90 protein-coding genes (1 of these 90 cut by a window edge) are annotated in these 95,706 nt (G+C 57.9%); 21 read left to right on the forward strand and 69 right to left on the reverse strand.

Annotation, left to right across the window (positions count from 1 at the left end):
* On the forward strand, positions 1-145 hold the 3' portion of the coding sequence (locus IEV54_RS11590) for an ATP-dependent DNA helicase (protein ID WP_150276829.1). It extends 2,171 nt beyond the left edge of the window; only the last 145 of its 2,316 coding nucleotides appear in the window; its start codon lies beyond the left edge, outside the window; its stop codon occupies positions 143-145.
* A gap of 53 nt (positions 146-198) precedes the next feature.
* Here IEV54_RS11590 and nirK read toward each other — a convergent pair whose 3' ends face one another.
* The 3 genes from nirK to IEV54_RS11605 form a co-directional block, all read right to left on the reverse strand.
* Positions 199-1,584 (reverse strand): copper-containing nitrite reductase, encoded by a 1,386-nt coding sequence (gene nirK / locus IEV54_RS11595; protein WP_223825377.1) that lies wholly within the window; start codon positions 1,582-1,584, stop codon positions 199-201.
* Positions 1,585-1,730: 146 nt separating this feature from the next.
* Positions 1,731-4,607 carry an AsmA family protein gene (locus IEV54_RS11600; protein ID WP_150276827.1) on the reverse strand — a complete coding sequence of 959 codons (2,877 nt, stop codon included), beginning with the start codon at positions 4,605-4,607 and terminating at the stop codon, positions 1,731-1,733.
* 98 nt (positions 4,608-4,705) lie between these two features.
* Positions 4,706-4,876, reverse strand: a complete 171-nt coding sequence (locus IEV54_RS11605; RefSeq protein ID WP_188434445.1) for a hypothetical protein — start codon at positions 4,874-4,876, stop codon at positions 4,706-4,708.
* 164 nt (positions 4,877-5,040) lie between these two features.
* Between IEV54_RS11605 and IEV54_RS11610 the strand changes: the two genes are divergently transcribed.
* The 4 genes from IEV54_RS11610 to IEV54_RS11625 all read left to right on the forward strand — a co-directional run bounded on the left by IEV54_RS11610 (position 5,041) and on the right by IEV54_RS11625 (position 6,878).
* On the forward strand, positions 5,041-5,409 hold the full coding sequence (locus IEV54_RS11610) for a calcium:cation antiporter family protein (RefSeq protein WP_150276826.1): 369 nt from the start codon (positions 5,041-5,043) through the stop codon (positions 5,407-5,409).
* Between the two features lie 255 nt (positions 5,410-5,664).
* Positions 5,665-5,868 (forward strand): DUF3185 family protein, encoded by a 204-nt coding sequence (locus IEV54_RS11615; RefSeq protein ID WP_150276824.1) that lies wholly within the window; start codon positions 5,665-5,667, stop codon positions 5,866-5,868.
* Positions 5,869-5,879: 11 nt separating this feature from the next.
* Positions 5,880-6,491 (forward strand): DJ-1/PfpI family protein, encoded by a 612-nt coding sequence (locus IEV54_RS11620; RefSeq protein WP_150276823.1) that lies wholly within the window; start codon positions 5,880-5,882, stop codon positions 6,489-6,491.
* Positions 6,492-6,536: 45 nt separating this feature from the next.
* The gene (locus IEV54_RS11625) at positions 6,537-6,878 is read left to right on the forward strand and encodes a zinc ribbon domain-containing protein YjdM (protein WP_150276821.1); all 342 of its coding nucleotides are present in this window, start codon (positions 6,537-6,539) and stop codon (positions 6,876-6,878) included.
* A gap of 8 nt (positions 6,879-6,886) precedes the next feature.
* Here the strand turns inward: IEV54_RS11625 and IEV54_RS11630 are convergent, their stop codons facing one another.
* From IEV54_RS11630 to IEV54_RS11645, 4 genes are read right to left on the reverse strand one after another with little or no spacing between them, the layout of a single operon-like run.
* Positions 6,887-7,351, reverse strand: coding sequence for a DUF3429 domain-containing protein (locus IEV54_RS11630; protein WP_150276820.1), 465 nt, complete (start codon positions 7,349-7,351; stop codon positions 6,887-6,889).
* Between the two features lie 48 nt (positions 7,352-7,399).
* A complete protein-coding gene (locus IEV54_RS11635; protein ID WP_150276818.1) occupies positions 7,400-9,469 on the reverse strand; it encodes a transglutaminase TgpA family protein in 2,070 nt (689 codons plus the stop codon).
* A complete protein-coding gene (locus IEV54_RS11640; RefSeq protein WP_150277104.1) occupies positions 9,466-10,416 on the reverse strand; it encodes a DUF58 domain-containing protein in 951 nt (316 codons plus the stop codon). The genes IEV54_RS11635 and IEV54_RS11640 overlap by 4 nt, the downstream gene beginning before the upstream one ends.
* Before the next feature lie 5 nt (positions 10,417-10,421).
* Entirely contained in the window at positions 10,422-11,339 is a 918-nt protein-coding gene (locus IEV54_RS11645; RefSeq protein ID WP_150276816.1) for an AAA family ATPase, read from the reverse strand.
* A 203-nt stretch (positions 11,340-11,542) separates the two neighbouring features.
* Here IEV54_RS11645 and IEV54_RS11650 point away from each other — a divergent pair, with 203 nt between their 5' ends.
* A complete protein-coding gene (locus IEV54_RS11650; protein ID WP_150276815.1) occupies positions 11,543-12,424 on the forward strand; it encodes an alpha/beta hydrolase in 882 nt (293 codons plus the stop codon).
* Here the strand turns inward: IEV54_RS11650 and IEV54_RS11655 are convergent.
* Together IEV54_RS11655 and IEV54_RS11660 are read right to left on the reverse strand one after the other, a co-directional pair.
* Entirely contained in the window at positions 12,391-13,746 is a 1,356-nt protein-coding gene (locus IEV54_RS11655) for a TAXI family TRAP transporter solute-binding subunit (RefSeq protein WP_150276814.1), read from the reverse strand. The two genes, IEV54_RS11650 and IEV54_RS11655, sit on opposite strands and share 34 nt — an antisense overlap.
* A 67-nt stretch (positions 13,747-13,813) precedes the next feature.
* Positions 13,814-15,388, reverse strand: a complete 1,575-nt coding sequence (locus tag IEV54_RS11660) for a DNA recombination protein RmuC (protein ID WP_150276813.1) — start codon at positions 15,386-15,388, stop codon at positions 13,814-13,816.
* A gap of 264 nt (positions 15,389-15,652) precedes the next feature.
* Here IEV54_RS11660 and IEV54_RS11665 point away from each other — a divergent pair, with 264 nt between their 5' ends.
* Both IEV54_RS11665 and IEV54_RS11670 read left to right on the forward strand, forming a co-directional pair.
* A complete protein-coding gene (locus IEV54_RS11665) occupies positions 15,653-17,467 on the forward strand; it encodes a DUF1302 domain-containing protein (protein ID WP_150276811.1) in 1,815 nt (604 codons plus the stop codon).
* Positions 17,468-17,484: 17 nt separating this feature from the next.
* Positions 17,485-18,858: a DUF1329 domain-containing protein gene (locus tag IEV54_RS11670; protein WP_150276809.1), complete on the forward strand. Its 1,374-nt coding sequence runs from the start codon at positions 17,485-17,487 to the stop codon at positions 18,856-18,858.
* Between the two features lie 99 nt (positions 18,859-18,957).
* On the opposite strand, the gene IEV54_RS11675 is transcribed toward IEV54_RS11670, so the two are convergent.
* The 8 genes from IEV54_RS11675 to IEV54_RS11710 all read right to left on the reverse strand — a co-directional run bounded on the left by IEV54_RS11675 (position 18,958) and on the right by IEV54_RS11710 (position 30,365).
* Positions 18,958-21,687: a LuxR C-terminal-related transcriptional regulator gene (locus tag IEV54_RS11675; protein ID WP_188434446.1), complete on the reverse strand. Its 2,730-nt coding sequence runs from the start codon at positions 21,685-21,687 to the stop codon at positions 18,958-18,960.
* A gap of 173 nt (positions 21,688-21,860) precedes the next feature.
* Positions 21,861-23,987, reverse strand: a complete 2,127-nt coding sequence (locus IEV54_RS11680; protein WP_150276807.1) for a PQQ-dependent dehydrogenase, methanol/ethanol family — start codon at positions 23,985-23,987, stop codon at positions 21,861-21,863.
* Positions 23,988-24,017: 30 nt separating this feature from the next.
* Positions 24,018-24,806, reverse strand: coding sequence for an alpha/beta fold hydrolase (locus IEV54_RS11685; RefSeq protein ID WP_150276806.1), 789 nt, complete (start codon positions 24,804-24,806; stop codon positions 24,018-24,020).
* 231 nt (positions 24,807-25,037) lie between these two features.
* The gene (locus IEV54_RS11690; RefSeq protein WP_150276805.1) at positions 25,038-25,742 is read right to left on the reverse strand and encodes a TSCPD domain-containing protein; all 705 of its coding nucleotides are present in this window, start codon (positions 25,740-25,742) and stop codon (positions 25,038-25,040) included.
* A 76-nt stretch (positions 25,743-25,818) separates the two neighbouring features.
* Positions 25,819-27,972, reverse strand: coding sequence for an adenosylcobalamin-dependent ribonucleoside-diphosphate reductase (locus IEV54_RS11695; RefSeq protein ID WP_150276804.1), 2,154 nt, complete (start codon positions 27,970-27,972; stop codon positions 25,819-25,821).
* A gap of 248 nt (positions 27,973-28,220) precedes the next feature.
* A complete protein-coding gene (locus IEV54_RS11700; protein WP_150276803.1) occupies positions 28,221-28,805 on the reverse strand; it encodes a DUF1285 domain-containing protein in 585 nt (194 codons plus the stop codon).
* Between the two features lie 14 nt (positions 28,806-28,819).
* On the reverse strand, positions 28,820-29,425 hold the full coding sequence (locus tag IEV54_RS11705; protein ID WP_150276802.1) for a DUF4823 domain-containing protein: 606 nt from the start codon (positions 29,423-29,425) through the stop codon (positions 28,820-28,822).
* A 43-nt stretch (positions 29,426-29,468) separates the two neighbouring features.
* Entirely contained in the window at positions 29,469-30,365 is an 897-nt protein-coding gene (locus tag IEV54_RS11710; RefSeq protein WP_150276801.1) for a radical SAM protein, read from the reverse strand.
* Between the two features lie 173 nt (positions 30,366-30,538).
* Between IEV54_RS11710 and IEV54_RS11715 the strand changes: the two genes are divergently transcribed.
* Complete coding sequence (locus IEV54_RS11715; RefSeq protein ID WP_150276800.1) at positions 30,539-32,203, forward strand: carboxylesterase/lipase family protein; 1,665 nt, start codon at positions 30,539-30,541, stop codon at positions 32,201-32,203.
* 46 nt (positions 32,204-32,249) lie between these two features.
* Here IEV54_RS11715 and IEV54_RS11720 read toward each other — a convergent pair whose 3' ends face one another.
* The 18 genes from IEV54_RS11720 to IEV54_RS11805 form a co-directional block, all read right to left on the reverse strand.
* Positions 32,250-32,894, reverse strand: coding sequence for a TetR/AcrR family transcriptional regulator (locus tag IEV54_RS11720; RefSeq protein WP_150276799.1), 645 nt, complete (start codon positions 32,892-32,894; stop codon positions 32,250-32,252).
* Between the two features lie 84 nt (positions 32,895-32,978).
* Positions 32,979-33,830 (reverse strand): ABC transporter permease, encoded by an 852-nt coding sequence (locus IEV54_RS11725; RefSeq protein ID WP_150276798.1) that lies wholly within the window; start codon positions 33,828-33,830, stop codon positions 32,979-32,981.
* Positions 33,827-34,702: an ABC transporter permease gene (locus IEV54_RS11730; RefSeq protein WP_150276797.1), complete on the reverse strand. Its 876-nt coding sequence runs from the start codon at positions 34,700-34,702 to the stop codon at positions 33,827-33,829. Before IEV54_RS11730 ends, IEV54_RS11725 begins: the two co-directional genes overlap by 4 nt.
* Positions 34,699-35,802, reverse strand: a complete 1,104-nt coding sequence (locus IEV54_RS11735; RefSeq protein ID WP_150276796.1) for an ABC transporter ATP-binding protein — start codon at positions 35,800-35,802, stop codon at positions 34,699-34,701. The genes IEV54_RS11730 and IEV54_RS11735 overlap by 4 nt, the downstream gene beginning before the upstream one ends.
* 66 nt (positions 35,803-35,868) lie before the next feature.
* A complete protein-coding gene (locus tag IEV54_RS11740; protein WP_150276795.1) occupies positions 35,869-36,930 on the reverse strand; it encodes an extracellular solute-binding protein in 1,062 nt (353 codons plus the stop codon).
* Positions 36,931-37,256: 326 nt separating this feature from the next.
* Positions 37,257-38,033 carry a TatD family hydrolase gene (locus tag IEV54_RS11745; protein WP_150276794.1) on the reverse strand — a complete coding sequence of 259 codons (777 nt, stop codon included), beginning with the start codon at positions 38,031-38,033 and terminating at the stop codon, positions 37,257-37,259.
* 11 nt (positions 38,034-38,044) lie between these two features.
* Positions 38,045-38,401 carry a PilZ domain-containing protein gene (locus IEV54_RS11750; protein WP_150276793.1) on the reverse strand — a complete coding sequence of 119 codons (357 nt, stop codon included), beginning with the start codon at positions 38,399-38,401 and terminating at the stop codon, positions 38,045-38,047.
* Positions 38,402-38,434: 33 nt separating this feature from the next.
* The gene (locus IEV54_RS11755) at positions 38,435-39,421 is read right to left on the reverse strand and encodes a DNA polymerase III subunit delta' (protein WP_150276792.1); all 987 of its coding nucleotides are present in this window, start codon (positions 39,419-39,421) and stop codon (positions 38,435-38,437) included.
* Entirely contained in the window at positions 39,414-40,046 is a 633-nt protein-coding gene (tmk, locus tag IEV54_RS11760; RefSeq protein ID WP_150276791.1) for a dTMP kinase, read from the reverse strand. The genes IEV54_RS11755 and tmk overlap by 8 nt, the downstream gene beginning before the upstream one ends.
* The gene (gene mltG / locus IEV54_RS11765; RefSeq protein ID WP_188434452.1) at positions 40,043-41,113 is read right to left on the reverse strand and encodes an endolytic transglycosylase MltG; all 1,071 of its coding nucleotides are present in this window, start codon (positions 41,111-41,113) and stop codon (positions 40,043-40,045) included. Before mltG ends, tmk begins: the two co-directional genes overlap by 4 nt.
* 2 nt (positions 41,114-41,115) lie before the next feature.
* Positions 41,116-41,961: an aminodeoxychorismate lyase gene (pabC, locus tag IEV54_RS11770; RefSeq protein ID WP_373286446.1), complete on the reverse strand. Its 846-nt coding sequence runs from the start codon at positions 41,959-41,961 to the stop codon at positions 41,116-41,118.
* The gene (fabF, locus tag IEV54_RS11775; protein ID WP_150276790.1) at positions 41,961-43,199 is read right to left on the reverse strand and encodes a beta-ketoacyl-ACP synthase II; all 1,239 of its coding nucleotides are present in this window, start codon (positions 43,197-43,199) and stop codon (positions 41,961-41,963) included. The genes pabC and fabF overlap by 1 nt, the downstream gene beginning before the upstream one ends.
* Before the next feature lie 202 nt (positions 43,200-43,401).
* The gene (gene acpP / locus IEV54_RS11780; protein WP_092385036.1) at positions 43,402-43,638 is read right to left on the reverse strand and encodes an acyl carrier protein; all 237 of its coding nucleotides are present in this window, start codon (positions 43,636-43,638) and stop codon (positions 43,402-43,404) included.
* A 184-nt stretch (positions 43,639-43,822) separates the two neighbouring features.
* A complete protein-coding gene (gene fabG / locus IEV54_RS11785) occupies positions 43,823-44,566 on the reverse strand; it encodes a 3-oxoacyl-ACP reductase FabG (protein WP_150276789.1) in 744 nt (247 codons plus the stop codon).
* Between the two features lie 2 nt (positions 44,567-44,568).
* Complete coding sequence (gene fabD, locus IEV54_RS11790) at positions 44,569-45,516, reverse strand: ACP S-malonyltransferase (protein ID WP_150276788.1); 948 nt, start codon at positions 45,514-45,516, stop codon at positions 44,569-44,571.
* Positions 45,517-45,618: 102 nt separating this feature from the next.
* Entirely contained in the window at positions 45,619-46,641 is a 1,023-nt protein-coding gene (plsX, locus tag IEV54_RS11795; protein ID WP_150276787.1) for a phosphate acyltransferase PlsX, read from the reverse strand.
* A 3-nt stretch (positions 46,642-46,644) separates the two neighbouring features.
* Entirely contained in the window at positions 46,645-46,827 is a 183-nt protein-coding gene (gene rpmF, locus IEV54_RS11800; RefSeq protein WP_150276786.1) for a 50S ribosomal protein L32, read from the reverse strand.
* A 21-nt stretch (positions 46,828-46,848) separates the two neighbouring features.
* A complete protein-coding gene (locus tag IEV54_RS11805) occupies positions 46,849-47,370 on the reverse strand; it encodes a YceD family protein (protein ID WP_150276785.1) in 522 nt (173 codons plus the stop codon).
* Positions 47,371-47,485: 115 nt separating this feature from the next.
* Between IEV54_RS11805 and IEV54_RS11810 the strand changes: the two genes are divergently transcribed.
* Positions 47,486-48,064, forward strand: coding sequence for a Maf family protein (locus IEV54_RS11810; protein WP_150276784.1), 579 nt, complete (start codon positions 47,486-47,488; stop codon positions 48,062-48,064).
* A gap of 6 nt (positions 48,065-48,070) precedes the next feature.
* Here IEV54_RS11810 and IEV54_RS11815 read toward each other — a convergent pair whose 3' ends face one another.
* From IEV54_RS11815 to rluC, 3 genes are read right to left on the reverse strand one after another with little or no spacing between them, the layout of a single operon-like run.
* Complete coding sequence (locus IEV54_RS11815) at positions 48,071-49,039, reverse strand: S49 family peptidase (RefSeq protein ID WP_150277101.1); 969 nt, start codon at positions 49,037-49,039, stop codon at positions 48,071-48,073.
* 46 nt (positions 49,040-49,085) lie between these two features.
* A complete protein-coding gene (locus tag IEV54_RS11820; RefSeq protein WP_150276783.1) occupies positions 49,086-49,754 on the reverse strand; it encodes an HAD-IA family hydrolase in 669 nt (222 codons plus the stop codon).
* Positions 49,747-50,706, reverse strand: coding sequence for a 23S rRNA pseudouridine(955/2504/2580) synthase RluC (rluC, locus tag IEV54_RS11825; RefSeq protein ID WP_150276782.1), 960 nt, complete (start codon positions 50,704-50,706; stop codon positions 49,747-49,749). Before rluC ends, IEV54_RS11820 begins: the two co-directional genes overlap by 8 nt.
* 692 nt (positions 50,707-51,398) lie before the next feature.
* Here rluC and rne point away from each other — a divergent pair.
* Complete coding sequence (rne, locus tag IEV54_RS11830; RefSeq protein WP_150276781.1) at positions 51,399-54,701, forward strand: ribonuclease E; 3,303 nt, start codon at positions 51,399-51,401, stop codon at positions 54,699-54,701.
* 82 nt (positions 54,702-54,783) lie between these two features.
* Here rne and murB read toward each other — a convergent pair whose 3' ends face one another.
* The 7 genes from murB to IEV54_RS11865 all read right to left on the reverse strand — a co-directional run bounded on the left by murB (position 54,784) and on the right by IEV54_RS11865 (position 61,325).
* Positions 54,784-55,806: a UDP-N-acetylmuramate dehydrogenase gene (gene murB / locus IEV54_RS11835; protein ID WP_150276780.1), complete on the reverse strand. Its 1,023-nt coding sequence runs from the start codon at positions 55,804-55,806 to the stop codon at positions 54,784-54,786.
* Positions 55,803-56,561 (reverse strand): 3-deoxy-manno-octulosonate cytidylyltransferase, encoded by a 759-nt coding sequence (kdsB, locus tag IEV54_RS11840; protein WP_150276779.1) that lies wholly within the window; start codon positions 56,559-56,561, stop codon positions 55,803-55,805. The genes murB and kdsB overlap by 4 nt, the downstream gene beginning before the upstream one ends.
* A gap of 2 nt (positions 56,562-56,563) precedes the next feature.
* The gene (locus IEV54_RS11845) at positions 56,564-56,749 is read right to left on the reverse strand and encodes a Trm112 family protein (RefSeq protein WP_150277100.1); all 186 of its coding nucleotides are present in this window, start codon (positions 56,747-56,749) and stop codon (positions 56,564-56,566) included.
* Between the two features lie 49 nt (positions 56,750-56,798).
* Positions 56,799-57,791, reverse strand: coding sequence for a tetraacyldisaccharide 4'-kinase (gene lpxK / locus IEV54_RS11850; protein ID WP_150277099.1), 993 nt, complete (start codon positions 57,789-57,791; stop codon positions 56,799-56,801).
* 23 nt (positions 57,792-57,814) lie between these two features.
* Positions 57,815-58,249, reverse strand: coding sequence for a flagellar polar localization protein PocB (gene pocB / locus IEV54_RS11855; protein WP_150276778.1), 435 nt, complete (start codon positions 58,247-58,249; stop codon positions 57,815-57,817).
* Positions 58,246-58,932 carry a flagellar polar localization protein PocA gene (gene pocA, locus IEV54_RS11860; RefSeq protein WP_373286447.1) on the reverse strand — a complete coding sequence of 229 codons (687 nt, stop codon included), beginning with the start codon at positions 58,930-58,932 and terminating at the stop codon, positions 58,246-58,248. The genes pocB and pocA overlap by 4 nt, the downstream gene beginning before the upstream one ends.
* A 65-nt stretch (positions 58,933-58,997) precedes the next feature.
* Positions 58,998-61,325 (reverse strand): DNA internalization-related competence protein ComEC/Rec2, encoded by a 2,328-nt coding sequence (locus tag IEV54_RS11865; protein WP_150276776.1) that lies wholly within the window; start codon positions 61,323-61,325, stop codon positions 58,998-59,000.
* A gap of 32 nt (positions 61,326-61,357) precedes the next feature.
* Between IEV54_RS11865 and IEV54_RS11870 the strand changes: the two genes are divergently transcribed.
* On the forward strand, positions 61,358-61,882 hold the full coding sequence (locus IEV54_RS11870; RefSeq protein WP_150276775.1) for a DUF2062 domain-containing protein: 525 nt from the start codon (positions 61,358-61,360) through the stop codon (positions 61,880-61,882).
* 5 nt (positions 61,883-61,887) lie between these two features.
* Here IEV54_RS11870 and lolD read toward each other — a convergent pair whose 3' ends face one another.
* Together lolD and IEV54_RS11880 are read right to left on the reverse strand one after the other, a co-directional pair.
* Positions 61,888-62,574, reverse strand: coding sequence for a lipoprotein-releasing ABC transporter ATP-binding protein LolD (lolD, locus tag IEV54_RS11875; RefSeq protein WP_150276774.1), 687 nt, complete (start codon positions 62,572-62,574; stop codon positions 61,888-61,890).
* Positions 62,567-63,811, reverse strand: coding sequence for a lipoprotein-releasing ABC transporter permease subunit (locus IEV54_RS11880; protein WP_150276773.1), 1,245 nt, complete (start codon positions 63,809-63,811; stop codon positions 62,567-62,569). Before IEV54_RS11880 ends, lolD begins: the two co-directional genes overlap by 8 nt.
* Before the next feature lie 109 nt (positions 63,812-63,920).
* Between IEV54_RS11880 and IEV54_RS11885 the strand changes: the two genes are divergently transcribed.
* The 3 genes from IEV54_RS11885 to IEV54_RS11895 are packed head-to-tail and all read left to right on the forward strand — an operon-like array spanning position 63,921 to position 65,565.
* On the forward strand, positions 63,921-64,523 hold the full coding sequence (locus tag IEV54_RS11885; RefSeq protein ID WP_150276772.1) for a PilZ domain-containing protein: 603 nt from the start codon (positions 63,921-63,923) through the stop codon (positions 64,521-64,523).
* Positions 64,523-64,840, forward strand: a complete 318-nt coding sequence (locus IEV54_RS11890; RefSeq protein ID WP_150277098.1) for a phosphodiesterase — start codon at positions 64,523-64,525, stop codon at positions 64,838-64,840. The genes IEV54_RS11885 and IEV54_RS11890 overlap by 1 nt, the downstream gene beginning before the upstream one ends.
* Positions 64,837-65,565: a glycerophosphodiester phosphodiesterase gene (locus IEV54_RS11895; RefSeq protein ID WP_150276771.1), complete on the forward strand. Its 729-nt coding sequence runs from the start codon at positions 64,837-64,839 to the stop codon at positions 65,563-65,565. Before IEV54_RS11890 ends, IEV54_RS11895 begins: the two co-directional genes overlap by 4 nt.
* A 48-nt stretch (positions 65,566-65,613) precedes the next feature.
* Here IEV54_RS11895 and sthA read toward each other — a convergent pair whose 3' ends face one another.
* From sthA to IEV54_RS11940, 9 genes are all read right to left on the reverse strand, one after another.
* Positions 65,614-67,011: a Si-specific NAD(P)(+) transhydrogenase gene (gene sthA / locus IEV54_RS11900; protein WP_150276770.1), complete on the reverse strand. Its 1,398-nt coding sequence runs from the start codon at positions 67,009-67,011 to the stop codon at positions 65,614-65,616.
* Between the two features lie 55 nt (positions 67,012-67,066).
* The gene (nqrM, locus tag IEV54_RS11905) at positions 67,067-67,315 is read right to left on the reverse strand and encodes a (Na+)-NQR maturation NqrM (protein ID WP_150276769.1); all 249 of its coding nucleotides are present in this window, start codon (positions 67,313-67,315) and stop codon (positions 67,067-67,069) included.
* Positions 67,316-67,318: 3 nt separating this feature from the next.
* Positions 67,319-68,236: an FAD:protein FMN transferase gene (locus IEV54_RS11910; RefSeq protein WP_223825376.1), complete on the reverse strand. Its 918-nt coding sequence runs from the start codon at positions 68,234-68,236 to the stop codon at positions 67,319-67,321.
* 106 nt (positions 68,237-68,342) lie between these two features.
* Complete coding sequence (gene nqrF / locus IEV54_RS11915; RefSeq protein ID WP_188434454.1) at positions 68,343-69,569, reverse strand: NADH:ubiquinone reductase (Na(+)-transporting) subunit F; 1,227 nt, start codon at positions 69,567-69,569, stop codon at positions 68,343-68,345.
* Between the two features lie 13 nt (positions 69,570-69,582).
* Positions 69,583-70,191: an NADH:ubiquinone reductase (Na(+)-transporting) subunit E gene (gene nqrE, locus IEV54_RS11920; protein WP_150277097.1), complete on the reverse strand. Its 609-nt coding sequence runs from the start codon at positions 70,189-70,191 to the stop codon at positions 69,583-69,585.
* A 6-nt stretch (positions 70,192-70,197) separates the two neighbouring features.
* Complete coding sequence (locus IEV54_RS11925; RefSeq protein ID WP_150276766.1) at positions 70,198-70,869, reverse strand: NADH:ubiquinone reductase (Na(+)-transporting) subunit D; 672 nt, start codon at positions 70,867-70,869, stop codon at positions 70,198-70,200.
* Between the two features lie 2 nt (positions 70,870-70,871).
* Complete coding sequence (locus IEV54_RS11930) at positions 70,872-71,648, reverse strand: Na(+)-translocating NADH-quinone reductase subunit C (RefSeq protein ID WP_150276765.1); 777 nt, start codon at positions 71,646-71,648, stop codon at positions 70,872-70,874.
* Positions 71,638-72,852 carry an NADH:ubiquinone reductase (Na(+)-transporting) subunit B gene (locus tag IEV54_RS11935; protein WP_150276764.1) on the reverse strand — a complete coding sequence of 405 codons (1,215 nt, stop codon included), beginning with the start codon at positions 72,850-72,852 and terminating at the stop codon, positions 71,638-71,640. The genes IEV54_RS11930 and IEV54_RS11935 overlap by 11 nt, the downstream gene beginning before the upstream one ends.
* A gap of 3 nt (positions 72,853-72,855) precedes the next feature.
* The gene (locus IEV54_RS11940) at positions 72,856-74,193 is read right to left on the reverse strand and encodes a Na(+)-translocating NADH-quinone reductase subunit A (protein WP_150276763.1); all 1,338 of its coding nucleotides are present in this window, start codon (positions 74,191-74,193) and stop codon (positions 72,856-72,858) included.
* 287 nt (positions 74,194-74,480) lie between these two features.
* Between IEV54_RS11940 and IEV54_RS11945 the strand changes: the two genes are divergently transcribed.
* The gene (locus IEV54_RS11945) at positions 74,481-75,041 is read left to right on the forward strand and encodes a chalcone isomerase family protein (protein ID WP_150276762.1); all 561 of its coding nucleotides are present in this window, start codon (positions 74,481-74,483) and stop codon (positions 75,039-75,041) included.
* 85 nt (positions 75,042-75,126) lie between these two features.
* On the opposite strand, the gene IEV54_RS11950 is transcribed toward IEV54_RS11945, so the two are convergent.
* Complete coding sequence (locus IEV54_RS11950) at positions 75,127-76,566, reverse strand: glyceraldehyde-3-phosphate dehydrogenase (protein ID WP_150276761.1); 1,440 nt, start codon at positions 76,564-76,566, stop codon at positions 75,127-75,129.
* A gap of 152 nt (positions 76,567-76,718) precedes the next feature.
* Here IEV54_RS11950 and mfd point away from each other — a divergent pair, with 152 nt between their 5' ends.
* Positions 76,719-80,213: a transcription-repair coupling factor gene (mfd, locus tag IEV54_RS11955; RefSeq protein WP_150276760.1), complete on the forward strand. Its 3,495-nt coding sequence runs from the start codon at positions 76,719-76,721 to the stop codon at positions 80,211-80,213.
* Positions 80,210-80,788 carry a CsiV family protein gene (locus tag IEV54_RS11960; RefSeq protein WP_150276759.1) on the forward strand — a complete coding sequence of 193 codons (579 nt, stop codon included), beginning with the start codon at positions 80,210-80,212 and terminating at the stop codon, positions 80,786-80,788. Before mfd ends, IEV54_RS11960 begins: the two co-directional genes overlap by 4 nt.
* An 11-nt stretch (positions 80,789-80,799) precedes the next feature.
* Here IEV54_RS11960 and IEV54_RS11965 read toward each other — a convergent pair whose 3' ends face one another.
* The 5 genes from IEV54_RS11965 to IEV54_RS11985 form a co-directional block, all read right to left on the reverse strand.
* Positions 80,800-81,540 carry an S-methyl-5'-thioinosine phosphorylase gene (locus IEV54_RS11965; protein WP_150276758.1) on the reverse strand — a complete coding sequence of 247 codons (741 nt, stop codon included), beginning with the start codon at positions 81,538-81,540 and terminating at the stop codon, positions 80,800-80,802.
* Complete coding sequence (locus IEV54_RS11970) at positions 81,537-82,685, reverse strand: mechanosensitive ion channel family protein (RefSeq protein WP_150276757.1); 1,149 nt, start codon at positions 82,683-82,685, stop codon at positions 81,537-81,539. The genes IEV54_RS11965 and IEV54_RS11970 overlap by 4 nt, the downstream gene beginning before the upstream one ends.
* The gene (gene nagZ / locus IEV54_RS11975; RefSeq protein ID WP_150277096.1) at positions 82,682-83,692 is read right to left on the reverse strand and encodes a beta-N-acetylhexosaminidase; all 1,011 of its coding nucleotides are present in this window, start codon (positions 83,690-83,692) and stop codon (positions 82,682-82,684) included. The genes IEV54_RS11970 and nagZ overlap by 4 nt, the downstream gene beginning before the upstream one ends.
* 32 nt (positions 83,693-83,724) lie before the next feature.
* Positions 83,725-84,243 (reverse strand): L,D-transpeptidase, encoded by a 519-nt coding sequence (locus IEV54_RS11980; RefSeq protein ID WP_150276756.1) that lies wholly within the window; start codon positions 84,241-84,243, stop codon positions 83,725-83,727.
* A gap of 129 nt (positions 84,244-84,372) precedes the next feature.
* A complete protein-coding gene (locus IEV54_RS11985; protein ID WP_150276755.1) occupies positions 84,373-85,062 on the reverse strand; it encodes a TetR/AcrR family transcriptional regulator in 690 nt (229 codons plus the stop codon).
* A gap of 167 nt (positions 85,063-85,229) precedes the next feature.
* On the opposite strand from IEV54_RS11985, the gene lexA reads away from it, so the two are divergent.
* Both lexA and sulA read left to right on the forward strand, forming a co-directional pair.
* On the forward strand, positions 85,230-85,838 hold the full coding sequence (lexA, locus tag IEV54_RS11990) for a transcriptional repressor LexA (RefSeq protein WP_150276754.1): 609 nt from the start codon (positions 85,230-85,232) through the stop codon (positions 85,836-85,838).
* Between the two features lie 11 nt (positions 85,839-85,849).
* Positions 85,850-86,374, forward strand: a complete 525-nt coding sequence (gene sulA / locus IEV54_RS11995; protein WP_150276753.1) for an SOS-induced cell division inhibitor SulA — start codon at positions 85,850-85,852, stop codon at positions 86,372-86,374.
* Positions 86,375-86,449: 75 nt separating this feature from the next.
* Here sulA and IEV54_RS12000 read toward each other — a convergent pair whose 3' ends face one another.
* The 7 genes from IEV54_RS12000 to IEV54_RS12030 all read right to left on the reverse strand — a co-directional run bounded on the left by IEV54_RS12000 (position 86,450) and on the right by IEV54_RS12030 (position 94,828).
* The gene (locus IEV54_RS12000) at positions 86,450-86,686 is read right to left on the reverse strand and encodes a hypothetical protein (protein ID WP_150276752.1); all 237 of its coding nucleotides are present in this window, start codon (positions 86,684-86,686) and stop codon (positions 86,450-86,452) included.
* Between the two features lie 63 nt (positions 86,687-86,749).
* Complete coding sequence (locus IEV54_RS12005) at positions 86,750-87,259, reverse strand: DUF6586 family protein (RefSeq protein WP_150276751.1); 510 nt, start codon at positions 87,257-87,259, stop codon at positions 86,750-86,752.
* Positions 87,260-87,269: 10 nt separating this feature from the next.
* A complete protein-coding gene (gene topA / locus IEV54_RS12010; protein ID WP_150276750.1) occupies positions 87,270-89,894 on the reverse strand; it encodes a type I DNA topoisomerase in 2,625 nt (874 codons plus the stop codon).
* Between the two features lie 104 nt (positions 89,895-89,998).
* Positions 89,999-90,217: a DUF1653 domain-containing protein gene (locus IEV54_RS12015; protein ID WP_150276749.1), complete on the reverse strand. Its 219-nt coding sequence runs from the start codon at positions 90,215-90,217 to the stop codon at positions 89,999-90,001.
* Between the two features lie 505 nt (positions 90,218-90,722).
* Complete coding sequence (gene fadA / locus IEV54_RS12020) at positions 90,723-91,898, reverse strand: acetyl-CoA C-acyltransferase FadA (RefSeq protein ID WP_150276748.1); 1,176 nt, start codon at positions 91,896-91,898, stop codon at positions 90,723-90,725.
* Positions 91,899-91,928: 30 nt separating this feature from the next.
* Positions 91,929-94,076 (reverse strand): fatty acid oxidation complex subunit alpha FadB, encoded by a 2,148-nt coding sequence (gene fadB, locus IEV54_RS12025; RefSeq protein ID WP_150276747.1) that lies wholly within the window; start codon positions 94,074-94,076, stop codon positions 91,929-91,931.
* A 314-nt stretch (positions 94,077-94,390) separates the two neighbouring features.
* Positions 94,391-94,828 carry a hypothetical protein gene (locus IEV54_RS12030; RefSeq protein WP_150276746.1) on the reverse strand — a complete coding sequence of 146 codons (438 nt, stop codon included), beginning with the start codon at positions 94,826-94,828 and terminating at the stop codon, positions 94,391-94,393.
* 114 nt (positions 94,829-94,942) lie between these two features.
* Between IEV54_RS12030 and IEV54_RS12035 the strand changes: the two genes are divergently transcribed.
* Complete coding sequence (locus IEV54_RS12035) at positions 94,943-95,386, forward strand: universal stress protein (RefSeq protein WP_150276745.1); 444 nt, start codon at positions 94,943-94,945, stop codon at positions 95,384-95,386.
* Positions 95,387-95,706 lie beyond the last annotated feature (320 nt).

A 95,706-nucleotide genomic window follows, 5' to 3' on the forward strand; every position in this document is an offset into this window, starting at 1 on the left:
GCAGGACAGCGGCGTGATATTTCTTCTGGATGATCGCTTTGGCCAGCGCGCAGTGCGCAGCTTGCTACCGCAGTGGTGGGCACCGGTCGGCCATCGTCTGACCAGCAACGACAGCCAGAGCCGGACCGTTCCAGAGCTGAAATGAAACCGGGCCTGTAAAGACAGGCCCGGTGCTTACCTACTACTGTGCAGAGTCCCTCAGTGACCAGCGTTCTCCGCTGCCTTCTCCTCGCTGTGGAAGATCTCGGAATCCGCATCACCCTTTACGGTGAGCAAACCGACCAGGCCCTTCTCTGCCCGTGCCAGGGCGTGGTCGACCAGGGTGTATTTGCCCGGGTACTCGGTCTTGAACTCCACCATGGTGGCGCCACCAGCGGGCACCAGGGTAGTTTGTACGTCGGTCAGCGGCGGGCTGGTCAGGGAGGCCTGATCATATACCCGGTCAAAGATTTCGCCGATCACATGGAAGCTCGATATCAGATTCGGGCCGCCGACGCCGAAAAAGATCCGTACGTCGTCGCCAACACTGGACTCCATCTTGTACGTCTTGGTCAGCGCGTCCATGGAGCCATTGAACATCATGTGCCCGGGATTCTCGTCCAGCATCTTTTCCAGCGAGAACTCCTGAAGACCTGCGGAACCATGGGCCTGAGCAGTGTAGAGCTCGCCCTGCATCACGTAGAACTCCTTGTCGACCGGCTTCAGACCACCCTCGGGCTCAACCAGAATCATGCCGTACATCCCGTTGGTGATGTGTTGGGCGACCATAGGCGTGGCGCAATGGTAGACATACAGGCCCGGCGCGAGTGCCTTGAACGAGAAGCTCTTGGATTGACCCGGAGCCGCCTGGGTTACTGCTGCGCCGCCGCCAGGGCCAGTCGCCGCATGGAAGTCCACTGAATGGATGTGGGCGCTGTCGATCGAGTTCTTCATGTTGACATTGACGGTATCGCCGACCCGCACGCGAATCATCGGGCCGGGGACGGTGTTGTTGAATGTCCAGAATTTATAGCTGCTGCCATCACTCAGGCGACCCTGTACCTCGGTGGTTTCCAGATCGATATTGACCTCCTTGGGTCCGCGCTTGCCAACCGGCTCGCCCACCTGGCTCGGATTCTTCGAAAGATCGGGGAATTCATTCTCCGGCTGCTCCTGTGGATCGCCCACAATCAGCTTGCCGAACATTCCGGCCGCCTTGTGCCCCGGCAAGGTACACAGGTATTCGAATACGCCACTCTTGTTGGCCCGGAACACAACTGCGGTAGCAGAGCCCTTGCCGCCAATCTGATCGGAGTTGACGTCGAACTCTGGAATGGCCAGGTCATGCAGCGCGCCATCGCCGTTGACCACGTTGATCTGTACAACTGCGCCTTCGGCGACCTTCAGATCGGGGTTGACCTGGCCCTTGGTGGGCCCTGCCTCGCTGACATAGACCAGCTTGCCATCTGCGATATCAGTGCGCAGGGTGAAGGTCACATCGGGAACATAGGCTACGTCTGCGCTGCCGCGCGGATGCTCGGCGAGAGCCGGCACTGCGAATGCTGCGACAAACCACAGCATGAGCAGGGAAAGGAAGGTTTTCATGATCAGAACTCCATTAACCCGGGGATGGGCAATCTGGTTGCCCGTGTCCCAAGGCTACGCGTGGGCTGATCGGGAAAAATTGATACTGGTCAATTGTGAAAAATTGTCTGCAATGAGCAGTCTGCTGCTACATTGAAATTCCGCTTTCACCGCGCTGACTCATATTCACTCAATACCTGGCGGCACCCCGGCCCGACGCCTTCGCCCATACCCGCGTCCACCCAGGGCAGAATTGCCAGTGGCGGAGCCACCGCCAGGCCGATAACACTGGCAACCCCCCTGGCGAACAGCTCGGTACTGGTGACCTCGACACTGGGAGAATCCAGCGTGCCTCGCAGCATTACCGGAGAGTTGGCGGTAAATACGCTGACATCCTTGGGGTGGCCCTCGAGCTCCATATCGATCTGCTCGGTGCTCAGGTCAATAGATCCTTTACCGGTAAAGTTGCTGTCGTCGGTATCCATGAACAACTGCGACAGGTCCACCATCCCTCCATCGGCCTGCAGCCGAACGTAGGCACAACGGATCGGCACCTGATCGGCCTCGGCCAGGGCGGCCACCAGGGCCTCCCCTGCGTCCAGGCCCAGCAGTTCCAGGGCCAGCATATCCAGATGCCCGCCTGACATTGCCAGTTCCAGCTGGCCATCCGCGCCAGCCATGAAATCAGCCATCGATAGCCCGGTGAAACTCATATCCGCCTTCCCGCCGATGATGCCAGCCGAATCCCGGGCAACGTCTGGAAAATCGTCGCGCAGCAGCGGCTTGAGGTTCACACCAGTGGCGGACGCATCAAGCTGGCCTGTCACCTCAGCTCCACCGGCGTCGATGCGGATATCAGTGTCCACGGTCCCGCCGCCCAGACCAAATCTGAGAGGCCGCAGATTGAGCTGCCCATCCTGCAGGTCCATTTCCATCTCGAGTTCCTGCAAAGGCAGCCCTTTGGCATACACGTGGGCAGCGGTCAGGTCGACCTCTGCGTCCATGCGGCGCAGCGCCTCCGGACTCCAGGGCTCATCGGAAAAGAAGCGACCGGACTCTTCCTGCCGCCGCGCCTCACGGCGCTGTTCTGCCGAGGCCACTTCTCCTTCGCCGGTACCGGGCGGGCTGCCCCATAGCGGACGCAGATCATCATAATCCAGGCTTTCCGAGTACAGTGTCGCCCAGATCTTGGGCGGTTCTCCGGTACGCAGCCGCAGGTCTCCCGAGAGCTGGCTTTCGCCAAAACCGCCACTGAAGTCGGTCAGACGCAGTATGGGGTCATCCCAGCGCAGCCGTCCCTCGATGTGATAAGGCGGCAATGATGGCAGGCTCAACTGGGTAATCTCGTTGATCCGGTCGGGATTGGGTCCTTCGAGCCGGAACTGCGTATCCACCGACGCCAGTTCCAGCGGCCTGACGAGGGTGCCGTCTACATAGAGCGTGGTATCCCGAGAGGCGAGCGTACCTTTCACCGGATAGGGTTTCTGGGCCTCGGTCAGATCAAGCAGCGGACCGAGCTCAAGATCGAATCGAAAGGGCTCGCCGTTGCGAAAGCCGGTGCCCTTTGCCTGCAGGCCCGGCACCGGGTCGTCGGGCAACTGCCTGGAGTCCGCCTGCAACTGGATACTGAATTGCTGGGCCGGAGCGTCATAGGCCACCTCGGTCTCGTGCAATGTCATCACGCCCTCGCGAAAGCGTATATGCAGGTCGCCATCCAGCGTACCGAGGTCGGTCGAGCGGATTGGCTCCAGCGCATCGCCCAGATGAAACTGCTCGACCTGGGCATTGATCTCTCCGGTCACATCATCCTTTTCCAGCAGCAGCGATCCACTGGCTTGAAATTGTCCGTCGCCCTGTTGCGCCTGCAGTTCAGAGACATTCAGTTCTCGCTCGTCGAGGCTGGCAGTGAGGGTCAGATTGCGCAGTGAATGGTTGCCGTAGAGCAGCTCGTCCACCTTCAACGCCAACTCGATTTCACGGCCTCGCAACATCTCGAATTGATCGGCGAGACGCTCGGCAAGTGGTTGTTTGTTCTCACTTTCAGGTTGTTGCTGCTCGGCGGTTAATCGTTCCAGGACGTTCCAGCGATTCAGGTCCAGACTGGTTGCGTGCAGCTGCGCATCCAGACGCAGCGGGTCTTCGAGGACCAGGGTCATCTCGCCGTCGATATCGGTTTCGGCAGATTCAAGCTGCAGCTCCTCGAGCATCCAGCGCGGTCCGTCACGCTCCAGCCGGCCCTGCAGCTGGAAGGACGGGAATGCCAGATCCGGATAGCCGAACATGGTTGCCAGCTCCGTTTCCTCGGGTGCTGACAATTCGAAACTGCCTTGCATGACCTGCGGCTGCAGCGGATCACGCGCCTGGCCATCGAAGCGCACCTGCAGCTCGCCCAGATTGCCCTCGAGCCTGAGTGGATAGGCGTCCTCTTCGTCAAGCGCCTCCAGCGGGGCCGCGCCCCAGGCATCGAAATGCAGCGGTTTGCCTTGCCACTGGCCCTCCCCGCTAACCATCAGACGCCGATCGCTGTCTGCCGCTGTTCGGGTCGCAACGCTGGCTTCGATTGACGCGTCCAACTGCGCATCCTGATAGGTCAGCCGCCCGTCCTCGATCGCCAGCGTATCGGGCACCATGGGTGGCTCGTTGTCATCTTCGCTGGTCAATTCACCCCAATTGGTCGTGCCGTCCGCACGCCGGGCCAGATGCACGCGGGGTTGCTCCAGAATCAGGCGCTGCATGCCAATTTTACCGCCCAGCAGATCTCCCATCGCCGGTGCAAACTCAAGCGTGTCAATGTTGACCATATACTCGTGTTCGGCCCATTCGGTATTGGCAATGCGAATGCCCTCGATCGTGAATACCGGCGGCCAGCCCCACTCGACCGAGATATCCGCTATGTTCACTTCGCGGCCTTCCAGTCGCTGGCTTGCCTGATCCTCGATCCAGTTGCGCGCCCATTGGGATTCGGGCACGAAATACACCAGGGTACCGGCAGCCAACAGCAGTAGCACCAGCACGATCAGCATGACTTTGGCTGTTTTACCCACCAGAACGCTCCATCCCGAGTAGTTTGCCGAGAGACGAGTCAGGCTCAACAGGTGCAAAAAGCCCGCTGAAAAGCGGGCTTCCTACCCACACACCTTCATCAATCGTCCTTGTCCTCTTCCTCCAGGTTCTCGCGTAGCTTGGCAGGGTCCACCTGGTTGAGATTCTCCCCGTCGACGGGCCCCTCCAGGTTCTCCAGCGGCTCCTCCTGGTCCGGGGTGGGTTTGTGCGGCAGGTTGTTCTCGCCAGGATGCTTGTGGTCTTCGCTCATGCTGTCCTCCTTGCCTCGGATGTCTTCTAGGTGTGACGTCGGAATAAGGTGAGGGTTCACCGCTTTCACTGTGAATGAAGATCAGCAACCGTACCGATAGCGGGTGAAACCCCCAGGCCGCCGGGCGGTCCAAACTCTCAGCGCTCAGAGCAAAGGAGTTGATAATGGACTTGGGAACGCTCTCCCTGTGGCAGAACATCGGGTTGTTTGCCCTCGCTGGCGTGGTGATCCTGTTCACCGGCACCTGGCTGGCAGGGCTCGCTGATCGCTTCGCCGACCGCACAGGTATTGGCGAGGCCATGGCAGGCAGCGTGTTCCTGGGCATGGTCACCTCGCTCCCGGGGCTCACCACGTCGATAACCGCTGCCCTCGATGGCAGGCCCTCCCTGGCCATCAGCAATGCCCTGGGCGGGATTGCAGTGCAAACAGCGTTTCTCGGATTGGCGGATATAAGCTACCCGCGGATCAATCTGGAACATGCAGTCGCGTCAGTGCAGAACATCATGCAGATCGTCCTGCTGGCAATTCTATAGGGATCGAGAGCGTGCTCATGCTCTCGCTTTATGTAGGCGGCGCCGGGGTATTAGCCTTCACCGACTTCGGTGGCTGACCAGGAGGGTAGCGCCAACGCAGCAGGACTTCGGCCACTACACATTCGCCTGTGCGAATGTCCACTCGAAGCTGGTAACCGCTGTATTGATGACGTAGCTTTTTGCAACTGGCTTCTTGCCACTCTCAGGTCGTGCAATACTGCCCGGGCACAATACACCAGGGATAAGGCTCCAATAATGAAAACACAGCAGATAATGGGTATCGCTCTACTGGTCGCAGGCTTGATCATGCTGTTCTTTGGCTGGCAATCATCACAATCGGTGGGGGAGCAATTGGTAGAGACAGTAACCGGCCGGTATACCGACAACACCATGTGGTATTTCATCGGTGGCGCCGTCGCCAGTGTAGTGGGGATTTGCCTGTTGGCCATCAGGAAATAGTGGAGACATTCATGGACGAAGTACGAACGGTGCAGGTGGGTATTTTCGTATTCGAGGACGTGGAAGTGCTCGATTTCGCCGGCCCCTTCGAAGTCCTTACCACTGCAGCACGAGTGTGGGCACGCTCCCATCCCCAGGACCCGCCGTTATTCAATGTAACCTTGCTTGCTGAAACCACATCGGTTCGGGCGCGGGCCGGATTACTGGTGCACACTGACCACTCCCTGGAGGATGCTCCCCATCTGGATCTGCTTGTTATTCCCGGCGGCGTGGTCACCGATGAACTGGAAAAGCCGCACGTCATCAGCTGGATCAGGGAAGCCGCTACGCAGTGTCTGGTAGCTTCGGTTTGCACTGGTGCCTTTCTGGTAGCCAAGGCGGGATTGCTCGACAACCGCCGCGCCACGACGCATTGGGAGGACATCGACGATCTGCGCGAGCAATTTCCGCAGGTGACGGTACTGTCAGACCAGCGATGGGTGGACGAGGGCAGAGTCGTCAGCTCCGCCGGCATTTCCGCCGGGATCGACATGAGCCTGCACCTAGTCGAGCGCCTGGCGGGCCGTGATCTGGCGATAGCCACTGCACGGCAAATGGAGTTCGATTGGACAGAGGCCGATTGACTGGTCATCATTCCGCCTCCCAACCAGTCAATAGCCAGGTACCCCATGAGTGATTTACCACCCTGCCCCCAGTGCCAGTCCGAGTATACCTACCAGGATGCAGCGATGCTGGTCTGCCCAGAATGCGGCAATGAATGGTCAGCCGAAGCCGAATCCGGATCAGTTGGCGGCGCGGCGGTCATCCGCGATGCCAATGGCAACCCGCTCGAGGATGGCGATGTGGTCACCGTGATCAAGGACCTCAAGGTCAAGGGTACTTCGCTGGTAGTCAAGGTCGGAACCAAGGTGAAGAACATCCGCCTGGTAGACGGCGATCACGATATTGATTGCAAGATTGACGGTATCGGACCGATGAAGCTCAAGTCCGAATTCGTCAAGAAATCCTGATCGACCGGCTATCTGTTCACCCAGGTTGCCAGCCAGGCAATCAGCAGTGAAGCGATTACCACGAAGCTCAGTGGCTTGCGTAATGCCGGGTACCAGACCGGCGCCAGACCGTGGTTGACCGCCCAGATGTCTGCAAAATACAGTCCGGCAAAGGCGACAAAAAACACGGGTAGAGCCAAATCGATGGGTAGGCTCAAGGCTACCCAACCCAGCAGTGGGGGTATGACCGACAGGCCCAGTTGCACTGGGGCCTGATCGCTGGCCTCGTCCGCGCGCATGGCCAGGCCCCAGTGAATCGCCCCCATGAAAGCGAGAATCACTGCAGCGTAATTGAGCAGTTCCTCCATCACCCGCTCCCGCCATGCCTCGGGGGTCACCCATAGTCCCAGGGCTGCGCTGACGAAGGGGATCAATCCGGCAAGCCCGAGTCCGACTGCAAGGGGGGGCGGTTTGATAGCGCTGAAAGGATGCATGGGTGCTCCGCTGCAAGATTGAAAACGCCAGGGTGGCGGCAAGCCTCATTATAGGCGGGTGGAACGTCCGGGCAAGTCGTCCGTATCAAGGGATGCGATGCGACCAGGTGGCAACCTGCGAGGCAAAGACCTGGTCAGCATGCGCTCGAGATTGTGCAGCTGCCCCTGCATGGTGCGATCAGCTCGGCTCTCGCTCGCATAGGTCTGACGCACATACTCATCGAAGTACGCCGCCAGTTCCGCTTTGCTGCCGGGCAATGCACTACTCAAGCGTGCTTGCCAGTCACGCGGTCCCTCGCCCCGTTTGGCCTGCAAATCCAGCCGCTGTAGCCGTCGATCCAGCCGTGCCCAGGATCGACGCCTTGGATCCTGCGGCATGCGCCCGGGGCGCAGCGTCCACAATGCCAGGGGGATCATGACCAAAGCGGCACAGGCCAACAGAATCACACCGATACGTTGCCAATCAGTGGTTCCCAGCCAGCGCTGAAAGAATCCCGCCTGGCTGTCGGATTGAAATCCCAGCACGCGCAACTGCCATTGAAAATTGATCTCGTCCCATTGCAACCGGATCCTGTTGACCCAGTTGATATCCCGGTAGCGGGCAGCTGAGAGTGGCGAGTCCTCGAGAAAGCTGCCCTCGCCCTGAAGTGCCTGCTGGATGCCGCGCTCGATGCGCTGCGGTGCCACCTGAAAGGTAGGGTCGACCGACGTCCAGCCTTGACCGGGCAGCCAAGCCTCAACCCAGGCATGGGCGTCAAACTGGTGCACCAATACATAGTTTCCCGCAGGGTTGATCTCGCCACCCTGATACCCAGCGACGATGCGCGCAGGAATTCCCGCAGCGCGCAGCACGAAAGCCATGGCACCAGCGAAATGGGCGCAGAAACCGCGCCTGGAATCAAAGAGAAACTCATCATTGGTATTCACTCCGAGCGTTTCGGGTCGCAGGGTGTAAAAAAACGGTTCCGAATTGAAATAGCGCAGGAGCGCCTGGACCAGCTCGGCGTCATCGGGGTATTGGTTGCGCAGTTCGGCTGCAAAGGCCCTGCTACGCGGGTCTACCTCCTCCGGGAGTATCGTGTACAGGCGCTGCTGCGTTTCGGTCAGCCCTTGTGGCTCAAGCAGGCTCTGTTGGTAGGAGGTGGCCCGATAGCTGGTGGTATCGCTGAGCGGCCGGCGGGAGCGAAGCATGAAGTCCCGGGTCAGTACCAGCCTTTTATCCTTGGTAGTGGCTCCGCGCAAGCTGAACACCCAGGGCTGCTGGGTAGCCCGCGTGGTTACCTGATAACCCATGGGCTCGCCAAGCGGCTCCCAGTTACCGGGCTCTGCACGTGAGGCAAAATCCAGATGACTCCACCTGCGGCCATCGAAGCTCGATAGCGTCAGTGCACGCCAGTAGAGCGTATCGTGGGCGGGAATCTCTTCATCGAACTGAACACGAAAAGCCAGCTCACTTGACCGGGCAAGATCGGCTATGTCTCCCGGCGCCATACTTTCTGCAAGCCCGGTAGTTGCACGGCCGCCGGGTGTATCCACAGACCAGAGCGGCCCGATACGCGGGAAGAGAAAGAACAGCACCAGCATCAGCGGCACCGCCTGCAATAACAGCACCGACCCGGTGCGCAGCGCACGGGATGGGTCGTTACGCCCCGCCGTCTGCTGCAGACCTACCAGCGCCGCAACGAGAACCAGCAGGGAGAACAACTGATACAGCGCCAGCAAGATCGACTGGTCGAACAGAAACGCGGTAGCGACAATAAAGAAACCCAGGTAGATCACCACGATCGCGTCACGGGGGTTGCGCATCTCCAGCAGTTTGAACATGAACAGCAGAAGCAGCAGCATTACCGCTGCATCCAGGCCGATTAGTGTTCGCTCGGTAAGCCAGACGCCGGCCCCAATAGCCACAATCCCCAGGGTCTTGAATATGATTCCGGGGTAAGCCCAGCGCATCCGCTGGATCTGCACGCGCCAGAGGGCGCACCCAACCCATATGACGGTAACCCACAACGGCAAACGCGGCAGATGCGGCAGCAGCACGACAATCTGCGCAGTGAGAAGCCAGGCAAGGCTGTTTCGCGGTATAAGGGTGTGGGTCTTGTGTGTTGTCGATTTCATTGCCCGCTCCCGAATAATGCCAGGGTGCGCAGGCAGCGATCGCGGTGTTGCACCCCTATACCAGGATCGATGCGCGTCTCACCCACTTGCAGACCATAAGGCTGGCCTGCCTGTTCCAACTGCATGACCCAACCAGCGAGGTGGCTCAAGCGCTGCTCCATATCGGCACCGGGCGTGTGGGCCAGATCAAGCCAGTGCGTTGTTCCCGCCGGTTCGGCAAAAACCTTGCTGTGCAGGCCCTGGCCGCGGGAATAAGCCCGCCAGTCCAGGCGCCGGCGCGAGTCGCCGGGCTGATAGTCGCGCAGCCCCTGAAAATCGTCCGTACCTTCGGCCAACAGCTGTTCGGTTTCCCCCTCCCCTCCAAGGGCCAGCGCCGGAAGTGGCAAACTGATAGCCCGTGGATAGACCAGCACCTGCCAGTCCAGGTCCACAAGGCTCCAGGCAACAAACCAGCCAAGCGGATAACGGGTCTCGATTCGCAATCGCCCGGGCTTCAACCACCCACGCTTGCTGCTAGGGTAGTACAGGGTGATGCGCGACTCGCCATTGCGCTCTATGTCGATCTGACGTGATTGAGCATCCGGCCAGGAAAACACCAGGGCCTGGTGCTCGTGCCGTGGTGCGAGCAGATTCAGATCAAGGGGCGCCATTTCTCCGGCAAACACCGGGCTGCTGCCTGCGGCATGTACTTCCAGACTTGCGAGGTTGCGGTACGTGTGGTGTAACGACACCCAGAAGAGACTGCCCAACAGAAAAGTCACCCCATACACCAGGCTGTTCTGATAGTTGATCGCGCCGATCAACATGATCAGCAGCAGTAGCAGCAGCGCCAGCCCGGCGCGCGTGGGCACAATGAAGATTTGCCGATGTGACAGGGTCATCCGCGCAGCGGCCGGAATGCGTCTTGTGAGCCATCTGTCGAACAGGCTCCTGGCGCGTTGCTGCACGGACTTCAAACCGCTTCCACCTCATTCAGCAGCCACTGGGCCAGACCGCCACCGCCGTGGCCTGCCGGATCTTCACTGGCGCGCAGGCGATGGCTGACTACCGACGGCAATACGGCCTGCACGTCCTCGGGGATCACGTAGCTGCGATGCTCGAGCATTGCCCAGGCGCGGGACGCGGCCAACAGACCGAGGCTGGCGCGCGGCGACAGGCCCCAGGCACATACCTGGCTTTCACGGGTGCGGTTAACCAGCCGGAGTATGTAATCAATGATTGCCGGGCTGGCGGTGATCTGCGGCACGCTCTCCTGCAGGCTCTTGAGAGTCGCGCGGTCCAGCACCGGCTCCACGCGACCCAGACGGGCATTGCGATCTTCACCCAGGAGCAGCGCTTTCTCGGCGGCTGGCCCCGGGTAGCCCAGGGACAGGCGCATCAGAAACCGGTCAAGCTGAGACTCGGGCAAGGCATAGGTACCAGCCTGGGACACCGGATTCTGGGTAGCTATAACAAAAAATGGATCCGGCAGTTTCCGTGTGGCCCCGTCAACCGTCACCTGATACTCCTCCATCGCCTCCAGCAATGCGCTCTGGCTTTTTGGAGTGGCACGGTTGATTTCATCGGCCAGCACCAACTCGGCAAAAATCGGCCCTGGATGAAAGACAAACTGGGCCGTATTGCGGTCGAAAACCGAGGTGCCGAGAATGTCGCCGGGCAGCAGATCGCTGGTGAACTGGATACGCTGATAGCTCATGCCCATGACCCGTGACAAAGCCTGGGAAAGCGTGGTCTTGCCCATACCAGGCAGGTCTTCGATCAGCAGGTGGCCACGAGCAAGGATGCAGGCTACGGCCAGTTTTACTGCATGCTCCTTCCCCATCACTACCTGATCTACAGCCGCCAGCGCACGATTCAACACATCCTTCATGTTCGATCCTTATTCAAAGCTTCTGGGTGCTCAAGGCTACATATAGTCAAGGCATGTTAGGTTTGCTGCCGGCCGGATAGAAGGCGCACGCAACGACTTGTAACAGCTTGTCGATTGAACTCACTGCGCCCTGATCCATTCTCAAGCCTTGCACCAGTGAAAGTTCACAGTCAAAACTACGTCAAGTTCAGGGATCGTGCACCATGTCCATTCGTTCGGCAAAAATTCTACTGGCTTTGCTGGCAGTTCTCAGCACCGCCTGTTCACCCCTTGCGCCGGTAAATCTTCTGGTGCCCGATGACACCTACATTTTGTTGCCAGACCAGGCCTACGGTGAGAATGATCGGCAAAAGCTCGATGTCTATATGCCACTGGAGGGCGTGGCCGAAGCGCCCGTAGTGGTTTTTTTCTATGGCGGCAGCTGGCGGAACGGTGATCGGGCAGATTACGCCTTTGTCGGCGAAGCCCTGGCGTCACGCGGCATCATCACCGTGGTAGCTGATTACCGGGTGTATCCGGAGGTCACCTACCCCGCCTTTGTCGAGGACAGCGCCGCAGCGACCGCCTGGGTGCGCAAACAACAGGATACCTGGCAAACCCGACGCCAACCCTTGTTCGTCATGGGGCACAGCGCAGGGGCCTATAACGCGGCCATGCTCGCCCTGGACGAACGCTGGCTCGGAGAACACGGCATGAGTCCGCAACATTTGGCTGGATGGATCGGCTTGTCCGGCCCCTATGAATTTCTGCCAATCATCAATCCGGACGTCAAGCCCATCTTCCATCATCCCGACACCCCAGAGACGTCCCAGCCCTATTACCATGCCAGGCCTCAGAGCCCACCGGCGCTGTTGATGGCGGCCACACCTGACAAGCTGGTCGATCCCCAGCGAAACACCGGCCAATTGACCGAAAAGCTGCGCAGCGCGGGGACTGCGGTTGAAACCCATTACTACGAATCACTGCACCATTTGACGATCATTGTGGTGATGGCAGACCCGCTGCAATGGTGGGAGCCGGTGGTTGATCAGGTGCAGGAGTTTGTCATGCGTCATTCCAGCTCGTCGTCCGCAGCGGATTCCTGAGAGCTGGCGCGCATGCTTTCCAAACGGTTAATCATGTAGCGCACGTGTAAATGCAGGCTGTATAGCTCATGGGCATAGGACAGGGGAACATCGACCTGGGTCAGCTCATCCTGCAGTCGATGCAAGCGTTCGACCTGCTCCTCAAGCACGCCCTGTATCCGGCCCTGGTGAATAAGCTTGTCGACCTCCCGCAGCTGGGCATACCAGCGAAATACGCGGGCACGCATACGCCAGCTGTAGATCGGTCCCATGCTGCGCAGCAAAGGCACCATGATGGCGATGAATGGAATCAGCAACACCACATAGCGATCAACGATTGACGCTATCCAGAACGGCAGATACCGCTGCAGAAAAGGCACGCCCTGGCGATGGTAATAGTCCGCTTCACCAGTCAGGGTCAGCTCTAGAGGTTTGGCGGCGGGAAAGGCGCCAGCAGGATCGAGCAGGTTGCCCTCACTGAGGACCTCGCGTGATGCTTCCAGCACCAGGGAAGTCAATGCCGGGTGAAAAGTCTCGTTGGCGATCAGGGTAGCCACGGGCGAAAGCAACTCAAGATCCTGGCGCGGCACGTTGCCAGCGATATCCAGCAATCCCTCGGTAACGGTCAGGTGGTCCAGAAAGGTCAACCTGGCCGCGTAGGCTCGCGCCCGTGTGAGGCTCACCAGCTCCAGACCGGGGTCGGATATCAAACTGGCTATGCGCTCATTGTCCGCCGGCAGAACAAAGAACGCCGCGTCAAGCTCGCCATTCTGCAGCGCCTCGGCGGCAGCCTTGCCAGGCAATTTCTGCCAATTCCCGCCGTCCAGATTCTGGAGCCTGCCCGCATCGCCATGGGCCTCGAACAGACTGCCCACCACGGCCCAGGTGCCGCTGCCTTCGCTGCCAACCGCCAAACGCTTGCCGTGCAGGTCAGACAGCCGTTCAACCTGCAGACCAGCACGTTGAAAAAGCCACAGGGGCTCATGATACAAGGCAGCCAGGCCTTCGAGCTTTTTCAACCTGGAGCGCTCTATCAAGCGGGTCGTCCCGCTTTGGATCAACCCCAGCTGCACGTCGGGAGAATCAGCGGTAAGCCGCTCCAGATTATCCATTGAGCCGCGGGTGCTGTGCAGCTCCAGCGTCACCCCATCCTCGGCCAGGCGCTCCTTGAGCGCCAGCCCGAACTGGTGATAACCGCCACCCTCACCACCTGTCACCATTGCGATGTGCCGTGGCGGTGCTGGATCGAGAAAGCGGAACAGCACCCAGATCAACATCGCTACCAGCGGCACAATCCACAGATTGGCGCGTACAAATAGCGCGCCCTGCTTCAGCACATTCATCCAATTCCCCTGCGCCTGTTTTTTTCAGTCTATACACTGGGTTTGGCCAGGGCGAATCGAGTTCTGATCAGTTGATGTCGCCCGGAACGTCATGACCCAGTTCAAGATCTGCCCGATCGCGCCAGGTTTCGCCCAGCTCCGCCTTGACCGATACACCCAGATCCTTGAAGTCATTGACCTGTTTCACAAGGTTGCCACGCCCACCAACCAACTGATCACAGGCCTTCTGATAGGCATCAGACGCCTTTTCCAGACTCTTGCCGATGCCATCCATGCTCCCCAGAAAGGTGCGCAGCTTGTCGTGCACCTTGGCAGCCCGCTCGGCGAGCTCTGCGGTGTGGCGATTCTGATCCTCGAAGCGCCACAACTGGCGAACGATATTGAGACTGGTCAGCAAGGTAGTGGGCGTGGCGACCAGCACGTTCTGCTCGATGGCTTTCTGAAACAGAGTCTCATCAGCCCTGAGCGCCTCGACAAAGGCAGATTCGATCGGAATGAACATGAAAACCATCTCCGGCGCGTTCAAGCCGGGCAAATCAAAGTAGTTGCGATCAGACAGCTCACGAATGCGCTGGCCGATGGCCTGCACGTGCTCGGCCAGGGCGATGCGGCGCTCGCTATCGTCCTCGCTGTTGATATATCGCGTGTAGGCGTTGAGTGACACCTTCGCGTCGATGATCAGATGCTTTTCCTGGGGCAGGTAGACCAGCACATCCGGACGCTGACGCTGGCCTTCGCTGTTGGTCATGCTCACTTCGCGCTTGAAATCCTTGCCTGCCACCAGCCCTGAACGTTCCAGCACGTTCTCCAGGATCAGCTCGCCCCAGTTGCCCTGGGTTTTCTTCTGTCCACGCAAAGCCGTGCTCAGATCATGGGCTTCCTGGGTAATCTGCCGGTTGAGCTCCTTGAGGTGGTTGAGCTCACTGGCCAGGGTCGCCTGTTGCTGCGTGTCCTTGTGGTGTATGTCCTCGACCTTGAGGCGAAATTGGTCGATCTGCTCACGGAAGGGTTTGAGCAGGTTATCCAGGGACTGCTGGCTCTGTTGCGAGAATGCCTGCCCCTTGGCTTCGAATATCCGGCTGGCGAGCTGTTCGAACTCCAGTTTGAGCTGGTCGCGACTGTCCTTGAGCAACTGCTGTTGCTCGGTAAAATGCTGCTGACGGTGTTCGAGGGTATTCTGCAAGGTGGAATGCTCAATCCCCAGAGCCTCATGGCTGGCCTGCAATTCCTGCAGTCGAGCGTTGAACGCATCACGCTCCTGTTTAACCGATTCCAACTGGCGGCTCTGCTCCTCGCCAAGCGTCTGGGCTTTTTCAGCCCGCACCTGCCAGTCATGGGCCTGCCGCTCCAGCTCACTTTGTCGCGTTTGGCCCTGCCGGTGTTGTTCGCGCAGGGATTCGACATTTTCGTGCAGATGTTCGAGACGTACCTGGAGTCCCGCGCGTTCACTGTGCTGTTGATGCGCTTCAAGCTGCAGTTGCTGGCAGAGCTCGCGCTGTTGCTCGGTTTGGCGCCGAGCCTCTTCGAGCTCGCGTTGCAGGCCTGCCTGGCGGCGCACCTGTAGCCATGCCGTCAACGCCCAGCCCAGCAACAGCACTGCACTGACAATAGCCAACTGAATCTGCGCGTCGGTTAGGGGCATTGATATTTCTCCTTGTCTGATGGCGCGCATTATCCCGGTTTACTCACTGCTTTGTAACCTTTGCACCAGAGCCCAACACGACTGTCGCTGAATCCGGGGGAGCCTTCCCCCCCATTAGGGGGGTACATCACGACCATACAGGCGACTAGTGTCGTAAGGAGTGCGGTGGCCTGCATGGCGGGCCATCAGGAAGGCTGAACATAAAGCCAGCATGCACTTGCCAAGGGTTCCCAATAACAACAAGCGCCCGGCGCGAGGAATACCATGACTAGAACAACAAAAACGCAAAGCTTCAATGTCTTGCTCAAGCCATTGACCGTGGCTGTAGCAATAGCCCTTTCCCTACCCGCCCATGCAGCCCGATTTGATCTCGGCGAAATACAGGGCCAGTTCGATTCACAGATGTCGGTAGGCACCAGCATTGGCACCAGCGACATCGACGACGATCTGATCTGGGTCAACAACGGAGGCAAAGCCAACGCCGCCAACTCCGATGATGGCCGCCTGAACTTCAAGAAAGGCGAACCCTTCTCGACCATTTTCAAAGCCACCCATGACCTCTCATTGCAATACGAGAATACCGGCGTGTTTGTGCGGGGCAAATACTGGTATGACTTCGAAACCAAGGACGGCAGTCGCGAACTCTATGATGTCAATGATAGCGGACGTCGCCAGGCAGCCAAGTCATCCGGCGGCCAGATTCTGGATGCTTTCATCTATCACAACTACAACATCGGTAACCTGCCAGGCTCCGTTCGCGTAGGCAAGCAGGTGGTCAGTTGGGGTGAAAGTACCTTCATTCAGAACAGCGTAAACAGTATCAACCCGATTGACGTAGCGGCATTCCGCCGCCCGGGCGCCGAGATCAAGGAAGGCCTGATTCCGGTCAACATGCTTTTTGTTTCCCAGAGTCTGACCGACAACCTGGGTATGGAAGCCTTCTACCAGCTCGAATGGGATCCCACCGTACTGGACAACTGTGGCACCTTCTTCTCGTTTACCGACTCGGTGGCCAAGGGTTGCGGTCAGGTAGGTATTGGCGGCTCTCAAGCAGCAGCAAACTCACCGCTGAACCCCTTCGCTTACGTACCGCGAACCAAAAATCGGGAAGCAAGTGATAGCGGTCAGTTTGGTGTTGCCTTCCGTTTGTACGTAGACAGTCTCAACCAGACCGAATTCGGCCTGTTCGCGATGAACTATCACAGCCGTAATCCGGTATTCAGTACTACCGCTGGCACGGGCGCTGCTAATCCGGGCGGCTTCGGTTTCAACAATGATACCAATGCTTGGGAGATCCCGGTCGACGCCGCTTATTACATCGAGTACCCAGAGGATATCCGGCTTTATGGGGTCAGCTTCCAGACTAACCTGGGCGGCATGTCAGTATCGGGTGAAGTCAGCTATCGCCCTAATCAGCCACTGCAGATCAGCACGAACGATCTGGTAGGTGCTGCACTTGGCGCGGCTGGCAATCCGGTTTCTCCAGTCAACTCCCAGGGTGTGGGCGGATCCGTATTCGGCGTACCGGCAGCCCCGGGCACTGACCTGCCGGGCTACAAGCGTATGCCCGTCACCCAGGCACAAGTCACCGTTATCAACTTCATTGACAACGTCTGGGGCGCTGACCGTCTGACCATGGTGGGTGAAGTGGGTTACAACCACATCGGGGGTATCAAGAGCAGCCCCACCGAGCTGCGTTTTGGCCGTGATTCGCTCTACGGCTCCGGCGAACTGCCGATACCCGGTCTGTGTGAAACAGCGCTCAACGCCTCCCAACCCAAATACTGCAACGACGAAGGTTTCTACACGCAGCATTCCTGGGGCCTGCGCACCGTGGCATCACTCGAGTACCGTGGCTTTGCAGGTGTTCAACTGACACCCAACGTCGCCTTTGCCTGGGACGTGGAGGGCTATGGCCCGAACTTCAACGAAGGATCAAAGGCCGCCAGCATCGGCCTGAATGCCCTGTATAACAACAAATACAACGCCAGCATCAATTACACGAACTTCTTCGATGGCGATTACAACGCCATGGTCGATCGTGACTTTATTGCGCTGAGCGTTGGTGCGAACTTCTGACCTGGATGGAGAACAATATGAAAGTAATCAAGAACCTGGGTCGCCAAACCTTTGCCGTGCTTGCTTTGAGCAGCCTGGCAATGGCGGTATCGGCGGCAGTATCGGTTGAAGAGGCAGCGACACTGCAAACAACGCTCACGCCCATGGGCGCCGAGCGCGCGGGTAACGCCGAGGGCACTATTCCAGAATGGACTGGCGGCCTGCCAACCGATGCAGCATCCGTAAGCGAGAACGGCTTTTTCTCGGACCCCTTTGCTGATGATCAGAAGCTGTTCACCGTCACGGCAGACAACGTAGAGCAATATGCTGACCAGATCAGCCCCGGCCAGTTGGCCATGTTTGCCCGCTATCCCGAGACCTATCGCATGCACGTTTATCCGTCGCGGCGCAGTAACACCGTGCCGGATGAAGTGTTCGCAGCAGTGGCGCGCAACGCAGTCAATACCGTGACAGTGGAAGGTGGCAACGGCCTGGAGAATTTTGACACCGCCTACCCTTTCCCGATCCCCAAAACGGGTGTCGAGGCGGTATGGAACCATATTACCCGCTACCGCGGTGGCAGCTTCAGCCGCACCATCGCACAGGCCACGCCGCAGGCGAACGGCTCCAATACCATGGTGGTATTCAAGGATGAATTTACCTTTGCAACGGCACTGACTGATTACAACGCACAAACCAACCCTAATCTGATGTTCTATTTTACCCAGCGCGTTCTCTCGCCTTCGCGTCTGGCCGGTGACGTATTACTGGTGCACGAGTTTATCAACCAGGTCAAGGAACCGCGTCTGGCATGGATCTATAACGCCGGCCAGCGTCGCGTGCGCCGGGCTCCCCAGGTGGCCTATGACGGTCCAGCCTTCGGCTCAGACGGCACCAGAACCTCCGACAATTACGACTTCTACAATGGCGCGCCAGATCGCTACAACTGGAAGCTCATTGGCAAGCGCGAGATGCTGATTCCGTACAACAACTACAAGATCGCTTCGCCGGATATCAAGTACGACCAGATTATCCAGGCCGGCCATATCAATCAGGACCTTGTGCGCTACGAAAAGCACCGCGTATGGGAGGTCGAGGCCACTCTGCGAGAAGGCCAGCGCCATGTTTACGCCAAACGTCACTTTTTCATCAACGAGGATAACTGGCAAGTGGCGGCTCTGGATCACTACGACGGTCGTGGCGGCCTCTGGCGTGTAGCAGAAGCTATCGCCTTGCAGCGTTACGACGAAAAGATCCCCAGCTATGCAGTCGAAACCCTGTATGACCTTCAGAACGGCCGCTATGTGGCACTGGGCATGACCAACGAAGAGCGTGAGAACTACGACACCAACTTCGAGGCATCGTCCGCCGATTACACCCCCAACGCCCTGCGCGCCTCGGGTATCCGCTAGAAAAAAACCGCCGCTCCGGTCATGCCGGGCGGCGGTTTATTTACCCGAAAAGTACAACGCCTCTTCTGCACAGGCTCCCTGCCCGTCCTGCAAATCCCCTCAACCAGTCTGCAGCATCACTGCTGCCTGAGCACGGTTATCTACCTTGAGTTTGGCAAAGATACTTTTCATATGGGATTTGATGGTTTCTGGTGTTACGTTCAGGTCACGTGCGATCTGTTTGTTCGATTTGCCCTCGGCCACCAAGTGCATTACCTGGCGCTCTTTCACAGTCAACTCAAGCAGAGCTGCATTGCACACGGTTACCGCTCCCTCATCGGGCAGATTCTCGCTGAACCACCCCTGAGCGCCGGTCCACCATTCATCCGACACCTTGCCCTCCAAAGCACCACATAGATCCGCTACGGGTAAATCCTGCAGCACACTGATAGCCCCGGTCTCACGCACGACGCCAAGTACTTTGCCAAGCAGATTTTCGCCGCGCTCTCTTTCACCCTGTATGCAACACAACACACCTGTCGCCAGGGCAACTTCTGCATACATAATCTGCAACTGCCTCTGTTCAAGCTCGGCAAGTAAAGCAGCGCTACTTGCCAAAAGGCCAGCTTTCGACTCCAGCCCATTGACGGCCAGCCAGAGCGCACCCAGATGTGCGTACACCTGGCGATCCAGACTCACGTCTTCGCCCTGTTCGGCAGCCAGTTCCACCAGATAGTGGCTGCACGCAATAGCCTCGCGGTGCTTGCCATCGCGCAGGTTCAACCAGGTCCGCTCCAGCAGTACCCTGGCGCGTAATCGCGTCCATTTGCGCTGTGTTGCCAATACATCGAGCTGCTCGAGGGTCCGCCGGGCACGGGTCGCGAATCCTCTCCGCCACTGCAGGCGCGCACTGGTGCAATAGGCCGCGGCCATGCAGTCGAGGAATCCACCCATGGCGATAAAATCCATGCACTGGGCCAGATAAGACTCGGCCAACTGGCTGTCCCCGCGCAGGTAGGCCAGTTGCGCCAACAAGGCCTGAGGTAACGCCACAAGAGCCGGATTGGGTCGATTGAGGCTGAGATCAAAGGTCTGGTCGATCCGCGCCAGCAGAATGTGAAGACATTCGGTTGCAGGACCTATACGGCCCTGGGCAGACTCCGCCAGGGCATGAATCGATTGCCGATAGCAATCATGGAACAGCAGGTTCGGTGTCGGACTGTTGTCCAGCAGACTTGGCGGTAGCGTGTAAAACGCATCCCAGCGGCTGGCGTGGTAATGGCTGCAACTCATCAGATTGAGCAGTACGTTCGTCACCCAGGGACGAAGCGGCACGGCTTCGAAACAGCTGACTGCAAGCGCTCCGGAGCGTTCATTGTGATCTGCCAGACCCAGCAACATGGCATTGAGGGCCTGCATTTCCCAATACAGAGGACGCTTCTCGAGCGTACTTTCAGGACCCGTCCGGCTTTGCACTTCCGCTAGCAATGTCTGCGCAGCATCCACTTCAAGGGCGAGCCCCATGGCCCATGCCCGCGCCATTTTCAGTTGGATTGGGGCGTCGAACTCCTGAAGCTTCCAGCGCTTCTCAAGCATGACCAGAGTGGTGAAATCTCCCTGTTCAAGCAATTCCATTGCGCACTGGTTTATCCACTCCCGCACCGCTTCTGTATGGCCACTTTCAAGCCCTAGACGAATCGCGTCCAGCCAATACTCGTGCAGTGCAAACCAGCTTGCCGCGCGCAGTAGCAGGTCACGGGCAGCCAACTCATCCTGCTCGATGCACTCTTTCTTCAGGTAGCTGCGAAACAACGGGTGCAGGCTGAACCAGTTTTCACTCTCGTCCAGAGCGCTGATAAACAGTTGGCGTTGTTGCAACAGGGTCAACATTTGGCGCGCCCGAGGCGCTCCGAACAACTCGGTAAGCAGACCAACACTGAACTTGTCGAGCAATCCCAGTTGATACAAATGCTCGCGACTGGAGGCTTCCAGAGACTGCATCAGCTCATCAAAGAGAATACAGATGCTGCGCGTGGCCAGTCGCGGCCGACCACCAGGATTGATCTGTGGCGTCAGCAGGAAAGCACGCAAGGAAGCAATCCAGCCATCCGAACCCTGCTGAATCGCGCTTAGTTCGCCAGCCTGTTCCAGCTCCACACCGGCCTTCTTCAGGAGGTCGCGGGTCTCATCCAGAATGAACCGCAGGTGATGGCCATCCACCTCGAGCAGGTCATCGGCATACAGGTGTTCCAACAAGGCGTTGGGCAGTTCGCGGCGCCCAATGAGCACTACGTGCAGCAGATCGGGAGCCCGCTGCAGAAAGAAACGCAATGCACCGACCAGAACGCTGTCGCTGATACGATGAAAATCGTCGATAAAAAGCACCACGGGCCGGCCGTAGCCTGTCAGCTCATTAATCAGCAGGCTGGCCAGGGTTTCCATGGTGAAAAAGGTCAGCTCGGCACGCAGGCTCAGACAGGCCCGCCCAACCTCAGGCGCAGCTTGATTCAGAGCCGCAGCCAGGTAGAAAAGCACACGCTGGACTGACTCATCCTCCTCGTCCAGTGACAACCAGGCAACAGTATGACCCTGGGAGCCAAGCCGATCTGCCCAGATAGTCGCCAGGGTTGTCTTGCCGAATCCGGGAGGCGCCTTGAGCAAGGAAAGACGTCTTTCGGCTACCTGAGCCGCCATATCCTCGAGACGCGACCGGGGCAGAATACCTCGCCCCAGGCGTGGCGGTATGAGCTTGGTGGAGAGCAGCAGGGGTACGTCGTTGCCTGGCTTTGTGGATTCATTCCCCACGTCGCCGGCGGCTATAGGAATTATGGCACCGCCTTTCATATTCATAAGGTCAGTCATCCTGGTTCACACGGGCCGGGTTTTACCGGCCTCTTGTTATTGGCTGAACTACAGCGCCTGGCATCGATACAGGCCTGTTTTCAGCATAACAGTGAACAGGCCCGAGAAAAGCGCAAGCGCTTTAAACGAGCCTATCATAAGGATTACTGATATTAGAGTAATTACTCGGCAGCAGTGGATCCCTCCCCAGTCGACTCGGCTGACACCTGCATCGCCTGCATGTAGGTCTCGTACTCCCGATGCAGGACATACAGCCGAATGTTATCCACCTGCTCAGGCGTCAGGCTGGTGGCGAAGCTGGGCATACCCTGGGACTGCAGCAGGCCTTCCAGAAGGATGGCCTGGTAGGCGGCGCGCACTGGCTCGGCCGAATGGCGCAGGTCCGGCAGCACGCCACCGCCAATTACACCCGCACCGTGACAGACCGCGCAATATTGCGCATACAACAGCTTGCCTGCCTCAACATCAGCCTTCGCTGCTATGACCGGTTCCGGCACACGCTCTGATGCTGGCGGTTCGGCCAACGCCGGCAATGTGGCCTGGCCCCCGACCTTGAATACCAGCATGCGACTGACATTACGTACGCCGGTGGCTACCGCCGCATCACCGCCAAACAAGGCAGCGGCCCCACCCCAACCGGCCATCAATGCAATATATTGATCATCGCCGTGCTTGAAGGTCATCGGTGCGGCGATGATGCCGGTCTGCGCGTCAAAGTCCCAGAGTTGCTCACCCTCGTCCGCGGTATAGGCAACCAGCTTGCCGGCCGCAGTGCCCTGAAACACCAGATTCCCCGCCGTGGTCAAGGTACCACCATTCCAGTGATTATCATGCTCTACGCGCCAGGCCGCCTCCTGCTTCACCGGGTCCCAGGCCACCAGTGCGCCGGAAGTATACTCTCGGGGCAGTTCAGTGATTTCCGAGGATCCCGCACCGGTATTGAATGCCTCACGCTTGACGAAACCCTTGCCCTCGTTACTGTAGGTGCCCGGTACTTCCTGGTAGGGAATGTAGACCAGACCGGTCTGGGGGTTGAAGGACATCGGATGCCAGTTATGCGCGCCGAAGGGGCTTGGCCACATGACTATCATTTCTTCCTCGTAGCGCGCACCGGGTGTTTCCACTGGACGTCCAGTGGCCATGTCGATGCGTTCGGCCCAGGTCACCTTGCCGAATTTTTCTGCCGACAGGAGTTCACCCGTAGCGCGATCAAGCACATAGAAAAAGCCATTCTTGGGCGCCTGCATCAATACCTGACGCTCCTTGCCGTCGATCTCCAGGTTGGCCAGGGTGATCTGCTGGGTCGCAGTAAAATCCCAGGTATCGCCGGGGTTGACCTGGTAGTGCCAGACCAGTTTTCCGGTATCCGGTCGTACAGCCAGAATGGATGATAGAAACAGGTTATCTCCACCGCCTGGGCTGCGAATTTCACGGTTCCAGGGCGAGCCATTGCCAGTGCCGACATACAGCAGGTCAAGCTCCGGATCGTAAGCCATACTGTCCCAGGCGGTACCGCCGCCGCCCAGTGACCAGTCGGTATCCTTGCTCCAGGTTTTGGCCGCTTCCAGCAACTCAGGGTGCTCTACCGGCTTGGAGGGATCAGCAGGCACAGTATAGAAGCGCCAGCGCATCTCGCCTGTCTGGGCGTCATAGGCAGAAAAATAGCCGCGCACGCCGAACTCGGCACCGCCATTGCCGATCATGATCATGCCCTTGACCACGCGGGGCGCAGCAGTGATGGTGTAGGGCTGGCTGTTATCGGTCGTTTGCTGGCTCCAGACCTCGTTACCGGTCTTGGCGTCCAGGGCGATCAACCGTCCATCCAGCGTACCCACGTAGACCTTGCCTTCATGCAGAGCCACTCCGCGGTTTACCGCATCACAGCATGCATGCCTGCCCTTGGCCTTGTTCACTTTTGGATCGAAACTCCAGAGAATCTCCCCGGATACGGCGTCAACCGCCATCACCCGGCTCCACGACAGTGAGGTGTAGAGCACGCCGTCGCTGTAAAGCGGTGTTGCTTCAAGCCCGCGGTTGTTATCCAGATCTATAGACCATGCCAGGCCCAGCTTGCCGACTGTCTGTTCATTCAGATCGGTCAAAGGACTGTGGCGCTGGCCGGCCAGCGTGCGGTCGTAGCTCAACCACTCTCCGCTTGCCATTGCGGGCATGTGGGCCACGGCGCCAGCGGGCTCATCCGCGTAACTGACGGACCAGCCAAGCATTCCGGCTGCAAGGGCTGTAGCAACGCCGACCAGGCACGTATTGCGCTTTATTATTCTTGTCATTGCATTCTCTCTCTAGGTGATTGGGTCTGTTCAGGCTTCGGCAAAGTCACCAATACGCTGAGCAACTGCCTCTGGCGCCTCAAGCGCTACCGAATGCCCGGCACCGGGAATCACGTACATGTCACCGTGTCCGCTGGTATCCACAATTTGCTGGGAAAGTTCTATTGAATAGGCGTGATCCTGCTCACCAGCCAGCACCAGCAGAGGCACCTCCAGCAAGGCAATCTCTGGCAGAACACTCTGGCGATGGATAACACCCCGGGCGGCTGCACCGATGCCAGTATCCAGATCAAGCATCTTGCTGCGCCAATGGGCTAACAGCGGCTCGCGGGCTGGGTCCGAAAAAATGTCGTCGCCAAACATGATATGCATCAGGGTATCGATATGGTCAGCTGGTCCATTACGCGCCAGATCCTCGACCAAGGGCTCGAAGGCAGCCAGCTTGTGCTCCAGATCCGCGCTGCTGCCCATCACGATGCACCCGGCCACCAGATGCGGATACCGCGCAGCCAGGCGCAAGGCGACAAAGCCGCCCATGGAGTTGCCTGCGACTTGGCACGGACCAAAATCCAGGGCCGCGATCAACGCAGCTGCATCGCGGGTCAGATTGTCCATGTCCAGCGCGCCCTTACGGCCACTGGCGCCCTGGCCCCGGTGGTCGTAGGCAACAATCTCAAAGCGATCCTTGAGCAGCTCGATCAGAGGCTCGAACATGCTCAGATCAAAGAACAGTGAATGGCTGAGAAGCAGTCGCGGACCGCCCGCAACGCCGGTTCGCAGATAGTGAATAGTCGTATCGTTGATCTGGATACTGGGCATGGATCGCCTCCTGCTGAAGCCACCGTCGGATCACGGGGCACTGTCGATCCTAGGCGCGCAGAAGGCGTAACTTCACCCCCCTGTTGGGGGAGAAGTTCGAATACCTGTAGCCGGCATGCATCTGAATATTTCTGAAAACAGCTGAATCAGATAGCAAAAAGCCCCTGGAAAGGGGCTTTAGACTAGTCTCGATCAGGTTATGCCAATGATCGGGTCAGGACACGAAAGGGCTCAACCGCACTTGCTATCACCACAATTGAGGCAGGTCAGACAGCCATCCATTTGCACTGCCGCCTGTGTGTGGCACTTGCCGCACATCTGTGCGCCAGGCGGGTAGGACTCGGTGCTGTCGTCACAATCGGAAGCAGCCTGGCCCTGGGGCTTGAGGCTGACAAACTCGGCCCGCTTCTGTTCGAGGTAAGCACGCTGATGCTCGTCCATCTCGTTGGTCATCATGCCGATGCGCGTCAGGTGCTGCTCGAGCACATCACCGATCTCGGCGACCAGCGAGGGCATCCAGCGACCCCCGCGCTTCATGTAACCACCCTTGGGGTCGAACACACTACGCAGCTCTTCCACCAGGAAGGTGCAATCACCACCCTTGCGAAAAACGGCAGAGATAATCAGCGTGAGGGCTGAAATCCACTGGTAGTGCTCCATGTTCTTGGAGTTGATGAAAATCTCGAAGGGTCGGCGAATTTCATGATCGCTGCCGTGGTTGAGAATAACATCATTAATGGTGACGTAGATCGCGTGCTCGGACGTCGGCGTCTTGATCTTATAGGTCGAGCCTTCCAGAAACTCGGGACGCTTGAGCTTCTCGTGCATCTCTTCCAGTTGCTCGTCAGGCGCCGCGATCACCTCCAGTGGGGCAACTGGCTCATCGGGTTTGACTACCGCGTAGTCGACAATCTTGCTGCTTATCTTCAATGCCATTTCCTGATCCTCACCCGGCTCTGGCCGGGCTCTTTACTGTTCGTTAGCGGGGAGCCGCGCACGGGGCTCCGATGTGTCAGAACTTACCGTAATAGCCTTCTTTCAAGGCGTCGTAGAGGTTCGCTGCGCTGTGCATCTCGCCGTCATACTCGATCTCGTCACCGCCCTTGGCCTCAACAAAACTGCCGTCTTCTAGCTTGAAGCGGTAAGTGGTGTTAGCCAGATCCTGCTCCTTGACCAGAACGCCCTGGAAGGCTTCGGGGTTGAAGCGGAAAGTGGTGCAGCCCTTGAGGCCCTTCTCGAACGCGTAGCGGTAGATATCCTTGAAATCTTCATAGGGATAATCGGTCGGTACGTTGGCCGTCTTGGAGATGGACGAGTCCACCCACTTCTGCGCTGCGGCCTGCACATCCACGTGCTCGGTCGGCTTGACGTCGTCAGCGGCGATAAAATAGTCGGGCAGGTTGCGGGTACCCGCCTCCATGCTCGGCAATGCATCGGCATTGACGAAGTGACGGTAAGCCAGCAACTCGAAGCTGAACACGTCGACCTTTTCCTTGGACTTCTTGTTTGCGCGAATCACGTTACGGAAGTAGTGGTGGGCGAAGCTTGGCTCGATTCCATTGGACGCGTTATTGGCCAGCGACAGGGAAATCGTGCCCGTGGGCGCAATCGAGCTGTGGTGGGTAAAACGTGCGCCCTTCTCGCTCAAGGCGGCAACCAGCTCCGCATCTTCACCGGCAATCTGCTGCATGTAACGGCTGTATTTCGCCCAAAGAATCTTGCCCTTGAGACTGTCACCGGCCTTGATGCCGTCGGCGCGCATTTCCGGACGCTTGACCAGCATGGCTTCAGTCACGGTGAACTCTTCATCCATGATCGGGGCTGCGCCCTTTTCTTCACTCAGCTGCAGCGCTGTGCGCCAGCCCTGCACCGCCATCTCCTTGGAGACCTGCTCGGTAAAGTCCAGCGACTTGGGCTCGCCATATTTCATGCACAACATGGTCATGGTTGAACCCAGGCCCAGAAAGCCCATGCCGTGACGGCGCTTGCGGAAAATCTCCGCACGTTGCTCTTCCAGAGGCAGGCCGTTGATCTCGACCACGTTGTCGAGCATGCGGGTAAAGACATCTACCACTTTGCGGTATTCATCCCAGTCAAAGCGGGCCTTCTCGGTGAAGGGATCGCGCACAAACAGGGTCAGGTTGATCGAACCCAGCAGGCAGGCGCCATGGGGCGGCAGAGGCTGCTCACCACAGGGGTTGGTAGCGCGGATCTCTTCACAGAACCAGTTGTTGTTCATCTGATTGACGCGGTCGATCAGGATGAAGCCGGGCTCGGCGAAGTCGTAGGTCGAGGTCATGATCATGTCCCAGATCCGACGCGCCTTCAGCACCTTGGACACCCGACAGGCCACACGACCATCTTCGCGGGTCAGGTAACGCTGGGTGGCGGGTAGCTCACGCCAGATCACCTGATCATCATTGGCCAGATCCAGACCATCCGCATCGACCTCAGACTGGGTCAGCGGAAAGGACAGTTTCCAATCGGCATCGTCGGCCACTGCCTGCATGAAATCTTCAGTAATCAACAGCGACAGATTGAACTGACGCAGCCGACCACCTTCACGCTTGGCGCGGATAAAGTCCATGACATCAGGATGGCCAACATCGAAGGTCGCCATCTGGGCACCGCGGCGGCCACCGGCGGAGGAAACGGTGAAGCACATCTTGTCGTAGATATCCATGAACGACAGAGGGCCGGAGGTGTACGCACCGGCGCCGGAGACGTATGCGCCCTTGGGCCGCAGTGTGGAAAACTCGTAACCGATACCGCAACCCGCCTTGAGCGTCAGGCCTGCCTCGTGCAGCTTGGACAGGATGTCGTCCATGGAGTCGCCGATAGTAGCCGATACCGTGCAGTTAATTGTCGAGGTAGCGGGCTTGTGCTCCAGAGCGCCAGCATTGGACGTGATACGGCCGGCGGGTATCGCGCCATGACGCAACGCCCAGAGGAACTGCTCGTACCAGTGCTCACGTACAGAGGGCTCTTCCACATCGGCAATAGCCCGGGCAACGCGCTGATAGGTCTCGTCGACGGTCGAATCGATCGCTACCCCATCCTTGGTTTTCAACCGGTACTTGGTATCCCAGATATCCTCGGAGGCTGGCTGCATCGGGATGTCGGTGACCGTGTTGTGCAGGCGCTGCACCTTGGCTGTCTGGTTCATTATTATCTCCTGAAATACTCGGCTACACCCCGTAAAACCACGTTGTCAACGCCCAATGGCGCCTGGGAGTTTACGGGGAAGAAACACTACTTGTTGTGCATAGCGAGCAATCCTAGACCCAGATATGGTAAATATCAATATCTGGCAGACCACAAAAAAGTACTTTTTCCGCTTGACTTGAAGAGAGCCAGAAAGGACGTGGCCGGGGAGCGCCGACCAGACCGGCCGGCGAGGATTTCGGGGAAATATCAGGCGCGGTTGCCGTCTATCGGAAAGAAGCATCCGTTGCTCCAGACGCCCAGACAAAGTGTGCCCTGGTGCTCGCGCTCAACGGCCAGCTCGACCAGTTGATAGAAAACATTGCGTCCGATCAGTGCCTCCAGATTGCGCCGCACCAGCACGTAGGGTGAGGGCTCCTGAGTGCCTGCATCGAGCTCGACGCGAATCGGATTGTCACTTCCTACTTCGACTGTATCTTCAAGGTTGGTAGTGAATGTCAGCTTCTGACTCTCGCCCTCACCTTCCACGTTGAGCAGGGTGGCCACAAATGGCGCGTCATCGACCTGAATAGCCCAGCGCTCGACGGGCGTCACCAGATAATAACGGCCATCGTCGTCAAGACGCAGAATGCTGGCAAATAACTGCACCAAAGCCTTGCGACTGATTGGATCACCCTCGTGGTACCAGGTGCCATCGCGGGTAATCTGCAGATCCATTTCGCCACTGACCGGCGGATCCCACTGATCAACCGGAGCCGGTTGCGGGCGACGGGTCGAATTGGCGCCGGGGATGCTGTCGAGCAGCGACTGGTGCGGTGGTGGTCGTCGGGTCATGGTGTTACCTCTATTCAACGGCCGAGCAATTGCCGGGTGTAGTCTTCCAGCGGCGGACGCAGCAGATCCGTTGGCTCGGACTGGTAAAATTGCAGGAAACCGCCGCGCGTAGCGACAACGGCATGATCGATCATCCGGCGCGTAGCCGTTTCCATCAGAATCAGATGCAGGGTGGCGCGATCAACACCAACATCACCCAGGCGACGGGAATCTTCCCAGTGTTCACGGTCTCCGACCTGATCTTCGGCACTGGCAAAGCGGGTGTACAGAAGATAGTCCATGCCATGGACGTATGCCTGATCCAGGGCCTCTTCCAATCCCAATGGTGTCTCCGCACGACGCATCAGGGGAAACACCTGTACTGCCGCGGCAAAGGTTTCCTCGGCGACAACATTCGGACGTGCATAGGGATGGCCCACCGGGACGAAATGCCCCTGGGCAATAAACAGACTGGAGTCGGATTGCAGGCTCCAGTTGGCCTGTCGGGTGATGGTGTAATTATCCATCAACCCTGCGTCACCCAAATGGTAACGCGCGGTTTTCTGCATGTCGGACGGCTTGACGCAGCCGGTCAGTGCCAACAGGGCGGTGAGTAAAATGGCTATTGCTGTCCAGCGCATCCTGATTTCCTCGGCATGTTACCTGGTGGCTCAATGGAGCCTATTACAGACCGCGCATCCACTCCGGTCGCAAACGCGCCCGCTCGGGCCGCTCGATGGCGTTCTTCACCTGCTCCAGTATTCGCTCCTTGTCCGCCCCCAGCGTGCCCTTGAGCACCAGAGCGTTGGAAGCATGGTCACTGCGAAAGACGCTGTCGCGCAAGTCGAGCTCCTGGATAAACTGTTGCAATTCAAGAAACAGACTCTGCTGGTCCAGGGGTTCGAAATCGGGAAAGCGATCACGATAGCGTTCCATCCCCTGAGGAAAACTGACCACTAGCGTCGAAACAAATTCAGGCTGAGTTGCATTCATCAGTCTGGCAGAGTTGCGCGCGTGCTGCTCGCTCAAGCTCTTTCCGCCCAGACCATTGAGAATCATCACCGAACGCAGGATGCCAGCCTCCCCAGCCTTGGTCAGTGCCTGCTCGGTGGACTCGTAGGTTTCCCCCTTGTTGACGCGCTCAAGCACCTGATCATCTCCTGATTCGGCGCCCACATAGAGCATGGCCAATCCGGCCTCACGCAGCTCTCTGAGTTCCTCGACCGATTTACGCTTGAGATTGCGCGGCAGGCAGTAGGAAGTCACACGCTCCACCGTCGGCATGTGCTCACGTATAGCTTCAAGAATGGTCAACAGCCGGCGCGTGGGAAGCACCATGGCATCCCCGTCTGCCAGGAAGACGCGCTGAACAATCAACTGTTCGCCGCTGCGCCGTATCTCTTCAAGCACCTGTTTCTCATCCCGCGCACGGAATTTCTTCTGCTCATCTGTGTACATTTCACAAAATGTGCACTGATTCCAGGAGCAGCCATTGGTAACCGGCAGGATCAGCGAATGGGCTTCACTGGGGGGACGGAAGACGGGTTCTATGTAACTGACGGGGAACGACTGGGCAGACATGACTTCTCCGTTGGAGGGGGGGGGTGACGAGTCGACCCTGCAGTCTACTACGAAAAACCTCAAGGTAGGATCACCCGTATACGTTTCGCGCCTGCGGTGTGATTGATTTATCGTTTTAACTCGACTCGAGCCATATTTCGAATTAGAACAAACCAATCTGAGTGGATAAAACAATGAATCGATCCAGCCTCCCTTTTGCCGGCTTTTGCCGGACAGGGCTCGCCGCCGCCGTTTTCGCCGTAACCCTTACCGGCTGCCTCTCTGGAGGTGGCGGTGGTAGTGAAGCAGTGGCTACCCCCGACCCCCTAACTGTCACTACTACCGAGGGGGCTATCAAGGGCGTCACACTCGAGGGTGTGGAAGGTATCCGCGTATTCCGCGGCATACCCTATGCTGAACCGCCGGTTGGTGAACTACGATTTGCGCCAACAGTGCCAGCGGAGGACCGGTCGGAAACACTGCAGTTGAGCGACGCCTTCGGTAGCAGCTGTGTTCAGATCGATCTCGCTGTCAGAGCGCCGGCCGGAAATGAAGATTGTCTCTATCTCAATGTGTATGCGCCCGAGTCCGGCGAGAATCTTCCTGTAATGGTATGGCTTCATGGCGGGGCTTTCGTATTCGGCAATGGCGGTGGTGAATATGATCCAACTCGACTGGTGAAAGAAGACGTTATCGTCGTTACCCTGAACTACCGTCTTGGTTTGCTGGGCTTTCTCGCTCACCCCAACCTGGAGTCAGACGGAGGCAACTTCGGCTTGATGGACCAGCAACAGGCGCTGCGCTGGGTGAAGGAAAACGCTGCTGCCTTTGGCGGCGATTCGAACAATGTCACTATCTTTGGTGAATCCGCTGGCGGTCATAGCGTGATGAGCCATATCGCTTCACCACGAGCCAAAGAGGAAAATCTGTTCCAGCGCGCAATAGTACAAAGCGGTTCCTACGCCGCCTTCCAACAAAGCAAGGTTGACGCGCAAGCGACTGGCGAAACCGCTGCCACCGCGCTGGGCTGTGCCGATGGGGCAACGGCTGCAACCTGTCTGCGCGCTCTGCCGGCAATGAGTTTCCTGGCTGTGCAGGGCTCCCAGGTCATTCCCAACTCCGATCCAACTACCGACCTGCTGCCTGTGAGCATACAAACTGCGCTGGCCACCGGTTCATTCAATCAGGATCTGGACATCATGATCGGCAGCAACCAGGATGAAGGCACCCTGTTCGTCGCTCTGGATGAACTCACAGGCGACCCGCTTGATGTCCTGGGCGAGGCCGAATACCGCACACGCGTCGCTGATCTTTTTGAAGATTCAGGCCTGGATGCCGATGCCATCGCCACCTACTATCTGAATGAGTACCCCACCGGGGCAAATCGACTATCGCTGGCACTGTCGGCGATCTGGACCGACTCCAACTTCGCCTGCAACAGCTATGCACAGGCCAGCACGTTCGCGAACAGCAACATGAATACCTACCAGTACTGGTTCCGCGACGAAAATGCGCCCTGGACTTTGGTACCTGCGGCGAGCTTCCCACTGGGGGCAACACACGCCGGCGAGATTCCCTATGTTCTATACCCGGAGCAGGTGATGCGCGATCGTTATACGGGCGATAAAGACGAACTGGATGCACTGGCCAGCGACATGGTGGGCTACTGGGCCCAATTCGCCAAGGATGGCAACCCCAACAGCACCGACGGTGTAGCCCCCAACTGGGCGCAAGTATCCGCCGGTCAAATCAATACCCTGGACGTGTCGAGCCCTGGCAGTGGTTCGAACCTCAACTTCCTCGGATATCATCGCTGCGGTTATTGGGCAACCCCACCCCTGGCGGCGGCACCTCGTTAACCTGACCTTTCAATCTCCCACAGCAGCCCGGCTATTCGCCGGGCTGCTATGTTTCGGCCGACTCCAGCTCCTTCTTGCGCTTGGACTTGTTGCCCATGCGCACGCCTATATCCATCAGAAACTGCATATATCCTTCCTTGTCCTCGATCACATCCTGCCAGAACGGTGAGTGATACATCGCCATGGCGCCGTGCACCAGAGCCCAGGCCGCGCAGTAATGGAAGTAGGCTGGCACATTCTCCAGTTTGCCATCATCAATACGTTCCTGAATAACCCCGGTCAGATGGTTGAAGTTGGAGGCGCGGATCTTGTGCAACTCTTCAACAAGTTCAGGTAACTGATTGGATTTGACCAGTTTTTCTTCCAGACGATCAAACAGACGATAGCGTTCCGGATCGCTCATGCGGAAGGCGAAATAGTCGCGAGAAAGGGCTTCGCGGTCTCGCTCGATGCTTTCGGAATGCAGGAGACTGGCAAGATCGCGTTCATAGTCGAGCATCAGACGCAGATAGATTTCAGCCTTGGATTTGAAGTGCTTGTAGATGGTGCCCTTTCCGATACCCACTTCGTCGGCGATCATTTCAACCGTCACACTGTCTTCACCCTGCTCAAGGAACAGGCGCAGGGAGGTATCGAGTATTTCCTGCTCGCGACGCCGAAACTCGCGGACCTTTCGTGATTCTTTCTGCATGACGATTATGCACTTCCCTACCGGCAAAATCGGCATTATGCCAACTTGATGACCAAATTCCCATGATTGCTTGAAAGCTGACTGTCAGGCCCTTTTTTGAACACGAACAGCCACCAGCGCAAGCACCATCGAGCCAAGCATCAGCAACAGAGAGACAGCATTGAGTACCGGCGTAGCGCCCTCGCGAAGGCGACTGAACAACGTGATGGTCAGCGGCGCATCGGAGCCAACCAGCATCAGCGTGGTATTGAAGTTCTCGAACGACATCAGAAAACAGATCAGCGCTGCGCCGATGATTGCCGGCGCCAGAAACGGCAAGGTGACGGTCAGAACGGCAGTCAGATGTGAAGCACCCAGATTACGGGCGGCCTCTTCAAGCTGTATGTCGAAGGTTCGCAACCGCGCTGATATGACCAGAGTGGCGATGGTGCTGAGGAAGGCAAATTGACCCAACACCACCAGCAGCAGCCCGGGCCTAAGCATATCCAGGAAAATATCGTGATTGAAGTCGAAATAGTTGGCGATACGACTGGCAAAAATCAGAATGGATATACCCAGAATCACACCCGGGATAACCAGGGGTAGCAGCATCAGAATGAACAGCAGATTCTTGCCGGGGAAACGGTGGCGCTCAAAAAGAAAGGCATTGAGTGTGGCCAGGCTGACAGCCAGCACCGTGACACAACTGGCGACCAGAGCGCTGGTACCAACACTGCGCAAAATGGCGCGATCATGGAACAACCCTGTGCGCTCAGGGGTATTGGCCACAAACCAATCGAGCGTAAAGCCTTTCCAGGGCAGAGCCGGAAAGCTGCTGTCATTGAAGGCAAACACGCCCACAACGATCAGCGGTGCCGCCAGGTAAATGAAGAACACCAGCACATAGGCCGCATAGATCCAGCGAAATCGTCGGGTTAGCGGTAACGAGGCGATCATCGCATGGTCTCCGCAAAGGATTGCCGGCTCAACCTCAGGCCCAGCCACACAATCAGCGATGACAGCACCAGCAGCAGCACACCGAATGCGGCGCCCTGCTCCCAATTGAATCGGGTAATAAACTGGGTAAAAATCTGCTCGGTGAACCACATACTGTCCTTGCCACCAAGCAGTACCGGCGTGAGATAGTTGCCTACCGAAAGCATGAACACCACGATCGAACCGGAAACAATACCCGGCATAGCGTGGGGGATGACGATGTTGCGCGCAACGCTCAGATGATTGCCGCCCAGATCGTAGGCCGCCTCCACAAGACTGTCATCCAGGCTGTCCAGCGTGGTCACCAGGGGAACCAGCATGAACAGAATCGAGGCGTAGACCAACCCGACCATGATCGCCACATCGTTATAGAGCATCTCCACCGGCCCGGCGGCCAGGCCGCTCCACTGCAGCAAGCCGCTGATCACGCCACTTTCACGCAGCAGGATCATCCATCCATAGGTACGCACCAGTTCGCTGACCCAGAAAGGCACCAGGCATGCCAGAAACAGCAGCGAGCGCCTGCGACCACGCACCAGCTTGGCAATGTACCAGGCCACCGGAAAGGCAATAACCAGCGTCAGGAACGTGGTAAAAATTGAAATAAACGCAGTACGCACGAAGGTACGCCAGTACAGCGACTCGGTGAAAAACAGCTCGTAATGCATCCAGCTGAAACGATGCTCGGCAAAACCGATACGTTCACGCAGGGACACCAGCACCATATCCACATGCGGCAACACAATCAGTAGCAACAGCCACAATAACAACGGCAACATGAGCAGGAATACACCAAGGCCCAATCCGCCATGTGATGCCTTGTTCCCTCTCATGGAGCATCTGCCGCAAAATACTGCGCCTGGCTACTCATCCAGCCCAACTGCAGACGATCGCCCGGTTTCAGCCTGGCAAACTCCGGGGTCTGGGGAAGCCGGACGGTCAGCCCGACGCCCTGCTCCACCGTCGCACTGATACGACTGTTGGCGCCATCGAATAACAGTGTATTGATCTGAGCATTCAGGCAGTTGTCCATCCGGCATGTCTCACCCGGTAAAAACGGGCTGATACCTTCAGGCCGCACAAACAGTGAAACGGCGTCGCCCACACTGATCGGCAGAGCTCCTGCAGCGGTGGCTTGAATAGCCTGACCACTGGCCAGGGTGACCCGACCCGGAGCCGCCACACGTGCCTGAAGCCGGTTTGAGTCGCCAACAAATCCCGCCACAAAAGGGGTGGCCGGCTCGTAATACAAGGTTTGCGGGCTTGCTACCTGCTCGAAGCGGCCCTTATTCATCACGGCCACCTGATCAGACATGACCAGGGCTTCGGACTGGTCGTGGGTGATATAGACAAAGGTGGTGCCAAAGGTCTGCTGCAGCTGCTTGAGCTCCAGTTTCATCTGCTCGCGCAGCTTCAGATCCAGGGCGCCCAGGGGTTCATCCAGCAATAACACCGCCGGCTCCAGCACCAGACAGCGGGCGATGGCAATGCGCTGCTTTTGCCCACCGGAGAGTTGGTCCGGCTTGCGCTGCCCCACGTCGGGCAGCCCGACCCTTTCGAGTACGTCATTCACCCGCCGGGCAATATCTTTCCTGGCAACACCGCGACGTTTCAGCCCGTAGGCTATGTTGTCCGCGACGCTCATCATCGGAAACAGAGCCAGATGCTGGAACACCATATTCAGAGATCGCTTGTTGGGCGGTACTCCCCGCATGGACTGGCCCTTGATGCGGATGTCCCCGTGATCGGGTTCGACAAAGCCTGCAAGCATGCGCAGCAGCGTTGTTTTACCGCAGCCCGAGGGTCCCAGAATGGAGAAAAAGGAACCGGCCGGAATACTCAGGGAGATATTATCTACCGCCGCCTGGCCGGCAAACGCCTTGTACAGCTGGTGGCACTCAAGGTCCAGGGGGGTATCGGGTGTGAAAGGCATGGCATTTCCGTTGCAAAGGATCCTGATCGCCCGGCATTGCGCCGGACGAAAAGACCGGAATCAATGTCAGTTCGCGGCGCTAACGCGATCGAGAATACGCCCTTCAATGGTTTCCAGGCCCGGCGGAACCGGTGGATACCACTTGATATTCTCCAGTGCCGCTTCGTCGAAGCTGCTCTCGAAACTGTTTTTCAGCTTTGCATCGACAAAGGCTTCAGCGCCCCGGGATGCGGTGAAATTACCCGCCGACTGGGTAATCATTGCCGCAATTTCGGGCTGCATAACAAAGTTGATCCACTTGTAGGCCGCTTCATCATTGGCCCCACGACGCGGCAATGCAAAGGTATCGATCCAACCCAGCGCACCGCTGGCAGGCGCCACAAAGCTGATTTCCGGATTCTCGGCCTGGAGCTTCCAGCCGCCTGCATCCCAGCCCTTGGCCGCAACCACTTCGCCTGATGCAACCAGGTTGATCAGTTCGTCACCCCCGGTCCAGTAGGTTTTCACGTTGGGTTTGCAGGCAATCAGCTTTTCCTGCACACGCGTCATCATTGCCTCATAGGCTACGGGATCGTCGTAGGCCGCGAAGGGGTCCTCGCCCATGGAGAACGCCATACCGATCAGCATTGGCCGACGCAAGCGGTAGGAGACCCGGCCTGCCAATTCCGGCTTGCACAGGTCTGCGAAGCTGTTCACCTGACCCCGTACACTGTCGTGCACAATCAGGCCCGTTGTGCCCCACACATGGGGGACCGCATAGATGTCACCATCCAGTTCGGTGTTGGCCTTGGTGGCTGCCAGCATGGAGGGGATAAATAGGGAGGAGTCTATTTTGCTGGTGTCCATCGGCTTGTAGATCCGATATTCCTGCTGGGCACTGGTGATCCGATCCTGACTGGGCTGCGCCAGATCAAAACCCGAGCCGCCGGTGGCACGCAGTTTGGAAATCATGTCCTCGTTGTTGGACAGGGTTACCTGCACATCAATGCCGGTTTGCTCTTCGAATTGGCTGATCACTTCCTCGGGGGCATAACCGCCCCAGGTGAGCAAACGCAGCTCTTCAGCAATGGCGGAAAACGGCATGGCAAGGGTGATTACGGCAGGTACGAGCATCTGTTTCAAACGCATGATGTACTTCCTTTTATCGTCGTTGGTTCCCGGAAACTAAGTCATGACCGTGACAGTATAGTTACAGCAAAAAAAACTGCCCGACCGCGAGCTAACAACAGTTGACGATAAAATGCCGTGCGCGTATTCCAAATCGGTTTATGAAAGGGGAACAAAGGGCTGGCGGACTGCGGAATCTGGGCAATACTGAAGACATCAGGTTGACGCGCTCCCCCAGGCGCAAGGCCTGAAATGGTTGGGCCACGCCCGACCTCGCAACACTCCTAATGGTCTTGACCCGGATACTTCCCCCAGTATTCGGGTTTTTTTTGCGTCTGACCGCCAGATCACCTGGCCAGAGGAAACAGCCGATGAAAGTTATCCGTGGTGTTCTGCCATAGTGTGTCGAGGGGCTCACCGCGGATATCCGCCACGAATGCGGCTACCTCACAGACAAACTGGGGCTCGTTGGGTTTGCCCCGATGGGGGACCGGAGCCAGATAGGGAGAGTCGGTTTCAACCAGCAGCCGATCATTGGGTACACGGCGCGCTACATCTCTAAGTGCGTCGGCATTGCGAAAGGTGACAATACCCGACAAGGAAATGTAATAACCGAGGTCCAGCGCTTGGCGCGCCATATCCCAGTCCTCGGTAAAGCAGTGCAACACGCCGGTTTCAGCCAGATCGGCCTCGCGTAGCAGATCCAGAGTGTCCTGCCGCGCTGCCCGAGTGTGAATGATCACCGGCTTGCCGGTCTGCCTGGCAGCTGTCAGATGGCACTGAAAAGAGCGTTTCTGCTGTTCCGCCATATCAGGCTGGTAATGATAATCCAGGCCGGTTTCGCCAATGGCAACAACCCGCGGGTGATCAAGCTCCCCGATCAGCCAGTCGAGCTCGGTGAGTTGTGCATCGGCCAGATCCAGAGGATGCACACCCACACTGCAGTACACATCGGAATAACGCTCCGCCAGCCCCTTTACCACCGAGGCATTGGCAGCATCCACGCCGATACAGAGAAACTTGCCCACGCCTTTGGCCCGCGCCGCATCCAGCGCGGCATCAAGTGAACCTGCATGGGAGGTGAGATCCAAACGGTCGAGATGGCAGTGAGAGTCAATCAGCATGGAAACCCAGATTACATCGTATGGGTGGGCCGGTCGGACTTGAGTGCGCCAGCGAGGTAGGTTTCGATCTTGCTGCGCGCGGTGTTGTCCTGATCACTGAACTGCACGCCGATTCCCGCTGCCCGGTTACCCTGGGCGCCCTTTGGTGTGATCCAGATAACCTTTCCAGCCACCGGGATCTTCTCGGGCTCATCCATCAGGTTGAGCAACATGAAGACCTCATCGCTGAGCCGATAGCTCTTGTTGGTCGGAATGAAAAGCCCACCGTGCTTCACGAAAGGCATATAGGCCGCGTACAGAACCGACTTGTCCTTGATGGTCAGGGACAGGATTCCGTTGCGCGGACCGGGGGCGGTCGGATTACTCATGTTAGATTCATCCTGATCAATAATGTCTGCAGGTTAACGCTTTTTCAGCAACTGTTTCCACTCTAGCAACAAGGTCTCGAGAAACAGCCCCCGGTTGAGGTTCGCCTTGCCCAGGGTCATCGACCGATGGGCGAGCAACCAGTCCTGCCACTGCATCAACTCTTGCGCTTGAACATGTTTGGCCATGTAACCAAGCACCACATCCATGTCGCCGTTCTCCGCGTGCGTAATGGCACCCGTATGCAGTTTGAGCAAATCCAGCGTCCAGCTGCAAAACCAGTCGATCAGCAGTTCAAGGGGAATTTTTGCCCAGCTTTCGGCTACCTGGCTGGGAGACTGTTTGTCCTTGAGTAATGCCTTAATGTTGTCAACCACGCCCATGCGCAACTGCACCGCATCCATTTCATGCAACGCGGCTGCGCGCAGGGGGGCACCTGCTGCCATCTGCAAGAGTACCAGTCGCTGTTCGGCACCTAACTCAGGCACGCTTTCTGCCAGCCAGGCGAGTGCTGATTCCCGCGCGGGAGTCGGCAGCCGCTGAGCGCGGCAGCGACTGCGCACTGTTGGCAGCAGCCGCCCCGGCTGATCGGTGACCAACAGCAGATAGGTCGCGGCAGTCGGTTCTTCGAGTGACTTGAGCAAGGCGTTGGCCGCGTTCTGGTTCATCGCCTCGGCTGGATGCAGAACAATGACTTTGCTACCTCCCTGCTGCGCTGTCTGCCCCATAAAGTCGACCAACTGCCTGATAGCATCGACACGAATTGCTTTGCCTTCCTCCTCCGGCGTGATCAAAAGCAGGTCCGGGTGGGTACCGGCTTCGCGCAGCAGGCAACTGCGACAGCGCCCGCATGCCATGCCCTGGGCGGGTTTTTCGCATAACAGAAAAGCAGCAAACGCATGGGCGAAGCGCCGTTTACCTACGCCCGGCAACCCGCTGAACAGGTAGGCGTGGGCGTGCTCCTGCTGCTCGGTCAACTGCGACCAGACCTCCTGCTGCCAGGGAAAGGCGATCTCAGGCATGCCATTGCTCCAAGACCTGAGCAACCAGAGGCCGCATAGCCTGGGCAACCTGATCGAGCGTACCACTGGCGTCGATTATCCGGTAACGGCCCGGATCTGCCGAGGCACGTTCAAGGTAGGTCTGACGAACCGCCTCGAAAAACGCCGTTTGCTCCACTTCAAAACGATCCAGCTCACTGCGCGCCCGGGCTCGCTGCATACCAACTGCAACGGGCACATCGAAAACAACAGTCAGGTCCGGACGCAAGGGGCCCTGGACCCATTCCTCAAGTGCGGCAATACGCTGGACCGCTATTCCGCGGCCACCGCCCTGATAGGCATAGGTAGCATCTGTAAACCGGTCACTGATCACCACCTGGCCCCTGTCCAGGGCTGGACGAATAAGACGATCGATATGCTGCGCACGCGCCGCAAACATCAACAGCAGCTCTGCATCCGAGCACATGGGCTCATCGTGGTGGCTAAGCAGCACCTCACGAATCTTCTCGGCAATCGGCGTACCACCCGGCTCGCGGGTCAATAGCGGATCACAGCCAGACTCGCGCAACGCCGCGGCAAAGAGCTGCAAATTGGTCGACTTGCCTGCCCCTTCCGGCCCCTCGAACGTGATGAACAGCCCGCTCATTCTGCACTCTCCCCTGTGCCGCCCGATGCCGCCGGGCTCGACCTGTAGCTCTCGGCCCGCTGCCGTATCTGGTATTGCTGAACAGCACGGTTGTGCTCGCGCAGGGAGTCAGAGAACACATGACTGCCATCGCCGCGGGCAACGAAATAGAGACTAGTCCCGGATTTCGGATTCACCGCCGCTTCCAGCGCTCCGCGGCCCGGCATGGCGATAGGTGTCGGCGGCAATCCGTCAATAGTGTAGGTGTTGTAGGCAGTGGGTCGGCGCAAATCACTGCGCCGGATGTTGCCCTGGTAGGCATCGCCCATGCCATAGATAACCGTCGGGTCAGTCTGCAGGCGCATGCCAATCCGCAGGCGTCGGGTAAAGACACCGGCAATTTCGCCACGCTCCTGCGGCACCCCTGTTTCCCGCTCGATGATCGAGGCCAGTATCAGCGCCTCGTAGGGCGTCTTGACCGGCAGATCGTCAGCCCGCTTCTGCCAGACATCAGCCAACACCTCTTCCATGCGCTGGTAGGACCTGAGCAGAATGTCACGGTCACTCATGCCGAAGGTGTACTGGTAGGTATCGGGGAAAAACCGACCCTCCGGATGTACCCCCTCCAGACCCAATGTCGTCATGACCTGCTCGTTGCTCGCCTGCGGATCCAGTGACTGCTCAAGGCGCTCCGCCTTGGCCAGCTGTGCGCGAACCTGCTGGAAGTTCCAGCCTTCAACCAGCGTCACGCTGCGTCGCACTACCTCACCGGCATCCAGCCGGCGCAGAAGCTCCGCAGCTGACATGCCGGGCTCAAGCTGATACTCCCCGACCTGCAGCACCGAATCGGGCATCTGCCATTGCCAGTAACGACGCAGCCACTGGGCCCGATCAATCCGACCGTCATTCTCGAGGTTCGCAAGAACCCTGGCTGGTGTACTTCCCGGCACTACATCCAGACTGACGGGCTCATCCACACGAACAGGTTGCTCCAGCACATCCTCAAGGGTCAGATACGCCCAAAGCCCCACAGCAAGAAAAGAAAAAACCGATAAAACAATAAGTAAACGGACAATACGCAGAATCAACTTCACTTTATCACCTGCTCTGCCAGACGCTGCGCCTGGCGTGTTCGGGATCCGATCGACCAGCTTGTATCCGCCAGGCCAATTACCGGCCAGACACCGTAAAGGCTGTTGCAGCAGAATACTTCGGTGCTCTCAAGCAAGGTCGAAAAGTCGACTTTTCTGACTTCAACCGACTCACCGGCCTGCCCCAACCGGTCAATCAGGTAATCACGCATGACCCCCTGCACTCCACACCCGGACAGATCAGGCGTCACCCAGCGTTCTCCGTGAAGCATGAACAGGTTGCTCATGGTGCATTCGATCACGTTCCCCAGTGTATCGCGCACCATACCCTCAGCATGGATGGAATCGGACCATTCGCTTCGCGCGAGCACCTGCTCGAGACGGTTCAGGTGCTTGATTCCGGCCAGCAGGGGCTGAACGGCCAGGCGTGTCTGGCATTCGAACAACCTGATACCGGTGCGGGCATTTTCAATGGGGTAACCCGTGGGGGCAAAACTCTGACAGATGCGCGTGGGCTGGGCCTGTGCAGGAATGCCGTAGCCCCGCTTTCCAATCCCCCGGGTCAGGGTCATCTTGAGAACACCATCACCCAGTTGCCCCGCCAGCGCATTGAGCTCCGAGATAATGGCAGTCTGATCTGCATCCATCTTCAGGGCCAACAGACCACGACGTAACCGGGCCAGATGGTAGTCGAGCAACGCAATGCGTCCGTCAACGACGCGCATGGTTTCAAACAGGCCGTCACCATAGGCAAGGCCTCGGTCCAGCACCGACACCTCGCTACGCTGCTGACCGTTGACCATCGTTTGCGGCAACTGCAAATTATCCAGACTTGGGTCCGCCATCAGAGACGACGGAACACCAGACTGCCGTTGGTGCCACCAAAGCCGAATGAATTGGACACCACGACCTCAAGAGAACGCTGCTGAGCCTCATGAGCCACATAATCCAGATCACAGCCCTCATCGGGATTATCGAGATTGATGGTTGGCGGTGCTACCTGATCACGCAGAGCCAGAATACTGAAAATCGCTTCGACGGCCCCGGCCGCACCAAGCAAATGGCCGGTCATGGACTTGGTGGAGCTGATCGCCAATGCCTGAGCATGGTCGCCAAACACCGTTTTGACCGCGCGCGTCTCCGCCAAGTCGCCTGCCGAGGTAGAGGTACCGTGGGCGTTGATATAACCGACTGCCGAAGGATCCACACCGGCATCACGCAGTGCATTGGTCATGCACTTTGCACCACCACGTCCATCTTCCGGGGGTGCGGTCATGTGATAGGCATCGCCGCTCATGCCAAAGCCGATAAGTTCGGCGTAAATGTGTGCGCCACGTGCCTTGGCATGTTCGTACTCCTCGAGCACCAGTGCCCCGGAACCATCGGACAAGACAAAACCGTCCCGGTCGCGGTCCCATGGCCGGCTGGCAGCCGTCGGGGCATCATTGCGCGTGGAGAGTGCCCGGGCAGCGCTGAACCCCCCCAGACCCAGACCACTGGTAGCCATCTCCGAACCACCGGTAATCATCACGTCCGCTTCACCGTAGGCAATATTGCGGGCGGCCATGCCGATGCTGTGGGTACCTGTGGTACAGGCTGTAGTCAGTGCATAGTTCGGGCCTTGCAGGCCGTACTGTATGGAGAAGTAACCGGCAACCATGTTGATGATCGAGCCGGGCACGAAAAACGGTGAAATGCGCCGCGGCCCACTGGCCAGCAACAACTCGTGATTCTTCTCGATATTGGTCAGGCCACCAATTCCCGACCCCATGGAAACGCCGATCCGGTCGCGATTGTCGTCGGTAACCTCCACGCCCGAGTCGGTGAGCGCCTGGATGCAGGCAGCAATACCATACTGGATGAACAGATCAAGCTTGCGCGCCTCCTTGGGCGCCATGTACGGCTCGATATCGAACTCGCGGATTGATCCGCCGAAGCGCGTGCCAAAGGCACTCACATCCATATGCTCGATAGGCCCGATACCGCTCTTGCCCGCCAGGGCTGCCTGCCAACTGCTGTCCACCGTGTTGCCCAAAGGGGTCAACATGCCAAGGCCGGTTACCACGACGCGTCTGCGCGACACAGGATGCTCCTTATTCAACTCTCAGGGATGACGAGACAGTACATAATCTCGCGGCAATCGGACGGTATTGTCCGCATAAAGGGCGCACTCGGCAATAACAGCAACCGAAGTAAGCAGCGGCTCATGGTGAAATGGATGCAAAAAAGCCGCAGTTCAAGGAAAGAACTGCGGCTTTTTTGTATTCAGTCAGCTGACTTTGTGATTACTTCTGGTGAGCATTCACGTAGTCGATGGCTTCTTGAACGGTGGTGATTTTCTCGGCATCTTCATCCGGGATCTCGGTCTCGAATTCTTCCTCGAGAGCCATGACCAGCTCAACGGTATCAAGCGAGTCAGCGCCAAGGTCTTCAACAAAAGAAGCGCTGTTGGTCACTTCTTCTTCTTTGACGCCGAGCTGCTCGGCAACGATTTTCTTGACGCGTTCTTCGATGGTACTCATACCTTGTTCTCACTCCTGGTTGCAGTTCCGGAAAGCCGGACTGCGCGTAGTTTATAGAAACAATTTACGTTATTTCAAGCATCAATCGTTTCTATCTCAAAGAGGTAAAGGCCAGCAGGCCCTCACCGCGTAAAATCTGTTCCAGTCTGGAGGGCGCAAAAGCCCATGCCAGAGGGGTTACATCTTAGCTCATAAACATGCCGCCGTTCACCGGAATAACCGCGCCGGTAATGTAACCGGCCGACTCACCAGTCAGAAATTCGACTGCTGCGGCGATTTCTTCGGCCTGACCAAGACGACCCAGCGGGATCTGCTCGAGCATCGCAGAGCGCTGGCCTTCATTCAATGCCTTGGTCATGTCGGTGTCAATAAAGCCCGGCGCCACCGCATTGACCGTAATCGAGCGAGAGCCAACCTCGCGGGCCAGGGCACGGGTAAAGCCTTCCATGCCCGCCTTGGATGCTGCGTAATTGGATTGACCGGCGTTACCCATGCCCGCCACCACAGAGCTGATGTTGATGATACGCCCCCAGCGAGCCTTGGTCATACCCCGCAGTACCGCTTTTGACAACCTGAAGACCGAGCCCAGGTTGGTACCGACGACGTCGTCCCACTCGTCATCTTTCATGCGCATAAGCAGATTATCGCTGGTGATGCCCGCATTATTGACCAGAATTGCCGGAGCCGCGAACTCTTTGCTGATGCGCTCCAACACCTCGGATACCGACTGAGGATCACGCACATCCAGCTTCATTCCTGCACCCTGGTATCCGGCAGCATGGAGCTTTTCGGCAATCGCGGCTGCACCGGAATCAGTGGTTGCAGTGCCAACAACGATCGCTCCCTTGGCAGCGAGCGCGTGGGCGATTGCCTGCCCGATACCCCGGCTGGCGCCGGTAACCAGTGCCACTTTTCCTTCGATACTCATAGTCAGGCTCCTTGCTTTAACGTATTGCTGGCAGCGGTGAAAGCCTCTGCCGAATCAAGATTGTGGGTACCAATACCCTTGACGCAGCGCTTGTTCAAGCCTGATAAAACGCGTCCGGGTCCACACTCGACCAAATCGGTAACGCCCTGGGCAGCCATCCATTCAATGCTCTCCACCCAGCGTACCGGATTGTAAAGTTGCTCAACCAGCTGCTGACGCAAGCTATCCAGGTCAGCAGCAGGCCGGGCCGATACGTTCTGCACTAGGATGATCTGCGGCTCTCGCCAGCTCAGTACGTCCAGATCAGTGCTCAACTGCTCTGCAGCCGGCTTCATCAGGGCACAGTGCGAGGGCACGCTGACCGGTAGCGCAATAGCACGCTTGGCGCCAGCTGCCTTGCACTGTTCAATAGCGCGCTCAACAGCGCTGGCCTGACCGGCTATAACCACCTGGCCCGGCGCATTGAAGTTGACAGCGCTGACTACTTCTCCCTGGGCTGCCTGAGCACAGATATCAACAATCTGATTGTCTTCCAGCCCCAGAATGGCAGCCATACCGCCCTGCCCTTCAGGCACGGCCTGCTGCATCAACTGGCCGCGACGCTCGACCAGTCGCAACGCATCAGCAAAGCTGATTACCTCTGCTGCCACCAAAGCGGAATACTCACCCAGGCTGTGGCCAGCAACATATGCCGGGCGGACAGGATTAGTTGAGCACCAGAGGCGCCAGAGCGCGACGGAGGCCGCCAGAATCGCCGGCTGAGTACGATCGGTACGGTTCAGATCGGCTTCCGGCCCATCCTGACAGAGCGCCCAGAGATCATAGCCGAGCACCTCGGAGGCTTCGACAAAGGTCTCGGTGATCTGGCTGTGCTCCTGAGCAAGCGAGGCAAGCATGCCAACTGCCTGCGAGCCCTGACCGGGAAAAACAAATGCAAGGGTTTGAGACATTCCATCATCCTCGTTTATTGTCATATTCGCTGTTAGCCATTTGCTAGTAATTGTTTGGATGGCCACGGACCTGCACGGGTCACAGATTAACCCGCCCATATGTCACGGGCTGCCAGGTCCGGCCGACCCGAGCCGACGGGCAATATGCTGAGGAAGGTTGCTTCGGCCGGCCTGGGCTGCGCGGTCAATGGCCGCTGTAAAAGCATCTTCGTCGGCACCTCCGTGGCTCTTGACCACGACCCCCTTGAGACCAAGCAAGCTAGCGCCATTGTAGCAACCGGGATCGTGCCGCCGATTCATGGGCCGCAGGGCGAGACGCAACAGGGGTGAAAGGCAACGCAATAACAGGTTGGCTGTCAGCGCCTGGCGAAGCTCTTCCTGCATATAACTGGCCAGCCCCTCGCTGGCCTTGAGCACCACATTGCCCACAAAACCGTCACAGACCACCACATCCGCATCACCCCGGAACAGGCCGTCGCCCTCCACGTGACCGACGTAATTAAGCGAGGCGTGCTGGCGCAGCAATTCGCTGGCCTCTCGTACCCGCTGACTGCCCTTGTTGACTTCACTACCTATGTTCAACAAACCAACGCGCGGCTCCTGCAGCCCGGATAACTCACGTGCGGCCTCGGACCCCATCACGGCAAACTGGACGAGCTGCAGCGCAGTGCAATCCACATTGGCACCCAGATCAAGCAGATAGCAGGCTTTACCCGCCACCGGCAGCGCAGCCATGATCGCAGGGCGCTCGATTTGATCTAGGGTGCCAAGAATGGAGCGCGACAGGACCATTAGCGCACCGGTATTACCGGCGCTCAGACAGGCATCAGCATGCCCGTCACGCACCTGTTCGATAGCCACGCGCATGGATGCATCCGGCTTGCGGCGCAGAACGCTGGCAGGAGAATCGCTGGCATGAATGATTTGCGTGGTAGGAATACACCGTATGCGTCCGGACGGAAGCCGATGTTTGTTACATAGGGACGCCAACTGCTCGGCATCACCAACCAGAAGCACGTACAGATCAGGTATCTGCCGGAGGCTACGGGCTACCGCAGGGATAATGCAACGGGGACCGAAGTCCCCGCCCATCACATCAATCGCTAAGCGGATTGACGTGGACAAGACTTACTCTTCGCTGTCCTTGTTGACAACCTGACGGCCACGGTAGAAGCCATCTGGGGTCACATGGTGACGGAGGTGAGTCTCGCCGGTGGTGCTGTCCACAGACAGTGCTGCTGAAGACAGCGCATCGTGTGAACGGCGCATGCCGCGTGCTGAACGAGACTTTTTGTTCTGCTGTACTGCCATGGCGATAAGCTCCTAAGCTTTTCAGGTATCACGTTTTAACGATGCAAGCACACTGAAGGGGTTGGGCTTTTCAGCCGGTTCTTCAACGTCCACCGGGTCAGGGGTATAGCCCGGAGGATGCTCGCATGTTTCCATTGGATGCATCGGAACTGGTGGCAGAGCCAGTAACAGTTCGTCCTCGATCAGCGCATGCAGATCCAGGGGTTCATCATCCACAATAACCGGTTCGTAGTGCTTCGGCAGATTTTTGGCTGCCTCATCACTTTCGACAAAACCCACGTCACACTGACTATCGAGCGGTACCACGACCTGCTCGAGACAACGCTGACAAATCAGCGCAACCTCGGCCTGGTAGTGCCCGTGCAGAGTAGCAATACCCTGCTCGTCCCGTGCGAAAGCGAGCTTGACCTGAACGTCCCCTGCGGGGGCGTCCAAAAGCGCGCTCAACCTGGGCATCTTGACGGCAGCCACCGTTCCCTCGAGAACGATTTCACGGTCAACCAGCTTGCGCGGCTCTATGTGTGCGGGTATGGGTCCAGACATAAGCGCGCAATTCTAGGCATCATGCACCCCGCTGTCAAAACTATTTGCAGATTTATGCAAGGCTTGGCCACAGAGGTTAGGATAGTCGACCATTCAATCCTCGCAGGACAGACCCATGCTGCCGCTGATACTTGCCTCGGGCTCACCCTACCGCCGCGAGCTACTCGCCCGCCTGGGCCTGCCCTTCAAATGGGCCGCCCCGGACATCGACGAGACCCCTACGCCCGGCGAGAGTGCCGCAGAGCTGACCCAGCGGCTGGCACTTGCCAAGGCACAAGCTCTCGCACCGGCCTGGCCAAATCATCTGATTATCGGTTCAGATCAGGTGCTGCTGCTGGATGGCATTCCAGTAAGCAAACCCGGCAACCACCAGGCTGCTGCTCAACAGTTGCGACGCTGTAGCGGAAGAACCCTGCGATTTTCAACCGCACTATGCCTGCTCAACACTCAGACAGGTAGCCATCAGATAGCCGTAGAGCCTTTCGACGTAGTTTTCCGGGACCTCTCTGATGAGCAGATCGACAGGTACCTGCAGCGCGAGCAACCTTATGATTGCGCTGGCAGCTTCAAGATGGAGGGCCTGGGCATCACGCTGTTTCGCGCACTGCGTGGAGAGGACCCCAACAGCCTGATCGGGCTACCTCTGATCAGGCTGTGCGACATGCTCATGCAGGAGGGCTTCAGCCTGCCCTGAGTACGCCTAACGCAATAAAGGCGCACTCAGACCGAGATGAGTCGAAAGCGTATTGCCCATGCTCGCACCTATCTGACGAGCGAAACGCTCGAATGCTGACTCCCGGTGAGTGAAATCCACTAACTCTTCCACCCCTACCACCTCACGCGCAACCTGCGAGGTACTGCCAAAGCCATCGATCAGACCCAGCTCCAATGCCTGCTCACCAGACCAGATAAGACCACTGAACATATCAGGGTGCTCCTTGAGTCTGTCACCACGACCCGCCTTGACCTGATCGATAAACTGCTGATGCACGGTTCCCAGCACATCCTGCCAGAACTCAGTTTCTTCAGGCCTCTCGGGCTGGAAAGGATCGAGAAAGGTTTTGTGTTCTCCGGAGGCATAAATGCGGCGCTCGACGCCCAGCTTGTCGAGGGTCTCAACAAAACCGAACCCCGCGGCAGTAACACCTATGGATCCAACCAGGCTCGCCTTGTCAGCATAAATCTCATCAGCTGCAGCCGCGATATAATAGGCACCGGAGGCCCCCAGATCGGTAATGACAGCGTAAACGCGCGTATCAGGGTAAAGGCCACGGAGCCGCACAATTTCATCGTACACGTAGCCGGATTGTACCGGACTGCCGCCCGGGCTATTAATTCGTAACACAATTCCGCGCGTATTTTCGTCTTCGAAGGCCTCGCGAAGACTGGTAATCAGATTATCGGCACCGGCTTCCTGCTGGTCAGCAATCGGTCCACGCAACTCGATTACGGCTGTGTGCGGCTCCAGGGAAGCGGCACCTTCCATCGATAATAAAGGTGAAAACAATGCTATGCCGCCAAACAGATAGATGAATATCAACAGCTTGAAGAAGATACCCCAACGCCGCGCCCTGCGCTGCTCCTGGACCGAAGCCAGCATGGTGCGCTCGATCAGTTCCCAGGCCTTGACGTTATTCGCGCCTGCCTGAGCCTGATCACGATTGAGCATGGGACCATCGGTCCATTTATCCTGTGACATCATCTATCCTCTGCTGCTACACAGCCTTTGACGCGGGCATAACGAAGCCCGGAAATTCGTTGAAAGCATCAATACAATGCTCGGGGCGGCTTTGCAACAGGTGTTCCCGGGACTGTGCGCCGTAGGTTGCGGCAATAGCCCGCACCCTCGCACCATGGGCCATGCGCATGTCGAATTCGCTGTCGCCGAGCATCAACGCGCAACTGGCCGGCGTTTCCAGTCGGTTGAGAATTTCCTCCAGCATGCGTGGATGCGGTTTACTCAGGGTTTCATCGGCGCAGCGGGTCATATCGAAAAACCCCGTCAAGTCGTGAGCAGCCAGAACGCGATCCAGGCCGCGACGACTCTTGCCAGTGGCCACTGCCATCTTGAACCCCGCCGAGCGGAAGCTGTCCAGCGCTTCCAACACGCCGGGAAACAAGTTCGCTGGCTGCTGCTCAAGCGCCACATAATGTTCGCTGTATTCCTGACGCAGCTTCTCCACCAACCAGGGCTCATTCAGACCAGGAAACAGAATCGCTATAGCTTCGGGCAGACCCAGGCCGATGATATCGCGCACCGCCCGCTCGGAAGGCACGTCCAGACCAGTCAGCTTCGCCGCAGCCACCATGGACTCGACAATCCGGCTGATGGAGTCACACAGCGTTCCATCCCAGTCAAAGATCAGTGTTTTTAGTTCAGGCATTGGCCAGCCTGCGCAGGGTGTCATCCCACATGCGGCCAGGCTCGGCCTTCACGTCCAACTGAGTGCCGTCGGGCAACTCGACATGCAGCGAGGCTGCATGCAGAAAGAGCCGTTTACCCCCCAGCTCTTTTATCTGCTGGGAAAATTCGTCGCTTCCATATTTCGGATCGCCAGCAATCACATGACCGGCATGCCGAGCATGCACACGGATCTGGTGGGTACGGCCGGTAATCGGACGAGCTTCCACCAAAGTGGCGAAATCGCCAAAGCGCTGAACCACGCTGAACTCGGTCAGAGATTCCTTGCCCTCGGCATTTACCTCGACCATTCGCTCGCCGGACCGCAGATTATTCTTCTGCAGAGGCGCGTGAACTTTTCGCGTGGTAGCAGGCCAATGGCCGCGCACCAGTGCCAGATAGCACTTGCGCACGCCATCACCGCGTAATGCCGCATGCAGATGACGGAGCATACTGCGCTTCTTGGCGATCATCAGGCAGCCGGAGGTGTCGCGGTCCAGCCGGTGTACCAGCTCCATCTGCGGCACATCGGGACGCAACTGGCGCATCGCCTCGATCACACCGAAATTGAGGCCACTGCCACCGTGCACGGCAAGACCCGCGGGCTTGTTGATAACAATCAGCCCCTTGTCCTCATACAGAATGTTCTGCTCCAACGCCTGCAGAATGCCCTGACCGACCAGCGCTGGCTCATTGGGTTCCGGTAAGCGTACTGGCGGTATACGTATGCTGTCACCCGCCTGCAAACGGTAGTCCGGCTTGACCCTTCCTTTATTGACGCGCACCTCGCCCTTGCGCAGGATCCGGTAGACCAGCGTGCGCGGCGCGCCCTTGAGACGAGTGATCAGATAGTTGTCGATGCGCTGCCCCGCGAGGTCCTCGGAGATGAGGTCAAACTGTACGGGGGGAGCTGCTGGAGTTGTGCTTTCATTCATCCGCGCATGATACATTTTTTCTTGCAATTGAAGCACTTAAAAAATGCTGTTATATTCGCTAAAGCTGCGTAACAGGCAGCCGGGGAAACAGCAGGCGCATCACCATCGCGCAGCCCCCAGAAACAACGACATTTGGGGCTTTGCCAGGCGTTTATCAAACAGTAGGCCGGCAAGCACCATTGATCGACACGCTGGTTGCCAGTTGGCAGCCAGAATATAAACCCGCTCCCGACAAAGCGATGAGCGGCACCCGATCAAGATGGGTAAGTGTCAGGTGGAGATGCACAGCTTCAGGATCATGTGACGAGCGCTGACAGTTGCCCTGCAATGTGTCCCCGTTCCCAGTCCGGCTGATTCCTCCCGAAGGCAGTTTTTGAACAGGCCCCCGCGCTGACATGGTCACCGGCGACCTGAAACGTCATCCCAGGCATGCAGCATATTTGCATGGGTAGGCATCCGGCGCTGTCGTGGCATGGTTGGATAGATAGTCACGCAGGCTTTTTCAAAGACTTCCAGAAACGGTTTATCTGTACTCGCCGTAACAGACTGTATTGCCCTGCCCTGTGGCAGCGACATGAAATCTGAACAAGGGCAAGGTTGGCCCAAGCAGAAACACCCCTGACACCTGTCATACGAGTCGCAGGTGCCGTCATTGTGTGATCCGGGCAGCATTGGAAACACAACGGTACTTCATGAAAAGAATGCTGATCAACGCAACTCAACCCGAAGAGTTGCGCGTCGCCCTGGTAGATGGCCAGCGCCTGTACGATCTGGATATAGAATCCGGAGCACGTGAACAGAAGAAAGCCAACATCTATAAAGGCAAGATCACCCGTGTCGAACCCAGCCTCGAGGCTGCATTCGTTGATTTCGGCTCTGACCGCCACGGCTTTCTGCCGCTGAAGGAAATCTCCCGCGAATACTTCTCCAAGCAGCCTGAAGGCCGCGTCAACATCAAGGAAGTACTGCGCGAAGGCCAGGAAGTCATAGTCCAGGTCGACAAGGAAGAGCGCGGCAACAAGGGCGCAGCTTTGACGACCTTTATCAGCCTGGCTGGTCGCTACCTGGTGCTGATGCCCAACAACCCGCGCGCCGGTGGCATTTCCCGTCGCATCGAGGGTGAAGAGCGCAACGAGCTACGCGAAGCCATCAACAGCCTCAACGTTCCCGCCGACATGGGCATGATCGTGCGCACCGCCGGCCTGGGTCGCAGTGCTGAAGAACTGCAATGGGATCTGGATTATCTGCTGCAACTCTGGGGTGCCATCAAGGGCGCCTCCGATGAGCGCGCCTCCCCGTTCCTGATCTATCAGGAAAGCAACGTCATCATCCGCGCCATCCGCGACTACCTGCGCCAGGACATCGGCGAAGTGTTGATCGACAGCGAGACCGTCAAGGAAGAAGCGCTGAACTTCATCAGCCAGGTCATGCCGCAGTACGCGAGCAAGGTGAAGCTGTACGAAGATACCGTACCGCTGTTCAACCGTTTCCAGATTGAAAGCCAGATTGAAACCGCCTTCGAACGCGAAGTGAAACTGCCTTCCGGCGGCTCCATCGTGATCGACCACACCGAAGCTCTGGTCTCCATTGATATCAACTCCTCGCGCGCCACCAAGGGTGCCGATATCGAAGAGACTGCACTGCAGACCAACCTGGAAGCGGCTGAAGAAATCGCCCGCCAGTTACGCCTGCGTGATATCGGCGGCCTGATCGTGATCGACTTCATCGACATGTCCCCTGCCAAAAACCAGCGGGCCGTTGAAGAGCGCGTCAAGGAAAGCCTGGAAGCCGACCGCGCCCGTGTTCAGGTGGGTCGGATTTCCCGTTTCGGTCTGCTGGAAATGTCCCGTCAGCGCCTGCGCCCATCCCTGGGCGAGACCAGTGGTATTGTCTGCCCACGCTGTAATGGCCGAGGCACCATCCGCGACGTCGAGTCCCTGTCCCTGTCGGTACTTCGCCTTATCGAAGAAGAAGCATTGAAGGAACGCACCGCAGAAGTTCGCGCCCACGTGCCGATCGCTGTAGCCACCTTCCTGCTCAACGAAAAGCGCGAAGCGCTGGCCAAAACCGAAGAGCGTACCAAGGTACGCCTGCTGATTCTGCCCAGCGAGCACATGGAAACCCCGCACTTCGACGTTCAGCGTCTGCGCGACGACCATGAAGCCGTTCTCAATGGCGAAACCAGCTACACCATGAGCAGCGAAATCGTTGCCGAAGAGCCCACACCCGTCAGCCAGACCAAGGCTATCGTGCGTCAGGAAGCAGCAGTCAAGACGCTGGCGCCCTCACGCCCTGCGCCAACGCCTGTTGCCGCCGCAGCTCCCGTGGCTGCCACCAAGGCGATTCACGATGCGCAGCCGGGATTGTTCAAGGGTTTGATCAAGTCACTCGTGAGCCTGTTCGCCTCTGAAGAAGAGCCAGCACGCGAAGAGCCGGCCAAGCCCGCAGAGCGCTCTGCCAGCAAGCCCGCCCCACGTGACAACAAGCGAGGTGGTGACGAGCGCCGTGGTGGTCGTGGCCGCCGCCCCCGTACCGAACGCAGTGACCGCCCAGAACGCAATGAGCGCCCAGAACGCGCCGAGCGTCCTGAGCGCAGCGAACGTCCCGAGCGCAAAGCTCCAGCAGCTCGCGCCGAGGCGCCGGTCCAGACCGAGAAGCGTGACGCTCCGGTAGCAACGGAAACCAAGTCGGGGGAAACGCCTACCCGCCGCCGCCGCCGCGGTACGCCGGAAACCCCGACTGAAGCCAAGCAAGCGGCGCAGGAGCAGGGTCCAGATCAGAACCAGGACCGGACTCCTGATCAAGGCCGTTCCGAAGCACCTGCCGAGCGTCGTTCGCGTCGCCCTGTCGAGGAAAAGGCAAACGAAGACCAGACGATCGCTGAAGATCAGACAGATCTGGACACCACGGATGAGACAGGCGAAAGCGATCGCCCCAAGCGTCGCTCGCGTAATAGCCAGCGTCGTCGCAATAATCGTCGCAGCCGCGTTAATCAGGATGACACTACAGCCGGCTCCGAGGGCGCCCAGGAAGGCGAGCAGACGCCTTCCAGCGAACTGCCGAGCAACGAGCCGAGCCAGCCTGTAGCAGACAGCGCTGTCGCAGTGGCAGCCACAGCTGCAGCGTCGGTTGCCCGTGTGGAAGAAACGGTAGCCGAGCAGGAGCAGGAGCAACCTGGCAGCCTGAGTGATGTGACTGATCCTGTAGAGGCCGGCTTGAAACAGGCCGCATCCGATCTTGAGTCCTCCATTGAGGATGCGGTTCAGGCGTTCAGCCAGTCGCAACCCAAGGCGGTTGATGAAGATACAACCGAGCAGCAAGCCACTCCGGCTCCTGTCGAGGAAGTGGCTGAGATCAAGGCCGCTGATGCAGAGCCAACGGCAGTACCGGCTGAATCCGTCAATGAGGCGCCCACTGAGCCTGCGGTCCAGATTACCGCCGCAGCGGTCGAACCAACCGAGCAGGAACCGCAAGTTCTGGTACACGCAGAGCCTGTAGCGCCAGCACCGGCACTGGAAGAAACGGTTGCCGCACAGACGGAAGTTCAGCCCGAGCCAGTGAAGCCTGTGGAGCCGGTGAATCCGCCAACAGAAAGCGGACGCGCCTATAACGATCCGCGGGAAATTCGCCGCCGCCAGCAGGAAGCCAAGCTTTTGGCTGAACAGCAGGCAGCCAGCGAGGAGCCGGAAACAGCAATGGAAACGGCAACGCCGGTTCAGGATGTCACACCCCTGCCCGATCAGCCCGCACCGGTAGTAGACCCGGTCGCTCAGCAGCCTGCAGTCGAAGAGCAGTCGGCGCCAGCCGAGCAAGCCGACAGTCCGCAGCCCGAGCGTTCCGAACGGGAGCGTCCAGCCAATCCGCAACAGGCTGACCTGCCGATCGATACGGTCGAGTCACCCGCTAGCGCGGATGCGACGGGTGATGAAGATCATCCCGAGACCCATGATCTGCGTCAGCAGCAGGAAGACCAGGAAGATAAGCCCAAGCTCTGATAGGGGACGGCGAACGAAAAAGGGGATGCTTGATGCATCCCCTTTTTTTGTCTGAGTGACCCTTGAAACATCGGCAAAGTCTTCAACCCAGCCGTTGCGGCTCCATTTCCAGCTCCAGGCCAAACCGGGCATGGACATCATCGCTGATACGCTTGGCCAGCGAGAGAATATCCTCTCCCCGTGCGCCACCGTGATTTACCAGCACCAGCGCCTGTCGTGCATGCACGCCCACATGGCCAGCGCGCACACCCTTCCAGCCAGCCTGGTCAATCAACCATCCGGCTGCAACCTTGTATCGACCATCCGGCTGCAGGTAGTGCGGTATGTCGGGATAAAGGGCCTTGAGCGCATTCAGTTGGTGCCGGGTTACCAGCGGATTCTTGAAAAAGCTTCCCGCATTGCCCAACACCGCGGGATCCGGGAGTTTGGACTGGCGGATATGGCAGACCAGACTGGCGACAACACGCGGATCCGGTCGGTGCAGGCCGGTCGCTTCCCAGGCAGTGTCCAGCGGGGCATAGTCGACACGAACCTGAGCATGACGGCGCAGTATCAGCCGCACCCGCAAGATCACATAGCGCCCGGGCGACTGTTTGAAAACGGACTCCCTGTAGCCGAAGTGGCAAGCTGCACGGTCAAATTGTCGGATCTCACCGGTCACCCGGTCCAGTGCGTCCAGACTATGAAAGACATCCTGTAACTCAACACCGTAAGCGCCGATATTCTGGACCGGAGCTGCGCCCAGCGTGCCCGGTATAAGTGACAGATTTTCCAGCCCGCAGAGCCCCAGATCCAGCGTCCAGTTGACCAGGTCGTGCCAATTCTCACCGGCCTCACCCTCGATCAGCAGCGCATCTGGCGCGCGCCGCAAAACCCGCCGGCCGCGGCTGCGCATGATTATGACCACACCAGGCAGCGATCCGGTAACAACGACGTTACTGCCGCCTCCCAGCACAGTGACCGGCCAGGCATGTTCAGCCGCCATATCCAGTGCAGCCACAAGCTCCCGATCGCTGTGGATCTCCACCAGATGCTCGGCGCGCTCGGTAATACCCAGGGAGTTGTAGGCCCGCAGGTCAACCTGCTGTCGCACGGCGAACATCAGGATCCGGCCAGCATTGCGCGTACCCGCTCCAGGTCGTCCCGGGTATCAATGCCCGGTGCCGGCACCTCACAGGCATCAGCAACCTGAATCCGGCAGCCAAACCAGAGTGCCCGCAGTTGTTCCAGGGATTCTGCCGTCTCCAGGGGGCTCGGTGCCCACTGGACATAATCATGCAGAAATCCGACCTTATAGGCATACAGGCCGATATGCCGGCGGAAGGTCATTCCCTCAGGGATGCTGCGCGGCTCGGTTGCAAAGGCATCCCTGGACCAGGGGATCGGCGCGCGACTGAAGTACAGGGCAAAGCCCTGTTGGTCGGTCACCAGCTTCACCACATTGGGATTGAAAACCGATTCGATATCCGTCAAAGGCTCGGCCAGAGTGGCAATGCTGGCCTGCGGGTGCGCGAGCAGGTTTGCTGCCACCTGGTCAATCAAGCTGGGGGGGATCATCGGCTCGTCGCCCTGCACGTTGACCACACAGTCTTCGGCATCAAGCCCCATCAACGTCACCACCTCCTGCAACCGGTCGGTGCCCGAGGGGTGATCGGCTCTGGTCAGTACAACGTTGGCGCCGAACTGACGACAGGCCTCAGCTATGCGCTCGTCGTCGGTGGCCACGGTCACGCTCAAGGCCTGGCTCTTGCCGGCCTGCTCCCACACGCGCTGAATCATTGTCTTGCCGCCAATATCAAGCAGGGGCTTGCCTGGCAGGCGGGTGGAAGCATATCGAGCCGGAATGATGACGTGGAACATGTTCAGGTATCCAGCCGCTCATCGGCATCCAGGGCACGGGCCTCGCCTTCCAGCATGACCGGTATGCCATCGCGAACCGGATAGGCCAGACCATCGGCGCGGCACCACAACTCGGTCTTGTCGGCGTTCTGTACCAGCGGGCCCTTGCAGATCGGGCACGCCAGGATATCAAGCAGCTTGGGGTCCATCATAAAACTCCTGAGAAAATGAAAAGAAAATGCCGAGTAGCCAGACCAGTCAGGCAGGCCTCGGATTGAGAGTGGCCAGGCGCTGTTGCAACTGGCTGGCAAAGGCGTCACTCATGGTCGCCTCTACGCACAGATACCACCAGTTGGGTCGGGCAAAGCCGGTGCATTTGATCGCGTCCTTTTCGGTCATGATCAAGGGCCTGTCCAGATCGCAAGCAGCAAAACTGGCTACCGAATAATGTGCATGATCGGAAAAAATGTGCCGCTCCACCTCGAAGGATAGCTGCTCAAGACTGATAAAAAAACGCTCGGGGTTGCCGATTCCTGCCACCGCTGACACCTGTTTGCTGCCCTGCCAGTGTTCAGGCCGTATGCGCTCACCCGTCAGCAGGTTGACCAGCGCCACCGGCTTGAGCTGCATCCCGAAATCCGTGGAACTGTCAGATACGGCACCATTGCGCACCACGAAGTCTACCGACTTCACCCTGCTGGCAGGCTCACGCAACGGCCCCTCCGGCAGACATCTGGCATTGCCCAGCCCCCGCGCAGCATCGACCATGAGTATTTCCAGATCGCGCCCCAGTCGGTAATGCTGCAGGCCATCGTCACTGACGATGACGTCCACCTGCGCGCTGGCCAGCAGGTGCCGCGCCGCCTGCGGACGATCCGGATCAATGACCACGGGCACCTGGCAGCGCTTTGCGATTAACAAAGGTTCATCGCCCACGGTCACCGCGTCGTCATGGTCGGGATCGAGCAACCAGGGCGTTGACTGGGGGGAGGCGCCGTAGCCACGACTTATCAGACCGGGACGTAGCCCCTGGGCCTTGAGATAATCAAGCAGCCAGATGCACATGGGGGTCTTGCCGGTACCACCCAGGGTGATGTTACCCACCACGATCAGCGGCACGGGGGGCTGCCAGACACGCGCAGCATCCTCCATGTATGCTGCGCGACGTCTGGTTACTACCAAGCCGTAAAACGCGGACAAGGGCCTGAGGGCCAGCAGCCAACTCTGCCGTCCATACCAGGCACGGAGCATGAACTGCTCGAGGGAAAATCCCTTCACTGCCCTTCGCCCGCCTCCGCCTGGGTCGTCGTCAGCCTCAACCGGGTGAAGCCCAGTTGACCTGCCGCGTCCATCGCCATGATCACTGACTGATGGGGCGTCTGCGCATCTGCGGTAATAATCAAGGGCAACGACAGGTCACCAGCCGATTCGCGCTGAAGCGCTGTCTTAAGCGTATCCACCCCGGGAGCAATAAGCGCCTTGTCGTTGATTGCAATATCCCCGCTGGCCGATATGGTCAGTTCGATCTGCTGCTGGTCACGATTTTCCACCTGCTCGCCGGACACCGCTTCCGGCAGATCCAGCTTGAGCTGGGTCTCGCGGGTAAAGGTGGTTGAAACCATGAAGAAAATCAGCAGCAGAAACACTACATCGATCAGGGGCGTGAGATTGACGCTGGCCTCTTCCTGTCTCTGGCGCCTGAAATTCACGTCCTGGCTCCCTTGCGAGTGCTACCAACGCGTGAAACCGGCTCCTTGCTCACGGGGCCAGCGATCGGCGCTTCCACTTCACGATTGCCCTGCAGAACCTCGACCAGCTTGGTCGCCTCCTGTTCCATGGCCACCACCAGCTCGTCCACCCGACGCACAAAGAAACGATGAAAAAACAGGGCCGGAATGGCTACGGTCAGGCCCGCAGCGGTGGTTATCAATGCCTTGGAGATACCTCCTGCCAACACGCCGGTATTGCCGGTACCCTGAATCATGATTGCGCTAAACACGTCGATCATCCCGATTACCGTACCCAGCAGACCAAGCAGCGGCGTAATTGCAGCGACTGTACCGAGGGTATTGAGGTAGCGTTCGAGCTCATGAATGACCTTGCCGGCCGCTTCCTGGATGCTTTCTTTCATGATCTCCCGACCGTGCTTGGAGTTGTTCAGGCCGGCCGCCATGATTTCGCCCAGGGGCGAGTCACTACGCAGGGTTTTCAGACGTTCGGCGTCCAGCTTGCCCTCACGCACCCATTGCCAGACCTGACCAAGTAACGCCGGAGGCGCCACACGCGCGCTGCGCAGTGCCCAAAGACGCTCTATCACGATGGCGGCAGCAATAACCGAAGACAAGATAATCGGCAGCATCAGCCAGCCGCCCGCACTGATCAGTTCCCACACAAGCGATCCCTCCCCAAAAGTCAGCATACTCTAGCACAGGGCCAGCTGCTCCCTGCGCGCTCTTGTTATTCATGCCAGAAGCGCCTGGCGCTGTCTCTCCAGCTCCAGTCACGGCGCCCGCCGTGGTCTTTGTCAAACACGAAACGAACAGCACCGGCGCGGCTAGTATAAACAGGTTCGACGGCCAATTCCCGATAGCGCGCCACAACATTTGGATGCGGATGGTTGAAGCGGTTCCTGTGACCGGCACTGAATACCACCCAATTTGGATCCACCGCACGAATCAGCGCATAGGAAGAAGAGGTTCGACTGCCATGGTGCGGGGCCAGCAACAGATTCGCAGACAGATCATGGGCAAGCATCTGATATTCACCGCGTATGCCTACATCACCGGTTAACAGCACCCCACTGTCGCCCGTCGTCACGCGCAGGACGCAGGATCGCTCATTGGCTGGCGCGGGAGCCGGTGCGCTGTAAATGATCTCGAATGTCACCGCATTCCAGCTCCAGCTCTCACCTGGCTGGCAGGCAATCGCTTGCAGTTGGGGGCTCTGATCCTCAATCTGACCGGCGACTACTCGGCCCACGGGCATGTGCCGAATTATTGCCTGCGCCCCACCTGCATGGTCATTGTCTGCATGACTGACCAGGAGCCTGTCCAGATCGGTTACCCCAAGGGATACAAGGGCAGGATGCACCACGGCTTCACCCAGATCAAAACCGCTGGAAAGCCGCGCACCCGCATCGTAAAGAAGCGCATGCTGTCGGGTCTGCACCAACACTGACAGCCCCTGCCCCACATCCAGGACAGTTACCCAGAACTCCCCCTCGACCGGCCTTGGTTGCGGTGCTGCAAGCAGCACGGGCACGCACGCCAGAGCGGGCAACCACAACAACCGCGATAACGGGCTCAGCAGGGCCAGAATACCCGCTACGCCCAGCAGCCAGTTGATCCAGCCAGGAAAAGCCAGGTACGTGGGGACATGCAAGCTAGCTGCCTGCTCCAGCGCAAGAAATAATCCATCGAGTAATTGGGCAGCGAACCAGAGAAGCCAGGGGACCCCCAGCACAAGCTCCAGCAGCGTCCCCAGTAGTGCAGCGGGCACCACCAGCAGACTGACGAATGGGATTGCCAGAATATTCACCAACGGCGCAATGAGGCTGCCGGGCATCCCCCATAACAGCAACCAGGGCCAGAGACCGATAAAAATAACCCACTGCGCGCGACCCCAACGCCACCAGAGCCCCCTTTGATCGAGCCTGCCAGCCATCCCGAAAACCAACAGACCCACCGCCATGAAAGATAGCCAGAACCCAGCCAGCAGGGGCGCAGCAGGATTTATCATCACCACCAGACACATGGCCAGCAACCAGAAGAACCAGGGCCCGGGTTGGCGATAAAGCAACCGGGCCAGCAACACCATGGCCACCATCAGCAAGGCGCGCTGGGTGGGGACGGCAAAACCCGCAAGTGCGGCATAAATAGCAGCGGCAAAGATGGCCAGGGGCGCTGCCAGCCAGATACGCGCAAAGGGCAGGTGTAATATGCCCAGTCGACCCGCAAGCGTAACCAGACCAAACACCGCCGCGGCGAACAGACCTACGTGCAAGCCGGATATCACCATCAGATGACTGGTGCCGGTTGCCTGCAGTACCTGCCAATCCTCCCGACTGAGCACGCTTCGGTCACCAACAATTAATGCCAGCAGCCTTTCAGTACCCGGGGTAGCCCCCAGGGCCTGCAGCAATCGGTCACGGATATGACTGCGCATTCCGTCAACGCCTCCATACCGCATGCCGTCCAGCCGTTGACCACTGCGTATGCTGCCAAGGGCGCCAATACCCTGGGCATAAAGCCAGGCTTCGTAATCGAATGCACCGGGGTTGGACATGCCGCGGGGACGGCGCACCCGCGCCTCGAACCGCCAGTACTCGCCCTGCAGCACGGGCTCACCGGCGTACCAGTGAACACGCATGAAAGGCAGGGATTCACCGGTGTCAACTATCCGTGCGTCCGCGAGCTGAAATCGCCAGCCGGTTAGGGTGGCTTCGGGCAGACCTGCAATACGCCCCTCGATCGACAGGGTTTGTTGATCGAGCCGGTCCGGCAGCCGCTCATGCAATACAAGATGATGAACCAGCACTGCCCAGACCAGACCAGTCAGACCTGCGGCAAGCAGCCGGTTATCCGGGCCCTTCAGCCAGACTACCGGAATCAGCAGGCTCAACACCCCGAGAAGCCAGGGCGATGGCAACTGCTCCAGCATCAATGGACTGATCAGGCCCAGAAAAAAACCCGGCAGGATAACCATGAGTTGTGGGCGGCGGAATACATCCAATGTACGGCCTTCCTTTGCAGTCAGGCAGTAGTCTGCGCCTGACATTCCATGCATAATTGAGCGACATTTCCCTGGCTACCATAGTAATGCCGCGTCGGTTCCTGAAACGCTACATGCCCAGTCCCGAACGCATAAAGCAAAGCAAATCGCTTCGCTTTATGGGCAGCATGCTGCACGATCCAAACCTATGGCATCTCAACCGCCACAGCGTTGCGCGGGCAATGGCCATCGGGCTTTTCGTTTCGATGCTACCCATTCCAATGCAAATGCTGGTTTCAGCCTGCGTTGCAATGCCGGCACGTGCCAACCTGCCCGTCTCGGTGGGCCTGGTCTGGCTGACCAATCCGGTCACCATGCCGATGATTTTCTTTGCGGAATACAAGATCGGAACCATGCTTCTGGGCGCACCCGAACGCAGCATGCCCATGGAATTATCAATGACCTGGCTGGCCAGCGAAATCCACCATATCTGGCAGCCGCTGCTTCTCGGTTCCGTTCTTCTGGGGGCCGTCTTCGCCGTGGCGGGGTATGCCGCCACCATGTTGTATTGGCGAATATGGGTCGGGCGCAACTGGCAAAGGCGTAAAATGCGACGCCGTCATCAGAACTGACGTTTTTACTCTACGCGCGCCGCCAGTTTACCTTCCACCAGGGTCAGGACCCTGTCCATTTGTGACGCCAGTGCGAGGTCATGGGTAACCACCATGAAGGCGGTCTTGAGACTCTGGCTAAGTTCGAGCATCAACTGCTGAATGCTTCTTGCCGTGTGCTGGTCCAGATTGCCGGTAGGTTCGTCGAGTAGGACACAGGCCGGCTCGTTGATCAGCGCCCGTGCGATGGCCACACGCTGACGCTCACCACCTGACAATTCGCCCGGCTTGTGTCCGGCGCGCTGGGCAAGACCAACACGTTCAAGCATCTGCTGCCCGCGTTGGTGCGCTTCACTGATAGGCGTGTTGCCAATCAACAGCGGCATGCATACGTTTTCCAGGGCACTGAACTCCGCCAGCAGGTGATGGAACTGGTAGACAAAACCCAGCCCGCTGTTACGGAGCTTGCCACGTTCTGATTCGCGCAGTGAGGACATCTGCCTGCCGGCCAGCCAAACCTCTCCTTCAGTGGGCGTATCCAGCCCACCGAGCAGATTGAGCAGTGTCGTTTTACCCGACCCCGAGCTGCCGACAATGGCCACGCGCTCACCGGCTACCAGTTGCATGTTTATGCCATCGAGTACACGCAGGCGCTGCGGTCCGATTGCATATTCCATACTCAGGTTCCGACATTCCAGGACAAAATCAGTCATAACGCAATGCCTCCGCAGGCTCGGTGCGCGAGGCGCGCCAGGCCGGATACAGTGTGGCCAGGAAGCTCATGCCCAGAGCCGCAGCACAGATCAACACAACATCACTCCAGATAAGCTGGGACGGCAGGTAACTGATGAAGTACACATCGGAACTGAGGAACTGGATGCCGAAAAGTTTTTCCAGCCCAGCGACCATCGCCGACACGTTCAACGCCGCAAGTACCCCGAGGACACAACCAGCCAGAGTTCCCACCACACCAATCACGGAGCCCTGCACCATGAATATGCCCATGATGGTGCCAGGCGATGCGCCAAGAGTTCGCAGAATAGCGATGTCCGCTTTCTTGTCGGTGACCACCATGACCAGAGTGGAGATGATATTGAATGCAGCCACTGCGACGATCAGCAGCAGAAGCAGGCCGATCATGGTCTTTTCCATCCGGATCGCGGCAAACAGATTACCGTGAGTACGGGTCCAGTCCTGCGCGTAGTAGTCACCCGGCAGCAAGGATGCCAGCTCCCAGGCAACACGGGGCGCCTGGAAGAGATCACCCAACCTGACACGCAAACCCTGCACCTGACCGGGCTCCCAGCGCGACAAACGTGCAGCATCGCCGGCATGGATCAGCGCCAGGGAACCATCCAGCTCCGCTCCGACCTTGAAGGTGCCCACCACATGAAAACGTTTGAGGCGGGGAAACACGCCGGCGGGGGTTACCGATGCTTCTGGCAGAACAAAGGTCAGCTTGTCGCCAATCCCCACGCCAAAGCGACTGGCAATCTGTTCACCGACGATAATGCCAAACTCCCCGTCCTGCAGGTCGCCCAGGGTGCCACGGGTCATGTGCTGACCAACAATGGACACATCTACCTCCTTGTCCGGCAGAATGCCGTTCACCAGAACAGGAGCTACACTGCCATCATGCGTGAGCATGCCCTGCAGCTGGACAAAAGGCGCCACTGCTTCGACATCGGGATGCTCAAGCAGGGTATCGGCCAGCAGAGGCCAGTCGTTGATCGGCTGCTGGGAGCTGACGGTCGCATGGGGCACCATACCCAGAATGCGGGTCCGCAACTCGCGGTCAAAGCCGTTCATCACCGACAGCACCAGGATCATGACCAGCACGCCAAGGGTCAGCCCCAGCATGGAGATCAGGGAAATGAAGGAAATGAAATGATTGCGGCGCTTGGCGCGGGTATAGCGCAGGCCGATAAAAAATGGCAAGGGTCTGAACATGAAGTAACGGTTACCTGAAGGGCCGTGCCCGTTGAATGGCAGTTCGGATTGGCATGGTACACTGAAAAGCATATTTGTTCAGCGCTTCGCAAAGGCTCAGGCGGGTCAAATGACAGACAAAGAAGAAGACTCAACAGACGACAAGCGGGATTTCTTCAGAATTCGCGACAGCCTCGCCCTGGATGTGCGCAAGGTGAGCAGTGCGGACATTGAAGAGGCTGCGTTCGAGGAGCAATCACCACTTTTCAGCCTGTTAAGTGACCTCCATACCCTGGACTACGAATCGCAGCATCTGCTGCGTCAGATAGCCGAGCGTGACCGAGCCCTGGCGCACTATCTGAAGATAATCAACAAGCGAGTCGATCTGCTAAGTAACGCTCTGGCGCTACAGCTGGTGGATGAAATCGGTGATCCCCAGGAAGTTACCCTGAGTGAAGGCGGTATTTCCTTTGCCTATCCGGAGGCTTTCGAGATTGGTGCCTGGCTGGCGCTACGTATGGTGCTGCTGCCCTCACCACTTGGGCTGGTGTTGCCGTCACAGGTTATTCGCTGTGAGCCTGATACCGAGTCAGACAACTGGATCATTGCCGTGAGCTTTCACACCCTGGCAGATAATCAGCGTCAGATGCTTGCCCGGCATATACTGCAAAAACAGGCTCAGGAAATCCGTGCCAACAAGACTCAAGCCTCAATCCAGGAAAGGACACCATGATGAAACACCTAACCTCGACACTATGTGCCACCTCTCTGATGCTAGGTATGATGCTCAGCGCAGCACCCCTGCAAGCAGACACCCTGGTCATTCCACTCGGCCACCAGGCAACCGACAATGTGTCTGCTATGCCCCAGCGGGGTCAGACCAAAGGCTCCGTGGTCCAGCGCCATGGCGAGCCGAGCACTCGACATGCCGCTGTCGGGCAACCACCGATTACCCGCTGGGACTATCCCGGCTACAGCGTTTATTTTGAATACGACAGGGTCATCGATAGCGTTCGCCATCGCCAATCGGGGAGCGCGCTGACCCCATGACGTTGATTTACGGCCATCGGGGTGCCCGCGGCGAAGCACCGGAAAACACCCTCCCAAGCTTCAGACGCGCACTGGCCGCCGGCGTCACCCGTGTCGAGCTTGACCTGCATCTGTCCGCAGACCGTCAACTCATGGTAATTCATGACCCTACCCTCAGGCGCACCACAGGCCTGGGCGGCAAGGTCAGCAAACATACTGCTGCTGAATTGATGCGCCTGGACGCCCGCCGGGATGGTCCATCCTGGCCGGAGCCTTGCCCAATACCCAGCCTGGAGCAGCTTTTCCAGGCCTGCCCAGAGTTCGAGCACTACCAGCTTGAAGTCAAGAGTGGCTCCAGCGGCCAATCACGTATTGTGCTGGACGCTGTCAGTGAACTGGTCCAGCGTTTCGGGTTGAAGGACAAGGTAGTCCTTACCTCAAGCAGCCGCACCTTGCTGAAAACGGCCAGCCAGGACAATTACTCGCTTCCCACCGGGCTGGTCGAAGAGTATGGCCTGATTGATCCCCTGAAGAGCGCACGTCGGTACGGTTGCCGCTATCTGATCCTGAACTGGAAATTATGCAGGCTTGCACGTATACGAAAAGCCCAGGCCATGGGTCTGCATGTATCAGTCTGGACAGTGAATGACCCTGCGATGATGCAGCGCCTGGCAGAGATGGGCGTAGACAGCCTGATTACCGACCTGCCGCACCTGGCAGTCGAGACCCTCAAGCAGCGGGCATAAAAAAGCCCCGGTTACGGGGCTTTTTCGTTGCACACACGAGCATAGTGCCTAAAAAAGTCGGTTCAATCCGTCCAACGCCGCAACCCGATAGGCTTCAGCCATGGTCGGGTAGTTGAAGGTGGTGTTGACGAAGTACTTGATGGTATTCGCCTCCCCTTTCTGGTTCATGACGGCCTGGCCGATGTGCACAATTTCCGATGCCTGGTCGCCAAAGCAATGAATACCCAGAACTTCGAGAGTTTCGCGATGGAACAGGATCTTCAGCATACCCACCTGTTCACTGGTAATTTGCGCGCGCGCCATACTCTTGAAAAATGCCTGTCCAATTTCGTAAGGCACCTGTGCATCGGTCAACTCACGCTCGGTCTTGCCCAACGAGCTGATCTCCGGAATCGTGTAAATACCTGTGGGCACATCATCCACAAAACGCCAGGCGTCATTGCTTACGATATTACCCGCGGCAGAACGGCCCTGGTCGAAAGCCGCACTGGCCAGGCTCGGCCAGCCAATCACATCTCCGACAGCGTAGATATTCGGCACATCAGTGCGGTAGTTTTCATCCACACTCAACTGGCCACGGTTATTGGCCTTTAACCCGACATTTTCCATGCCTAGCCCATCAGTATTACCAGTACGGCCGTTACACCAGAGCAACGCATCGGCCTTGAGCTTCTTGCCAGACTTTAGATGCAGAACAACACCCTGGCTGTCCAATCCCTCAATCTTGTCGTATTCCTCGTTATGCCGGATCAATACGCTGTTGTTACGCAGGTGGTAACTCAAGGCATCAGAGATCTCGTCGTCAAGGAAACTGAGTAACCGGTCCCGGTTGTTGATCAGGTCTACCTTTACGCCCAGCCCGCAGAAGATTGATGCATATTCACAACCAATAACACCCGCACCGTAAATGATCAGGGTACGTGGAGTATGGTTAAGCTTGAGGATGGTGTCGCTGTCATAGATGCGCGGGTGACTGAAGTTCACGTCCGCCGGACGATACGGCCTGGAGCCCGTGGCAACGATGACTTCCTTGGCGATCAACTTGTCGACCACACCTGCGGAATTGACCAGTTCGATGGTGTTCTCGTCGGCGAAACTGCCCTTGCCAAAAAACACATCGACCCGATTGCGGGCGTAATAGCTGGTCCGGGAGGTAACCTGTTTGGCCATGACCTTTTCGGCACTTTTCAGTACGTTTGGAAATGAGAACCAGCGGGGCTCACCGATGGTGCGAAACATCGGATTGGTATTGAAGTGAATGATCTGTTTGACAGAATAACGCAATGCCTTGGACGGAATGGTGCCCAGATGGGTACAGTTACCACCCACAGAGTCACGCTCTTCAACCACAGCCACCTTGCGGCCGTGCTTGGCCGCGTTCATTGCAGCGCCCTCGCCAGCTGGGCCAGAGCCCAGTACCACTACGTCATAATTGTATACAGCCATTCAGTAAGTTCCTTGTTGTGCTCGAGGGTATGCTCTCATCTGAAAACCGATGAAGCTAGTCGACCTTGGTCGCGTCATATCCCAGATCACTGGTTGCACGCTTGGCCCGCGGCTCGATACCCGCGTTTTCACTTGCTTCTTCGCACCTTGTGACGTCCCCGCCGCAGATGCCACAGGACTTGTCGAGTCCAGTCGCACCAATACCACCGCAGGACCCGGCAATAGGCTTGCGACCCATCATTACGCCCACGGACATGCCAACCACGACCAGAGTCATCAACAGGAATGCCAGAAACCAGACCATAGGTTACTCCTCGCTCTTTACCAGAGCCTCAAACAGGGGTGTGGGCCGGGAAACAAACTCGGCCCCCTCGCGCAGCACAAAAAGTGCCGCAACATTGTTTTCCTGTGCATATTCCCAGCCCTTCTCCGGGCCAAGAATCAGCAATACGGTGGAAAGCCCATCAGCCACCATGGCAGAGGGATCCATCACGGTCACTGCAGTCAAATTATGCATGACCGGCCATCCGCTCCTGGGATTGACAGTGTGCGAATAACGCTGCCCCTCGTATTCAAAGTAATTACGATAGTCACCTGAAGTGGATACCGCATAACCGTCGAGCTCAACGATCAGACTCGCTGTGCGCTCATCATCACGCGGCTCCTCTATGGCAATGCGCCAAGGATTCTCGCCCGGCTTGACCCCGGCCGCCTTGAGTTCGCCGGTAATCTCGACCATATAGTCTTTGATTCCCAGTGACAGCAGGTGTTCCGCAACCCGATCAACCATATAGCCTGCGGCAATGCTGCTGAGATCAACCTTGAGGTCATTGTCCTTACACAACTGGTCCTTCTCGATGCGCAAATGCTGCTGGCCTACATTCTGCAACGCCTTATCAATCTCGGCCTGCACAGGCACGACCTGCATTCCGTCGCCACGCTGAAAGCCCCAGACTTCCAGCAACGGGCCAACGGTCACGTCGAAACCGCCTTCGCTGTCCCTATTGAGCCTCTGTGCAAAACCGACCAAATCCAGAATCGATTGCGGCATGGACTGACAGGCACCAGCAAGCAGTGCGTTGAATCTCGCCAAATCCGAATCGTCACGCCAGGTAGAAACCTCAGCATCAAATTCGTCGAACTGGTTTTCCAGACTGGCCTGCAGCTTTTCCGGACCGGGAGAACCATCCGCCGCAACCCATTTGATCGAATAGGTGCTACCCATGGTGCTACCGGAAATTTCCGAAACCGGCACCGTAGAATTGAAACAGCCCGCCAGAGCTGTTGCCAAGGCAACAACAATAGCGGGCCGAAGGTTTCGAAGTAGCACTCTAGCCGCCGAAATCATCAAGCATGATGTTTTCCGGTTCGACACCCATATCCTGCAGCATCTTGATAACCGAAGCGTTCATCATTGGCGGACCACACATGTAGTACTCGCAATCCTCAGGGGCCGGATGGTCCTTCAGATAGTTATCAAGCAACACATTGTGAATAAAGCCCGTTGGACCATTCCAGTTGTCTTCCGGCAGCGCATCGGACAAGGCCAGATGCCACTTGAAGTTCTCATTTTCTTCCTGCAGCTTGTCGAATTCCTCGACATAGAAAGCTTCACGCAGCGAGCGCGCACCGTACCAGAAGGAGATCTTGCGCTTGGTCTTGATGCGGCCCAGCTGATCGAAGATGTGCGAACGCATGGGCGCCATACCGGCGCCACCACCAATAAAGACCATCTCGGCATCGGTATCCTTGGCAAAGAACTCACCAAAGGGACCATAGACCGTGACCTTGTCACCGGGCTTGAGCGCGAAACACCAGGAGGACATCTTGCCCGGGGGCAGATCGTCACGGCCTGGCGGCGGCGAAGCCACACGCAGATTGAACTTCACTACGCCACGCTCTTCCGGGTAGTTGGCCATGGAATAGGCACGAATGACGGTTTCATCAACCTTGGACACAAAGCGCCACATGTCGAACTTGTCCCAGTCACCACGGAATTCCGGCTGAATGTCGAAATCCTTGTAATGCACGGTATGCGGCGGGCATTCCAGCTGCACATAACCACCAGCACGGAAATCGACGTTCTCGCCTTCCGGCAGTTTGAGCGTCAGTTCCTTGATGAAGGTCGCCACATTGGGGTTGGCCTCAACGGTGCATTCCCACTTCTTCACGCCGAAGACTTCTTCCGGCACTTCAATCTTCATATCCTGCTTGACCGGGGCCTGGCAGGACAAGCGCCAGCCTTCGTTGGCTTCACGCTTGGTGAAATGCGACTCCTCGGTGGGCAGCATGGAACCGCCGCCCTCCTCGACAATGCACTTGCACTGGGCGCAGGTACCGCCGCCGCCGCAGGCAGAAGACAGGAAAATGCCGTTGTTCGACAAGGTGTTCAGCAATTTGCCACCGGCAGGCACGGTAATGGTGCGCTCGCCATTGATTTCAATGGTCACGTCGCCACTGGTGACAAGCTTGGAGCGAGCGATCAAGATCACGGCAACCAGAAACAGCACGATCGCCGTGAACATCCCCACGCCCAGAAAGATTTCCATGTTCATCAGTTACAGCTCCTGTTTACAGTTGCACGCCGGAGAACGACATGAACCCCAGGGACATGAGCCCCACGGTGATGAAGGTAATGCCCAGACCGCGCAGGCCATCAGGAACATCGCTGTACTTGAGCTTCTCGCGAATACCCGCAAGCGCAACAATCGCCAACGCCCAGCCCACACCGGCACCAAACCCGTAAACGGTGCTCTCGCCGAGAGAATAATCACGCTCGACCATGAACAGGGACGCACCGAGAATGGCGCAGTTCACGGTGATCAGCGGCAAGAATACACCCAGCGCGTTGTAGAGCGAGGGAACAAACTTGTCCAGCAACATCTCCAGAATCTGCACCAGTGCAGCGATAACGCCGATGTAGCTGAGCAGACCCAGGAAGCTCAGGTCCACATTGGGCAGACCGGCCCAGGCCAGCGCGCCATCACGCAACAAGTAGGTATAGATCAGATTGTTGGCCGGTACGGTGATGGTCAATACCACCACTACCGCAATACCCAGACCCAGCGAAGTCTGCACCTTTTTTGAAATAGCGATAAAGGTACACATGCCGAGGAAGAAGGCCAAAGCCATGTTCTCAACGAAAATGGCCCGGACCATCAGGCTTATATAGTGTTCAATCATGGCTTACATAGCCTCCTTCAACGCACGGCTCTGTGGTGCCATCTTGAAATCCGGCTCCTCCACCTGCTCAGTCTTCCAGGAGCGTAGCGCCCAGATGATCAGCCCGATTATGAAGAACGCAGACGGTGGCAGCAGAAGCAGACCGTTGGGCTGGTACCAGCCACCCACGTTGACCAACGGCAGGATTTCATAGCCGAGCAGCTTGCCGGCACCAAACAGCTCACGAATCACGGCAACCACGATAAGTATGAAGCTGTAGCCCAGGCCGTTACCGACCCCGTCAAGGAAACTCATATGTGGCGGGTTCTGCATGGCAAAGGCTTCAGCCCGGCCCATCACGATGCAGTTGGTGATGATCAGACCAACGAAAACCGACAACTGCTTGCTGATGTTGTAGGCATAGGCCTTGAGAACCTGATCTACCACGATTACCAACGACGCAATGATCACCATCTGCACGATCATCCGGATTGAGCCGGGGATGTAGGTGCGGATGCTCGAGATAAACAGGTTGGAAAAAGCGGTTACCGAGGTGAGTGCCAGACACATCACCAGGGTGACGTTCAGGCTGGTCGTAACCGCCAGCGCCGAGCAGATCCCGAGGATCTGCAGGGCAATTGGGTTGTTGCTGAAAATTGGGTCGAAGAGCACCTGTCTGGCGCTTGCTTTAGCCATGATTACGCTTCTCCCGCGCTGAGATTATCGAGGAACGGACGAAAGCCATTCTCGCCCATCCAGAACTGAACTAATTTTTCCACCCCACGACTGGTCAAGGTGGCACCGGCAAGACCGTCGATCTTGTGCTCGGCGTCAGCCATACCCGGATCCACGCTACCCTTGATGACCTGGATAGCAACATCATCCTGCTCATCGTAGACAACCTTGCCGGTCCATTGCTGTTTCCAGTTCGGATTGTCGACTTCACCACCCAGACCGGGCGTTTCCGCGTGCTGGTAGAAGCCCAGACCCACAACAGTCTGCAGATCACCCTCAAGGGCAATAAAGCCGTAAAGGGTCGACCACAGGCCGTAACCATGGATTGGCAGAATCATGGTCTCGATACCATCTTCGTTCTCAACCATGTATACGGTTGCGTAGTTGGCACGGCGACGGATGCTGGCAATATCTTCGGAAGCATCAAGTTGCTGAGACAGCGCAGGCTCCTTGGAAGCCTTTTGCTGATCGTAGGTCAACGGATCGATTTCATCACTGAACTCGCCAGTGCGCAGATCAACCAGACGAGCAGTCACTTTCTCGAACTGCTCCTCGACACTAACGCCCTCTTCCAACAAACCGGCGATAGACAGAATGTTGCGCTTCTTGTCCAACAACTGGTTGGTTATCTGCACCGGCTTGAGCGACACGGCGGCAACCGAAACAACCACCGAGCACACCAGACAGACCAGCAACGCCACCATGATGGTGCGGCTGACGGATTCTCTATTACTGGACATTGCGTACAAGCCTCCGCTTTATATTGGCCTGGACGACGAAGTGGTCGATCAGGGGAGCGAACAGGTTGGAGAACAGAATCGCCAGCATGATGCCCTCGGGGAAGGCCGGGTTGACCACACGGATCAGTACAACCATGACACCGATCAGGCCACCGAAGATCCATTTACCCTGGTTGGTCATGGACGCAGATACAGGATCAGTGGCCATGAAGATCATGCCGAAAGCGAAGCCGCCAACCACCATATGCCAGTACCAGGGCACTGAGAACATCGGGTTGGTAGTGGAGCCCAGCATGTTGAACAACAGACTCAAACCAATCATGCCAAGCATCACGCCTGCCACAATACGCCAGTTGGCGATCTTGGTTGTCAGCAGTACGGCGCCGCCCAGGAATATAGCCAGGGTCGAAGTTTCACCTATTGAACCGTGGATGTTGCCGACAAAGGCATCAAACCAGCTGATTCCCTGTGACATGATCGCTTCGACGCCACCGGAAGCCGCCAGACTCAGTGCGGTTGCACCGGCGTAGCCATCAATCGAAGTCCAGACAGCGTCACCGGAGGAGGCCGCAGGATAGGCAAAGTACAGGAACGCCCTGCCCGTCAGCGCCGGGTTGAGGAAGTTCTTGCCAGTACCGCCGAAGACTTCCTTGCCGATCACGATACCGAAGCTGATACCCAGCGCGACCTGCCACAGAGGAATGCTTGGCGGCAGAATCAGCGCAAACAGGATAGAAGTAACGAAGAAGCCTTCATTGACCTCATGCTTGCGGATCGAGGCGAACAGGACTTCCCAGAAACCACCGACCAGAAAGGTCACGGCATACACCGGCAGAAAGAACGCCGCACCATGAATCAGGTTGTCCCACAGACTCGCTGCGTCAAAACCTGCCAGCGACCCGATCAAGCCAATGCGCCAGCCTTCCTGAGCTGCGAGCAACTCGGGGTTGGCTGCATAGATGATATTGGCCTGATAACCAATGTTGTACATGCCATAGAACATCGCCGGGAAAGTACATACCCATACGGTGATCATCATGCGCTTGAGGTCCAGACCATCGCGCACGTGCGCAGTGGTGCGAGTTACGCTACCGGGACGGTAGAAAAACGTGTCGATCGCTTCGTAGAGGGCGTAGAACTTTTCGTGCTTGCCACCCTTCTCGAAGTTGTGCTCGATCTTGTCGAGGAATGCACGCAAACCCATGGCTTAACCCTCCTTCTCGATCAGCGTGAGGTTGTCACGCAGAATCGGGCCATATTCATATTTGCCAGCGCACACGTAACTGCACAGGGCCAGATCTTCTTCGTCCAGCTCCAGGCAGCCCAGTTTCTGGGCCATGTCAGTGTCACCGACGATGAGGTAGCGCAAGAGTTGCGTTGGCAGGATGTCCAGCGGCATGACCATCTCGTAGTTACCGAGTGGGACCATGGCCCGCGGGCTGCCATTTGTAGTAGTAGTAAAATCGAATTGCTTGCCGGGTTTCAACTTGGAGACGAAAATATTCAATACCGAGTGTTTATTCACCCCGGGACGCAGGTAGTGAATCATTTCGCGGTTATCGCCTTCGGCCAGTACGGAAACCTGCTGGTGATAACGACCAAGGTACGCGACCGGACCCTGAGCCAGGCGACCACCAAAGACCGACCCGGAAATAACACGGTTATTACCTGACTGCAGCTCGCCAGCGGTGAGCTCATCAAGATTGGCACCCAGACGTGTGCGCAGCAGACGTGGACGCTCGACCATCGGGCCTCCCAGTGCAACCACACGTTCAGTCCATAACTTGCCGTCGGTAAACAGATGACCGATAGCAATAACGTCCTGATAGTTGACCTGCCAGACAGTCTTGCTCTCGCTGACCGGGTCGAGCATGTGGATGTGCGTACCAGGCAAGCCTGCGGGATGGGGGCCGGCGAAGCTTTCGCAGCGAACGCCATCGAGGTTTTCACCCGGTACCGACGCGCCCTCGGCGCGGCACAGCCAGATTCGTCCGAGGCGCGCAAGCACCTTCAGGCCATTCTCGAATGCGCCTGCGTATTCCTTCAACACCAGGGCCGGGTCAGCGGCCAGCGGGTTGGTATCCATAGCCGTTACAAAAATCGAGTGCGGCTCACTGTCAACAGCAGGCACACGGCTGTAGGGCCGTGTCCGCAATGCTGTCCACATACCTGATTCGATCAATTGCTCACGTACATGCTTGGGATCAAGGCCCGCCAGGGCCGTTTCCTCGTGGGCGGTAAAGCTGACCGCTTCATCACCCTCGACGTCGATTACCACCGACTGCAGGATACGCTTCTCGCCGCGGTTGATCGCACTGACTACGCCTGACGCGGGTGCGGTGTAGATAACGCCGGGGGTTTTCTTGTCACTGAAAAGAATCTGGCCTAGCTTGACCCGGTCACCCTCTTTCACTTCCATGGTTGGTTTCATACCGTGGTAGTCGAAACCGACCACGGCAACGCTGCGCACCGGGCGCGCGTCATCCATGATTTGCTCAGGGGAGCCGGTGATTGGCAGATCCAAGCCCCGTTTGATTTTTATCATACGTATAGCCTAATCACTGGTTGGAATCGTCAAGGGCGGATCGGGCATCCGGCGTAGCAAAGGGGCCGCCGAGCGTTTCGGGAGGCAAACAAAACCCAGCAGAATGTGACCACGAACCCTCATCAAAAATCCCGTCAAGTATAAAGACCATGACCTGTCAATGCTACTCAAGGTCTTGGTTTTTTCAGGTTTTTTGCTGTTACACAATCCGTTACCGGGTGAATTGACCATAATTCAGCCGGAGTAGTTAATGGGCGTATTGACTCACCGAAAACGGAGTAGAAAAGATGATTGCACGTACCCTGGCGCTGGTTTGTTGCCTCTTGCCACTCAGCCTTGCCGCCAGCGAAAAGCGCCTGGCCGAAGCGGACTTCCCGCAACGCATCGAAGTTGGCAATCAGGAGCTGGTCTTGCGCAATGCCAGCTTGCTGGAATACCTGTTCGTGGACGTTTACAGCGCCGCCCTGCTGACACCAGCACAACAGCCACTGGAAAACCCGATAAAGGCAGGAGAACCCCTGCATCTGGAGCTGTATTACTACCGGAACATTGATCGCGAGGACGTCATCAAGGCAGCCTGGGTAGCTCTGGAACGGCAGTACGACAAGCCAACCCTTGACGAGCTGCGGCCCATGATTGACGAGCTGCACGCCACATTTACCGACATCAGCGCAGGTGATCGTTACGCACTTACCCTTGATGCAGCCCACTCCCTTAGTTTGAAATACAACGGAGTGGAGTCTTTCAGCTCAGAGGACAGTCAACTGGCTAGAGCATATGTTGGCATCTGGCTCAGGGAAAACGGATTGTCTGACGACCTACGCGAAAGACTGACTGCAACCCGTTGATTTAAAATGGATCAATAGTTCAAAAAAAAGGCGCCAGAGGCGCCTTTTTTATTACTCACTACCTGCACAAGCAAGCAGTGTCTGCTCAGACCGGGAAAGCCGGGGGATTGACGTTCGCCAGATCTTCCAGAATCCGCACAACCTGACAGCTGTAACCAAACTCGTTGTCATACCAGACGTAGAGAATCAGACGATTGTCATTGCAGATGGTAGCCTCGGCATCCACCACACCGGCATGGCGTGAACCCACGAAATCACTGGAAACCACTTCCTGGGAATTGGTGAAATCGATTTGCTTGTGCAGGTCAGAATGCAGCGCCATGTAACGCAGGTATTCATTGACCTCATCACGATCAGTTGCCTTCTCAAGGTTAAGATTGAGAATGGCCATGGACACGTTGGGCGTAGGTACACGAATCGCGTTACCACTCAGCTTGCCGCCCAGCTCCGGCAACGCCTTGGCAACTGCCTTGGCAGCACCCGTTTCAGTGATGACCATGTTCAGTGCAGCGCTGCGACCACGACGGTTGCCCTTGTGGAAGTTGTCGATCAGGTTCTGGTCGTTGGTGTAGGAGTGAACAGTCTCCACATGACCGTTGACGATCCCGTACTTGTCGTTGATCGCCTTGAGAACTGGGACAATAGCGTTGGTGGTACAGGACGCAGCAGAAATGATCTTGTCGTCCGGCGAAATCGTCGCATGATTGATGCCGTGAACGATGTTCTTCAGGTCACCCTTGCCCGGAGCGGTAAGAACTACCTGAGATGCGCCCGGGCACTTCAGGTGCTGGGACAGACCCTCGGCATCACGCCATACGCCAGTATTGTCTACGACAATGGCGTCTTCTATACCGTACTGGGTGTAATCGACTTCGCTGGGGTTACTCGCATAGATCACCTGGATGATCATGCCGTTAGCCGTCAGGGTGTTGTTTTCCTCATCCACCTTGATCGTGCCCTGAAAGGAACCGTGCACCGAATCGCGACGCAGCAGACTGGCACGCTTGGCCAGATCATTAACTGCACCCTTGCGCACAACAATGGCGCGCAGACGCAGGCCGTCGCCCACACCTATCTTCTCGACCATGATGCGCGCCAACAACCGACCGATACGTCCGAAGCCGTAAAGCACAACATCACGGCCCTGGCGGCGCTCGCCCTTGTGCCCGATCACATCAGCCAGCTCTGTGCGCAGGAAAGCGTCCAGATCATCCCCACCTTCACGGCGGAACTTATCAACCAGGCGGGCCAGATCGATCGAGGCAGGACCCAGGTTCAGATCCAGCAGAGCCTTGATCAGCGGGAAGGTGTCATGTACTGACAGCTCGGTATCGTCGATCTGACGCGCAAAGCGGTGGGACTTGAGGATACTGATAACAGAACGATTCACCAGCCCCCGACCATAGATCGAGGTGACCACGTTGTGCTCGCGGTACAGACGGCCGATCAGCGGAATCATCGCTTCGGCGGTGGATTCACGATCCGTCCAGTTTTCCAGACATTGGTCATATTGGGCTTGAGTCACGTCTTTTCCTTCCAGGTCATGGGCTCTAAAGGGCCGATATTATGCTTTTGTTCTGGCACCGAGGCAATGATTCCGGGAAAAGCGCTGTAACCGCGGCATAGTCATGCGTACACAGGTACACTTGGCGTTTTTTACAGATGGACAGTCAACGCATGCCTGCGAACAAAACCATTCTTGCCTCTGCCGATGCACTCGCCGGCCATGGCAAGACGGCCTGGGGCAACCTGACCGGAGCCGCCAGGGCGCTAGCCATAGCCGAGGGCGCCCTGCTGCACCCGGGCCTGAGTCTGGTCATAACCACTGATACGGCCATGGCCGATCAACTGGAACGGGAGCTGCGGTTCTTCGCTCCAGATCTGCCCGTGCTCAGCTTCCCGGACTGGGAAACTCTACCCTATGACCGTTTTTCGCCGCACCAGGACATCATTTCCCAGCGCCTGAAGACGCTTTACCAGCTACCGTCGGTCACCCAGGGCATTCTTGTTGTGCCCATGACGACCTTATTGCACCGCATCGCGCCACGCTCCTTCCTCGGCGGCTCGGTGCTCATGCTCGAGCTGGGCCAGCAGCTGGATATGGACAAGATGCGCCTGAATCTGGACGCGGCCGGCTATCGATGCGTCGATACGGTATACGAGCATGGCGACTACGCCGTGCGCGGCGCGCTGCTGGATCTGTATCCGATGGGCAGCCGCCTGCCCCTGCGCATCGACCTGTTTGACGATGAAATCGAGACCCTGCGCACCTTCGACCCAGAGACCCAGCGTTCGATCGACAAGGTCGAGCGGGTCCATCTGTTACCCGCCAAGGAATTTCCGCTGGACAAGGCAGCCCTGACCGGCTTCCGCGCCCGCTTTCGTGAGCGCTTCGACGTCGACTACCGACGCTGCCCGGTGTATCAGGATCTGAGCGAGGGGCTGGTGCCAGCAGGGGTGGAATACTACCTGCCGCTGTTTTTTGAAGAACTGCAAAGCCTGTTTGATTATCTGCCAGACAATACCCTGCTGTTCAGTCTGCCTGGCATCGAGGGCAGCGCCGAACACTTCTGGACCGACGTACGTAACCGCTATCAGGAGCAGAGCGTCGACAAGACACGTCCGCTGCTCTCACCGGCGGAGCTGTTTCTCAGCGTCGAGGACTGTTTCGCGCTGATCAAGCGCTTTCCACGGATTGTCTGTCACCAGGAATCCATCGGGCCCGCCGCCGGTAACATTCACTTCAGCTGCCAGCCGCCGCCTGAGCTGCCAATAGACAATCGGCTGGATCAGCCCCTTGCAGCCCTTGAATCCTTTGCCAGCTCTTTTGAAGGGCGAATTCTGTACGTCGTGGAAAGCGCCGGACGCCGTGAGGCGATGCTCGACCTGCTGGCACGCATCGAGGTCAAGCCGGGCACGGTGGAAAGCTGGCCAGAGTTTCTCGCCAGCACTGCGCCGCACTCGATCATGGTGGCAACCATTGACCAGGGCATGCTCTGCGGCTCGCCCGCCATCGCACTGATTGCCGAGAATCAGCTGTTTGGCCAGCGCGTCATGCAGCGCCGGCGTCGCGGCAAGGCCACCGACCTGGGCGATGCGGTCATTCGCAATCTGACCGAGCTCCGCGAAGGGTCACCGGTGGTGCATATCGACCACGGCGTCGGCCGCTTCCTGGGCCTGGTCAATCTGACCGTTGAAGACCAGCAGGCCGAATTCCTCACCCTGGAATACGCCGACGAAGCCAAGCTCTATGTCCCGGTAGCCAACCTGCACCTGATCGCCCGCTACACCGGTGGCGAGGACGAACACGCCCCGCTACACCGCCTGGGCTCGGAACAATGGCAAAAAGCCAAGCGCAAGGCGGCCGAAAAGGTCCGCGACGTGGCTGCCGAACTGCTTGATGTCTACGCCCGCCGAGGTGCCCGCAAGGGCTTCAGTTTCAGTGCACCGGAACGCGACTATCAGGCGTTCGCCGATGCCTTCCCGTTCGAGGAAACCGCCGATCAGGAAGCAGCCATCGAAGCGGTAATCAGCGATATGGTCAAGTCACAGCCGATGGACCGGCTTGTGTGCGGCGATGTCGGCTTCGGCAAGACCGAAGTCGCCATGCGCGCAGCTTTCCTGGCGGTACACGGTGGCAAGCAGGTTGCGGTACTAGTACCCACCACCCTGCTCGCTCAGCAGCACTACAACAGCTTTCGCGACCGCTTTGCTGACTGGCCGGTCAAGGTCGAGGTCATGTCGCGCTTCAAGTCCACCAAGGAAATCAAGTCTGCCATCGGCGAACTCGCCGAGGGCAAGGTGGATATCATGATCGGTACCCACAAACTGCTGCAGGGCGACATCCAGTTTCAAAACCTGGGACTGATGATCATCGACGAAGAACACCGCTTCGGCGTCCGCCAGAAAGAACAGCTCAAAGCCCTGCGCAGTGAAGTGGATGTGCTCACGCTAACCGCCACACCCATTCCGCGCACCCTGAATATGGCCATGTCGGGCATGCGGGAGCTGTCGATTATCGCCACGCCACCGGCACGCCGATTGTCCGTGCGCACCTTCGTCATGCAGCAACAGGCGCCGGTGCTCAAGGAAGCCATCCTGCGTGAGCTGCTCCGCGGTGGGCAGGTCTACTTCCTGCACAACGAGGTGCAGACCATCGAGAAATGCGCCGCAGACCTGGCTGAACTGGTGCCCGAAGCGCGCATCGGTATCAGCCACGGACAGATGCCCGAACGCGCGCTGGAACAGGTGATGGGCGACTTCTATCACCGGCGGTTCAACGTGTTGGTGACCACCACCATCATCGAAACCGGTATCGACGTACCCAACGCCAACACCATCATTATCGAGCGGGCCGACAAATTCGGCCTGGCTCAGCTGCACCAGCTACGCGGTCGTGTCGGCCGCAGCCACCACCAGGCTTACGCCTACCTGCTCACGCCCCACGGCAAGAAGCTGACCAGCGACGCCGAAAAGCGTCTGGAAGCGATTGCCGCAGCCCAGGAACTGGGAGCCGGATTCACCCTGGCCACCCATGACCTGGAAATCCGCGGCGCCGGCGAACTGCTGGGCGACGGCCAGAGCGGTCAGATCCAGGCCATCGGCTTTACCCTGTACATGGACATGCTCGATCGGGCTATCAAGGCAATCAAGTCGGGCAACCAACCGTCCCTGGATCAGCCTCTGGGAGGCGGGCCGGATATCAACCTGCGTCTACCGGCTCTGATCCCGGATGACTACCTGCCAGACGTGCACAGCCGCCTGATTCTCTACAAGCGCATAGCCAATGCCACCGATGACGAGGCTTTGAAGGATCTGCAGGTGGAGATGATCGACCGGTTCGGCCTCTTGCCTGAGGCAGCCAAGACGCTGTTCCGCGTTACGTCCCTGAAATTGCGCTGCACTCCTCTGGGAATCAGCAAAATAGATGTCGGGCCCGAGCATGGCCGTCTCGAATTTGCCAGCAACACCCAGGTTGACCCGATGACGCTGGTCAAACTGATCCAGGATCAGCCCAATCGGTATAAACTTGAGGGTGCTACCCTGTTCCGCTTCAGTGCGCCCATGGGAGCATCGGATCTGCGCCTGAATACGGTTGAGGCACTGATTGACCGTCTGGAAGCACCACCGCAGCAATCCCAGCCATCCAAAGGGAAAGGAAAACGTTCATGAACTCCGTTATTCGCACTCTGCAGCTGCCCGCACTCGTCGCTATCTCTGTTCTGGCAAGCACCGTCCAGGCCCAGGATGCGGGCACCTACCAGGTCGAGGCCATTGTGTTCGCCCAACCCTCAGCCCCGATCAGCGGCAACCGTGCCCCCGACTACAACTGGGCCAATGACGCTGTGATGCTCGAAGATACCGCCCGCAGTGATGTGCGCAAACTGGACGTAACCCAGCTTCGCATGGACAGGGAGGCGGACAAGCTCGCGGCCAATGGCTACCGAATACTCATGCATCAGGCCTGGATCCAGCCGGCTGACAGTAACCTGAAGGTAGCGATACACCAGGGGGAAACGCTGGGCGAGCATTATCCCGTCGAAGCGGTGCTTGGTCTGGAGCGCGCCGAGGAATCAATGGCGCTCGAGGTAAAGGCTTGGCGGCACACTGGCACTCGCAGCCAGGATGGCCAGGCCGACAGTATTGTCAGCGAGAAACTGCACCAGTCCCGTCGCTTGCGTCTGAACGAGGTGCATTATCTCGACCACCAGAGCATGGGCATGCTGGTCCGGGTTAACAGTCGCTAAAGGAACTTGGCTCAGGCGCCGGCGACCATCGCATTGATGACAGCCCGCGCCTGCTCCATGCCGCTCTCCATCACTTTTTCGATATCTGCCATGGTGATCACGCCCTTGCCCTTGCCTGCAGCGGGATTGACTACCAGTGACAGACTGGCATAGGGCAACTGCAGCTCTCGGGCCAGCGCCGCCTCAGGCATTCCAGTCATGCCGACTATGTCACAGCCGTCGCGCTCCAGCAGACTGATCTCCGCCGCAGTTTCCAGCCGGGGGCCCTGAGTCGCTGCGTAGACACCATAGGCACTGTGCGCCACGCCGACTCGCGCCAGCACGCCAATCAGCCGCTGACGCAGGCCCTCATCATAGGGATGGGTAAAGTCGATATGCGTGACCTCATCCAGATCGTCCTCAAAAAAAGTGCTGTGCCGGCCCCAGGTGTAATCGATCAACTGATGGGGTACGCAAAAATGCCCTACTCCCATGGCCGGATGAATGCCGCCGACCGCGTTGACTGCCAGTATTTCATCAGCGCCCGCCTCCTTGAGAGCCCATAGATTGGCCCGATAATTGACCCGATGGGGCGGTATACGATGAGGGTCCCCATGGCGCGCCATGAAGAACACTTCCCGGCCGGCCATGAGACCCTTGATGACGGGCGCCGAAGCAGTACCGAAGGGCGTTTCCGAACTGGCTTCACCGGTACGCTTGAGGCCAGGTAGTCGGGTCAGACCAGTACCGCCAATAATGGCCAGGGCGTTCATGAACCCACCTGCGGCGGGTTACCCGCCTGGTTGGCAGACGGAGGCTCGACTTCACCGCTACGCAGCGTCAGCCCGTCAGGCACATGCAGGGTCGATGTGGGGAACGCCACCTGCGCCCCGTGCTCGGACACAATAGCCAGAATCTTCAACAATACATCCTCCTTCACCCGGTGAAATTCAGCCCACACAGGACTGGTAAAACAATAGATGAAAAAATCCACAGACGAGGCCGCACACCGGTCGAAATAGACCATCTGGGTCACATCCTGGGCGATATCCGGATGCTCCTTGAGCATCTCGCGGACAGCCTTGACGATGGGCTCCATGTGCTGGATGTCGTCATAACGGATACCGATATGCTCGAATATGCGCCTATGCGTCATTCGCGACGGGTTCTGCAGAACGACGTTGGTAAAAATCGCATTCGGCACATAAATAGGGCGTTTATCGAAGGTCCGTATGCGTGTCAGACGCCAGCCGATATGCTCGACCGTGCCTTCAATCTCCTTGTCCGGCGAACGTACCCACTCGCCCACCGAGAAAGGCCTGTCAAGGTAGACCATCAAACCACCAAAAAAGTTTGCCAACAGATCCTTGGCGGCAAAACCCACCGCGATACCGCCGATGCCACCGAAGGCAAGCACGCCACCAATGCTGTACCCCAGCGTCTGCAATATGACCAGACCGCAGGTGATAACTACCGAAATACGCAACAACTTGCCAATAGCGCTGACAGTAGTCTGATCCATGGGCTTTTGCAGATAACGGGAATCAACCAGGCGCTCCTCGACTCGACTCGCCAGACGCAGCAGAAACCAGGCGAGCAAACCTATCAGCAGCACGCTCTGGACACTCTCGAGCACGTCCGCAAAGTCTTCGTCCATCTCCAATGCCGTTATCCGCGCCGCCCACAACAGTCCCATACTCCATATGAGTACCCAAAGCGGCCGGCGCAGCGCGATTACCAGCGCGTCATCCCAGACGTTCGGACTGATCGTGGCACGGGCTTCCAGTCGGTCGAGTATCAGCTTGCCCACGTAGGCCAATATCAGCGACGCGAACACGATGGCAAAAACCTTGTAGACCCAGAGCTGCCCGGCCAGCGGCAGGTTGTCCAGAGGCAGATTGTCGATCAAGTCATTCATGCATGCTCCCCAAGCAATCCCACTTCGCGCAACAGGTGAAGCGCGGAAGACCACTGTGGGTCAGCTTTATAGTCAATACCCGGCTGGCGGCGTGCAAGCATGGCTGCCAGATGCTCTGGGGGATTCAGGCCGATCTGCTGGCAATGCGTCAGAGCCTCCTCGGCCGCACCACGATCATTGCATACCAACAGCATGTCGCAACCCGATGACAATGCAGCGTCAACTCGCTGGGTAATGCCACCTACAACATGGGCGCCCGCCATGGTCAGGTCGTCGCTGAAGATCACCCCGCTGAAGCCCAGTTCGCTGCGCAGAATGTCCTGCAGCCAGCGTCGGGAAAAGCCAGCCGGCTGCTCATCGATCGCCGGATACACCACATGGGCCGGCATAATGCCATCCAGCAATGCGGCAAGATCCCTGAAAGGCACAAGGTCGCTTGCGCGGATCTGCGTTTCGCTGCGCTCATCAACCGGCAAATCCGTATGGGAGTCTGCTTCCGCCCAGCCGTGGCCAGGAAAATGTTTACCGGTCGCCGCCATCCCTGCTGTGTGCAAACCCTCTATATAAGCTCGGCCGAGATTGGCCACCTGCTCGGGGTCACCCCCAAGGGAACGGTCACCGATAACATCACTGCGGCCATGATCCAGATCGAGAACCGGTGCAAAACTGATATCGATACCGCAGGCGAGCATCTCGGTAGCCATTACCCAGGCAGCACTTCTCGCCGCCGCCTCAGCCTGGCCCATATCCCCGGAGCTGGCCAGGGCTGCAATACGGCGCAACGCCGGCAAGCGTTCGACGCCATTGCGCAGGCGCTGTACCCGTCCACCCTCCTGGTCTATTGCGATCAGCATATCAGGTCGCACGGCCCTGATTGACTGCACCAGTTCACGAACCTGATGCGGTGATTCGGTATTGCGAGCGAACAGAATGATACCGCCCACCTCGGGCTGTCTGAGCAAATGGCGATCAGCCGCATCAAGCCAGGTACCGGCCACATCAAGCATCAGGGTGCCTTGTTTCAACAGTGTTACTCCGTTCAAGTCTTTGCGGGCATGAGCAGATCTAAAGCCTGCTCGTGAATTTCAACGCGGCAGCCTACTGGCGTGAGATCGAATAGCACAAGCATGTCGCTGTTACGTAAGCGCACACAGCCATGGGATAGCGCCACACCCATAGGTTGGTCGTCAGGGGTACCGTGCAGGTATATATAGCGGCGCTGGGAATCCTGCCTGCCGCCTCGATTGAATCCCGACTCCTCGCCACACAGCCACAATATCCGGGTAAGAATCCAGTCGCGCTGTGGGTGCTGCCGGGCGAGTTCATGGGACCAGATCTCACCCGTCGGACGACGACCGATATACACCGAGGCCAAGGGCTGGCCTTCACCGATCCGTGCCCTGACCCGATGCACGCCCCGCGGAGTACATCCGGACCCGTCCTGCTCCCCTGCACCCTTGAGCGCAGTGGAAACAGGATAATCGCACACCTGCATCCCGCCGCTGAGCCCGATAAGGCGCTGGGAAGCCAGTGAGACGAGGATCAGATCCAGCGACATAGCCACCTCCGTTAAAAGTGCTCACACGATAACGGATCAGCCCGCGCTAGGAAACCGGCGCAGAGGGGAAACCAAAGCCAGCAGGCAATAGTACTGCTGACTCACAGACACAATAGCGATCGGGGAATATCAGACTGGTTCGGGGACGGACCGGGTTTGGGTCCCGGCGGTTATGGACGGCATGACGCTCTCTGCGCGCATGCCCGCCGCGAGAAACGGCACCATCAGCTTGAGCACCTGATCAATACCTGTCTGAGTGTCGAATTCCGCTTCGGCAATCGCGCGCAGCGCTTTCATGCTCGACATCGTGAACGCAGCGCTACCCAGCATGAAGTGCACCCGCCAGAAAAGCTCGGTTGGCGGCAATTGCGGAGCCGCAGTAAACACCAACTGCATGTAACGCTGAAACACCTTGCCATAAACCTCTGCAAGATACTTGCGCAGATGACCCTGACTCTGACTGAAGGCCAGCCCCAGCAGGCGCATGAAAATCGCCAGATCGTTGCCGCTGCGCGGCTTCACGGTCAGTGCCTGTCTCACCAGCATCTCGAGCAACTGTTCCAGGGTAAGCTGAGAAGCACTGCCCTGCTGCTGATGACGGTCGAGTTCCTGCTCCAGGCTGCTGACAAAGGGATTCAGAAAACGCACGAATACCGCCTGAATCAAGGCCTTCTTGGAACCAAAGTGATAATTTACCGCCGCCAGATTCACCCCCGCCTTGCTGGTGATCAGGCGCAACGATGTCTCTGCAAAACCTTTCTCGGCGAAGAGTTGCTCGGCTGCATCAAGAATGCGTTCGACAGTATCAGACTGGGCCATGGGCGATTCCGCTAGTAAACATTTGTTTCAAACATACGTTTCAAACGCATTCAGTGTCAAGCAGCCAAAACGAAACCAGGTCATTGACAGAATTGAGACTGCCCCTTGCCCTCCACTAACAACTGTATATAATCACAGTTACTGTATATACAAACAGGTAGAGCCGGATGCAGAAACTGACCGCCAGACAACAACAGATCCTTGCCTTCATCAAGGAGTACATGGATGCCAACGGCTATCCCCCTACCCGTGTAGACATAGCTCGGGTACTCGGATTCAAATCGCCCAACGCGGCGGAAGATCATCTGCGCGCCCTGGCCCGTAAAGGGGCAATTGAAATGATTCCGGGTGCGTCCCGGGGCATACGTCTACCCGAACAGGATATCGATACCCCCGAGGGGCGGCTACCCGTCATCGGCAGGGTAGCAGCAGGCGCGCCGGTGCTGGCACTGGAAAATATCGAGGATCACTGCCAGATAGACCCGGGGTTTTTCCATCCCCGGGCCGATTACCTGCTTCGGGTGCAGGGTCTGAGTATGCGCGACGTCGGCATTCTTGACGGCGATCTGCTGGCAGTTCATCGCACCGCCGTTGCCCGTAACGGGCAGATCGTGGTTGCCCGCATTGGCGATGAAGTTACCGTGAAACGCTTTCAGAAACAGGGCCGCAAGGTTCTGCTTCACGCAGAAAACCCGGATTTTGCACCGATAGAAGTTGATCTGGGTGAAGAGGAACTGACCATCGAAGGCTTGAGTGTCGGCGTAATACGCCGCTAGAGGGGTTCAATATGCTGTATTCCCACGACCATCACCGATCAATCAGTACCGCCGTACAACCGGAGCTCTTTCATAATGCTCTGATGGCGTCCCGCTACGCACTTCCGTCAAAGCCGGCGCTGGCCAGCACGCGACCGACGCGCCACGCCGAGCCCGAAGACGCCTTCAGCGAGATCCGCCTCAATGGCGCTCCCAGGCAGTGCCTGCAATGGCTGGCACCAGTCCTGCGCGATCTAAGCCAGGCCGATGCACCTGGTTGGCTGACACTGCTTGACCCCCCCGAAACGGTAAGCCACCAGTGGCTGCGTAACGCGGGGCTCAATCCGGAACGGATACTGATCGTCAGATGCAAACCGGGAATGGACAGCCTTGAACTCTGTTGTGAATTACTCAGCCTCGGCTGTAGTCATACTGTGGTGAGTTGGCTGGCAACAGACGGTCAGAGTGGGCGTGCAAGTCAGCAGTTACGCCTGGCCGCTGGCAAAGGTCGCTGTCAGAGTCTGAATGTATGTCTGGATAGCTGTCTGGCGGCGTAAAAGCGCTGAGCGAAGTAGCAAACGGGGGTTGTGAATAGCACCTCAACCCCCTTCAAGCATCACAAGGGCGTGCGCCTAGTGCAGGATACGGCCTTCCGAATAGGGCTCACCCTCTTCCATCACCTGACCGGCAACCTGCATACCAGCGCTGATCATTGCCTTGGCAACTTCGATGTAATGGCCCTGCAGGAAGTCCTGAGCGTCAGCAGAAAACTCGATGACCACCAGGGGCTCGGCTTCTTCATTGGAGCGGCGCAGAGCTACTTTGCCATTTTCCAGCTCTACTATCTCCAGAAACGATGAAGAGGACATGTCGGGTCTCCTGTTGATTGGCCGCGCAGCTTAACACAATGCTGCGAGCAATCGCAGGGACTGCTACCACTCCACCATCCCTTCACGGTAGCAGCCAACGCGCTCGGTCAGAGCGGTGTGAGCTTCACGTGCATCGACCAGAGACCAATCAACCGATGCCTTGACTGCGCTGACCGCAATCAGGTCATCGGCAGGCGCCTTGGCCTCCTCTGGTCGCGGCGGTAGATTCAGGATATCCCACCCTTTCAGCAGCCGCCCCAGCCAGGTGTCCGATGCCTTGGCCAGCTCGCTCAGTTCAGCCAGTTCAGGCCCTGGGAAACGCTCAACGGTCTGCGGGTCGAGCATCATGTCCAGCGAGCGAACCTCCAACAACGGCCAGCGATAGCGGTCAGCAACTTCATGGGCAACCGCCAGTACGGCACGATGCAGATGAAACAACGCATGCTCGCGGTGGTAGCGCGTCATAGTGAAGGCAGACAGCGCATCCGAGGTTTCAGCCTCGGACCAAGACTCGATCGCCAGGCGGGCAAAATACAAAGCCTGGTTGGTACGGGTATAGACTTCATTGGCCATGGGTCAACCCTCAGCTCTTGGCTTTCGGCCGCTTGTCATCCTCGACCCAGCGCTTGCCGTCATGATAGGCGCGCCATCCATTGGGCTTGCCGTCGACTTCACTCTGAACATATTGCTCTTTGGTCTTGCGGCTGTAACGAATAACCGTCGGCACGCCGTCCGGATCCGCTACCGGCGCCTCCAGCAGGAAATGATACTTGGGATCGATTTCCTTGCGATGCGGTAGCAATTCCTTCACCAATGGCGCGCGGGTTTCGCGGTTCTTCGGAAACTGGCTGGCGGCCAGGAACATGCCCGAAGCGCCATCGCGCAGCACGTACACGTCATCGACCTTTTCACAGGCCAGCTCGGGCATGGGCACCGGATCCATCTTCGGCGGCGCAGCCTCGCCATTTCTCAGCAATTTGCGGGTGTTCTTGCATTCGCTATTGGTACAGCCAAAGTATTTGCCGAAACGACCCGTCTTGAGCTGCATCTCGCTGCCGCACTTATCGCAATCCAACCTTGGACCATCATAACCCTTGATCTTGAAAGCACCTTCTTCAATTTCGAAACCGGGGCAGTCGGGATTGTTACCGCATACGTGCAGCTTGTGCTGCTCGTCTACCAGGTAGCTGTCCATCGCGGTGCTGCACACCGGGCACCGACGCTTGTTACGCAGTACACGGGACTCACCCTCTTCATCATCGGCGGCCACTTCGTTACCAGGCACCAGATTCACGGTCGCCTTGCAGCGTTCCTTTGGCGGCAATGCATAGCCCGAACAACCCAGGAACACACCGGTTGACGCGGTGCGAATCATCATCGGCCGGCCGCAGTCCTTGCACTTGATGTCTGTCAGGGTCGGCTCGTTGGAGCGCATGCCCTTGCCTTCCTCGGCCGACTCGGCGGCACTCAGCTTGAGGCTGAAGTCAGCATAGAAATTATCCAGAACCTTTTTCCAGACCACGCCGCCCTGGGCCACTTCGTCCAGGGACTCCTCCATGGTCGCGGTAAAGCTGTAGTCCATCAGATTGGGAAAACTTTCTGCCAGGCGCTCGGTAACAATGTCACCCATCTTCTCGGCATAGAACCGGCGGTTATTCTGAGAGACGTAACCCCGATCCTGAATGGTCGAAATAATGGACGCATAGGTAGAGGGCCGGCCGATGCCGCGCTTCTCCAGCTCCTTGACCAGATTGGCTTCGGAGTAGCGCGCTGGCGGCTTGGTGAAGTGCTGTTTGGGATCGAGCTTCTGCAGCGCCAGCTTGTCCTTGACCTTCATGTCGGGCAGCACTTCGTCCTCGCCACCCTTGCCCTGGGTCGGCATTACCCGGGTATAGCCGTCGAACTTGAGGATGCGACCCTTGGCGCGCAACTCGAAATCCCCGGCTTCAACGGTGATCAGCGTGGACAGATACTGGGCGGGCACCATCTGGCAGGCCAGAAACTGACGCCAGATAAGCTCGTAAAGCCGCTCAGCGTCTTTTTCCATACTCTTGAGATCGCCGGTCTTGAGTTTGACGTCCGACGGCCTGATCGCTTCGTGGGCTTCCTGAGCGCCTTCCTTGCTGCTGTACATGTTGGGCTTTTCAGGCAGGTATTTCTCGCCGAAATTGGTTTCGATATAGCCGCGCGCCATGGCAATCGCATCGGCGGAGAGGTTAGTCGAGTCCGTACGCATGTAGGTGATGTAGCCCGCTTCATACAAGCGCTGAGCCATCATCATGGTCTTCTTCACGCCGAAGCCCAGGCGCGTACTCGCCGCCTGCTGCAGCGTAGAGGTAATAAAAGGTGCGCTGGGCTTGGAGCTGGTCGGCTTGTCTTCACGCTTGGCAACGCTGTAGTCAGCGTCTTTGAGCACCTTCAGGGCGGCATCGGTCTCAGCCTTGTTGACCGGGCGGAAGTTGCTGCCGTTGTGCTTGGCGACTTCAAAACGCACCGAATCGCTCTGCGGTGTATCCAGCAATGCGTGAATTTCCCAGAACTCTTCAGGTATGAACGCGCGAATCTCACGCTCGCGATCCACAATGAGCTTCACTGCCACCGACTGAACACGACCGGCCGACAGGCCACGGGCTATCTTCTGCCAGAGCAAAGGCGAGACCATATAGCCCACGACGCGATCCAGAAAGCGCCGCGCTTGCTGGGCATTGACGCGGTTGATGTCCAGCTCGCCGGGCTTGGCAAACGCACCTTGAATGGCTTTCTTGGTGATTTCGTTGAACACCACACGCTTGTAGCGGCTTTCATCACCACCAATGGATTCGCGCAGGTGCCAGGCAATAGCTTCCCCTTCGCGGTCCAAGTCCGTCGCGAGATAGATGGCGTCGGCGTCCTTGGCCAGGCGACGAAGCTCTTCTACGACCTTCTCCTTGCCCGGCAGGATCTCGTAGTGCGCCTTCCAGCCATTCTCGGGGTCGACGCCCATGCGCTTGACCAGCTGCATGCGTGCCTTGGTTTTCTTGTCTACCTCGGGAGCGGCAGAAGCTGCCTTGCGGCCGCCCTTGGCTTTGGTCTCGGTCTTGCCGCTGCCACTGGTGGGCAAATCGCGTATGTGACCAATGCTCGACTTGACGATGAAGTCGTTGCCAAGATACTTGTTGATCGTCTTCGCCTTGGCGGGAGACTCAACAATGACCAGTGCTTTTCCCATGGGTAACTGTATTCCTAGCTCTATCGAATCTGGATGTCCTGTCGGACATGGAGTAATGCGCCGCGGCGTCTGGAAGCTCGCACAGACCCACGGAGGGCCAGAGCCTACACGTCTTCGCTGATAAAGGTAAAGCGTGGCGTAGGCTCGCCGTCAAGCACGACGTTGCCCGTAAACATGTCCAGGGGCCGCACCCACAGATCAAAATCCCCATATAACGTGCGGTACACCACCAGGGATTCTTCTGTCTCCGAGTGTGTCGCCACACCCACGACCTGGTAATCCTTTCCTTTATAGTGGCGGTAGAGTCCTGGCTTTAGTGACATGTCGTGTTCCTTGTTTGCTTATGACTTGGCTCGGCGGCTTATAGGTTAGCGTAGAGTGTGGAGTCGATACTGATTCTGCATCTTATGTGCTCGGCACAGCGCCCCAAAGGCCTTTGCGCGACACGCTACTAGCCATCCCTGGGGCTCGTCGTCGCACGTCCCTGTGCTCCGACGGTCGCGCAAAGGCCTTTGGGGCGCTGTGCCGATACTGACTCGGATCCTGGACCAACGAACGAACCCAAAGAACGGGTTCCGTGCAGGAGGCTCGATTTAAGTTGGCGCCGACGACCAAGGGCCTGTGTGAGTGCCGTCGCTGGCCAGGGACGGCCAGCGACGAGCCCCATGGATGGCTTGTAGCGTGCCGAACACAGGCCCTTGGTCGTCGGCGCCGCACACAGAGCTCAAACAATCAGCAGTCCAGCAACCGCACCGAGCTACCAAACTTGCAACCCACAAACAAAAACCGGGGCACTAGGCCCCGGTTTCTGGTCACACCACAACCGTATCAGACACGCTCGAATACGGTAGTGATGCCTTGCCCCAGACCAATACACATGGTCGAGACACCAACAGTGCCGCCATTCTGCTTCATCACGTTCAGCAGAGTGCCGGAGATGCGGGCGCCGGAGCAGCCGAAGGGGTGACCCAGTGCGATCGCGCCGCCGTGCAGGTTGACCTTGGCTTCCATCTGGTCCAGCAGTTTGAGGTCTTTCAACACAGGCAGGGCCTGGGCAGCAAAGGCTTCGTTCAGCTCGACAAAATCGACGTTATCCATGGTCATGCCAGCGCGCTTGAGCGCCTTGTGGGTAGCCGGGACCGGACCGTAGCCCATGATCGCCGGATCAACACCAGCAACAGCCATTGAACGGATAACCGCCATCGGCTCAAGACCCAAGGCCTTGGCGCGCTCGGCAGACATCACGATCATGCAGGAAGCACCGTCAGTGATCTGCGAAGAAGAACCGGCTGTCACGGTACCGCCCTTGGGATTGAACGCCGGCCGCAGGGCCGCCAGGCTTTCCAGGGTAGTCTCGGGACGGATGGTCTCGTCTTCAGTGAACACTTTCAGGAAACCGTCAGCATCGTGGCCGTGCATCGGGATGATCTCATCCTTGAAGCCACCATTGAGGGTTGCCTTGTGCGCCAACTGGTGCGAACGCAGGGCGAACTGGTCCTGCTGCTCGCGGCTGATACCGTGCATCTTGCCCAGCATTTCCGCAGTCAGACCCATCATGCCGGACGCCTTGGCAGCGTACAGGGACAGGGTCGGGTTTGGATCAACACCGTGCATCATGCTCAGGTGGCCCATGTGCTCCACACCACCTACCACGAACACATCACCGTTACCGGTCTGGATCGCCTGGGCAGCAGTGTGCAGCGCGCTCATGGAAGAACCACACAGACGGCTCACGGTTTGCGCGGAGCTGGTGTGCGGGATCGGCGTCAGCAGGGAGATCATGCGGGCAACGTTCCAGCCCTGCTCCAGGGTCTGGTTTACACAGCCCCAGATCACATCTTCCACTTCTGCGGGATCAATTTTCGGGTTACGTGCCAGCAGACCGGTGATCAGGTCGGCGGACAGGTTCTCGGCACGAACATTACGGTACATGCCACCCTTGGAACGGCCCATCGGGGTGCGGCCGAAGTCGACAATAACGACGTCTCTCGGATTCAGGCTCATAGATTCACTCTCGCTCTGTGCGTTCCGCGGTTAACCGAAGAATTTCTTGCCGTTCTTGGCCATTTCACGCAACTTTTCAGTCGGCGCGTACATGGGACCAAACTCGGCATACTTGTCAGCAATGGCCACAAACTCGGCCACACCCAGGGTGTCGATATAGCGCAGCGCACCACCACGGAAGGGCGGGAAGCCGATACCGTAGATCAGACCCATGTCGGCGTCGGCAGCACTTTCAACGATGCCGTCTTCCAGGCAGCGAACGGTCTCAAGGCACAGCGGAACCATCATGATCTCAATGATTTCCTCGTCAGTGAACTCACGGTTCTCCTGAACCACTGGCTTGATCAGCTCGTAGGACTGCGGATCGACAACCTTCTTCGGCTTGCCCTTCTTGTCCATCTCGTACGCGTAGAAGCCCTTGCCGGTCTTCTGACCCAGGCGACCTTCGTCATACATGACGTCAGCGGCGGTGCGCACGTTATCAGCCATGCGATCGGGATAGCCTTCAGCCATCACATCACGACCGTGGTGCCCGGTGTCCAGGCCTACAACGTCAAGCAGGTAAGCCGGGCCCATGGGCCAGCCAAACTTTTCCATGACCTTGTCGACGCGCTGGAAGTCGGCGCCCATGTTTACCAGGCGAGCAAAGCCGCCGAAGTATGGGAACAGTACGCGGTTGACCAGGAAGCCGGGGCAGTCGTTGACGACAACCGGGGTCTTGCCCATTTTCTTGGCGTAGGCAACGGTAGTGGCAATCGCCTTCTCGCTGGACTTCTCGCCACGGATAACTTCAACCAGGGGCATCATGTGCACGGGGTTGAAGAAGTGCATGCCGCAGAAGTTTTCCGGACGCTTGAGCGCCTGGGCAAGATAGGTGATGGAGATGGTCGAAGTGTTGGAAGCGATAATCGCGTCCTCACGTACATGACCTTCCACCTCAGCCAGCACAGCGTGCTTGACCTTGGGATTCTCGACAACGGCCTCAACGACGATATCGACGTTGCCAAAATCACCGTAGGACATGGTCGGACGGATCGCATTCAGTGCCTTGGCCATCTGGTCAGGCTTCAAGCGGCCCTTGGCAACGCGGCTACCCAGCAGCTTGGACGCTTCGTCCAGACCCAGCTGAATACCTTCCTCGCGGATATCCTTCATCAGGATAGGCGTGCCTTTGACGGCAGACTGGTAAGCAATACCGCCACCCATGATGCCTGCGCCCAGTACAGCGGCCAGCTTCACGTCTGCAGCTTGCTTGTCATACTGCTTGGCCTTGGCTTTCAGTGCCTGATCGTTCAGGAACAGACCGACCAGTGCCTGGGCAACGGAGGTCTTGGCCAGCTTGGCAAAACCAGCGGCTTCGATTTCCAGTGCCTTTTCGCGGCCATGGGCAGCGGCTTTCTGGATGGTCTTGATCGCTTCAACCGGCGCCGGATAGTTCGGGCCAGCCTGACCAGCAACGAAACCTTTGGCAGTTTCGAACGCCATCATCTGCTCGATGGTGTTGAGCTTGATCTTTTCCAGCTTGGGCTGACGCTTGGCCATGTAGTCCAACTCGCCACTGATGGCACGCTTGACCAGATCCAGAGCACCTGCCTTGAGCTTGTCGTCGGCTACAACAGCGTCAACAGCACCCATTTTCAGGGCCTTGTCGGCACGGTTTTCAGTACCACCACAGATCCACTCGATGGCGTTATCGACACCGATCAGACGTGGAGTACGTACGGTACCGCCGAAGCCCGGGTAGATACCCAGTTTGACTTCAGGCAGGCCGACCTTGGCACTGGCGGCCATGACACGGTAGTCACAGGCCAGGCACATTTCGAAACCGCCACCCAGCGCCATGCCGTTAATGGCAGCAACGGTGGGGATTTTCAGGTCTTCAACGGCATTGAAGATCTTGTTGGCATCGAGGTTGCCGGCGACCAGATCTGCCTCGGGCAGTTGGAAGGTGTCAACGAACTCGTTGATGTCGGCACCGACAATGAACACGTCCTTGCCGCTGGTGACGATGAGGCCCTTGATGCTGCTATCGGACTGGATGGCCTCGACGGCAGCTTGCAGCTCCGCCAGGGTCGCACGATTGAACTTGTTGACAGACTCGCCCTGCAAATCGAACTTGAGCTCGACGATGCCGTCTTCAAGGGCTTGAACCGTGATGGCTTTACCTTCGTAAATCATCAACTGATCTCCACGCTGTGTAAGCACTTGAGAAAAAGCAATTCCGACGCTGCCCGCAGCGTTGGCTGAAGCAGCTCATCGGAGGATGCCATGATAGTTCCCGGGGCGTTTGCTCGGTGAGAATGCCGAACAATTCATACGCTCGTTTGATTCGGGTGCGCACACCTTCGTGCAAATCCGGGCTGTTGTCAATCTAAAGCAGACATGGGCGCGTCTTGCCCGGCTGTTAGAAATGAGCATATTTCATTTTTTTATCTTTTAAATTCAGATAATTAGCAGCTATACCTAGAACGGATCGAGACAAGGACCGGCGGTCAGCCCGCCTGCGACTGGCGTAAAGGAGCCAATGCGAGATCCAGCTGTTCAAGCGTAGCTATGGAATCCGGCTCGATCCAGAATACCAACACCGAGAAAGACTGACGGTCAATGCGTTGCACAGCCTGCGGCAATGTATCCAGTACCGCCAGCGCCAGCGCGTTGTCCGCAGAACCCAGTAACCAGCGCCAGCCTTGCCCATCCCGCTCGCAACTGAACTCCTGCTGTACTGAACAGCGCTCCAGTGACTGTCTATAGCCAACGCAATGTTCCAGCTGGGCACCAGCTGCCGTTTCAGGCTGCCGCTCCACTCTGTAGCCAAGCTTGCGCGCCGCTTCACGCAGACGCTGTATATGCAGCATACGCCCACGGGGCAACAGTTTGAGCAGGTTCGCAACCAGTATCGCAGCAACCACCGCCACTATTACCCAGGTCACAGGCGCGCGCCCGGCGCTGGGGCGGATATTGCGCTGTCGCCCAGAAGGCCGCTGCAGAGCTGGACTGCGCGAAAAAGACTGTTACTATCGGGCTGAAAAACAGGAGAAACCTGCATGCTCTATTCCCACGTATTGGTCGCCGTCGACCTGATCGATGAATGCCGCTCGGTAGCCGACCATGCCATGGCCCTTGCCAAGGCACTGGATGCCAAACTGACGCTCCTGCATGTGGTCGAGCCCCTCGCCATGGCCTATGGCGGTGATGTGCCCATGGACCTGTCTATGCTGCAACAGCAGCAATTCGACCAGGCCAGAGAGAGGATGCAGGCGTTTGCCGGCGACTATGGGCTTCCGGAAGACCGTTTGCAAATCGCCTTCGGCCATCCCCGCCACGAGATCCACCGGGTGTCGACAGAACAGAATTGTGACCTCATCGTCGTCGGCAGCCACGGCCGCCACGGTCTCGCGCTACTACTAGGCTCCACAGCCAACGACGTCCTGCACGGCGCGCCCTGTGATGTTATTGCTGTGCGGTTGGGTAAAAAAGAAAAGAAGTAACGGGACCGCCCCAACCCAACGCAATGTTCAACCCCGCTTTCTCAAAATCAAAATGGATCCCCGCGTTCGCGAGGATGACGCTTAGGGAGAGGGCGAGGTCATCCTACGGATTCCGCGCAAACCTCACACCGTCATTCCCGCCACATACCGTCATTCCCGCGAAGACGGGAATCCAAGCCGTGTCGCCACCACCCCTGCGCGCGCTAATACTCCGTCGTCATTCCCGCGCACGCGGGAACCCATTTTGACCTTCCGCAGTTTCGGACCAGCTCCGCGCTCGCCGCACCATCCAATGGATCCCCGCCTTCGCGAGGATGACG

The organism is Halopseudomonas salina, assembly GCF_014637955.1.
GTDB lineage: Bacteria > Pseudomonadota > Gammaproteobacteria > Pseudomonadales > Pseudomonadaceae > Halopseudomonas > Halopseudomonas salina.

Excerpts from the sequence above, each read along its gene's own strand:
- nirK (WP_223825377.1), bottom strand. The coding sequence starts at position 1,584 with ATGAAAACCTTCCTTTCCCTGCTCATGCTGTGGTTTGTCGCAGCATTC.
- IEV54_RS11605 (WP_188434445.1), bottom strand. The coding sequence starts at position 4,876 with ATGAGCGAAGACCACAAGCATCCTGGCGAGAACAACCTGCCGCACAAA.
- IEV54_RS11610 (WP_150276826.1), top strand. The coding sequence starts at position 5,041 with ATGGACTTGGGAACGCTCTCCCTGTGGCAGAACATCGGGTTGTTTGCC.
- IEV54_RS11615 (WP_150276824.1), top strand. The coding sequence starts at position 5,665 with ATGAAAACACAGCAGATAATGGGTATCGCTCTACTGGTCGCAGGCTTG.
- IEV54_RS11620 (WP_150276823.1), top strand. The coding sequence starts at position 5,880 with ATGGACGAAGTACGAACGGTGCAGGTGGGTATTTTCGTATTCGAGGAC.
- IEV54_RS11625 (WP_150276821.1), top strand. The coding sequence starts at position 6,537 with ATGAGTGATTTACCACCCTGCCCCCAGTGCCAGTCCGAGTATACCTAC.
- IEV54_RS11630 (WP_150276820.1), bottom strand. The coding sequence starts at position 7,351 with ATGCATCCTTTCAGCGCTATCAAACCGCCCCCCCTTGCAGTCGGACTC.
- IEV54_RS11635 (WP_150276818.1), bottom strand. The coding sequence starts at position 9,469 with ATGAAATCGACAACACACAAGACCCACACCCTTATACCGCGAAACAGC.
- IEV54_RS11645 (WP_150276816.1), bottom strand. The coding sequence starts at position 11,339 with ATGAAGGATGTGTTGAATCGTGCGCTGGCGGCTGTAGATCAGGTAGTG.
- IEV54_RS11650 (WP_150276815.1), top strand. The coding sequence starts at position 11,543 with ATGTCCATTCGTTCGGCAAAAATTCTACTGGCTTTGCTGGCAGTTCTC.
- IEV54_RS11655 (WP_150276814.1), bottom strand. The coding sequence starts at position 13,746 with ATGAATGTGCTGAAGCAGGGCGCGCTATTTGTACGCGCCAATCTGTGG.
- IEV54_RS11660 (WP_150276813.1), bottom strand. The coding sequence starts at position 15,388 with ATGCCCCTAACCGACGCGCAGATTCAGTTGGCTATTGTCAGTGCAGTG.
- IEV54_RS11665 (WP_150276811.1), top strand. The coding sequence starts at position 15,653 with ATGACTAGAACAACAAAAACGCAAAGCTTCAATGTCTTGCTCAAGCCA.
- IEV54_RS11670 (WP_150276809.1), top strand. The coding sequence starts at position 17,485 with ATGAAAGTAATCAAGAACCTGGGTCGCCAAACCTTTGCCGTGCTTGCT.
- IEV54_RS11675 (WP_188434446.1), bottom strand. The coding sequence starts at position 21,687 with ATGAATATGAAAGGCGGTGCCATAATTCCTATAGCCGCCGGCGACGTG.
- IEV54_RS11680 (WP_150276807.1), bottom strand. The coding sequence starts at position 23,987 with ATGACAAGAATAATAAAGCGCAATACGTGCCTGGTCGGCGTTGCTACA.
- IEV54_RS11685 (WP_150276806.1), bottom strand. The coding sequence starts at position 24,806 with ATGCCCAGTATCCAGATCAACGATACGACTATTCACTATCTGCGAACC.
- IEV54_RS11690 (WP_150276805.1), bottom strand. The coding sequence starts at position 25,742 with ATGGCATTGAAGATAAGCAGCAAGATTGTCGACTACGCGGTAGTCAAA.
- IEV54_RS11695 (WP_150276804.1), bottom strand. The coding sequence starts at position 27,972 with ATGAACCAGACAGCCAAGGTGCAGCGCCTGCACAACACGGTCACCGAC.
- IEV54_RS11700 (WP_150276803.1), bottom strand. The coding sequence starts at position 28,805 with ATGACCCGACGACCACCACCGCACCAGTCGCTGCTCGACAGCATCCCC.
- IEV54_RS11705 (WP_150276802.1), bottom strand. The coding sequence starts at position 29,425 with ATGCGCTGGACAGCAATAGCCATTTTACTCACCGCCCTGTTGGCACTG.
- IEV54_RS11710 (WP_150276801.1), bottom strand. The coding sequence starts at position 30,365 with ATGTCTGCCCAGTCGTTCCCCGTCAGTTACATAGAACCCGTCTTCCGT.
- IEV54_RS11715 (WP_150276800.1), top strand. The coding sequence starts at position 30,539 with ATGAATCGATCCAGCCTCCCTTTTGCCGGCTTTTGCCGGACAGGGCTC.
- IEV54_RS11720 (WP_150276799.1), bottom strand. The coding sequence starts at position 32,894 with ATGCAGAAAGAATCACGAAAGGTCCGCGAGTTTCGGCGTCGCGAGCAG.
- IEV54_RS11725 (WP_150276798.1), bottom strand. The coding sequence starts at position 33,830 with ATGATCGCCTCGTTACCGCTAACCCGACGATTTCGCTGGATCTATGCG.
- IEV54_RS11730 (WP_150276797.1), bottom strand. The coding sequence starts at position 34,702 with ATGAGAGGGAACAAGGCATCACATGGCGGATTGGGCCTTGGTGTATTC.
- IEV54_RS11735 (WP_150276796.1), bottom strand. The coding sequence starts at position 35,802 with ATGCCTTTCACACCCGATACCCCCCTGGACCTTGAGTGCCACCAGCTG.
- IEV54_RS11740 (WP_150276795.1), bottom strand. The coding sequence starts at position 36,930 with ATGCGTTTGAAACAGATGCTCGTACCTGCCGTAATCACCCTTGCCATG.
- IEV54_RS11745 (WP_150276794.1), bottom strand. The coding sequence starts at position 38,033 with ATGCTGATTGACTCTCACTGCCATCTCGACCGTTTGGATCTCACCTCC.
- IEV54_RS11750 (WP_150276793.1), bottom strand. The coding sequence starts at position 38,401 with ATGAGTAATCCGACCGCCCCCGGTCCGCGCAACGGAATCCTGTCCCTG.
- IEV54_RS11755 (WP_150276792.1), bottom strand. The coding sequence starts at position 39,421 with ATGCCTGAGATCGCCTTTCCCTGGCAGCAGGAGGTCTGGTCGCAGTTG.
- tmk (WP_150276791.1), bottom strand. The coding sequence starts at position 40,046 with ATGAGCGGGCTGTTCATCACGTTCGAGGGGCCGGAAGGGGCAGGCAAG.
- pabC (WP_373286446.1), bottom strand. The coding sequence starts at position 41,961 with ATGGCGGACCCAAGTCTGGATAATTTGCAGTTGCCGCAAACGATGGTC.
- acpP (WP_092385036.1), bottom strand. The coding sequence starts at position 43,638 with ATGAGTACCATCGAAGAACGCGTCAAGAAAATCGTTGCCGAGCAGCTC.
- fabG (WP_150276789.1), bottom strand. The coding sequence starts at position 44,566 with ATGAGTATCGAAGGAAAAGTGGCACTGGTTACCGGCGCCAGCCGGGGT.
- fabD (WP_150276788.1), bottom strand. The coding sequence starts at position 45,516 with ATGTCTCAAACCCTTGCATTTGTTTTTCCCGGTCAGGGCTCGCAGGCA.
- rpmF (WP_150276786.1), bottom strand. The coding sequence starts at position 46,827 with ATGGCAGTACAGCAGAACAAAAAGTCTCGTTCAGCACGCGGCATGCGC.
- IEV54_RS11805 (WP_150276785.1), bottom strand. The coding sequence starts at position 47,370 with ATGTCTGGACCCATACCCGCACACATAGAGCCGCGCAAGCTGGTTGAC.
- IEV54_RS11810 (WP_150276784.1), top strand. The coding sequence starts at position 47,486 with ATGCTGCCGCTGATACTTGCCTCGGGCTCACCCTACCGCCGCGAGCTA.
- IEV54_RS11815 (WP_150277101.1), bottom strand. The coding sequence starts at position 49,039 with ATGCTCAATCGTGATCAGGCTCAGGCAGGCGCGAATAACGTCAAGGCC.
- IEV54_RS11820 (WP_150276783.1), bottom strand. The coding sequence starts at position 49,754 with ATGCCTGAACTAAAAACACTGATCTTTGACTGGGATGGAACGCTGTGT.
- rluC (WP_150276782.1), bottom strand. The coding sequence starts at position 50,706 with ATGAATGAAAGCACAACTCCAGCAGCTCCCCCCGTACAGTTTGACCTC.
- rne (WP_150276781.1), top strand. The coding sequence starts at position 51,399 with ATGAAAAGAATGCTGATCAACGCAACTCAACCCGAAGAGTTGCGCGTC.
- kdsB (WP_150276779.1), bottom strand. The coding sequence starts at position 56,561 with ATGTTCCACGTCATCATTCCGGCTCGATATGCTTCCACCCGCCTGCCA.
- IEV54_RS11845 (WP_150277100.1), bottom strand. The coding sequence starts at position 56,749 with ATGGACCCCAAGCTGCTTGATATCCTGGCGTGCCCGATCTGCAAGGGC.
- lpxK (WP_150277099.1), bottom strand. The coding sequence starts at position 57,791 with ATGCTCCGTGCCTGGTATGGACGGCAGAGTTGGCTGCTGGCCCTCAGG.
- IEV54_RS11865 (WP_150276776.1), bottom strand. The coding sequence starts at position 61,325 with ATGCATGGAATGTCAGGCGCAGACTACTGCCTGACTGCAAAGGAAGGC.
- IEV54_RS11870 (WP_150276775.1), top strand. The coding sequence starts at position 61,358 with ATGCCGCGTCGGTTCCTGAAACGCTACATGCCCAGTCCCGAACGCATA.
- lolD (WP_150276774.1), bottom strand. The coding sequence starts at position 62,574 with ATGACTGATTTTGTCCTGGAATGTCGGAACCTGAGTATGGAATATGCA.
- IEV54_RS11880 (WP_150276773.1), bottom strand. The coding sequence starts at position 63,811 with ATGTTCAGACCCTTGCCATTTTTTATCGGCCTGCGCTATACCCGCGCC.
- IEV54_RS11885 (WP_150276772.1), top strand. The coding sequence starts at position 63,921 with ATGACAGACAAAGAAGAAGACTCAACAGACGACAAGCGGGATTTCTTC.
- IEV54_RS11890 (WP_150277098.1), top strand. The coding sequence starts at position 64,523 with ATGAAACACCTAACCTCGACACTATGTGCCACCTCTCTGATGCTAGGT.
- IEV54_RS11895 (WP_150276771.1), top strand. The coding sequence starts at position 64,837 with ATGACGTTGATTTACGGCCATCGGGGTGCCCGCGGCGAAGCACCGGAA.
- sthA (WP_150276770.1), bottom strand. The coding sequence starts at position 67,011 with ATGGCTGTATACAATTATGACGTAGTGGTACTGGGCTCTGGCCCAGCT.
- nqrM (WP_150276769.1), bottom strand. The coding sequence starts at position 67,315 with ATGGTCTGGTTTCTGGCATTCCTGTTGATGACTCTGGTCGTGGTTGGC.
- IEV54_RS11910 (WP_223825376.1), bottom strand. The coding sequence starts at position 68,236 with ATGGGTAGCACCTATTCGATCAAATGGGTTGCGGCGGATGGTTCTCCC.
- IEV54_RS11925 (WP_150276766.1), bottom strand. The coding sequence starts at position 70,869 with ATGGCTAAAGCAAGCGCCAGACAGGTGCTCTTCGACCCAATTTTCAGC.
- IEV54_RS11930 (WP_150276765.1), bottom strand. The coding sequence starts at position 71,648 with ATGTCCAGTAATAGAGAATCCGTCAGCCGCACCATCATGGTGGCGTTG.
- IEV54_RS11935 (WP_150276764.1), bottom strand. The coding sequence starts at position 72,852 with ATGGGTTTGCGTGCATTCCTCGACAAGATCGAGCACAACTTCGAGAAG.
- IEV54_RS11940 (WP_150276763.1), bottom strand. The coding sequence starts at position 74,193 with ATGATAAAAATCAAACGGGGCTTGGATCTGCCAATCACCGGCTCCCCT.
- IEV54_RS11945 (WP_150276762.1), top strand. The coding sequence starts at position 74,481 with ATGATTGCACGTACCCTGGCGCTGGTTTGTTGCCTCTTGCCACTCAGC.
- mfd (WP_150276760.1), top strand. The coding sequence starts at position 76,719 with ATGCCTGCGAACAAAACCATTCTTGCCTCTGCCGATGCACTCGCCGGC.
- IEV54_RS11960 (WP_150276759.1), top strand. The coding sequence starts at position 80,210 with ATGAACTCCGTTATTCGCACTCTGCAGCTGCCCGCACTCGTCGCTATC.
- IEV54_RS11965 (WP_150276758.1), bottom strand. The coding sequence starts at position 81,540 with ATGAACGCCCTGGCCATTATTGGCGGTACTGGTCTGACCCGACTACCT.
- IEV54_RS11970 (WP_150276757.1), bottom strand. The coding sequence starts at position 82,685 with ATGAATGACTTGATCGACAATCTGCCTCTGGACAACCTGCCGCTGGCC.
- nagZ (WP_150277096.1), bottom strand. The coding sequence starts at position 83,692 with ATGCTTGATGTGGCCGGTACCTGGCTTGATGCGGCTGATCGCCATTTG.
- IEV54_RS11980 (WP_150276756.1), bottom strand. The coding sequence starts at position 84,243 with ATGTCGCTGGATCTGATCCTCGTCTCACTGGCTTCCCAGCGCCTTATC.
- IEV54_RS11985 (WP_150276755.1), bottom strand. The coding sequence starts at position 85,062 with ATGGCCCAGTCTGATACTGTCGAACGCATTCTTGATGCAGCCGAGCAA.
- lexA (WP_150276754.1), top strand. The coding sequence starts at position 85,230 with ATGCAGAAACTGACCGCCAGACAACAACAGATCCTTGCCTTCATCAAG.
- sulA (WP_150276753.1), top strand. The coding sequence starts at position 85,850 with ATGCTGTATTCCCACGACCATCACCGATCAATCAGTACCGCCGTACAA.
- IEV54_RS12000 (WP_150276752.1), bottom strand. The coding sequence starts at position 86,686 with ATGTCCTCTTCATCGTTTCTGGAGATAGTAGAGCTGGAAAATGGCAAA.
- IEV54_RS12005 (WP_150276751.1), bottom strand. The coding sequence starts at position 87,259 with ATGGCCAATGAAGTCTATACCCGTACCAACCAGGCTTTGTATTTTGCC.
- topA (WP_150276750.1), bottom strand. The coding sequence starts at position 89,894 with ATGGGAAAAGCACTGGTCATTGTTGAGTCTCCCGCCAAGGCGAAGACG.
- IEV54_RS12015 (WP_150276749.1), bottom strand. The coding sequence starts at position 90,217 with ATGTCACTAAAGCCAGGACTCTACCGCCACTATAAAGGAAAGGATTAC.
- fadA (WP_150276748.1), bottom strand. The coding sequence starts at position 91,898 with ATGAGCCTGAATCCGAGAGACGTCGTTATTGTCGACTTCGGCCGCACC.
- fadB (WP_150276747.1), bottom strand. The coding sequence starts at position 94,076 with ATGATTTACGAAGGTAAAGCCATCACGGTTCAAGCCCTTGAAGACGGC.
- IEV54_RS12035 (WP_150276745.1), top strand. The coding sequence starts at position 94,943 with ATGCTCTATTCCCACGTATTGGTCGCCGTCGACCTGATCGATGAATGC.